103 protein-coding genes (2 of these 103 cut by a window edge) are annotated in these 115343 nt (G+C 46.9%); 59 read left to right on the top strand and 44 right to left on the bottom strand.

Going from position 1 to position 115343, the window contains the following annotated elements; all coding sequences use genetic code 11:
- The 8 genes from MJO46_RS00560 to MJO46_RS00595 all read left to right on the top strand — a co-directional run.
- Positions 1–598 carry the 3' portion of a TonB-dependent receptor gene (locus tag MJO46_RS00560; protein WP_253987649.1) on the top strand. Its footprint begins 1592 nt before the window's first position, so only the last 598 of its 2190 coding nucleotides appear in the window; the start codon falls outside the window, past its left edge; it ends in the stop codon at positions 596–598.
- Positions 599–682: 84 nt separating this feature from the next.
- Positions 683–943 carry a hypothetical protein gene (locus tag MJO46_RS00565; RefSeq protein ID WP_253987650.1) on the top strand — a complete coding sequence of 87 codons (261 nt, stop codon included), beginning with the start codon at positions 683–685 and terminating at the stop codon, positions 941–943.
- A 127-nt stretch (positions 944–1070) separates the two neighbouring features.
- Positions 1071–1718 carry a nicotinamide riboside transporter PnuC gene (gene pnuC / locus MJO46_RS00570; protein WP_253987651.1) on the top strand — a complete coding sequence of 216 codons (648 nt, stop codon included), beginning with the start codon at positions 1071–1073 and terminating at the stop codon, positions 1716–1718.
- Positions 1719–1763: 45 nt separating this feature from the next.
- Positions 1764–2891: a phosphotransferase gene (locus MJO46_RS00575; protein ID WP_253987652.1), complete on the top strand. Its 1128-nt coding sequence runs from the start codon at positions 1764–1766 to the stop codon at positions 2889–2891.
- Positions 2892–2995: 104 nt separating this feature from the next.
- Positions 2996–3853: a DUF6279 family lipoprotein gene (locus tag MJO46_RS00580; protein ID WP_253987653.1), complete on the top strand. Its 858-nt coding sequence runs from the start codon at positions 2996–2998 to the stop codon at positions 3851–3853.
- A gap of 78 nt (positions 3854–3931) precedes the next feature.
- Positions 3932–4525 (top strand): DoxX family protein, encoded by a 594-nt coding sequence (locus tag MJO46_RS00585; protein WP_253987853.1) that lies wholly within the window; start codon positions 3932–3934, stop codon positions 4523–4525.
- A gap of 106 nt (positions 4526–4631) precedes the next feature.
- A complete protein-coding gene (locus tag MJO46_RS00590; protein WP_198780246.1) occupies positions 4632–5180 on the top strand; it encodes an NAD(P)H nitroreductase in 549 nt (182 codons plus the stop codon).
- 28 nt (positions 5181–5208) lie between these two features.
- Positions 5209–5706, top strand: coding sequence for a GNAT family N-acetyltransferase (locus tag MJO46_RS00595; RefSeq protein ID WP_253987654.1), 498 nt, complete (start codon positions 5209–5211; stop codon positions 5704–5706).
- Positions 5707–5833: 127 nt separating this feature from the next.
- On the opposite strand, the gene MJO46_RS00600 is transcribed toward MJO46_RS00595, so the two are convergent.
- The 9 genes from MJO46_RS00600 to MJO46_RS00640 form a co-directional block, all read right to left on the bottom strand.
- The gene (locus MJO46_RS00600; RefSeq protein ID WP_253987655.1) at positions 5834–6490 is read right to left on the bottom strand and encodes a CoA transferase subunit B; all 657 of its coding nucleotides are present in this window, start codon (positions 6488–6490) and stop codon (positions 5834–5836) included.
- A gap of 78 nt (positions 6491–6568) precedes the next feature.
- Positions 6569–7273, bottom strand: coding sequence for a CoA transferase subunit A (locus MJO46_RS00605; protein WP_253987656.1), 705 nt, complete (start codon positions 7271–7273; stop codon positions 6569–6571).
- Positions 7274–7311: 38 nt separating this feature from the next.
- Complete coding sequence (locus MJO46_RS00610) at positions 7312–8238, bottom strand: hydroxymethylglutaryl-CoA lyase (protein WP_253987657.1); 927 nt, start codon at positions 8236–8238, stop codon at positions 7312–7314.
- Between the two features lies 1 nt (position 8239).
- Positions 8240–10300, bottom strand: coding sequence for an acetyl/propionyl/methylcrotonyl-CoA carboxylase subunit alpha (locus MJO46_RS00615; RefSeq protein ID WP_253987658.1), 2061 nt, complete (start codon positions 10298–10300; stop codon positions 8240–8242).
- Positions 10300–11157: an enoyl-CoA hydratase-related protein gene (locus tag MJO46_RS00620; protein ID WP_253987659.1), complete on the bottom strand. Its 858-nt coding sequence runs from the start codon at positions 11155–11157 to the stop codon at positions 10300–10302. The genes MJO46_RS00615 and MJO46_RS00620 overlap by 1 nt, the downstream gene beginning before the upstream one ends.
- Before the next feature lie 43 nt (positions 11158–11200).
- Positions 11201–12808 (bottom strand): carboxyl transferase domain-containing protein, encoded by a 1608-nt coding sequence (locus tag MJO46_RS00625; RefSeq protein ID WP_253987660.1) that lies wholly within the window; start codon positions 12806–12808, stop codon positions 11201–11203.
- Positions 12809–12915: 107 nt separating this feature from the next.
- Entirely contained in the window at positions 12916–14085 is a 1170-nt protein-coding gene (locus MJO46_RS00630; protein WP_253987661.1) for an isovaleryl-CoA dehydrogenase, read from the bottom strand.
- Positions 14086–14229: 144 nt separating this feature from the next.
- Positions 14230–14637 carry a MerR family DNA-binding transcriptional regulator gene (locus MJO46_RS00635; RefSeq protein WP_253987662.1) on the bottom strand — a complete coding sequence of 136 codons (408 nt, stop codon included), beginning with the start codon at positions 14635–14637 and terminating at the stop codon, positions 14230–14232.
- A 236-nt stretch (positions 14638–14873) separates the two neighbouring features.
- On the bottom strand, positions 14874–16541 hold the full coding sequence (locus MJO46_RS00640; protein WP_253987663.1) for a murein L,D-transpeptidase: 1668 nt from the start codon (positions 16539–16541) through the stop codon (positions 14874–14876).
- A 247-nt stretch (positions 16542–16788) separates the two neighbouring features.
- On the opposite strand from MJO46_RS00640, the gene MJO46_RS00645 reads away from it, so the two are divergent.
- The 5 genes from MJO46_RS00645 to MJO46_RS00665 all read left to right on the top strand — a co-directional run bounded on the left by MJO46_RS00645 (position 16789) and on the right by MJO46_RS00665 (position 24312).
- The gene (locus tag MJO46_RS00645; protein WP_253987664.1) at positions 16789–18693 is read left to right on the top strand and encodes a propionyl-CoA synthetase; all 1905 of its coding nucleotides are present in this window, start codon (positions 16789–16791) and stop codon (positions 18691–18693) included.
- A gap of 255 nt (positions 18694–18948) precedes the next feature.
- Positions 18949–19263: a quaternary ammonium compound efflux SMR transporter SugE gene (sugE, locus tag MJO46_RS00650; protein WP_253987665.1), complete on the top strand. Its 315-nt coding sequence runs from the start codon at positions 18949–18951 to the stop codon at positions 19261–19263.
- Between the two features lie 227 nt (positions 19264–19490).
- The gene (gene gndA / locus MJO46_RS00655) at positions 19491–21017 is read left to right on the top strand and encodes an NADP-dependent phosphogluconate dehydrogenase (RefSeq protein WP_253987666.1); all 1527 of its coding nucleotides are present in this window, start codon (positions 19491–19493) and stop codon (positions 21015–21017) included.
- 702 nt (positions 21018–21719) lie between these two features.
- Positions 21720–23843, top strand: a complete 2124-nt coding sequence (locus MJO46_RS00660; protein ID WP_253987667.1) for a S8 family serine peptidase — start codon at positions 21720–21722, stop codon at positions 23841–23843.
- Between the two features lie 10 nt (positions 23844–23853).
- Positions 23854–24312, top strand: coding sequence for a hypothetical protein (locus MJO46_RS00665; protein WP_253987668.1), 459 nt, complete (start codon positions 23854–23856; stop codon positions 24310–24312).
- 164 nt (positions 24313–24476) lie between these two features.
- On the opposite strand, the gene MJO46_RS00670 is transcribed toward MJO46_RS00665, so the two are convergent.
- Positions 24477–25400, bottom strand: a complete 924-nt coding sequence (locus MJO46_RS00670; RefSeq protein WP_253987669.1) for a LysR family transcriptional regulator — start codon at positions 25398–25400, stop codon at positions 24477–24479.
- Between the two features lie 203 nt (positions 25401–25603).
- Between MJO46_RS00670 and MJO46_RS00675 the strand changes: the two genes are divergently transcribed.
- Positions 25604–26080 (top strand): DoxX family protein, encoded by a 477-nt coding sequence (locus MJO46_RS00675; protein ID WP_253987670.1) that lies wholly within the window; start codon positions 25604–25606, stop codon positions 26078–26080.
- 66 nt (positions 26081–26146) lie between these two features.
- The gene (locus MJO46_RS00680; RefSeq protein ID WP_253987671.1) at positions 26147–26956 is read left to right on the top strand and encodes a class III extradiol ring-cleavage dioxygenase; all 810 of its coding nucleotides are present in this window, start codon (positions 26147–26149) and stop codon (positions 26954–26956) included.
- 89 nt (positions 26957–27045) lie between these two features.
- Here MJO46_RS00680 and MJO46_RS00685 read toward each other — a convergent pair whose 3' ends face one another.
- On the bottom strand, positions 27046–27921 hold the full coding sequence (locus MJO46_RS00685) for a 1,4-dihydroxy-2-naphthoate polyprenyltransferase (RefSeq protein WP_253987672.1): 876 nt from the start codon (positions 27919–27921) through the stop codon (positions 27046–27048).
- Between the two features lie 303 nt (positions 27922–28224).
- On the opposite strand from MJO46_RS00685, the gene MJO46_RS00690 reads away from it, so the two are divergent.
- The 3 genes from MJO46_RS00690 to MJO46_RS00700 all read left to right on the top strand — a co-directional run bounded on the left by MJO46_RS00690 (position 28225) and on the right by MJO46_RS00700 (position 30518).
- Positions 28225–29127, top strand: coding sequence for an SDR family NAD(P)-dependent oxidoreductase (locus MJO46_RS00690; protein WP_253987673.1), 903 nt, complete (start codon positions 28225–28227; stop codon positions 29125–29127).
- A 118-nt stretch (positions 29128–29245) separates the two neighbouring features.
- Positions 29246–30112: an acyl-CoA thioesterase II gene (tesB, locus tag MJO46_RS00695; protein WP_253987674.1), complete on the top strand. Its 867-nt coding sequence runs from the start codon at positions 29246–29248 to the stop codon at positions 30110–30112.
- A gap of 1 nt (position 30113) precedes the next feature.
- Positions 30114–30518 carry a YbaY family lipoprotein gene (locus MJO46_RS00700; protein ID WP_253987675.1) on the top strand — a complete coding sequence of 135 codons (405 nt, stop codon included), beginning with the start codon at positions 30114–30116 and terminating at the stop codon, positions 30516–30518.
- 87 nt (positions 30519–30605) lie between these two features.
- On the opposite strand, the gene MJO46_RS00705 is transcribed toward MJO46_RS00700, so the two are convergent.
- Positions 30606–31487: a LysR family transcriptional regulator gene (locus MJO46_RS00705; RefSeq protein ID WP_253987676.1), complete on the bottom strand. Its 882-nt coding sequence runs from the start codon at positions 31485–31487 to the stop codon at positions 30606–30608.
- 140 nt (positions 31488–31627) lie between these two features.
- On the opposite strand from MJO46_RS00705, the gene MJO46_RS00710 reads away from it, so the two are divergent.
- Together MJO46_RS00710 and MJO46_RS00715 are read left to right on the top strand one after the other, a co-directional pair.
- Entirely contained in the window at positions 31628–32878 is a 1251-nt protein-coding gene (locus tag MJO46_RS00710) for an MFS transporter (RefSeq protein ID WP_253987677.1), read from the top strand.
- 95 nt (positions 32879–32973) lie between these two features.
- Entirely contained in the window at positions 32974–34509 is a 1536-nt protein-coding gene (locus MJO46_RS00715; RefSeq protein ID WP_253987678.1) for an MATE family efflux transporter, read from the top strand.
- A 26-nt stretch (positions 34510–34535) separates the two neighbouring features.
- Here the strand turns inward: MJO46_RS00715 and MJO46_RS00720 are convergent, their stop codons facing one another.
- Positions 34536–34733: a DUF2986 domain-containing protein gene (locus tag MJO46_RS00720; protein WP_253987679.1), complete on the bottom strand. Its 198-nt coding sequence runs from the start codon at positions 34731–34733 to the stop codon at positions 34536–34538.
- 306 nt (positions 34734–35039) lie between these two features.
- On the opposite strand from MJO46_RS00720, the gene yqfB reads away from it, so the two are divergent.
- Entirely contained in the window at positions 35040–35411 is a 372-nt protein-coding gene (gene yqfB / locus MJO46_RS00725) for a N(4)-acetylcytidine aminohydrolase (RefSeq protein ID WP_253987680.1), read from the top strand.
- Positions 35412–35502: 91 nt separating this feature from the next.
- On the opposite strand, the gene MJO46_RS00730 is transcribed toward yqfB, so the two are convergent.
- From MJO46_RS00730 to MJO46_RS00745, 4 genes are all read right to left on the bottom strand, one after another.
- Entirely contained in the window at positions 35503–38550 is a 3048-nt protein-coding gene (locus MJO46_RS00730; protein ID WP_253987681.1) for an efflux RND transporter permease subunit, read from the bottom strand.
- Positions 38547–41798, bottom strand: coding sequence for an efflux RND transporter permease subunit (locus MJO46_RS00735; RefSeq protein ID WP_253987682.1), 3252 nt, complete (start codon positions 41796–41798; stop codon positions 38547–38549). The genes MJO46_RS00730 and MJO46_RS00735 overlap by 4 nt, the downstream gene beginning before the upstream one ends.
- A 12-nt stretch (positions 41799–41810) precedes the next feature.
- Positions 41811–42875: an efflux RND transporter periplasmic adaptor subunit gene (locus tag MJO46_RS00740; protein ID WP_198780217.1), complete on the bottom strand. Its 1065-nt coding sequence runs from the start codon at positions 42873–42875 to the stop codon at positions 41811–41813.
- A 299-nt stretch (positions 42876–43174) separates the two neighbouring features.
- Positions 43175–44461: a citrate synthase gene (locus tag MJO46_RS00745; RefSeq protein WP_253987683.1), complete on the bottom strand. Its 1287-nt coding sequence runs from the start codon at positions 44459–44461 to the stop codon at positions 43175–43177.
- Positions 44462–44877: 416 nt separating this feature from the next.
- Between MJO46_RS00745 and sdhC the strand changes: the two genes are divergently transcribed.
- The 10 genes from sdhC (at position 44878) to MJO46_RS00795 (ending at position 55861) form a co-directional block, all read left to right on the top strand.
- Positions 44878–45273, top strand: a complete 396-nt coding sequence (gene sdhC / locus MJO46_RS00750; RefSeq protein WP_198780215.1) for a succinate dehydrogenase, cytochrome b556 subunit — start codon at positions 44878–44880, stop codon at positions 45271–45273.
- Positions 45267–45614: a succinate dehydrogenase, hydrophobic membrane anchor protein gene (gene sdhD / locus MJO46_RS00755; RefSeq protein WP_198780214.1), complete on the top strand. Its 348-nt coding sequence runs from the start codon at positions 45267–45269 to the stop codon at positions 45612–45614. Before sdhC ends, sdhD begins: the two co-directional genes overlap by 7 nt.
- Positions 45615–47381, top strand: coding sequence for a succinate dehydrogenase flavoprotein subunit (gene sdhA, locus MJO46_RS00760; RefSeq protein ID WP_253987684.1), 1767 nt, complete (start codon positions 45615–45617; stop codon positions 47379–47381).
- An 11-nt stretch (positions 47382–47392) separates the two neighbouring features.
- Positions 47393–48100, top strand: a complete 708-nt coding sequence (locus MJO46_RS00765) for a succinate dehydrogenase iron-sulfur subunit (protein WP_198780212.1) — start codon at positions 47393–47395, stop codon at positions 48098–48100.
- A 214-nt stretch (positions 48101–48314) separates the two neighbouring features.
- The gene (gene sucA, locus MJO46_RS00770) at positions 48315–51146 is read left to right on the top strand and encodes a 2-oxoglutarate dehydrogenase E1 component (RefSeq protein ID WP_253987685.1); all 2832 of its coding nucleotides are present in this window, start codon (positions 48315–48317) and stop codon (positions 51144–51146) included.
- Between the two features lie 31 nt (positions 51147–51177).
- Positions 51178–52380, top strand: a complete 1203-nt coding sequence (gene odhB / locus MJO46_RS00775) for a 2-oxoglutarate dehydrogenase complex dihydrolipoyllysine-residue succinyltransferase (RefSeq protein ID WP_253987686.1) — start codon at positions 51178–51180, stop codon at positions 52378–52380.
- A gap of 76 nt (positions 52381–52456) precedes the next feature.
- Entirely contained in the window at positions 52457–53623 is a 1167-nt protein-coding gene (gene sucC, locus MJO46_RS00780; RefSeq protein WP_198780209.1) for an ADP-forming succinate--CoA ligase subunit beta, read from the top strand.
- Positions 53623–54495: a succinate--CoA ligase subunit alpha gene (gene sucD, locus MJO46_RS00785; RefSeq protein WP_253987687.1), complete on the top strand. Its 873-nt coding sequence runs from the start codon at positions 53623–53625 to the stop codon at positions 54493–54495. The genes sucC and sucD overlap by 1 nt, the downstream gene beginning before the upstream one ends.
- Positions 54496–54892: 397 nt before the next feature.
- On the top strand, positions 54893–55300 hold the full coding sequence (gene rnk / locus MJO46_RS00790) for a nucleoside diphosphate kinase regulator (protein WP_253987688.1): 408 nt from the start codon (positions 54893–54895) through the stop codon (positions 55298–55300).
- A 60-nt stretch (positions 55301–55360) separates the two neighbouring features.
- Positions 55361–55861, top strand: coding sequence for a GNAT family N-acetyltransferase (locus tag MJO46_RS00795; protein ID WP_253987689.1), 501 nt, complete (start codon positions 55361–55363; stop codon positions 55859–55861).
- Between the two features lie 77 nt (positions 55862–55938).
- On the opposite strand, the gene fur is transcribed toward MJO46_RS00795, so the two are convergent.
- Complete coding sequence (gene fur / locus MJO46_RS00800) at positions 55939–56370, bottom strand: ferric iron uptake transcriptional regulator (protein WP_198780205.1); 432 nt, start codon at positions 56368–56370, stop codon at positions 55939–55941.
- Between the two features lie 256 nt (positions 56371–56626).
- Here fur and cobB point away from each other — a divergent pair, with 256 nt between their 5' ends.
- The 4 genes from cobB (at position 56627) to corA (ending at position 59448) form a co-directional block, all read left to right on the top strand.
- Positions 56627–57361 carry a Sir2 family NAD+-dependent deacetylase gene (gene cobB / locus MJO46_RS00805; RefSeq protein ID WP_253987690.1) on the top strand — a complete coding sequence of 245 codons (735 nt, stop codon included), beginning with the start codon at positions 56627–56629 and terminating at the stop codon, positions 57359–57361.
- The gene (locus MJO46_RS00810) at positions 57358–57807 is read left to right on the top strand and encodes an ATP-binding protein (RefSeq protein WP_253987691.1); all 450 of its coding nucleotides are present in this window, start codon (positions 57358–57360) and stop codon (positions 57805–57807) included. The genes cobB and MJO46_RS00810 overlap by 4 nt, the downstream gene beginning before the upstream one ends.
- A gap of 205 nt (positions 57808–58012) precedes the next feature.
- Positions 58013–58375, top strand: coding sequence for a hypothetical protein (locus MJO46_RS00815; RefSeq protein WP_253987692.1), 363 nt, complete (start codon positions 58013–58015; stop codon positions 58373–58375).
- Positions 58376–58500: 125 nt separating this feature from the next.
- Positions 58501–59448, top strand: a complete 948-nt coding sequence (gene corA / locus MJO46_RS00820) for a magnesium/cobalt transporter CorA (protein ID WP_253987693.1) — start codon at positions 58501–58503, stop codon at positions 59446–59448.
- A 79-nt stretch (positions 59449–59527) separates the two neighbouring features.
- Here the strand turns inward: corA and MJO46_RS00825 are convergent, their stop codons facing one another.
- Entirely contained in the window at positions 59528–60790 is a 1263-nt protein-coding gene (locus MJO46_RS00825) for an HD-GYP domain-containing protein (protein ID WP_253987694.1), read from the bottom strand.
- Between the two features lie 115 nt (positions 60791–60905).
- Between MJO46_RS00825 and MJO46_RS00830 the strand changes: the two genes are divergently transcribed.
- Positions 60906–61601 carry a 2OG-Fe(II) oxygenase gene (locus MJO46_RS00830; RefSeq protein WP_253987695.1) on the top strand — a complete coding sequence of 232 codons (696 nt, stop codon included), beginning with the start codon at positions 60906–60908 and terminating at the stop codon, positions 61599–61601.
- A 14-nt stretch (positions 61602–61615) separates the two neighbouring features.
- Here the strand turns inward: MJO46_RS00830 and MJO46_RS00835 are convergent, their stop codons facing one another.
- The 4 genes from MJO46_RS00835 to MJO46_RS00850 form a co-directional block, all read right to left on the bottom strand.
- The gene (locus MJO46_RS00835; RefSeq protein ID WP_253987696.1) at positions 61616–62965 is read right to left on the bottom strand and encodes a sensor histidine kinase; all 1350 of its coding nucleotides are present in this window, start codon (positions 62963–62965) and stop codon (positions 61616–61618) included.
- The gene (locus MJO46_RS00840) at positions 62956–63630 is read right to left on the bottom strand and encodes a response regulator (protein ID WP_198780197.1); all 675 of its coding nucleotides are present in this window, start codon (positions 63628–63630) and stop codon (positions 62956–62958) included. The genes MJO46_RS00835 and MJO46_RS00840 overlap by 10 nt, the downstream gene beginning before the upstream one ends.
- A gap of 162 nt (positions 63631–63792) precedes the next feature.
- Positions 63793–64152 carry a hypothetical protein gene (locus MJO46_RS00845; RefSeq protein ID WP_253987697.1) on the bottom strand — a complete coding sequence of 120 codons (360 nt, stop codon included), beginning with the start codon at positions 64150–64152 and terminating at the stop codon, positions 63793–63795.
- 160 nt (positions 64153–64312) lie between these two features.
- Positions 64313–65635, bottom strand: coding sequence for a dicarboxylate/amino acid:cation symporter (locus MJO46_RS00850; protein ID WP_253987698.1), 1323 nt, complete (start codon positions 65633–65635; stop codon positions 64313–64315).
- A 221-nt stretch (positions 65636–65856) separates the two neighbouring features.
- On the opposite strand from MJO46_RS00850, the gene MJO46_RS00855 reads away from it, so the two are divergent.
- On the top strand, positions 65857–68373 hold the full coding sequence (locus MJO46_RS00855) for an invasin domain 3-containing protein (RefSeq protein ID WP_253987699.1): 2517 nt from the start codon (positions 65857–65859) through the stop codon (positions 68371–68373).
- Between the two features lie 65 nt (positions 68374–68438).
- Here MJO46_RS00855 and astB read toward each other — a convergent pair whose 3' ends face one another.
- Positions 68439–69773, bottom strand: a complete 1335-nt coding sequence (gene astB / locus MJO46_RS00860) for an N-succinylarginine dihydrolase (protein ID WP_253987700.1) — start codon at positions 69771–69773, stop codon at positions 68439–68441.
- Between the two features lie 331 nt (positions 69774–70104).
- Between astB and topA the strand changes: the two genes are divergently transcribed.
- On the top strand, positions 70105–72747 hold the full coding sequence (gene topA / locus MJO46_RS00865; RefSeq protein ID WP_253987701.1) for a type I DNA topoisomerase: 2643 nt from the start codon (positions 70105–70107) through the stop codon (positions 72745–72747).
- A gap of 153 nt (positions 72748–72900) precedes the next feature.
- Here the strand turns inward: topA and zomB are convergent, their stop codons facing one another.
- Entirely contained in the window at positions 72901–73680 is a 780-nt protein-coding gene (gene zomB / locus MJO46_RS00870) for a flagellar motor control protein ZomB (protein WP_253987702.1), read from the bottom strand.
- Positions 73681–73908: 228 nt separating this feature from the next.
- On the opposite strand from zomB, the gene cysB reads away from it, so the two are divergent.
- Complete coding sequence (gene cysB, locus MJO46_RS00875; protein WP_253987703.1) at positions 73909–74883, top strand: HTH-type transcriptional regulator CysB; 975 nt, start codon at positions 73909–73911, stop codon at positions 74881–74883.
- Between the two features lie 103 nt (positions 74884–74986).
- Here cysB and MJO46_RS00880 read toward each other — a convergent pair whose 3' ends face one another.
- The 4 genes from MJO46_RS00880 to MJO46_RS00895 form a co-directional block, all read right to left on the bottom strand.
- Positions 74987–75649 carry a response regulator transcription factor gene (locus MJO46_RS00880; RefSeq protein WP_253987704.1) on the bottom strand — a complete coding sequence of 221 codons (663 nt, stop codon included), beginning with the start codon at positions 75647–75649 and terminating at the stop codon, positions 74987–74989.
- Positions 75650–75870: 221 nt separating this feature from the next.
- Positions 75871–76302 carry an acyl-CoA thioesterase gene (locus MJO46_RS00885; RefSeq protein WP_253987705.1) on the bottom strand — a complete coding sequence of 144 codons (432 nt, stop codon included), beginning with the start codon at positions 76300–76302 and terminating at the stop codon, positions 75871–75873.
- Positions 76303–76454: 152 nt separating this feature from the next.
- Entirely contained in the window at positions 76455–77519 is a 1065-nt protein-coding gene (locus tag MJO46_RS00890; protein ID WP_253987706.1) for a 3-deoxy-7-phosphoheptulonate synthase, read from the bottom strand.
- A gap of 181 nt (positions 77520–77700) precedes the next feature.
- A complete protein-coding gene (locus MJO46_RS00895) occupies positions 77701–78513 on the bottom strand; it encodes a pyruvate, water dikinase regulatory protein (RefSeq protein WP_198780186.1) in 813 nt (270 codons plus the stop codon).
- Between the two features lie 124 nt (positions 78514–78637).
- On the opposite strand from MJO46_RS00895, the gene ppsA reads away from it, so the two are divergent.
- The 4 genes from ppsA (at position 78638) to MJO46_RS00915 (ending at position 85337) form a co-directional block, all read left to right on the top strand.
- A complete protein-coding gene (ppsA, locus tag MJO46_RS00900) occupies positions 78638–81007 on the top strand; it encodes a phosphoenolpyruvate synthase (RefSeq protein ID WP_253987707.1) in 2370 nt (789 codons plus the stop codon).
- 98 nt (positions 81008–81105) lie between these two features.
- Complete coding sequence (locus tag MJO46_RS00905) at positions 81106–84147, top strand: FAD-binding and (Fe-S)-binding domain-containing protein (protein ID WP_253987708.1); 3042 nt, start codon at positions 81106–81108, stop codon at positions 84145–84147.
- A gap of 123 nt (positions 84148–84270) precedes the next feature.
- Positions 84271–84759: a DUF1285 domain-containing protein gene (locus MJO46_RS00910; RefSeq protein ID WP_253987709.1), complete on the top strand. Its 489-nt coding sequence runs from the start codon at positions 84271–84273 to the stop codon at positions 84757–84759.
- Between the two features lie 146 nt (positions 84760–84905).
- Positions 84906–85337, top strand: coding sequence for a MarR family winged helix-turn-helix transcriptional regulator (locus tag MJO46_RS00915; RefSeq protein WP_198780182.1), 432 nt, complete (start codon positions 84906–84908; stop codon positions 85335–85337).
- A gap of 27 nt (positions 85338–85364) precedes the next feature.
- Here the strand turns inward: MJO46_RS00915 and MJO46_RS00920 are convergent, their stop codons facing one another.
- Both MJO46_RS00920 and MJO46_RS00925 read right to left on the bottom strand, forming a co-directional pair.
- Positions 85365–85712, bottom strand: coding sequence for a hypothetical protein (locus MJO46_RS00920; RefSeq protein WP_253987710.1), 348 nt, complete (start codon positions 85710–85712; stop codon positions 85365–85367).
- Positions 85713–85899: 187 nt separating this feature from the next.
- Entirely contained in the window at positions 85900–86934 is a 1035-nt protein-coding gene (locus MJO46_RS00925) for a Glu/Leu/Phe/Val dehydrogenase dimerization domain-containing protein (protein ID WP_253987711.1), read from the bottom strand.
- 281 nt (positions 86935–87215) lie between these two features.
- Between MJO46_RS00925 and MJO46_RS00930 the strand changes: the two genes are divergently transcribed.
- Complete coding sequence (locus tag MJO46_RS00930; protein ID WP_253987712.1) at positions 87216–87665, top strand: DUF4826 family protein; 450 nt, start codon at positions 87216–87218, stop codon at positions 87663–87665.
- A 151-nt stretch (positions 87666–87816) separates the two neighbouring features.
- Here the strand turns inward: MJO46_RS00930 and MJO46_RS00935 are convergent, their stop codons facing one another.
- The 6 genes from MJO46_RS00935 to rluE form a co-directional block, all read right to left on the bottom strand.
- Positions 87817–88956, bottom strand: a complete 1140-nt coding sequence (locus MJO46_RS00935; RefSeq protein ID WP_253987713.1) for a cupin domain-containing protein — start codon at positions 88954–88956, stop codon at positions 87817–87819.
- Positions 88957–89090: 134 nt separating this feature from the next.
- A complete protein-coding gene (purB, locus tag MJO46_RS00940; protein WP_253987714.1) occupies positions 89091–90461 on the bottom strand; it encodes an adenylosuccinate lyase in 1371 nt (456 codons plus the stop codon).
- Between the two features lie 29 nt (positions 90462–90490).
- A complete protein-coding gene (gene hflD, locus MJO46_RS00945) occupies positions 90491–91108 on the bottom strand; it encodes a high frequency lysogenization protein HflD (protein ID WP_253987715.1) in 618 nt (205 codons plus the stop codon).
- A gap of 3 nt (positions 91109–91111) precedes the next feature.
- Positions 91112–92230 carry a tRNA 2-thiouridine(34) synthase MnmA gene (gene mnmA, locus MJO46_RS00950; RefSeq protein ID WP_253987716.1) on the bottom strand — a complete coding sequence of 373 codons (1119 nt, stop codon included), beginning with the start codon at positions 92228–92230 and terminating at the stop codon, positions 91112–91114.
- Positions 92231–92484: 254 nt separating this feature from the next.
- The gene (locus tag MJO46_RS00955; protein ID WP_253987717.1) at positions 92485–92979 is read right to left on the bottom strand and encodes an NUDIX hydrolase; all 495 of its coding nucleotides are present in this window, start codon (positions 92977–92979) and stop codon (positions 92485–92487) included.
- Positions 92980–93060: 81 nt separating this feature from the next.
- On the bottom strand, positions 93061–93834 hold the full coding sequence (gene rluE / locus MJO46_RS00960) for a 23S rRNA pseudouridine(2457) synthase RluE (RefSeq protein WP_253987718.1): 774 nt from the start codon (positions 93832–93834) through the stop codon (positions 93061–93063).
- Between the two features lie 340 nt (positions 93835–94174).
- Here rluE and MJO46_RS00965 point away from each other — a divergent pair, with 340 nt between their 5' ends.
- Entirely contained in the window at positions 94175–96400 is a 2226-nt protein-coding gene (locus MJO46_RS00965) for an NADP-dependent isocitrate dehydrogenase (RefSeq protein ID WP_253987719.1), read from the top strand.
- 147 nt (positions 96401–96547) lie between these two features.
- On the opposite strand, the gene cspD is transcribed toward MJO46_RS00965, so the two are convergent.
- Complete coding sequence (gene cspD, locus MJO46_RS00970; RefSeq protein WP_011072576.1) at positions 96548–96754, bottom strand: cold shock domain-containing protein CspD; 207 nt, start codon at positions 96752–96754, stop codon at positions 96548–96550.
- Between the two features lie 193 nt (positions 96755–96947).
- Between cspD and clpS the strand changes: the two genes are divergently transcribed.
- Positions 96948–97256 (top strand): ATP-dependent Clp protease adapter ClpS, encoded by a 309-nt coding sequence (gene clpS / locus MJO46_RS00975; protein ID WP_253987720.1) that lies wholly within the window; start codon positions 96948–96950, stop codon positions 97254–97256.
- Positions 97257–97299: 43 nt separating this feature from the next.
- A complete protein-coding gene (clpA, locus tag MJO46_RS00980; protein ID WP_253987721.1) occupies positions 97300–99567 on the top strand; it encodes an ATP-dependent Clp protease ATP-binding subunit ClpA in 2268 nt (755 codons plus the stop codon).
- Between the two features lie 116 nt (positions 99568–99683).
- Here clpA and infA read toward each other — a convergent pair whose 3' ends face one another.
- The 3 genes from infA to aat form a co-directional block, all read right to left on the bottom strand.
- A complete protein-coding gene (gene infA, locus MJO46_RS00985; protein ID WP_006081934.1) occupies positions 99684–99902 on the bottom strand; it encodes a translation initiation factor IF-1 in 219 nt (72 codons plus the stop codon).
- An 82-nt stretch (positions 99903–99984) separates the two neighbouring features.
- The gene (locus tag MJO46_RS00990) at positions 99985–100701 is read right to left on the bottom strand and encodes an arginyltransferase (protein ID WP_253987722.1); all 717 of its coding nucleotides are present in this window, start codon (positions 100699–100701) and stop codon (positions 99985–99987) included.
- Complete coding sequence (aat, locus tag MJO46_RS00995; RefSeq protein ID WP_253987723.1) at positions 100691–101401, bottom strand: leucyl/phenylalanyl-tRNA--protein transferase; 711 nt, start codon at positions 101399–101401, stop codon at positions 100691–100693. Before aat ends, MJO46_RS00990 begins: the two co-directional genes overlap by 11 nt.
- A 54-nt stretch (positions 101402–101455) precedes the next feature.
- Here aat and MJO46_RS01000 point away from each other — a divergent pair, with 54 nt between their 5' ends.
- Together MJO46_RS01000 and MJO46_RS01005 are read left to right on the top strand one after the other, a co-directional pair.
- Positions 101456–101926: a glycine zipper 2TM domain-containing protein gene (locus MJO46_RS01000; protein ID WP_253987724.1), complete on the top strand. Its 471-nt coding sequence runs from the start codon at positions 101456–101458 to the stop codon at positions 101924–101926.
- Between the two features lie 46 nt (positions 101927–101972).
- The gene (locus tag MJO46_RS01005) at positions 101973–102725 is read left to right on the top strand and encodes a Nif3-like dinuclear metal center hexameric protein (protein ID WP_253987725.1); all 753 of its coding nucleotides are present in this window, start codon (positions 101973–101975) and stop codon (positions 102723–102725) included.
- Between the two features lie 76 nt (positions 102726–102801).
- On the opposite strand, the gene MJO46_RS01010 is transcribed toward MJO46_RS01005, so the two are convergent.
- On the bottom strand, positions 102802–103758 hold the full coding sequence (locus tag MJO46_RS01010) for an AEC family transporter (protein WP_253987726.1): 957 nt from the start codon (positions 103756–103758) through the stop codon (positions 102802–102804).
- Positions 103759–103876: 118 nt separating this feature from the next.
- Positions 103877–105907, bottom strand: a complete 2031-nt coding sequence (gene metG / locus MJO46_RS01015) for a methionine--tRNA ligase (protein WP_253987727.1) — start codon at positions 105905–105907, stop codon at positions 103877–103879.
- Between the two features lie 160 nt (positions 105908–106067).
- On the opposite strand from metG, the gene apbC reads away from it, so the two are divergent.
- The 9 genes from apbC to MJO46_RS01060 all read left to right on the top strand — a co-directional run bounded on the left by apbC (position 106068) and on the right by MJO46_RS01060 (position 113058).
- Positions 106068–107183 carry an iron-sulfur cluster carrier protein ApbC gene (apbC, locus tag MJO46_RS01020; protein ID WP_253987854.1) on the top strand — a complete coding sequence of 372 codons (1116 nt, stop codon included), beginning with the start codon at positions 106068–106070 and terminating at the stop codon, positions 107181–107183.
- 11 nt (positions 107184–107194) lie between these two features.
- Positions 107195–107833, top strand: a complete 639-nt coding sequence (gene udk / locus MJO46_RS01025; protein WP_007648613.1) for a uridine kinase — start codon at positions 107195–107197, stop codon at positions 107831–107833.
- 31 nt (positions 107834–107864) lie between these two features.
- Positions 107865–108446 carry a dCTP deaminase gene (dcd, locus tag MJO46_RS01030; RefSeq protein ID WP_007648611.1) on the top strand — a complete coding sequence of 194 codons (582 nt, stop codon included), beginning with the start codon at positions 107865–107867 and terminating at the stop codon, positions 108444–108446.
- Between the two features lie 3 nt (positions 108447–108449).
- Entirely contained in the window at positions 108450–109259 is an 810-nt protein-coding gene (gene pabC, locus MJO46_RS01035; RefSeq protein ID WP_253987728.1) for an aminodeoxychorismate lyase, read from the top strand.
- On the top strand, positions 109256–110266 hold the full coding sequence (mltG, locus tag MJO46_RS01040) for an endolytic transglycosylase MltG (protein WP_253987729.1): 1011 nt from the start codon (positions 109256–109258) through the stop codon (positions 110264–110266). The genes pabC and mltG overlap by 4 nt, the downstream gene beginning before the upstream one ends.
- A complete protein-coding gene (gene tmk, locus MJO46_RS01045; protein ID WP_253987730.1) occupies positions 110263–110892 on the top strand; it encodes a dTMP kinase in 630 nt (209 codons plus the stop codon). Before mltG ends, tmk begins: the two co-directional genes overlap by 4 nt.
- Complete coding sequence (holB, locus tag MJO46_RS01050; protein WP_253987731.1) at positions 110886–111842, top strand: DNA polymerase III subunit delta'; 957 nt, start codon at positions 110886–110888, stop codon at positions 111840–111842. The genes tmk and holB overlap by 7 nt, the downstream gene beginning before the upstream one ends.
- Before the next feature lie 6 nt (positions 111843–111848).
- Positions 111849–112175, top strand: coding sequence for a PilZ domain-containing protein (locus tag MJO46_RS01055; protein WP_198780159.1), 327 nt, complete (start codon positions 111849–111851; stop codon positions 112173–112175).
- 94 nt (positions 112176–112269) lie between these two features.
- The gene (locus tag MJO46_RS01060; protein ID WP_253987732.1) at positions 112270–113058 is read left to right on the top strand and encodes a YchF/TatD family DNA exonuclease; all 789 of its coding nucleotides are present in this window, start codon (positions 112270–112272) and stop codon (positions 113056–113058) included.
- A 230-nt stretch (positions 113059–113288) separates the two neighbouring features.
- On the opposite strand, the gene rsmF is transcribed toward MJO46_RS01060, so the two are convergent.
- Positions 113289–114752: a 16S rRNA (cytosine(1407)-C(5))-methyltransferase RsmF gene (gene rsmF / locus MJO46_RS01065; RefSeq protein ID WP_253987733.1), complete on the bottom strand. Its 1464-nt coding sequence runs from the start codon at positions 114750–114752 to the stop codon at positions 113289–113291.
- Between the two features lie 223 nt (positions 114753–114975).
- Here rsmF and MJO46_RS01070 point away from each other — a divergent pair, with 223 nt between their 5' ends.
- Positions 114976–115343, top strand: the 5' portion of a protein-coding gene (locus MJO46_RS01070; RefSeq protein WP_253987734.1) for a spore maturation protein. The gene runs 859 nt beyond the window's last position; 368 of the gene's 1227 nt are visible here — the first part of the coding sequence; the start codon lies at positions 114976–114978; the stop codon falls past the right edge of the window.

Consider the following 115343-nt stretch of genomic DNA (forward strand, 5'->3'; position numbering starts at 1 on the left):
GAATCTCGCGCTGTTTTATATGGATAGGCAAGATCAACAGGTGGCGGCCTCCCAGCAAGACCCAGATAAACCGCAGCGCTTTATCCTCTACACCGAAAATGCCGGTAGCTCGAATAATTATGGGGCGGAACTGGATGCGACTTGGTATGCCACCGACAATCTGCAGCTTTACTCCAGCCTAGGTTGGTTAGAAACCGCCTACGGTGACTATCAGTATCAGGATAAATACGGCACAGAGGTGGATCTCACCGGCCGAGACTTAGCCCATTCGCCCCATTTTACCTACAGCCTTGGCGGAACTTTCCGGGGGAACTCGGGTTGGTTTGCTAACCTTAACCTCAACGGTAAGAGTGAATTCTATTACTCTGACAGCAATGACTCCCGCTCTGAACCCTACACTATCGTGAATGCCCGCGTGGGTTATGAGGCCAATGCGTGGTCCGCTTACCTCTGGGGCCGTAACTTATTCGACGAGCAATACGGTGTGCGTGGCTTCTATTTTGGTAACGAACCCGATAATGGCTGGGCGGAAAAGCAATATATCCGCTACGGCGATCCCCGCCAACTCGGCGTGACGGTTAACGTCAAGTTTATGTAATCACTAGAATAACTTACGCTGTGGTGCTATAGGCGCCACAGCGTCAATGTTGAATAATAATGTTGAGCAATTTAAGGAATCAAAATGAAACTGACCGCAGAAATTAGCATGTACCCCTTTAATGAAAATTACCTCGATCCGATCAAATGGTTTATTGGCCGAATGGACAGTTATGCCAATATTGAGCGCGTCACCAATGCCATGGCCACCCAAGTGTGCGGCGAATATCAAGATGTGATGGCCATGCTCGCGATTGAGATGCAAGCCGCCCATGAAAAGTGGGGCAAGGCGGTGTTTGTGTGTAAGTTTATCGGTGGCGAATTGAATTTAGCCCATAGTGAATAACGGGATCTTATCTTTGCTAGAACCTAGAACCTAGAACCTAGAACCTAGAACCTAGAACCTAGAACCTAGAACCTAGAACCTAGAACCTAGAACCTAGCATAGTCAGTGCGCAATACGAGAATAACCAATGACAGATTTATGGTTTACGCTGGTCAATAGTGTTTATGCGGCCTTAAGTGAAGTCCATGTGATGACAGCGTGGGAAGCCTTGGCCGTATGCTTGGCTATGGCCTATTTGCTACTGGCGATAAAGGCCAGCGTTTGGTGCTGGGCGGCGGCGTTTGCCAGTACGGCCATTTACACTGTGTTGTTTTGGAAGGTGGCATTGCTGATGGAGTCCGTGCTCAATGTCTATTATATGGTGATGGCGCTCTATGGCTATTGGCTGTGGACACAGGGCGGTGATAAACAGCAGGGGGTTAATGTCACAACTTGGCCGTTAAAAACCCACCTAAAATTGATTGGCATAACAACCTTGATCTCATTGTGTATTGGCCATGGTATGGCGACTTATACCCAAGCGGCATTTCCCTATCTGGATGCGGCGACCACCTGCTTTGCGGTGATGACGACCTATTTAGTGGCGAAAAAAGTACTTGAGAATTGGCTCTATTGGGTGGTAATCGACCTAGTGTCAATCTATCTCTATCTCAGTAAGGGACTGATGCTGACATCACTGCTCTTTGTACTCTATGTGGGCCTTGCTGTAGTTGGATATTTCCTATGGCGCACGGCATTAGCCGATGCCCGTGGGGCCAATGCTCTAAGCTCATGATCGTAAAACAAGCCCAGCCCACGGATTGAGTATAGGACTTTGCGTATGGAGCAAACATTGAGTGAGTCATTTCAAAAACTGTTGCCTATATTAAAAGCTGCTGGACTGGATAAGATCACTCATATCAGTGAATTATCGGGCGGCTTGAGTAATCACAACTATAAAATTTCAACGCCTACAGCAGAGTATGTTTTTCGCCTCAATGCCGATGCGGCGGACAGTTTTTGCTCCAGAACGCAGGAGCGCTTCTATTGGCGCCACTTAGCGAGTGCTAAATTGGCCCCCGAGCTGCTGTGGGTGAGTGAAGATGAGCGCTATTACCTTAGCGCGTTTATCGAGAGTGATGCCATTGAAGGCGACATTCTCGAAGCAACTATTGATAACTACCATTGTGAAAATCCTGATCGTGAAAATCGTGTTCGTACAAGTTATGCCCAGCCACGCAAGCATTCCCTGTCTTGGCAAGCTTTAGAGGGATTGTGCAGTGCGGCGGATTATTTACAGGGTCAAGATTCATTGCACCACTTGCCATTAGCCTTTGAGCATGACCCTCTCGCCGACGCCCATCCTAATCAAGCCCATAGGTTGTTACTGACCTTATTGCTGCAATTACGTGACCTACCCAAGGGTCCCTATGGGATCAGCATTACCGAACAGTGGCAGGAATATCACCAGCAAATGCTGACCTTTATGGCATCATCTCTTATCGGTGGCGAGTTAAGCCAAATCGGGGGCGACTGGCACGGGCGGGCAACTCAACTGCTAGGGATCCAAGCTGATATTCAGCGCTGGACAGATACCTTGGCGGACTGTTTACTCCAGGCGCAGTTTTGTCATCGAGATCTCAATCCCCATAATTTGCTGCTTAAAGATAAGCGTTTATATTGCATCGATTTTGAGTATGCGACGGCTTCACATCCCCTGTGTGAGCTCGCGACTGTGCTGGCCACCCATGCCTTAACTCCCTTACAGCAACATTTTTTAGTGCAGCAATATCTGGCTAAGCATCCTTATTTAACGGCGGAGGCCATATTTGCCGTGCCCGCCGCCATTGAAATGTACTGGGTATTGGCCTGTTATTGGGCGCTCTTAATGGCGGCGCAGCAAACTGAGCCACACGGCCATAGCGAGTATATTGCTTGGTTCGATTTTTTTTGGCCGCAAATCTCGTAGCGATTTATTGTCACGCTTATTTACAAAAACAATGCTATAACACAAGCAACTTTTATATCAGTGCCAACGTCTTAAAGAGATATGTCTAGGATGGATTATTCAATATGAAAAAAAACTTGTTGCTACTGGTGTTATTGTTAGGGCTAACGGCGTGTTCGACTAAACTCAGTTACCATTTTATGGATTGGGCCATCGGCTGGGAGCAGGAGGACTATGTTACCTTAGACGATTCCCAGCAAGAGGCTTTCGATGCGCTGATCGAAAAGTTTGTCCTATGGCATCAATCCAAAGAATTATCCCACTATGTTGTTCAGTTAACTGAAATCGAAACGCTCATTAAAACCAATACCTTAACGCCGCTGCTGTGGGCTGAGCATGTGGATATTGCTAAACGGCATTGGTTTAGATTGTTTGAATTCGCGCTGCCAGAGTTGCTACCTATCGTCATGTCGTTGAGCGATGCTCAGGTGAAGCAAATCCTCACTAAATTGCGTCAAGATGAGCAGGAGTTAATCAAGGAATTTGCGGGTAAATCCCAGCAACAATTGCAACAAGAGGCGGATGAAAACCTTCAAGGACAGTTTAAAGACTGGCTAGGCAGTGTGAGCAGCGAACAGAAGGCACTGATCCACCAATATAATCAACAGCGTTTGTCCACCTTAGATATGTGGCTCGAGTATCGCCATGAGTGGCTGCGCCAGTTTGAAGTTGCCCTAGGGCAACGCACGGATAGGGCGCTATTAACCGAGCGTTTGACATTATTAATGACGCAACCCGATGAGCTTAAGTCTGAAAAACACAGGACATTTTTACGCAAAAATACCGAGTCATTCGGCACTTTAATGCTGACGATAAACACCAGTCTATCGGAAAAGCAGTCCAAGCATTTCTATAAAAAGCTCAATAAGCTGATTCAAGATCTCACTGAATTGAATCAAGAAGCCCTCGAAAAAGAATTCTAGGCGCTGAAAGATTTATCGATATTAAGGGGTCTAATCTGCAACAGAATAATGTAAGAGATAACGCCCTTGAAAAACACTATACCGTTCGCCGCCCTCTATCAGCAGCTACTCAATTTAAGCCGCTATTTTGAGGGGCTCGCCCCCTTAGCCCTGCGGCTTTATCTTGCCCCTGTGTTGCTGCAGGCCGGGTATAACAAGCTGTCACATTTTGAAGACACAGTCGCCTGGTTTGCCAATCCCGATTGGGGGTTAGGCCTGCCAATGCCCGCGCTCATGGCCGGCCTCGCTGCGGGGACCGAGTTTTTTGGGGCCATGTTATTATTGCTTGGACTCGCGACTAGGCTGATTGCGATTCCCTTAATGGTCGCTATGTTAGTCGCCGCTTTTACTGTGCATTGGCCAAATGGCTGGTTAGCCATAGCCGATGGCAGTTCTTGGCTCGCCAATGAAAGAGTGCTGGAGGCGGGGGATAAACTCGCTAAGGCAAAGGATATTTTGCAAGAGCATGGCAATTACGACTGGTTAACGAGTTCGGGTAATTTGGTGGTTCTTAACAATGGGATCGAGTTTGCTATCACCTATTTTATTATGCTGCTTGCCCTCTTTGCCTTAGGCGGTGGCCGTTACACTAGCCTAGATTATGTGATTGCTAAACGCTTTGGAATTAAGTAGTTTGATCAATTAGTTAAATCCCACCTAAACGGTGGGATTTTTTTATACCCCTTGCGGCACAATTTGCTATGCTTTATCCCAATTTATATCGAATTAGGATAATAACTTGGACGCTATTGAACTCTTACTCACCCGCCAGTCAACGCCACGACTCACAGCCCCAGCGCCAGATGCAAGCCAATTAAAAGTCATTTTAGATGCCGCTATCCGTGTGCCGGATCACGGAGCCTTAGCGCCGTGGGAGTTTATTATCGCCACTGGTGAGGGGCTTGAAACCTTAGCCGATATTTTTGTCGATGCCGCCAAAGCGAGTGGCGCCGATGAGGATTTTGTTCATAAAGCCAAGGGAATGCCGATGCGCGCACCTATGGTGATCACTGTGGTCGCGAAAACCCAAGCGCACCCTAAAGTGCCTGTGTTAGAGCAGCAAATTGCTGCGGGCTGTGCAACGATGGCAATGCAGCAGGCGGCCTTTGCCTTAGGACTGGGCGCGGTGTGGCGCACCGGTGATTTTGCCTTCGATGCGAACGTGAATGCAGCACTAGGCCTAAAAGCTGATGATCAAATCGTCGGATTTTTATATATAGGCACGCCAGCCGTTGCGGCACCTAAAAAACCACAGAGGGATGGCAGTCAGTACGCCCGTTACCTATAAAACCGTTAATCTTTAATGGAGAAATCCTATGCAAGTTGCTCGCACCCCAAGGTTAATCCTACGGCAGTTAGCGCCAGAGGATGCCTCTTTCATCCTAGTGTTACTCAATAGCCAAGGGTTTATCGATAATATCGGGGATAAAGGTGTCCGTACCTTGAGTGATGCTAAGGCATATATCACCAATGGCCCGATGAACAGCTATGCCGAGCAGGGTTTTGGGTTGTATGCGGTGGTACTTGCGGAGAATGGATTTCAAATAGGGATCTGCGGTTTAATCAAAAGACCCACACTCGAGCATGTGGATTTAGGTTATGCCTTTTTGCCACAATATTGGGGTAAAGGCTATGCCTTCGAGGCGGCGCAGGCGGCCCTCGCGCTGGGTAAACAATTGGGCATTGAGCCTATTGTCGCTATCGTCAGTTCGCATAATGAGGCATCTAAGGCGCTGTTGAATAAATTAGGACTCAAATTTGAGACCCAGTTACAACTGACCCCCGAAGAGGCACCGGTAGAACTCTTTTGCTGATGTTAAATGGTTGGATAGGGTGAGCATTGCCTAGAAGTAAACAGCCCAGAATCTTTCTCTGGGCTGTTATATGATTTGTTACATGTGACCTAATACACGAGCTAATTACACGGTCTGGGCTTTGCCGTTAGAAGGTCATTTCTGGCACATGCTCAGGTACGACTAACTTACCTGCGGTTTTACTGATGATTTCTTCAACGCTCACACCGGGGGCGCGCTCTAAGAGGTGGAAGGCACCGTCTTTAATCTCGATAAAGGCTAAATCTGTCACTACGCGTTTAATGCAGCCATAACCTGTCAAAGGCAATTCACACACGGGTAGCAGCTTAGAATTACCGTATTTATCGGCGTGCATCATAGTCACGATAATATTCTCGGCGCCGGCCACAAGGTCCATCGCACCGCCCATGCCTTTGATAAGCTTACCTGGGATCATCCATGAGGCGATTGAGCCGTTAACGTCGACCTCAAAGGCGCCCAGAACCGTTAAATCCACATGGCCGCCACGGATCATGGCAAAGCTTTCCGCCGAGGAGAAAAACGAAGCCCCTTTGACTGCGGTGACCGTTTGTTTGCCCGCGTTAATTAAATCGGGATCGATGTTTTCTTCGGTGGGGAACTCACCCATACCGAGTAGGCCGTTTTCCGATTGCAGCATAACTTCCATTCCCTCTGGAATGTAGTTTGCGACTAGCGTTGGAATGCCGATACCGAGGTTGACGTAGTAGCCGTCTTTTAATTCTTTGGCGACGCGCTGGGCCAGTTGTTCTCTTGATAATGCCATGATATCTATCCTTTACCTTTTCGGCTTTTACTCTTGGGGGCTCAGTGTCCCCAGCCTTAATCCTATGGTCGGTTGCGCTTATTTCGCGGCTTTTACCGTGCGCTGCTCGATACGTTTCTCGAACGAGCCTTGAATAACGCGATCAACATAGATGCCCGGTGTGTGGATATGATCGGGGTCTAGCTCGCCCGGCTCGACAATAAATTCGGCTTCGACCACTGTGATTTTGCCCGCGGTCGCCATCATAGGGTTAAAGTTGGCGGCGGTTTTACGGAACACCAGATTACCCATAGTATCGGCTTTCCAGGCGCGTACTAAGGCAAAATCGGCGGTCAGGGATTCTTCTAATACGTAATGACGTCCCTTGATCTCACGGGTTTCCTTGCCATCCGCAACGGGCGTGCCGTAGCCAGTGGCGGTGAAAAATGCCGGAATGCCTGCGCCGCCCGCGCGGATTTTTTCCGCCAGCGTGCCTTGGGGCGTTAAAATCACGTTCAGTTCACCCGAGAGCATTTGCTGCTCGAAGGTGGCATTTTCGCCCACGTACGAGGCTATCATAGTGGCAATTTGGCGATGCTTTAACAGTAAGCCTAGGCCGAAATCGTCAACGCCAGCATTGTTCGAAATCGCCGTTAATCCTTTAACGCCCATCTTAACCATTTGATTGATTAAGCCTTCTGGAATACCGCATAGGCCGAAGCCGCCGACCATAATGGTCATGTCGTTTGATAAGCCTGCTAACGCTTCTTCATAGCTGCTGACGACTTTATTGAGTCCTGCCATTGTGATGTCCTTTTATTGTTATTTGAGCCCAATAATCTTTAAATTTTAGAATCTTGTAATATTGCGTTCGCGACTTTTGAGCCATTTTTACGCTGCAACTGTGTGCTGATCTCTTGCCCTGCCAGCGCCAACTTGTGCAGATCGATACCTGTCTCTAATCCCATGCCGTGTAACATATAGACTAAGTCTTCGGTGGCGAGATTACCCGAAGCGCCTTTAGCATAGGGACAGCCGCCAAGACCCGCAACGGAGGAATCAAATACCCGTACACCTAAGTCTAAGCAGGCCAAAATATTGGCTAATGCTTGGCCATAGGTGTCGTGAAAGTGTAGCGCCAATTTATCTACGGGCACGCGCTCGCTGACAGTTTGCAGCATTCTACGGGCTTTTTGCGGCGTGCCTACGCCGATAGTGTCGCCGAGTGAGATTTCATAGCAGCCCATTTTGTAAAGGATTTCAGACACGCGGGCCACTTCGCTGACTGCGATCTCACCTTCATAGGGGCAACCGAGCACGCAGGACACATAGCCGCGCACCGGAATATTATTCGCTTTTGCTAATTCCATCAAAGGGATAAAGCGTTCAATCGACTCTTCTATCGAGCAGTTGATATTGCGTTGGCTAAAACTTTGGGAGGCGGCGCCAAATATTGCCACCTCACTCGCTTTTGCATCCAGCGCCAGCTCAAAGCCTTTAACATTGGGCGTGAGTGCGCTGTACACTACGCCGCTTTGGCGCTGTATTTGCTTGAGCACAGCGGCAGAATCGGCCATTTGTGGCACCCATTTCGGTGACACAAAGCTGCCAGCTTCGATGCGCTTAAGCCCTGCACCTGCCAGCGATTCAATCAAGGCGATTTTAGCCGCGGTTGGTACGGCCACTTCGTTTTGCAGGCCATCGCGCGGCCCCATCTCGAAGATGCTGACCGTGTCCGATACCGAGTGGGCGTCAATGCTGAATGACATATTACACTTCCTTAGCCGTTTGTGATTCAGTGTCAGATGCCAGCGGTGCGGCCTCTAACTGCTCAACATTGAGTAAGGTTGCACCATCTGTCACTAGCTCGCCCGCCTTAAAGTAGAACTCACTCACTATGCCATCGAAGGGCGCTTCTATGGTGTATTCCATCTTCATGGCTTCCATCACCAGCAAACCTTGGCCCGCTTTCACTTGGGCGCCGACATCGACTAAATGGGTGACCACAGTACCGTTCATCGGGGCCTTTAATTTGTCGGCATTACTCACTTGTTCTTCCACTACAAGGGTTTGCACCGCCTTAAAGTGATAGCTGCCTGAGGGTAAAAATATTGTAAAATCATCACCTTGTGAACTGACTGGGATTTTACTCTTATGGCCGTTGATTTCAGCGAGCAATAAGTCTTGCTTCAATTCACCGCTGAGTAACCAGGTTTGCCCGTGCAGGGGTAATTGGTACGTGTCGCCTAAATCTAACATCACTAGCTGTTGTAATTCATGGGCGTCATTGAGTAGGGCGATACTGTGTTGACTGCAGCTATTGAGTCTAAAACCGCTGACTTGGCCCCAAGGCGAGTGAGGATCGGCACTGTTGATTGCCTTGGCTTTGGCGGCTTGTTTACGGGCAAGCACTTGATACAACGCTGCAAAGGCCATGGCATTGTCGGCTTCACTCGAGGCGGTGCCAATCAAGGTATCGCCGTAACGACCGATAAAGTCGGTGCTAAAGTCGGCATTGGCAAAGGCGGGGTGCTCGGCAATGTTCGCTAAAAACTCGATATTGTGCTTAAGACCACTGATTTGATACGACTCTAAAGCATGCACTAAACGCTGCAGCGCGCGTGGGCGCGATTCATCCCACACAATCAGTTTGGCGATCATAGGATCGTAGAAGTTACTGATCACATCGTTTTCACGAATGCCAGAATCGATACGCACGTGTTTGCTTTGCTCGGGTTCGCGCAAAAAGTTGAGTTTACCGCTGGCGGGTAAAAATTCGTTCTGCGGATCTTCGGCGTAAATACGCACCTCAAAGGCGTGGCCATAAATGCGCACTTCCTCTTGTTTTAGTGGCAGCGGCTGACCGCTAGCGACCAGCAATTGCCATTTGACTAAATCCTGGCCTGTGACCATTTCGGTGACGGGATGCTCAACCTGCAGACGGGTATTCATCTCCATAAAATAGAAACGATTGTCTGTATCGAGCAGGAACTCCACAGTCCCCGCGCCGACATAATCTATGGCCTTGGCTGCAGCGACGGCGGCTTCACCCATCTGGGCGCGAAGTTCATCGCTTAGTCCAGGGGCGGGCGCCTCTTCGACCACTTTTTGGTGGCGACGTTGAATCGAGCAGTCGCGATCCGATAAGTAAATCGCATTGCCAAAGGTGTCGGCAAACACTTGCACTTCGACGTGGCGCGGCTTAAGTAAATAACGCTCCATCAATAACTTATCGTTACCAAAAGAGGAGGCGGCTTCACGGCGCGCCGAGTTAATGGCCTCCATAATTTCGCCTTCGTTCTCGACGATACGCATGCCTTTACCACCGCCGCCATAAGCCGCTTTAATCAGCATTGGGAAGCCGATTTTTAAGGCTTCGGCCTTGAGGGTGGCGTCGGTTTGATCGTCTCCATGGTAACCGGGCACTAAAGGCACTTGCGCCGCCGTCATAATGGCTTTGGCGGCACTCTTACTGCCCATGGCATCGATGGCATCGCTGCCCGGGCCAACAAACACGATTCCTGCCGCCTCACACTTGCGGGCGAAACCGGCGTTTTCAGACAAAAAACCATAACCTGGGTGAATGGCCTGGGCACCGGATTTTTTGGCGATATCAATAATCAAATCGCCCTTGAGATAGGAGTCCGCCGGCGCGCTGCCACCTAAATAGAAGGATTCATCGGCCATGGCCACATGGCGGGCGTTTTTATCGGCATCGGAATATAAGGCAACGGTGCGAACGCCCATGGCCTGAGCGGTTTTGATGATGCGACAGGCGATTTCACCCCGGTTAGCAATCAATAACTTAGTAAACATTTGCTGAGTTAACATCAAAGGGCTCCTTGGGTATCATTTGGCGTTGACTTGGTTGAGTGTGCTTGTTGCCAGTTTGGCTGACGTTTCTCAAAGAAGGCATTTAAGCCTTCCTGGCCTTCGGTCGATACCCGAATGCGGGCGATACGCTCGCTGGTGTAATCAATAGTGTCTTGATCTATCACACCATCTTCGAGGCGTGACAGCAGTGTTTTGACCCATGCCATGCCCTGGGGGCTATTGGCGAGCAGGGCTTCGATAATAGGTTTAGCGGCGGCGTCTAAGTCGTCGTTTACCTCATGGATAACATTGAGTTTAAGTGCCGTTTGTGCACTAAAACGCTCCGCGGTCAGCATATAGCGGCGCGATGCGCGGTTACCCATAGCGCGGGCAACGTAGGGGCTAATGACGGCGGGAATTAATCCGAGTTTCACTTCACTTAGGCAGAAGCTTGCACGCTCGGTGGCGATGGCGATATCGCTGGCGCAAATTAGCCCTAGGGCGCCACCAAAGGCGGCGCCTTGCACCAGTGCAATGGTGGGCTTAGGAAAGGTATCTAAATCCTGCATCAGTTTTGCTAAGGCTTTGGCATCATTTAGATTTTGCTCAAAGTCCATTTGAGCTTGCTTGCGCATCCAATTGAGATCGGCGCCGGCGCTGAAGTTTTTGCCGTTCGCTTTGAGTACCAGCACTTGGCAGTCTTGGTGCGTGGCAAAATAGCCAAGGACGTTAATCATCTCGCTAATCATTACTTCGTCGAAGGCGTTGTGCACATCGGCGCGGTCTAAAATAAGCTCGGCAACGCCGTGATTGAGTGCGTAACTCACGTGCTGCAAGTTGCCTAATTCCTGTGGCGTTATTGGTAAATTTGTCATAACTGTTTCCCTATCTTATTGATTTGTTGTGTATACGTATGGTTTACATACGGAACACACCAAAGCGGGTGTCTTCGATAGGGGCGTTTAATGCCGCCGATAGAGCAAGGCCAACGACATCACGGGTTTGCGCTGGGTCGATAATGCCGTCATCCCATAAACGGGCGCTGGCATGGTATGGATGACCTTCTTTATCGTACTGGGCAATAATCGGCGCTTTAAAGGCTTTTTCATCCTCAACTGACCATTCTTCGCCTTTACGGGCTAAACCGTCGCGGCGCACAGTGGCTAAAACACCCGCGGCCTGCTCGCCGCCCATCACGGAAATACGGGCATTAGGCCACATCCACATCATGGTCGGTTCGAAGGCGCGACCACACATGCCGTAGTTACCCGCGCCGTAGCTGCCTCCAATAATCACAGTGAATTTAGGCACATTGGCGCAGGAAACCGCAGTTACCATTTTGGCGCCGTGCTTGGCTATGCCTTCGTGTTCGTACTTTTTACCCACCATAAAGCCGGTGATGTTTTGCAGGAACAACAGCGGAATTTTGCGCTGGCAGCACAGTTCGATAAAGTGCGCGCCTTTTTGCGCCGACTCTGAGAACAGGATGCCGTTGTTGGCGACGATACCGACGGGGTAGCCGTGAATGCGGGCAAAACCGCAGACTAAGGTCGCGCCATAGTTGGCTTTAAACTCATCAAAATCAGAATCATCGACGATACGGGCGATCACTTCTTTGACATCGAAGGGCTTTTTCAAGTCGGTGCCGACAATGCCGTACAGTTCGCTAATATCGAACTTTGGCGGTTTGACAGGGCTCAGTAGACTCTTTATTTGTTTTTGATGATTCAGACGTAATACTGCGCGGCGGGCAAGCTCCAGCGCGTGTTCATCGTTTTGGGCTAAATGATCGGCAACACCGGAAATTTTAGTGTGCACTTCGGCGCCGCCAAGCTCCTCGGCGCTGACTTCTTCACCGGTCGCGGCTTTCACTAATGGTGGGCCAGCTAAGAAGATAGTGCCTTGATCTTTTACGATAATCGATTCATCCGCCATGGCGGGCACATAAGCGCCGCCTGCGGTACATAAGCCCATGACCACGGCAATTTGTGGGATGCCCTTAGAGGACATTTGCGCTTGATTGTAAAAGATGCGGCCGAAATGGTCGCGGTCGGGGAAGACTTCATCCTGGCGGGGCAGGTTAGCGCCGCCCGAGTCGACTAAATAGATGCAAGGCAAGTGGCAACGGCTGGCAATATCTTGGGCGCGAAGGTGTTTTTTTACGGTAATAGGGTAATAAGTGCCGCCTTTAACCGTGGCGTCGTTGGCAATGATCATGCATTCCACGCCGCTCACGCGGCCGATGCCGGCGATAATACCAGCGGCTGGCACTTCTTCGTCGTAGACTTCAAACGCGGCAAATTGCGATAGCTCTAAAAAGGGCGAACCGGCGTCGAGCAGTTTTTCAACCCGTTGACGGGGAAGTAATTTTCCGCGGGATAAATGACGCTCCAGCGCCACTGGGCCGCCGCCGAGTTCAATTTTGGCTAGTTTAGTTTTTAGATCGGCCACGAGGGCGGCCATATCAGCGGATTTCGATTTAAATTCATCGCTACGGGCGTTAATACGACTGCTTAATTGCGTCACTTTGGTTGTCCTTCTCAAGCGGAAATTCGGTGTGTAGAGCTATCGATTTTGAGTGTTTATCGATACTTAGGGCTAATGGCGCGCAGTGTCCATTAGCCCTATGGCGACTATTTAGTTTCGTTAAATAGCTCGCGGCCAATCAGCATGCGGCGAATTTCAGAGGTGCCAGCGCCGATTTCATAGAGCTTGGCATCACGTAGTAAACGGCCGGTAGCGTATTCGTTGACGTAACCGTTACCACCCAGGAGTTGAATCGCATCCAGCGCCATTTTGGTGGCGAGTTCTGCGCTATACAGAATGGCGCCCGCGGCATCTTTACGGGTGGTTTCACCGCGGTCGCAGGACTTGGCCACGGCATACACATAGGATTTGGCGGCATTCATGCCAGTGTACATATCGGCAAGTTTGCCTTGGACTAATTGGAATTCACCGATGGATTTACCAAACTGCTCACGCTCGTGGATATAAGGCACAACGATATCCATGCAGGCGCTCATGATCCCCAGTGGGCCGCCAGACAACACGACGCGCTCGTAATCTAGGCCGCTCATCAACACTTTTACACCGTTATTGAGGCCACCTAAAATATTTTCCTCTGGTACTTCTACATCTTCAAACACCAGTTCGCAGGTGTTAGAGCCGCGCATACCGAGTTTGTCGAGTTTTTGTGCTTGGCTAAAACCCTTAAAACCACGCTCGACGATAAAGGCGGTGATCCCGTGGGCGCCTTTGGTGAGGTCGGTTTTGGCGTAAATGACATAGGTGTTAGCATCGGGGCCGTTAGTGATCCACATCTTGTTGCCATTAAGGATATAACGATCGCCTTCCTTACGGGCGTGCAGCTTCATTGACACTACGTCTGAGCCCGCGTTTGGCTCACTCATGGCGAGTGCGCCAATATGCTCGCCGCTCACCAGTTTAGGTAGGTACTTGGCTTTTTGCGCCGCATTACCGTTACGGTTGATTTGGTTAACACATAGGTTGGAATGGGCGCCGTAGCTTAGGCCAATAGAGGCCGATGCGCGGGAAATTTCTTCCATCGCGACAACGTGGGCAAGGTAGCCCATATTCGCGCCGCCGAACTCCTCGGGTACTGTCACGCCCAGCAGTCCCATACCGCCTAGGACTGGCCAGATTTCATTGGGGAAGGCATTGTCGTGATCGACTTTGGCGGCGATAGGGGTGATTTCGTTTTTGGCAAAATCCTGTACTGCATCGCGGAGCATGTCGACGTCTTCGCCAAGGCCAAAATTGAGACTAGTGTAGAGTGAGTTCATTGCTTGTGTCCTATCTGAGGTACTAATTTATAATTGTTATGATTAGGTGCTTGAGTCGTTGTTTTGTCTTACTGGGCCAATTGTCTACCTTTGTACTTTGGCCTTGTCATGTAAATGCGGCAGCCATGCCGTATTTGCCATCCCTTAGGCTTTAACGGCTTGACTCTCTTCCAAGGCGAGGCGACATTGCTGCTCGGCGGAATTAAGCTCCATTAACACGACTTTGATATCGTCCATTTGCTGCTGCAGCGCCGATTTTTTCTCTTCCACTAGGGCCAGCATAGTGTTGAGCTGGGCTGTGCTGCTTTTGTCGGCATCGTATAATTCGAATAGGCGACGGGTTTCGGCCAGGGAGAAACCTAAGCGTTTACCACGTAAAATAAGCTTGAGGCGAACCCTGTCTTTGAGACTATAAATACGGGTTTGGCCGCGACGTTTAGGTTTAAGTAAACCTTGGTCTTCGTAGAAACGAATGCTTCGTGTAGTGATATCAAACTCTTTGGAGAGATCACTTATCGAATAAGTCGTTTGGGCTGTGGTAGTTGCGCTCATTCATGCACCTTGGTTAATCATTTTTAAGCAAGATATATGAAGTTTACGTAAAGGTAAAGATTGCAATAAAGGCAGTTCAAATTTTTTGTCAATTCTACTTGCCACTGTGAGTGGATTGAATTATTTAATTTGATGATTATATTGAATTTTATTGTATTTTTGCTGTTAGCTATCACTGCGCCGCCCGCTACCGCAGGTGGCGCAGTTAAAAGCCGAACTTGGGGTAAAGGCGCGGTCTATTCAATAATATTGAGCAAACCATCCTTGGCGAGTACGGCATCATAGGTTGGGCGATTAAGGGCCTCAATTAATATCGGATCGCGCTGATAAATATCGTTATAAAACCTGAGTTTTCCTTCCCTAGTGCTGACTGTCCAATACATGATAAGGATATTCAGTGGCTCATCGAGGAAGATATTTTCAGTTTTACCCTCGGCGAGCTTTTCACTCAATGATGCCGGTGCCCAGTTGGCATTGGCGCTGAGGAGTTTATCGGCGAGCACCAGCGGATCTTTGACCCGAATACACCCATGGCTAAAGGCTCTGTCCGTACGCTCAAATAGTTTTTTTGTTGGTGTATCATGCAGATAGATTGCGTATTGGTTTGGGAAGATAAATTTTACTTGGCCAAGAGAATTGTCATTCCCGGGTTGCTGCACAAACCAATAGGGGAAATTTTTTGCACTCGTCGTTTGCCAGTCGATATTATCGACATTAACTGGCGTGCCTGAGCCTTCGACTACATTGAAGTGTTTTTTCTTTAGGTAATCCGGATCTTTCCTGACATGGCCGATGATTTCGGGAAAAATACTGCGTGGGACTGTCCAAGTGGGGTTCACGACGAGGTATTTAAGTTTCGATTTAAACAGCGGCGTTTTAGTATCGACCTTTCCAATAATGATGTCGGTGCGCCAGCTCAGGGCGTTGTCCCTAAAGAGTAAGAGCTCGTAGCCCGCCAAGTTAACAATCAAATAGTTTTCTGTTAAGTCGGCCGATAGCCAACGGGCGCGCTCTAAGTTAATGCGAATTTGTTCCACTCGGCGTGTATAGGGCACATTCAGCGCTGCCATGGTTCCCGCACCAATGACGCCATCGGCTGTCAGGCTATGGTCGGTTTGAAAGCGCCTGATCCTATTTTCTAGCGCATTATCATAGCTTGTGATCGCCGCGTTTTCTGCGGTGGTTTCATCGGGATAACCTAGTTCGGAGAGTCTTTTGCTGATATCGGCGAGGCTGGGGTGACTCGCCCCGGGTTTAATCACCCCAGTATAAGGGATCGCCTCGAAGGGATAACGCTTGGCGAGCTCTCGATAATGGGCAAGGTAGCGTTTTAATTCATGGTAGGGCGCGATATTCGGCGCTAGCCCCGCAATGGCATCTGCAACCGTATGTGATTGAATATGTTTCTCAAGCTGTTTTAAGGTGGTATCAAAATCGAGCTGGGTTTCGTCGTAATTCCATGTTTTACCTAGCATACTGGGGTTTATTTTGCCATTCAGTAAATGGATGGCATAGGTGATGATCCCATCGGTTAGTAGGATTTCAAATACTTTGCTCTGTTGTTCATCGCGCCAGTTTGTTGCTGTGAGTTGGCTATACAACTCCATTAGCCGTGGGTAATGGTAGTCTTCCTTCGCTAAGCCTTCATCATCGGCATTTTTGAGCACATCGAGCAGGGTGCCAGCATACTCTTTGTCATTCCAGAGGGGCTCATACTGACGAACTTGATAGATCCGTGATACTAACTTGGCACTGATAATTTGGGTGTTATCAATTTTGGCCCTCTCGCCAATAGAAATGGGTTCGAGGAGTGCTTCAAGTTGTAGGGATGATGCCAGACTTGGGAACGCCAATAAGCTGCACAGCAAACATAGAGAAAGTTTGAACTGGTGGTATTTCGCCATAATACGTATTTCTTTCCGTGAAAAAATCCATTTAAGACATTAGATTAGGTGGATACTGCCGGTTCATCAATAGCCATTTTGATTATTTGTTATTCCAATGCAACTAAAATGTGGCCGATAAATAGTCACCGGTTATATCCCTTAGTCTAATGGGGGAATAATGCATTGCGGGTCATAATCATCCACGGGAAGGAAGGGGAGAATATCATCTATGCTGACATAGATGAGCGTCATGATGGGAGGCCTTATGACAGATGTCGCACAACAATTACATCAAGCATCGATAGACAATAAATCCGAATTTTGGCAACAAGCGGCCAAGGCTCTCGATTGGGTAACGCCCAGCAAACACATACTCGATGAAAACCATGCACCATTTTATCGCTGGTTTAGTGATGGTGAATTAAACACTTGTTACAACGCCATCGACAGGCACATTTTAGCGGGGTGTGGAGGGCAGGCTGCTATCCATTATGTTAGCCCTGTGACTGAAACCGAATACAGTATCACCTATAACGAGCTGCTCGCGCAGGTATCTCGGCTTGCCGGATATTTAACCCGTATCGGGGTGACTCAGGGTGACCGAGTGGTGATTTACATGCCTATGGTGCCAGAAACCGTCTATGCCATGCTGGCCTGCGCCCGCATTGGCGCGATTCATTCGGTGGTTTTTGGTGGTTTTGCCGCCAATGAACTCGCCACACGTATTAATGATGCTAAGCCTAAATTAGTCATGTCGGCCTCCTGTGGGATTGAGCCATCTGGGGTTGTGCCTTACAAGCCTTTGTTAGATAAAGCATTGAATGAGGCAGAGCATAAAGTTAGCCATTGCTTGATTTTAAATCGACCTCAATATGAGGCGCAGATGCAAGCGGGGCGGGATCAAGATTGGCAATCTACGGTCGTGGGGTGTGACAGCGTCCCTTGTATCACCGTAAAGGCAACCGATCCGCTTTATGTGCTTTATACCTCAGGTACGACGGGGCAACCTAAAGGTGTCGTTAGGGATAATGGCGGCCATGCCGTAGCCTTGGCTTGGTCTATGACTCATATTTACGACATCGGCCGGGGCGATGTGTTTTGGGCCGCATCCGATGTGGGTTGGGTTGTCGGTCACTCCTACATTGTTTACGGGCCTTTATTGGTCGGTGCGACCACTTTATTATACGAAGGCAAACCCGTTGGGACCCCAGATCCTGGCGCCTTTTGGCGTACGATTGCGAAATATAAAGTGAAGAGCTTTTTTACTGCACCCACGGCTATTCGCGCCATTAAGCGTGAAGACCCAGATGCAGACTATGTTAGAGGTGTCGATCTCAGCTGCTTAAAAAACGTATTTTTAGCCGGGGAGCGCTGTGATCCCGATACCTTACATTGGGCCGAGGCTAAGTTGAATAAACCCGTGATCGATCACTGGTGGCAAACGGAAACCGGCTGGCCTGTAGCCGCCAATTTAATGGGCACTGCACCTATTGCCGTTAAAGCGGGATCGCCAGGTAGACCCGTTCCCGGATATCAAGTTGATGTGGTCGATGAATTGGGTGAAAAAGTGGCCGCCAATGTATCGGGTAATGTGGTGATAAAATTGCCACTCCCTCCCGGTACTTTAACGACCCTCTGGCAGAATGATAAACGCTATCAAGATAGCTATTTATCTATGTATCCTGGCTATTACCTCACGGGCGATGCGGGCTATATGGATGAAGATGGCTATTTGTACATTATGAGTCGTATCGATGACATCATTAATGTGGCAGGCCATAGATTATCAACGGGACGTTTTGAAGAGGTTCTGTGTCAACATCCCGATGTGGCCGAGGCTGCAGTGATTGGGGTTGATGATAAGCTCAAAGGCCAAGTCCCCTTAGGGTTAGTGGTGCTTAAAAAGGGCGTGACGATTAGTGATGAAGAGCTGCATAAACAGTTAATTACTCTGGTACGGCAAGAGATTGGTCCCGTCGCATCCTTTAGGTTAGTCAGTGCAATTCAAAAATTACCTAAAACTCGCTCGGGGAAAATCCTCCGTGGGACTATGCGTAAAATTGCCGATAACCAGCAATTTACCGCGCCAGCGACCATTGAAGATCCCCAAACCTTAGACTTAGTACGCACGACCTTAACCCGCATGGGGTACGCCGATGCGTTAGTGTAAAGGTCTTATAGGAAGAGTTTAAAGGCCTTATAGAGAGTCGAAATATCAAGGCGATAGTAAGCTTATCAAGCTTGCTATCGCCTTTTTGTTCGTTGCATTTATTTTTCGGTAAAATCAACGATTGAAGTTTCTACCTCAAATTTGCTAGTCTTGTATGCTCGTCACGTATCGTGATCACGATAATCAAATGGCTTAGGGACGACCCTAAATACGCCTTATCTAACATGGGGACGACCCCTTTAATGGGAGTTCGCTATGAGCTGGTTTTTATTAGTGCTTGCAGGTCTTTTTGAAATTGGTTGGGCTATAGGCCTTAAATATACCGAAGGTTTTAGTCGTCTGTGGCCAAGTATCTTTACAGTATCGTCCATGGTGGTGAGTGTCTTGCTATTGGGGCTTGCCGTTAAACAATTACCTATAGGTACGGCCTACGGTGTGTGGGTGGGCATTGGTGCCATGGGCACGGCAATTGCGGGCATTATTCTCTTAGGCGAGGGAGTGAGCTTGCTGAAAATCGTCAGCTTAATCCTCATTTTGCTTGGCGTACTCGGCTTAAAACTCGCTCATTAATCAATTTACTTCCCCAAGGAATAACTTGCCCAAGATGTATACGATTGGTAAAGATGTTTGTGAAATTTGGGAATATTCTCCTGAAAAAACAATGCATCTTGATTTGCAATCGAGTTTGCCAATCGTATGCATCGTCTCTTCTCTCTGGTAATTAAGTTACAAAGGCCGATATAATTACTGCTCCAAATTGGTTATTTCTAACCTCTGTGACCCGTGGGAATTATATAATGCAAAACCACAGCAATCTTAGTGATATCGGCGTCATTGGCCTTGGCGTTATGGGGAAAAACCTCGCGCTAAACATCGCCGACAATCAATATCGCGTCAGTGCCTTCGATCTCGATCCTGTTAAAGTCAACGGGGTTTTACAACAAGAAAAACAAGAACGTGTAGGACAGGATCTGCGTATTACAGGCTGTGCTAATCTTACCGAAATGTTAGCCAGTCTCACAAAACCCCGCATTTTGGTGCTTTCTGTTCCCGCCGGCGCTCCCGTTGACGGCGTCTGTAGTGCCTTGATTGCGGCGGGTATTGAAGCCGACGATATCGTAATAGATACCGGCAACAGCCTATGGACCGACACTGTCGAGCGTGAAGCGCGCTACCAAGGTCAGTTTATATTTTTTAGCTCTGCGGTTTCGGGCGGTGAAGTGGGGGCGCGTTTTGGCCCCTCGCTGATGCCAAGCGGCAATATTGATGCATGGCATCATGTTGCACCTATTTGGAAAGCGATTGCCGCTAAAGTCGATGCTAAAACTGGGCTACCTATCGAGCGCTTCGAGCCGGGAAATCCGGTGACAGAAGGCGAACCTTGCACGACATATATTGGTCCTGCGGGTGCTGGGCATTATGTGAAAATGGTACATAACGGCATTGAATACGCTGATATGCAGTTGATTTGCGAGGCGTATCAAATATTGCATGACGGTTTAGGCATGAGCGCAGCAGCAGTGGGCGAAGTGTTTGAACGCTGGAATAAAGGTAGTTTAAACAGTTATCTCATGGGGATCAGTAGCGAGGTCTTAAAACAGGCCGATCCCTTAACGGGTAAACCACTGGTGGAAATGATCTTAGATAAAGCGGGCCAAAAGGGCACGGGTTTGTGGACCGCGGTCAGCAGTTTACAAATAGGTTGCCCAGCACCGACTATCGCCGAGGCTGTATATGCCAGAGCGGTGAGCACTCAAAAGTCCCTACGTTTGCAACTCAGTCAGAAATTGGCTGGGCCAAATCCAGCGATGATTGATGATGCGCAAAAAGCGCAATTGATTGAAGCCCTTGAAAGCGCTTTATATTGCGCGAAAGTCTGTTGTTACGCCCAAGGCTTCCAGTTAATGGCGATGACGGCCCAAGAGCAAAAATGGCAGCTAGATTTTGCGCAAATTGCAAAAATTTGGCGGGCGGGCTGTATTATTCGAGCCACTTTCTTGCAATCAATAACCCAAGCCTATCAAGCCAATACTGATCTTCACAATCTGTTGATGGCCGACAGTTTTGCAATGGCCCTATCTGAAAAGCAAGGTCAATGGCGCACGGCGGTTGCAGCAGCTGTGATGCAGGGGATTCCTGCACCCTGTATAAGCTCGGCTCTGGCCTATTACGACAGTTACCGCTGTGAAACCTTACCCGCGAACTTGCTTCAAGGTCAGCGGGACTTTTTCGGCGCCCACACCTTTGAGCGTATCGATACGCCAGCGGGTGAAAAATATCACTTAGATTGGAGTGCAAAAGAGCGCACCTTAACAAAGCTTTAATGCCCAGTAGATGTGAATATCTAAAAAGCCCTTCAATTTCTGAAGGGCTTTTTTGTGGTTGACATTTCGATGCATTCTTTAAAATTGATGTGTAGCACCCTATTTAACTTGGTTAATAAGTAAACAATTGTTATTTAGGGTTTACATCATTGGCGAGTTAATAAATGAGCATGGTTTTAAATAATTATTCTATCAATTTATACATGGTGCAATTTATAGGCTATTAAAACTTAATTTACAGTGGTTTTATATATTTTAATACGGTATTTCATTCTGTTAATAATTAACTGCACATCATGCTGTAATAACTTTTATCGAAAATTGTAATGAATTATTTTCAACTTTAAATGCATTAGGGTTAATTGAGGTTGGCATTTTTTTTGAATATGATTTATTCATTTAGCTTTTTGTTTTTATTGATTTATTTTTCATTGAATATTTTTTAGTTGGACGTTTTTTATTCTAGTTATCACAAACTGTTATTTAACGAAATTGCATTATTCAGTTTGCTGTATCGTTTATTTTCCTTTTGACAAGGATGTTACTTGTGTTAAAAGGTCTGCATCACGCTGGCGTTATATGTTAATTGTCTTGGTGTGAAAAATAATTAAAATAACAGAATTTTGTGCGGAATAATTATGCTTTAGCCATAGTTATCTAGCACTAAATTATAAGATGTAATGACAAGAAGGAATGTCTATCATGCGTATGTCCATTGTTGCATTAAGCATCACGGCGGCCTTATTGGCCGGCTGTGGCAGTGATGATAAAAAAGCCCCGGCGCCTGAGCCAAAAGTGAATACGGCACCTACAACAGCGGATATGACTGTTGATGTGTCACAGTCGATGCTTTTTTCTGGAAAACTTGAGGCAACTGATGCTGAAGGTGGCTTGACTTATTCTTTAGTGGATCCTGCCGATCTTAAGTTGGGTACCTTTACGCTAGTGAATAAAAACACGGGAGAATTTACCTACTCTTCCGATGCGAGTGAGGGCACTGAAGTCGTTCGATTTAAAGTGTCTGATGGGCAGTTACAGGCCGAAGCCAATCTGACCATCAACATTAAGCATGGCGATCCGCTGTTTACTTACCAATGGCATTTAAAAAACACCGGGCAGAATGCCTTTGCGGCGAACCGCGGTGTGGCCGGTGAAGATATGAACGTGAGTGGTGCGATTTCTGATCAAGCAATGGGACAAGGCGTGACCGTCGCTGTGGTGGATGATGGTTTAGAAATTGCTCATCCGGATCTGATGAATAACACTGTCAATGGTGGTTCATTCAATTTAATTACGGGTACTGTTGACCCTACGCCTTTCTCTGGTGAAGCCGCCCATGGTACTTCAGTGGGTGGGATTATTGCGGCCGAAGGCTGGAACGGTATCGGTGGCCGCGGTGTGGCGCCTAAGGCGAAGCTGATAGGTTTTAACTTCTTAGACCAAGACCCAACGGGTAAAGTGGCGAACGTACAAACATTTGAAAACTTTGCAAAATCCCATGGTGCGAGTGCCTATAGTGATAGCGCCCGCGTCTTTAACCAAAGTTACGGTTATAGCTTGCCGTTTCCCCATGGTTTTGATGAGGACGAAACTGAGGTTTATCAGGATATAGCGACTCAAAGCTTCGATGGCAAAGGCAGTATTTTCGTAAAATCTGCGGGTAACGGTTATCAATACTACCGTTTCCGTACCTTCTGGTTACCTGGGGATTATTTCTCGGCAACGGCAGAAAACCCTGCTAACTATGGGTTGCCATTCCATAACTCTAACATGTCGACTGACAATGCCAACGTCTATAACTTAGTGGTGAGTGCTATTAATGCTAAGGGTAAACTCTCTAGCTACTCATCCGTTGGGTCAAATATTTTCGTGACCGCGCCCGGCGGTGAGTACGGAGATGATGATCCAGCCATTGTGACGACGGATCGTATGGGTTGTGAAAATGGTTATGCGATTGCAGAAGACAGACCAAGCACGCCATTCCACGGTGGTTTAAACCCGTTAAACCCGAATTGTGATTACAACTCCACAATGAACGGCACTTCCTCCGCCGCGCCAAATACTTCAGGTGCTGTGGCTGTGATTATGAGTGCTAATCCCGATTTAACCTGGCGCGACGTTCGCCATGTGCTGGCTAAAACCTCAACTAAAGTGGATGCGGATATTGCGGCTAAAACCGTCACTATCGGTGAGGGTGAAGGCGCACCTGCCTATACGGCGATTCCAGCTTGGCAACAAAACGCGGCGGGCTTCTCGTTTCATAATCTCTACGGTTTTGGCCGCGTGAATGTGAGTGAGGCCGTCAAACTGGCTAAATCCTATGCTGAGGATTTAGGCGAATACCTAGTGACAGAGTGGCAAGCAAGCCAAGAATTGGCAAAAGCGATCCCCGATGCCGATATCAATGGTGTAACGGATACCCAAGTAGTGGCGGATAATTTAGTGATCGAAGCGGTGCAAATTCAGTTAACGGCCGATCATCTACGTCTACCTGATCTAGCGGTAGAGCTGATCTCGCCTGCTGGCACTAAGAGTGTGTTGATGACGCCCTATAACGGTCTCGTCTACCAAGGGGTGATGGATATAAATGATCCTGAGGATCTTGTCACTGGCTTTGATGCAACCCCTATGTTATCGAATGCGTTTTATGGCGAGTCTTCAAAGGGTGAATGGACCATTAAACTGATCGATGTGAATAGCGGTGATTACTCCTTTATTAAGTTTGATAAAGGTCGTACACCAATTGCAATCCCGAACGAAGCCGATGGCAAGCTAAAAGGTTGGTCAATTCGTTTACATGGCCATGCTGCCAAGTCTGCATCTTAAGGAGTATTAGATGAAAACATTAAATTTATCATTAATTGCAGTTGCACTTTCATTATCTGCACAAGCGATGGCCCATAGCAAAGTGGATTTCTCAGAGCCGCAAGCCGAGGCTAAAGGAATGAGCCGCGCCGAGTTTTTGGGCACAGATATTCAGTATTACGTTAAAACTGAGACTGGCATTAAACAGGCTAAGCAATTGGTTAAAGGCCAAAAAGTCGTGACTCAGTCAGGTACGCCTTTTGCTGAAATGACGGGTAAATTAGTGGTCAAGTTAAAGCCTGGCGTTTCTGCAACTGATTTTGCTAAGGCCCATGGATTGAAAGTTGATTGGCAAAATAACAACAACTTACTCTTGTTGGCAGCAGAAGAGGGCACAGATCTGATTGGTCTTATCCAAGCGGTTAAAGCCTCTCCAGAGGTCGAGCGTGCCAAGTTAGATCGCGCGCTCGCCAAGCAAGAAATCCAATAAGCAAAGCCGTAACCAAAGTTAAATAAAAGGGCCGAAAGGCCCTTTTATTATTTTTAATCATATCGTTATATAAAGTTATCTTATGTAGTAGGTTATTGCTCACAGGCAGATGATAGTCACTTCGCTTGTGATTGCAGGAGATCCCCTAGACGCGAGGTTGTTCATCATTCTGTACCATGCTGCATTGATTGCGGCATTTCCTTTGCGGTTAGCTGGACTAAGTTTTCCCACAGCGCCTGCGCGACAGGGCCTAAGGGTGAGTGGGGGAGTCGCATCACATAGTAATCGAGTTGGATCAGGTTTTGCCTTTCCCGCAGTTCAAGCGGTTGTAAACTTCCATCGGCAAGGGCATCTTCAACCAGATAGTGAGGTAGTTTTCCCCAGCCCATACCACCTTGGATCAGCATTTTCTTCGTATAAAAATCATTAACATACCAACGGCGCTGCCCCGCTTGAACCCCAAATTCAATATTGGCGGTTCCCGTCCCTGTATCTTGGATCACAATTTGGTACTCGTTCACTAACTCCCGTACATGGCTTAGGTTGGGATAACGGCCGAGTAAGCGGGGTGAGGCGACATCCAATAGACTTCCCGAAAATAAATAGCCAAGTTCAAAATGGCTCGAGTGCATCGGCTCAATGCCGCCAGCGGAAATCGCAATGTCGGCTTTGCCTCGAGTTAAGGCTTCGAGTGCGCCCGTTAAATACTCTTGTTTAAGAATAATTTGCGTATGGGGAAACTCATTTTGTGTCCGCTCCAGAATGGGTAAGATGCGGACAAGATTAAAGGAGGCCTCAAAGGCTAAGGTGATGCTGGCTTCGTTACCTCTGGCTAAATGTTTGGCGACTTGACGCATTTCCTGCGCTTCGTTGAGCACTCGCTGGGCGTATTGCCGTAATTTGTGTCCTTCTTGGGTCAGTGCTAACCGATAACCTTGGCGGTCGAACAAGACTATATCTAGTTGAGATTCAAGCTGTTTAATGCTTTGGCTAATTGCGGGTTGTGTCTTATGCAACTTGTCACTGGCCGCTTTTAGGGAGCCAGCATGTGCAAGGGTATTAAACATTAACAGTTGTTCTAAGGTCACGGCAAAGCCCTCAAACAAATAAAGAATTATTTTAGGAGATGTTAGATATTATTCCATATTTATTTATTTTTTAGAGGCTCATAATTCCGCCATATAGCAGTAGTGTACTTTGTATGAGTCGCGTTACAAGGTGTTTTTAGGTGCGATCTAATGAGCCGTTAAGGTCGATATTGCATCGAACTTGTCAACATCATGGGGGGAATATGGCGATAAATCAGTTATGTTTAGTGAAAGGCGACGGCAAAAATGCGGCCGATACTGATCCTCAACGGCTTTTTGTCTGTGCAAAGACCTTAAATCGCGCGGCGGTTGCGGTGACGCTAGCGATGAGCATAGTGTTTTTATGTTCGGGTATGGGCAAATTGCTCAGCGTGCCATTTTTCCATGTGCCTTTTACCTTGATGAACTTACCTACGGGCTTTGGTTACTTTATTGGCGTTATCGAAGTGGTCGGCGCCATTGGCATAGGTTGGCGTGAATATCGAGTATGGTCGGCAACGGCATTGCTGTCGGTGATGATGGGCGCGATTTATTACCACTTTAACTATGAAACCACCTTTAGCGCGCTGCCTGCACTATTTTTATCAGCCCTGTTGTTTTTAACCATCAAATTAGATGAAAGCGTCGATAGATTAGTGCGCTTTCAACGTCAATTGATGGAGATGAAAGCGATTTTCTAACCTAGGCTCCGAATAACCCCAAGGTTAATCAGTGACAACCAAGAGTTTTATCAAGAGATAGTGACTATGACGCACACGAATGACAGCCGGATGCCGGTATTATTTGTTCCCCATGGCGGTGGGCCTTTGCCGCTACTCAATGATGCTAATCATCAAGAGTTAGGTGCATTTTTATCCTCAATTGTGGCAAAAATCCCAACGCCAAAAGCCATTGTATTGATCACCGCCCATTGGGAAGAAGCACAGGTAACATTGTCGAGCCACCCCCATCCCGGCATGTTATTCGACTATTATGGGTTTCCTCCTGAGGCTTATACCCTCAGCTATCCCGCGCCCGGCGAGCCTGCACTTGCAGAAAAGATTGCCCGCTTATTAAAGGCAAATGGAATAACGGTAAAACTCGATAATCAGCGTGCCTTCGACCACGGCACTTTTGTGCCGCTTAAGCTGATGTATCCAGAAGCGAATATCCCTGTGGTGCAAATGTCATTAGTGCAACATCTTGATCCTAGTGCCCATATTGCTATTGGTGAGGCGCTCTCGCCACTGCGGGAACAGGGCGTGTTAATTGTGGGATCGGGAATGTCGTTTCACAATATGCGAGCGTTTTTCTCAAGCGATCCTCAAGTGTTACCACGCAGCCAAGCGTTTGATGGCTGGTTAACCCATGTGCTGACATCGGAAGTTAAGCATGCCAAATCGCAGTTAATTGATTGGCAATCGGCACCTGAGGCGCGTTTTAGTCATCCACGGGAAGAGCATTTATTGCCTTTGCATGTCTGTTTTGGCGCGGCGAGTTCTCATTCACCCCAAGCAAGACAGGCGTTTAGTGACATGTTATTTAACACCGCGATATCGGGTTATCTCTGGCAGTAATGGGCAGGAAACGTCCGTTATTGGCTTAAACAAATAAAAAGGTGCGTATCAAAAAATACGCACCTTTTTATGTTCGACGGATTTAACGATTAGGCAGTAAAGACTAAACCCACACTAAAGAGGGTGCTGAAAATCATCGTGAGTTTGGCGGTGCGTCCGAGCAGCGGATTGAGCGCCTCGCCTGATACCGCATAGAAATCGCTGCTAAGCTTACGGGCGATAAGTAAAGATAACCCCGCGAGTAACACAGGTAACCCAGGCAAAATACCCAATAAAAAGCCGGCGATCACTAAACCAAAGGGCAAGTAAATTAAGGCTTGATACAGCACTTTCGCCTGAGCTTCGCCTATTCTCACCGCTAGGGTATGTTTGCCCGCTTGGGTATCGGTACGAATGTCTCGAGTGTTATTGACCAACATAATCGCGGCATTAAATAGCCCAATCGCACAGCCTAATAACCAAGCATTGATAGTGGTATCGCCCGCCTGTAGATAATAGCTACCCACCACGGCAACTAAGCCGAAAAAGATAAAGGCAGCGACTTCACCTAAGCCATGGGAAGCGAGTGGATAGGGGCCACCACTGTAACCCAGAGCCCCTAAAATAGCGGCCGTTGCGAGAATCGCGATGGGCCAGCCACCGTGCCAAATCAAATAAGAGCCTACTGCCAGCGCCATTAGCAGGCAAAATACCATGGCATTACGCACTTTGTTCGGCGGGATCATGCCACTTTGGCTGACGCGCACCGGGCCGATACGTTCGGCGGTATCTATGCCATTTTTAAAATCAAAGTAGTCGTTAGCAAGATTGACGGCAATCTGCAATAAAATCGCACACAACATAGAGGTTGCGGCGATTAACCAACTGAAACGATCAAGGTGTAAGGCAAGAATATTACCGATTAATAGGGGACCAATAGCCGCAGGTAAGGTGCGGGGTCTTATGGCTAAAATCCAAGGATTCATGGTGTCCAGTCGTTATTAAGGAAAAGAAAAGGGTATTGAACAGCGTCATAGCATAACAAGATTTAATGGGAAAGTGAGCACTATCTAATAAACGCATGTAATAGAGTTTGAATTGGCGCACATATGTTTATCTTTGTGGGTTGAGATTTGTCGTCAAGTTCAAAGAAAAGCATCAATGTCTGTGTTTTTATAGCGACATATGGATGGGTTTGCTTGGAATGTCATGCAGTTGTAGCTATGGCTAAGCGCGCTAGGGTGCAGGGCTATACGAGCTTAGCATCATACCAATAAGGATACCTTCGGATGCGTTTCGATAACAAAGTGGCATTGATCACGGGGGCGGGCTCAGGTCTTGGTCGAGCCTATGCCATTATGCTGGCTGAGCGGGGCGCAAGGGTGGTGCTGATTGACCGGCCTGTATCGGATAACAGCAATGCAAATCTAACCCAAACCTCTGACAGCATTATAAAACTGGGGTGTGATTGCCTTTCATATACTTTAGATGTAAGTCAGCTGTCCGAGGTAAACGCTATGGTGGCCGATGTCGTTAGGCGTTGGCAGCGTATCGATATATTGATCAATAACGCGGGTATTTATGGTGAGTGTCAGTTCGAGCATATCACCCCAGCAATGTGGCAGCGTCAGTTTGATGTGGATGTGAATGGCAGTTTTTATTTAACCCAAGCCGTATGGCCCTTGATGAAAGTGCAGGAATATGGGCGCATTATGATGACCACGGGCGCTTCGGCGCTGTTTGGGGACCTACATCAAGTGGGGTTTAGCGCTGCAAAAATGGCGCTGGTGGGCATGGTCAATAGCCTTGCCCTTGAAGGTGAACAGTACAATATTCGCGTCAATAGCCTTTGTCCTCAAGCGGTAACGGCCATGACGACAAAGCATTTAGCCAGCGCTATTCAGCCCTTATTTTCCTTTGAAACCTTAACGGCGACAACGGCATTTTTAGTGAGCCCATCGGCGCCCAATGGCCAACATATTTTGGCGGGGGCAGGCAGTGTCAGTCATGGAATGTTTGCCGAATTTCAACCTATATATTTTAGTGAGGGTTTATGCACGCCCGATAAACTAGTGCAATATTGGCCCGAGCTTTATCAGGCGTTCCCTGTAAGTTTACATTCCAGTGGCGAGGATAAAGTGCTGGCATGGTCAAGGCAGAGCGCCCTAGAGCATCATATTAAAATCGATTAAGCCCTAAGGGGACGTAACGGTTTAGGGCGAGTTGCAGCATAATGAACTCAATACTGGTCAGCCCTAGTCGAACTGGGTTACTCTTTAGCATTATTTGCTAATTATTCAGTAGGATCCCATGAGTCAGGTATTAGACGATCTTCTATCATTACTATCCCTTGAGCAAATTGAAATTGGGCTATTTCGTGGTCAGAGCCAAGATCTGGGCTTTGGGCATGTATTTGGTGGCCAAGTCATGGGGCAAGCCTTAAGTGCGGCAAAGCAGACCGTGCCCGTGGAGCGCAAAGTGCATTCTTTGCACTCGTATTTTTTACGGGCCGGAGATGAAAAATTGCCCATAGTGTACGAAGTGGAAAATATGCGCGATGGAGGCAGTTTTAGTGCTAGGCGTGTGAGCGCGATTCAAAAGGGGCGGCCCATTTTCCATATGACCTGTTCCTTCCAAGAACCAGAGGACGGCTTTAGCCATCAGGCCACTATGCCACAAGTTCCTGGCCCCGAGGGGTTGTTAAATCAGCAGGAGTTGGCGATGACAATGCGGGATAAAGTGCCAGCCAAGATGCTTGAAAAGTTTATGGCCGATGCCCCCATTGAAATGCGCTTAGTGAACCCACTTCATCCCTTCGCGCCCAAAGAAACTGAACCCTATCGCTATGTGTGGTTTAGGGCAAATGGCCCAATGCCAAGCGATGCGCACATCCATGAATACCTGCTGGCCTATGCCTCAGATTTCAATTTTTTAGTGACAGCCGCCCAGCCCCATGGGGTTTCATTTTTAAGCCCAGGGGTGAGAATGGCGACGATCGATCATGCGATGTGGTTCCATCGTCCTATCAATATGGGAGAATGGCTGCTTTACAGCATTGATAGCCCCAATGCCAGTGGTGGCCGCGGTTATGTCAGGGGGCAATTTTTTAATCAACAGGGTGAATTAGTGGCTTCTTCTACCCAAGAAGGCCTTATTCGAATGGTAAAAGGAAATTAATATGTGGATGAAAATTAAATCGTTTATCGTATTTTCATTACTGGCTTTATTCGTGAGTGGTTGCGTGACGGTCGAGCCGGAACCGCCCGTTATCATCAATGGGGCGGCAGGTTATTTAGAAAAGATTCTCTTGCCACAGGGCTGTGAAATTACCATTGCAATCATTGATTTGAATACGCCCGGCGTGATTGTGGCGCAAAAGACATTCAATATTGCCCGTGCTCCGGTGCCATTTAAGTTTTCTTTGCCGGCCCAATCCATTGATAAAAGTATTCAGTATGGTGTTGTCGCTATGATCAAGTTCCAAGATCAAGTGATCTTCCAAACCTATGATCGTTTCCCTGTGATTAACAACGGTAAATTTACGACCGAAGTGTTAATGAAAGCGGTGATGGTGAAACCCTAGGATATCTAGTCCTGCAATAAGGGCTTAAGATTTAGCAGTGATAAAGCCCCTTTAGGTTTGAAGGGGCTTTTTTATATCTGTTTTTAGTTAGCGGTTTTTCATTAAGAATTCAACAAAGGCCCGATCGGCTTGACTCACGGGTCGCTGTTTTTTCCAGGCGATATGCAAATTAAGAAACACAGGCGGATCTAAGGGTTTTGCCAAAATATCGTCCTTAGGACTTATGGCCATTTCAAGCACGCTGGTAATGCCAAATCCTTGGGAAACAATCTGTTTGATTAAATTTATCAGATTGGTTTCAAAGGCAATATTGGGTTTCTTCCCCAGTTCCTTCGCTTGGGACAGTATCCACTCTCGGTGGAAATAGCCGGTCTTAAACATCACTAATTCATGGTCAAAAAAGTCATTGAGACTGACGGCATTATATTCGGCTAGGGGGTGTTCGGCGCCCATAGCTATCACCATTTGCTCGCGGATCAACAGCTGGCTATCAAATTCGGGTTGTAGATCTTGGGCGGTAATGATCGCAATATCCACTTCTTCCCGTTGCAGCATTCGCAAGGCATCGCGGGTGCCGCCTTCAAATAGTGAGAGTTTTAACTCCGGATACTGATGCCGAAAGGCCATCAAGCGTGAGGGCAGATAGAAGGAACCTAACATGCCCGGCACGGCGATACGCACTTCCCCCGAGGTGAGATTCGCCATGGCTCGGATCTGCGCCTCGGCCTGTTTTATCTGCTTGAGAATTAAGGTGGCATGTTGATGCAATACCAAACCCTCCGCCGTGAGGGCGAGCAATTTGTCATTTTTATTGCTGGTACGGTTAATTAACGTGACCCCGAGGGATTGCTCGAGCCGCTTGATACTCTGGCTGAGTGCGGGTTGCGCCATATTGAGCTTTTTGGCCGCGGCGGTAAAACTGCCTGCATTGGCGAGGGCGTCTAAGTGCTTGAGTTGGCGTATATCCATTGAGTTAGCCCATACTTTGGTATTGAAGGATTTACCTATAACAAAAATCAATAATTTCGATATAAATTATCTATTATTGTTATGTTATGCCCAGTGATAACCTTTGTCTATTCCATGATTGATGCGTTATTGAGGCCAGAGTGCAAGCCGTGTTAGACACTATTATTGACAGTAAGCAACGAGATACTCGTTTGATGTGGGCTCTGTGCGCCGCCTCCGTTGTGGTGTATATCAATTTGTATTTAATGCAGGGGATGCTGCCCTTAATCGCAGAGCATTTTGCCGTATCAGGCTCGCGGGCAACGCTTATCCTGTCGGTGACCAGTTTTTCGTTAGCATTTTCATTGCTGATCTATGCCGTGGTTTCTGACCGCATTGGCCGCCATCGCCCGATTGTGGTGAGTTTATGGTTGCTTGCGATATCGAATTTATTGCTGATCTGGGCGCCGGACTTTAATGGCTTGATCTGGGTGCGTTTCCTCCAAGGTGTGTTGCTTGCGGCCGTACCTGCGATTGCAATGGCCTATTTTAAAGAGCAATTATCCCCGAGCACTATGTTAAAAGCGGCGGGGATTTACATTATGGCGAACAGTATCGGCGGCATTGTAGGGCGTTTATTGGGCGGGGTGATGTCGCAGTTTTTCTCATGGCAGGAGTCCATGTGGTTACTGTTTTTAATCACTTTAGCGGGCGTCGCACTGACGAGTTATCTACTGCCTTCGGGGGCGGATGCCAATGCGGTATCGCACCTGCAGTCTGAACCTAAATCCCCCTCGAGGCGGGTACGATTAATGCAAGATATCCATGGTTTTAGCCATCATTTAACCGATCCCCAGATGCGTTTAGTCTATGCTATCGGTGGCCTCACATTTATGATGATGGTGAATCAATTTAGTTTTATTCAATTGCATTTAATGGCCGCGCCCTATGAGTGGAGTCGATTTCAGGCAACCTTGATTTTTCTGTGTTATTCCAGTGGGACAGTTGCTTCGTATTTTTCCGCTAAGTGGCTAGCAAAATTTGGCCAGCACCAGTTATATCAATGGTCTTGGTGCCTGATGTTATTGGGCAGTTTATTGACCCTGTTCGATACCACCTTTACGATTTGCATTGGCTTTTTGATGACGGCCTGTGGTTTCTTCTTAACCCATAGTTGCTGTAACTCCTTTGTGGCGATGCGGGCGAGCCGAGATCGTGCGAAGGCTACGTCACTCTACTTATGCTGTTATTATTTAGGCGCTGCTTTAGGTGGGCCTTACCTAATGCTGTTTTGGCATGGGGCAGAGTGGCAAGGAGTGGTCATGGGATCGCTAACTTTGCTCGCCTTGATTGCCTTAGGAATAACCCGTTTGCATTATCATCAGACACAAAATCATCGGGCGCTTGTTTAGCCCTTGACCTCGATACCGATTGATGACTATAAAAGCAAAGGCCAACAACTGAGTGTTGGCCTTTGCTTTTGCAATACATAGGGTAAACCAAAGCTATGACACAAGCCAAGTTCGTTGAGGGCTCGATACTTCGCCATATTCTCGTGATGAGTTCGACCTCGGCGGTGGGCATTTCTGCCCTATTTGTGGTTGATCTACTTGATATCTTTTTCTTAAGTTTATTGGGTGAACATGAGCTTGCCGCTGCAGTTGGCTATGCGGGGAGCATTTCGTTTTTTACCACTTCGATAGGTATTGGCTTATCCATCGCCCTTGGCGCACTCGTATCCCGCTCCGTTGGGGCGAAGGATCTGGTGCTCGCCAAACGTTTATTACTCAATAGTGCGGTTGTTACGACGTTGATTAGCGTGCTGGTGGCAGCAGTGGTCACCACCTTTATCCCTGAGTTGGTTGCACTTGTGGGGGCCAGCGGCCATACGGCGGAGCTGGCCGAAAGTTATTTGTATATTTTGGTCCCTTCATTACCTTTTATCTGCCTAGCCATGGCCCTTGGTGGTGCGCTGCGCGCCGTCGGGGATGCCAAGTTGTCTATGCTGTCGACCCTCGCGGGTGGGGGCGTGAATGCCGTGCTCGACCCGATTTTTATCTTCCTGTTTGCGATGGGGATTGAAGGCGCGGCGCTGGCCTCGGTATTGGCCCGGATTGCGGTATTTATTATCGCTGCCCGTGGCATAGTGGTAAAACATCGGCTCTTAGGGCAATTCGACTTGTCCCATTTTCGCGCCGATCTTAAGCCCATTTTTGCCATCGCTGGCCCCGCGATGCTGACTAACATTGCAACCCCTATCGGTAATGCGTTTGTGACTCGGGCCATTGCCGATTTTGGTGACGCTTATGTGGCGGGTTGGGCCGTGCTAGGTCGACTAATCCCCGTGGCCTTTGGAATGATCTTTGCGCTCTCGGGTGCGATTGGACCCATTGTTGGGCAAAACTTTGGGGCGGGGCAGTTTGAGCGGGTGCGGGAGAGTCTGACGAAGGCCATTCAGTTCTGTACCTTGTATGTTGTGATTATGTCTTTGATATTGTTCTTTTTAAAATCACAGCTAGTCAGTCTGTTTGATATGAAGGGCGACAGTGCAGCATTGATTGAATTTTTCTGCAGCTATATCGCTGTTTTCTTCACCTTTTCAGGCATTTTATTTGTGGCAAACGCTTCGTTTAATAATCTGGGCAAGGCGAAATATTCGACCTTTTTCAATGTGGGTAAAGCAACCCTAGGGACGGTTCCCTTTGTGTATTTTGGGGGGCTTTGGGGAGGTGTATACGGTGTACTGATAGGCCAAGTAGTAGGTTCAATTCTATTTGGTGTGTTAGGAGTATGGGTGGCCTACCGTTTAGTCGACAAAGTGGCTGCGCAGGCACAGCTCGCGTCTATGTCGATTCCTGTAGCGATGAGCCTTGCCCCTAATAGTGCAGAGCTCAATGAAGGGGAAGAAATAGCTAACTGCGTTGCACAACATCTGCCGAGCGCAACCAATCCGCTTTCCTCATCCTGCGCGCAGATGGCACAATTAACAGAAGAGCAGGAAAGTGAGTCCGTATTACCTATACCCTATGATGGCAAACCCTAACGGGATTTTGAGCCAAGAGAACGAGGTTATTCTGCGACGCTTGTTGTGCCCTGTTGGTCTTCAACCTGAGCGGTGGCCGCTTCTGATGCGGCCATTTTAGCGCGCTCGGCCTTGGAGATGTAACCCGATTTGATGGGCGCACCGATAGTGGCGGGGTCGACTTTGTTCAGTCTCGCCTTGGCACGTTTGGCAATTTTTTTAATGATCTTTTGTTTCTTGTTCATAACATCTCTAATGTCGTTTCGTACCCGCGAGGCAGGCATATGAGGCCAAAGGCTCAATTGAGGGCGGATTCTAACTCAATATGGACGAACTGACCATGTTTTGCTGTGTGCTTGAGGTTCATTATCCCCTGAGTTGAATAATTTTAGTGCGACACTGGTAAATAATTTCCCCCTGTATGCTATTAGCATGGGCGGAGAATGGGTATATTGCATCACAAATAACATATTGAACTCGAATGTTTTTCACCGATTTATGCTGATACTGGCCGCGCTCACTATAAACAAACAGGCGCAGATGATAATGGAATGAAAAACACTTGGGGCAGGAGGGGACAATTGCTAACCAAAATCACTTTTTTTGAGCGTTTCGAGCGGGATATTTTAAGTGGGGCTAAAACGATTACCCTGCGTGATGAGGCCGAGTCCTATGTTACCGTCGGGCAGGTGTTGCCTGTGTCAACCTTTGAAAGCGACCGCTGGTTTTGTGATATTCAGATCCTTGAAGTTACACCTCTGGCATTATCTGATCTTAATCAAACCCATGCCGAACAGGAAAACATGACATTAGCACAGCTTCGCCTGGTGATTGCAGAGATTTACCCTGGAGTTGAACAGCTATTTATGCTCCGTTTTAACGTGCTTAACCCTGTAGGGAAAAGTAACACGATTGCTCCTTAAGTCTCTGTGAGTCAAGGTTATAGGGATAGCTCGAGTAATCTCTAGAAGGCAAAAAAGGCTGCATAGCAGCCTTTTTGTTTTCTATTCACGATTAAACGGTCCAAGGTAATAGTTTTTGAGCTAACCTGTTGGATTCGCCTAAACGGATGGCAGCGCGGTGGCGCATTCGATAGAAGGCTTGATAGCACAGGGGCACTAAGTACAGACTCGTGACCGTTGAAAATGACAAGCCACCAATAATAGCGATTGCCATTGGGGAATAGGGCGGGCCGCCGCCACCTATTTGGGTTTCGCCCATTGCCAGCGGAATTAGCCCTAGCACTGTCGTGCCGACTGTCATTAACACTGGGCGTAAACGTGTGATACACACTTCCCTTATCGTGTCGGACAACTTGTCCAGATCCAGTGTCATTTGGTTGATTTGATCCACCAAAACGATACCGTTGTTCACCACAATGCCCATTAAGATCAAAATACCAATCATGGCCATCACAGACATCGGAGTTCCTGTGATAAACAGCCCCCAGAACACCCCTGTGATGGAAAAGAGAATTGAGGTAATAATCGCGGTCGGTAATAACAGAGACTCAAACAATGCTGCCATCACGATATAAATCATAGCGACAGCCAATAACATATTGGTCACCATAACACTCTGGTCTTCATCCTGGCGCTCGAAGCCACCACGCAATGAGTAAGCATAACCATTGGGGAAATGGACGTTCTCCATTACTTGTTCGATCTTCTTCTGTGCCTCTTCCGTGGTAAAGTTTTCTAAATTAGCACCAATTGATAGTGAGGTTTGGCGATTGTAATGCTTGATGGTATCGAAACGCGGCTGGATCTCGATACTCGCCAAATTATCTAAGGTGTACACCCGCTGATCGATACGTGCTATGGGCAATTGCTTAAGTTTTTCGAGGGATTTTTGCCACTCTTTTTCGTAGGCCATTTCGATGCGCAGCTCGCCATTAGGATCGTGGCGGAAGGAGCGCAGTGGTGCCCCCCTGAGTGCCATCGAAATACTCGAGGCCACTTCATTGAGTTTTAAATCTAATCGAGCCGCCATTTGCCTATCGATGCGGATCACCACTTCCTGCTGTGCGCCGTTCAGTTCGGAGCGCACATCCTGTAGTCCCTTGATATTTTGCAGTAATGGAATGACCTGTTCACTCAAGGTGATAAGTTCTGTGGTTGAGCGACCCGTGAGCGTTACTCGTACACCAGAGTTATCATCACCCCAACCAAATTGCGGTTTAGCGATAGAATATTTAGGGAAGCCTTTACGAATTTTCTGTTTCAGCTCTTCGACGGGGATAGGTAAGTCTTTCTTCAACAGAACCACAGAGGAAGCATCGTCGGAGGCGTAGTAGCTATAAACAGAGTCGATATGGAATTCCTCTTTATTATTATAGAGATATTCCTCCATCTGATTAATCATAGCTTCGGTGACATTCAGATTATGCCGACCTTCCACCTGATAGTTGATGTAAATACGCTCCTTACTCTGGCTGTCTTCTTGATCCTGTTTGACTAACGACAGTGGCAGGGCGGTCGAGGCGAGAATCGCCACAGCGATCACGCCCGAGCGCCAAGGTCTGAGTAATACCCAATTAAGCGTATTATTATAAAAGTGTTGTAATTTACCCGTATCTTGCTCGGGGGCGATATCGAAGTGAAACTTAGTTAACATCAAAGGGATCAATGTTTTAGCGACCAGCAGTGATGCCGCAAGCGAGATACAAATCGCAATAGCCACATGTTCGAGGAAAATGGTTAGCTCAACTTTCACGCCAAAAATATTGGGTAAAAATACAATGGCGGTGGTCATAGTACCCGCTAAGACGGCTAAGGCGACTTTATCTACCCCAGCGATCACAGACTCCTCATTGTCCTGAGATCGTTTGCCTTGTTTCTCCTGTAGTACGCTTTCTGTCACTACGACGGCGTTATCAATCAACATACCTATGGCGAGCAAGAGTCCCATCATCGACAGAATATTTAAGCTGTAACCCAGTAAATACATGGCGGCGAGCGTCATGCCGATAGAAATAGGCACAGACGACACTACCACTAAGGTCATTTTTAAATTGCGCAGGAATAGGTATAACACCACAAAGGACAGCAATGCCCCTATCAAGCCAGACAGCAGCAGATCCATCAGTGATGATTTAACGCCAGAGGCTTGATCTTCCATGATAAACAAACGAATACCTTGGAATTGCTGATCTTGTTTCGCCTGCTCTATGACCTTAAGGACGCGTTCCGACACTTCAACTAAGTTAGCACCGGACTCCTTAAATACGTCCAACCCCACGGCATAATGCTTATCTAAGTGCCGGCCTTCGATACGTTCTGGCAGCGCAAACTGTACATCCGCAATATCCCCTAAGGTCAGGCCAGGAATGAGTACCAATGCTTTGATATCTTCAAGGTTTCTAAATTCACCCTTAGGTGAAACTTGGTAAACAAGGTTGCTGGCCCTGAGCGTACCTGCGCTGATGACAAAGTTTTCTCGGCTAAGACGCGCCTGTAAATCGGTAGCAGAAAAACCACTGGCGGCGAGGCGGTCAGCATCGATTCGTACTTCTATTTGCTTTTGCTCAACGCCGTACAAGCTGACCTTAGACACACCTTCGACACGTTCAAGGGGACGCTTAAGCTGCTTATCCAGCAGATCAAATGCACCGGAAAGCTCACGTTCGCTCGATATACGAATGGTCAACACTGGCATATCGGCGGTGGAGAATTGGTGAATAAATACCCGCTCCACATCCTTGGGCAGCAAATGACGCACCGCATCGATTTTTTCCCGTGCCTCTAGGCTCTTAGTTGCAACGTTTTCACCCCATTTCATGTTGATTTCGATTTCTGAGCCTTCCTGGGAAGACTCAGATTCGAGTTCATCGATTCCCCCCATAGTGGCGAGGGATTCCTCCAGCACTCTGGTGATATCCCGCTCCACTTCCGCTGGGGTTGAGCCCTTATAGGGCACTTCCACCACGATCTGTGGAATATCGATCCCGGGGAACATCTCCAGCGGTAGTAGGCGGCTCGAAGCGAGACCAAACAGCAAGATAGCAAAGAAAAACATGCTGGTGGTCACAGGGCGCTTAATGGCTAAACGGGTGAGGTTCATGGGCGAGCCTCCTCAACGCTGACCTGTGAGTCCGTTACTGCATAGGTTTTACGGTCGAACAGGGCATATAGAACAGGCAGCACAATTAAGGTCAGTAACGTAGATAAACTCAGACCAAAGATCACCGTAATCGCCATAGGTGCACGCACTTCAGCGCCATCACCTAAACCTAATGCCATTGGGAGTAGGCCTAAGGTTGTGGTGAGCGTGGTCATCATAATAGGGCGCAGACGTGATTTGGCTGCGACGCGAATGGCTTCGAGTTTTTCTACGCCTTCTCTACGTAACTGATTGATGCGATCGACTAGTACAATGGCGTTGTTCACGACTATCCCTGCAAGCATGATAAGGCCGATAAACACCACCACACTCAAATGGGTTTGGGTGAGATACAGTCCAAGTATGCTGCCCCCTAAAGCCATAGGCACGGCAAAGAGGATAAGCAAGGGATGCAGCAGGGATTCAAATTGACTCGCCATCACTAAATACACTAGGAATACCGCTAGGATAAGGGCTATTTTAAGGGACTGGAATGAGTGCTCCATTTCCTCATTTTGACCACCAAAGCGAGCCTGCACCGATGCGGGTAATACCTGTTGCGCTAATATTTGCTGCGCTTCGGCCACCGCATCGCTTAAATCACCATAGGCAAGGTTTGCCGAGACCAATGCCACACGTTGTTGGCTGATACGGTTAATTGCCGATGGACCTAATTGCAATGACACTTCGGCCACTGCGCTTAATGCAATGGGCTGGCTGCTGTTAGGGTTGATGATTAAGGCATCGATATCGCTGATCTGATCCCGCTCGGCGAGTTCACTGCGCACCAGAATATCAATCTTACGGTCACGAACTGTGTATTGACTAGCAACCGTACCACCGACGCGTTGGGCAATACGGTTCGCTACCGTTGGCGCATCCATTCCCAGTGCCGCTAGCCTTGCATGGTCGAAACGGATACTCAGCTCAGGTTGACCATCGCGTAGGCTGGTATTGACGTCGGCAAAGCGCTCCGATGCGGATAATGCTTTGACAAGGCTATCGGCGCTGCTCTTCAGCAAATGTAAGTCATAGCCTGTCAGTTCGATTTCCAATGGTGTTTTAAAGCTAAATAGCTCAGGTTGTTCGATTTTTGCTTCAAGCTCTGGGATGCGACGTGCATTATCACGCAAAATTTGAGTGATAGTGTTATAGGCATTGGGATCATTGAGCACCACTTGTAAGCGGCCCCAGTTTTCTCCGCCGCGGGCGGTATCCGAGGTCATCAAACCACCGCTGCCGGCTTGGCTATAGGCATGTTTAACCTCGGTTCTGTCTTTAATCGACAGTGCGAGCTGTTGCAATACCTTGTCGGTTTCGCCCACAGCCGTTCCGGGGGGCAATAAGATCTCCACATAGAACTCGCCTTGATTCATCGGCGGAATAAGCTCAGTTCCAAGGCGAGGGAACAGACTAATACAGCCCCCCGTTATCGCAATGGTCAGTAGCAGTGTGGTCATCTGTCTACGTAGAGCCGAGGCCAGTAGCTTGTGATAAAGCTTTTCAAGACTGTGATAGATAAAATTAAATGCCGAGCTTAAAGGGCGCATCACTAGCCCAATAAGCCATGAGAAGAAACGACCTAAAATGAGCACTAAGGTAAGTATTGCACTGGGTAAGTAGTTAAATATCAACAGAATAGGGAAGGAGAAAACAGTCGCACTATAGTGTTTAAGCTTACCCATTTTAGTGGTGGGTTTATCCTTAGGCGTGCTGTTTATCAACGCGGGTAAGGTTTTAAAGCCTTGGCGTGATGCCAGCATTGGAATGGACGTTAACGCGACGAGTAGCGAGGCCAACAGGGCAAAGGTGACAGTGAGCGCTTGGTCGCAGAAGAGGGCGCCGGCAATGCCATCGACAAAGACCAGCGGCACAAATACTGCCAGCGTAGTGAGTGTCGAAGCAAAAATCGCGCCTGCGACTTCTTTAGTACCCGTCACCGCGGCATCTAGTTTACTCATGCCTTCGCTGCGGCAACGGTCGATGTTTTCTAATACCACGATGGCGTTATCGACTAACAGACCGATGGCGAGTGCAATACCCCCTAATGACATGATGTTTAAGCTGATATCGGCAAAGTACATCATATTAAAGGTGGCGATCACCGAAAAGGGGATCGAGATAGAGATAATCAAGGTCGGGATAATGTTACGCAGGAACAGGTAAATCACTAGCATAGATAAAACACTGCCCATCAATGCCGATGAGGTGACTTCGCTGACCGCACTTTCGATAAACTCGGACTGATCGTAAATCACTTCGAGTTTATTTTGCAGGGGATCTTGATTGATTTTGACAAGCTCATCCCGCAGTTTTTGGGCGACGGCGACAGTATTGGCATCACCTTCTTTATAAATCGCCAGTTCAATCGATTCTTGACTGCCAATGCGGGTGATATCGCTGCGCTCTTTATAGGCATCGGTAATAGTGGCGACTTCGAATAAACGCACTAAGGTTTGCGCGTCACGATAGACGATGACTTGGCCAAGTTCTTCTAAGGAGTTGAATTGATTAAGTGTCCTGACTAAATATTCGCGATCGCCTTGGATGACTTTACCCGCAGATAAGTTAATATTTTCTTCACTGATACGATTCTTGATGTCATCGGCATTGAGATTAAGCTGTGATAGCTTTTCTTGGTTGAGCTGAATATGCACTTCCTGCTCTAGACCACCGGATAAACGCACCGCAGCAACTCCAGATAGCGCCTCTAAACGACGTTTAAGTTCTTCATCCGCATAGGTGCGCATTTGCTTGAGCTCAGCCTCTGAGGCATTGGGCACCGACAGCGCGAGGCGCATGATGGGGTCAAGGTTAGGGTTAAAGCGCAGTAATAAGGGCTTTTTAACATCGAGCGGCAGGGCGATAGTGTCGAGTTTTTCACGCACATCTAAACTCGCCATATCCATTGTTGTGCCCCATTCAAACTCGAGTACCACATCCGACATGCCTGAGCGGGAAATAGAGCTGATCTTACGTAATCCTTTGACTACGCCAACCGCTTCTTCAATGGGTTTAGACACTAACTGCTCGACTTCAACGGGTGCCGCGCCATCATACATAGTGCGGATAGTGAGTGTGGGATAGCTTAGATCTGGCAGTAATTTTACCGCTAAGCGGGAAAATCCCACCATACCGAATAAAATTACCGCTAGCATAAACATCCATACCGTGACCGGCCGTTTAACGGAAGTGCTGATAATTGACATGAAAGGCTCCTATCAGTTCTTAGCTGAGGCGAGATCGAGTGGAGTGATCACTTCGACTAAGGATTGGTCTTTCAAGTTTTGTTGGCCACGGGTCACCACTTGTTCACCGGGGTTAATACCGGAAACAATCTCAACCGAATCGCCCTCACGGTAGCCAATTTGGACTTCACGTCGATTGGCATTCGTACCATCAATCACATATAAAGCTTGTCTGTTATCTTGGTTGATAAGGGCACTGTAGGGAACAGTGATCACATTTTCGTGGGTATCGTATTTGAGCTCTACACGGGTAAACATGCCAGCTTTTAGGCGTGCATCTTGATTGGGTACGGCTAATGTGACTTTAAAGGTACCACTTTGAGGGTCCACAATGGGGCTTATGCGCAGTACTTTGGCATGGATAGCATTTTTACTTTGTTGGTTGTTAAAGACCTGAGCTTCTTGGCCTAATTTTAGGCTTGTAAGTTGTTGCTCTGGTAGGTGGACTATGCCGTGGAGTTCATCTTGGTTGACTATGTAAAACAAATCGCTGAATTCTTGCGCCATATTACCCGCTTTAACATAGCGTTTGGCGATAATGCCATCGATGGGGGAGACCACTCGACTTTCTTTGACTTGCAGTTCAGCCAGATCTTTTTTCGCGATGGCGGCTTGCAGGTTATATTCAAGCTTAGCCATCGAATCTGCGCTGATAAACTCTTTATTGTTCATCTTTTTTAAACGATTCAGTTCCTGCTCAATAATTTTAACTTCGGCTTCCGAGCGATTGAGATCGTACTGTTGCCTTTTTGAATCAATAACGGCAAGCACTTGACCCTTCTGAACGCGATCACCTTCTTCAACGGCAATAGATTCAATCAACCCGGAAATGCGGCTAACGACATTGGCCTCTTGGGGCGCTTCTAAGGTGGCAGTGGTGCTATAGAAAGAAGACACATTGCCTTGCACTACCGTTGTCGTCTCTACGGGAATGGCATATTTTTCTTCTTTTTTAGCCACTTCTTCCTCACCACAGGCCGCCAGCATTGAAATCATGAGTAGTGGTAGAGCGAATTTAACCATTTTTGACTTTTCCATAAGAGTGTTACCTGTTGTCTTTATTGTGATGCCACTTGATAGCAGAAACTGTGCCAATATTAAAAGATGATTTATTTCAATATTTTAACCTAAGTTTATGCTTTTATTCAGTAGGCAAATTAACTAAATGTAGCTAAAAAGTGTAAAAAGTGATGAGAATAACTAAATATGGTTAAGGGAAATTACTCAAGTGGGCAATTGCAACAAGGTATTTTTAGTGAATGGAGAGGTACTTTTGGGGAGTGTAGTGGAATAAAAAAAGCGCCCTGGGGCGCTTTTTAATGCTTAAGACTGTCGTCTTAGCGTTTGTCTTGCTTAACAAAATCCCGTGCAGTTTCGCCAGTGTATAGCTGACGTGGACGGCTGATTTTGTGTCCTGGTTGATCCAACATTTCTTTCCAATGTGCAATCCAACCCACAGTACGCGCCAGTGCGAATAGCACAGTGAACATACTGGTTGGAATACCAATGGCTTTCATGATGATGCCAGAGTAGAAGTCAACGTTTGGATAGAGCTTCTTAGAAATGAAATATTCATCTTCAAGGGCAATACGCTCAAGTTCCATGGCCACATCCAATAGTGGATCTTTGACCTTGAGTTCCTTCAGCACTTCGTGACAGGTTTCACGCATTACTTTGGCTCGTGGGTCAAAGTTTTTGTAAACACGGTGTCCAAAGCCCATCAGACGGAATGGATCATTCTTGTCTTTCGCGCGTTCAATGAATTCAGGAATACGGTCTACAGAACCGATTTCTTCCAACATTTGTAAGCAAGCTTCGTTTGCGCCGCCGTGTGCAGGGCCCCATAAAGAAGCAATACCCGCAGCGATACAGGCGAATGGATTCGCGCCTGAAGAACCTGCTAAACGCACGGTTGAGGTTGATGCGTTTTGCTCATGATCCGCATGTAAAATGAAGATCCTGTCCATCGCACGTTCAACGGTTGGGTTAACTTTGTACTCTTCACATGGCACAGCAAACATCATGCTTAAGAAGTTGCCCGCATAGCTTAAGTCATTGCGTGGATAAACGAATGGCTGGCCTGAGGAATACTTGTAGCACATAGCGGCAATCGTTGGCATTTTGGAGACTAGGCGATAAGCGGCGATTTCGCGGTGATGCGGATCGTTGACATCGAGTGAGTCTTGATAAAATGCAGACAATGCACCCGTCACACCACATAACATCGCCATAGGATGAGCGTCACGACGGAAGCCTCTAAAGAAGAAGGCTATTTGCTCATGGACCATAGTGTGGTTTTTGACTGTATGTACAAACTCAGCATATTGCTCTGACGTCGGCAGTTCACCGTAAAGCAGCAAATAACACAGGTCTAGGTAATCGGAGTCAACGGCGAGTTGCTCAATTGGATAGCCACGGTGTAACAATATACCTTGATCGCCATCGATGTAGGTAATTGCAGATTCACAGGAGGCTGTCGCGAGAAAACCTGGATCAAAAGTAAAGTAACCTTTGCTGCCAAGTTTACTGATGTCGATTACGTCAAAACCAGCGGTTCCCTGCTTTACTGGCAATTCTATCGAGTCGTTCCCTGGTAATTCTAATTTGGCTTTTAAATCAGCCATACCCCGTTCTCCTTACTTCATTTTTATCTGTGAGTGCGGCATGTCAAACCGCCATTACTTTACAGCTATTCTAGATCACATTTCAATTTAAATAAGCGTTTAAATTTGTTAGACCATGGTATAAAACGCTTTACTTTCCTTGCTGCAACTGGCACTTACGCCAAAAAGTCGTCAAAAAAACATAATTTGCATTCTGTGATGTTTGTATTTGACATTTGCCGCGAGTATACTTGCCTCCGCCCAATAAGGGCCGCAAACAACGATTATAAAGTACCCTTAGTTTACATGTTAAATAAGAGCGTGCTCAGATAGTTAACTGTTTGTTTAAACTTTGCTTTTGTGTTTACTTTTGCCGTGATTTACCTCTCAGTTTAAAGTTTGTACAAAAGCGGTTCACATAACAAAAAAAATGCTCAATGGAGCTGAGTGAGCAGAACGTGAAAAAGCAAAGACCTGTCCATTTAGATCTGCAGACCATTCGCTTTCCTGCAACAGCGATTGTGTCAATTCTTCACCGTGTATCCGGCGTCATCATGCTGTTTGCTGTTGGCATTCTTATTTGGTTGCTAAATTCATCTTTAGCCTCCGCTGAAAGTTTTGCTGGCGTGCAATCTCTATTCGATAACTTCGTTGTGAAGTTCATTATATGGGGCATTTTAACTGCATTGACCTTCCATTTATTCGGTGGCCTACGCCATTTAGTCATGGATACCGGTCGTTGGGAAGAGTTGGCTTCGGGTACCGCATCAGCGAAAGCTGTTTTTGTATTAACGGTAGCCTTTTCAATTTTAGCGGGGATGTGGGTATGGTAACCAATGCAGCAAGTTTTGGACGCAGTGGTGTTCATGACTTTATTCTACTACGCGCTAGTGCAGTGATCCTCGCCTGTTACACCATTTTCTTGGTTGGCTTTATTGCATGTAGTTCCCCTCTCACCTACGACGTTTGGCATGGCCTATTTAGTGCTCTGCCTATGAAAGTGTTTACACTGCTTGCGCTGGTGGCATTGCTTATCCACGCCTGGATTGGTGTATGGCAAGTGCTGACAGATTACGTCAAGTGCACGTCGTTACGTGGTGTTTTACAGTTCACCTTTGTCGTTACCGTATTTTGTTATTTAGCGGCCGGCATTGTTATTGTGTGGGGTGTCTAAGTGAGTATTCCAGTACGCGAATTTGATGCTGTGGTGATCGGTGCCGGTGGTGCGGGTATGCGCGCAGCACTGCAGATCTCCAAAGAAGGTAAGAGCTGTGCGCTTTTATCAAAAGTATTCCCAACCCGTTCTCATACTGTGTCTGCGCAGGGTGGTATCACCGTTGCGTTAGGTAACGCCCATGAGGACCATTGGGAACAACATATGTACGATACCGTAAAAGGTTCCGATTTTATCGGTGACCAAGACGCTATCGAATTTATGTGTCAAACCGGTCCAGAAGCCATTATCGAACTTGAGCACATGGGTTTACCCTTTTCTCGTTTCGAAAATGGCAAGATTTATCAACGTCCTTTCGGTGGCCAATCTAAAAACTTTGGCGGTGAGCAAGCGGCTCGTACTGCGGCTGCTGCCGACCGTACCGGTCATGCTTTATTGCACTGTTTATACCAACAAAACGTGAAGCACAAGACACAAGTCTTCTCTGAGTGGTATGCGTTAGATTTGGTTAAAAATGCCGATGGCGCCATCGTAGGTTGTACTGCGATTGAAATTGAAACCGGTGAAATCGTTTATTTCAAAGCCAAGGCGACTGTTCTTGCGACAGGCGGTGCAGGGCGTATTTACGCGTCTACGACAAACGCACATATCAATACCGGTGACGGTGTTGGTATGGCAATGCGTGCTGGCGTGCAAATGCAGGATATGGAAATGTGGCAATTCCACCCAACGGGCATCGCCGGTGCGGGTGTACTTGTGACTGAAGGTTGTCGTGGTGAAGGCGGTTATCTGCTGAACAAAGACGGCGAGCGTTTTATGGAGCGTTATGCCCCTAACGCGAAGGATTTAGCATCACGCGACGTAGTAGCACGTTCTATGATGACTGAAATCCGCGAAGGTCGTGGTTTAGACGGTCCATTAGGCCCACACTGTTTATTGAAACTCGACCATTTAGGTAAAGAGACCTTAGAAGCGCGTTTACCAGGCGTGTGTGAATTGTCTCGTACCTTTGCCCATATCGATCCGGCCGATGGCCCAATCCCTGTATTACCAACCTGTCATTATATGATGGGCGGTCTACCCACTAAGGTCAGCGGTCAAGTGATTCGCAAGAACGAAGATGGTAGTGAGCAGGATGTTATCGGTTTATTCGCGGTAGGTGAAATTGCCTGTGTATCTGTACACGGTGCTAACCGTTTAGGCGGTAACTCATTGCTTGACTTAGTGGTATTTGGTCGTGCAGCGGGTCAACATTTAGGTAAGGCGCTCGATGAGACTGCCGATCCTAAAGATGCGACCGATGCGGATATTCAAGCGTCACTTGCACGTCTGAACCGTTGGGAAAACAACAAAGACGGTGAAGACCCAACGCAAATCCGTAAGGATTTACAACTTTGCATGCAATTAAACTTCTCTGTATTCCGTCGTGGCGATGCTATGGCCGAAGGTTTAGAGCAGTTGAAAGCTATCCGTAAGCGTTTAGAAAATGCTAAGTTGTCTGATAACTCTCGTGAATTCAATACTCAACGTATTGAATGTTTAGAGTTAGATAACTTAATGGCAACGGCGATTGCGACCGCTTATGCCGCTAACTTCCGTACTGAGAGCCGCGGCGCTCACTCACGTGAAGATTATTTAGAGCGTGATGATGAAAACTGGTTATGCCACAGCTTATTTGACCCTGTGACTGAGACCATGGACCGTCGTGCTGTAAATATGGCGCCTAAGTTACGTGAAGCATTCCCGCCGAAGAAACGTACCTACTAGGAGTGGCAAAGATGAAATTGGAATTTGCAGTTTATCGCTACAATCCTGATGTAGATACTAAGCCATACATGCAGGATTACAGCTTAGAAGTGGCTGAAGGCTCAGACATGATGGTGCTCGATGCACTGATCAAGTTAAAAGAGCAAGATCCAACCTTAGCGTTTCGTCGTTCATGCCGTGAAGGCGTGTGTGGTAGCGACGGCGTGAATATGAATGGTAAAAACGGTTTAGCTTGTATTACGCCAATCTCAACCTTTAAAGGTAAGAAATTGGAAATCCGTCCGCTGCCAGGTATGCCAGTGGTACGTGATTTAGTGGTTGATTTAACTCAATTCTACAAGCAATACGAGAAGATCAAGCCTTATCTCATCAATGATGAGAAGATGCCAGCCCGTGAACACTTACAGTCACCTGAAGAGCGTGCGCACTTAGATGGTCTGTACGAATGTATCATGTGTGCTTGTTGTTCTACGGCTTGCCCATCATTCTGGTGGAATCCTGATAAATTTATCGGTCCTAGCGGTTTGCTCCACGCCTACCGTTTCTTGATCGACAGTCGTGATACAGCAACAGAAGAACGTTTATCTGAGCTGGACGACGCCTACAGTGTGTTCCGTTGCCATGGCATCATGAACTGCGTTGACGTCTGTCCAAAAGGACTTAATCCGACTAAAGCAATTGGTCATATTAAGTCTATGCTGCTTAAGCGAGCTGTGTAATGCGAGAACCCGAGCTGAAACCAATAATAATATAGCTCTTGAAGAGTCACTTTCTGGTAGCAGAAGGTGACTCTTTTGCGTATGTAATGGAAGACAACGCGCCGTATATCTGGACATCTAGGGGCGGCAGAAATTATGCGTCGATGCTCATCGCACCTGATCGCATATTCAATACTATGGCTAAGCACGTGTATAAAGTTTGAAAGGAATAGAAATGCACCAAGGCATCATGAAAGCCTGGCTCGAATCATCTCACTTAAGTGGTGCAAATTCGACCTACGTAGAAGAGATGTATGAAGCCTATCAAGAAGACCCACAGTCAGTCTCTGACGATTGGCGTGCGGTATTTGATAATCTCCCTCCGGTGAACGGTGCCTCTAAAGATGCGCCTGAAGCTGCTCACTCAAAAGTACGTGATTATTTCCGCAGTTTAGCCCTTGAAGGACGTCATAAGAGCTCGGCTCGTGTGACCGATCCTGAAATGGATGCTAAGCAAGTTAAAGTCCTGCAGCTGATCAATGCCCATCGTTTTCGTGGTCACCAAGGTGCTAACCTTGATCCCCTCGAACTGTGGAAACGTGAACCTGTCGCCGATTTAGACCCTGCCTTCCATGGTTTGACTAAAGAAGACATGGAGCGCGAGTTCAATACAGGTTCTTTCGCCCATGGCGGCGAAACCATGAAGCTGGCGGATCTAGTCAAGGCATTGAAAGCCACTTACTGTGGTTCTATCGGTGCCGAATACATGCACATTACCGATACCGATGAGAAGCGTTGGATCCAACAACGTCTCGAACCGTCCTTAGGTAAAGCTAATTACGATAAAAATGTTAAGACCCGTATTCTTGAAGGCTTAAACGCCGCCGAAGGCATCGAGAAATACCTAGGCGCTAAATTCCCAGGAGCAAAACGCTTCTCCTTAGAAGGCGGTGATGCGCTAGTGCCTATGATGCGCGAAATTATTTACCGTGCAGGCGAAGTCGGAACCAAAGAAATCGTCGTCGGTATGGCGCACCGTGGTCGCTTAAACGTCTTGATTAACGTCTTAGGTAAGCGTCCCGCTGAGTTGTTCGATGAATTCGCGGGTAAGCACGCCGATACCCATGGTTCGGGTGACGTTAAGTACCACCAAGGTTTCTCCTCTGATTTTGAAACGCCGGGCGGCAATGTGCATTTAGCACTGGCCTTTAACCCGTCGCACCTTGAAATCGTGAACCCTGTGGTGATGGGTTCTGTACGTGCGCGCCAAGACCGTCGTGGTTGTAAAGATGGCCTACAGGTGATGCCAATCACTATCCATGGTGATTCTGCGATTACCGGTCAAGGGATAGTGCAAGAGACATTTAACATGTCTCAAACCCGTGGCTTTAAAGTGGGCGGCAGCATTCGCATCGTAGTGAATAACCAAGTGGGCTTTACCACTTCTAATCACCAGGATGTGCGTTCGACTGAATACTGTACCGATATCGCTAAGATGGTTCAGGCGCCGATTTTCCACGTTAACTCCGACGATCCTGAAGCTGTGGCCTTTGTGTCACAACTGGCCGTTGATTATCGCAACGAATTTAAACGTGATGTGGTCATCGACTTAGTCTGCTACCGTCGCCATGGTCACAACGAGGCCGACGAGCCAAGTGCAACTCAGCCTTTGATGTATGCCAAGATCAAAAAACACCCAACGCCGCGTAAAATCTATGCTGATAAGCTGATCGCAGAGAACACTATCGCTGCCGATGAAGTGACAGGTATGATCAACAACTACCGCGATGCCTTAGATCAAGGTGATTGCGTAGTGAAAGAATGGCGTCCAATGACACTCCATTCCGTTGACTGGACACCTCATATTGGTCGTGAATGGGATGAAGCCTATCAAGCGTCAATGCCTATCGAGCGTTTACAGAAGCTAGCCGATAAACTCAGCTATGTGCCTGAAAGCCATTCATTACAATCCCGTGTTGCCAAAATTTACAGTGACCGTGTTGCTATGGCCAAAGGCGAGAAGTTACTCGACTGGGGCTTTGCAGAAACCTTGGCCTATGCCTCGATTCTGGAAGACAACAAGCGTATTCGCATCACAGGGCAAGATTCTGGCCGTGGTACATTCTTCCATCGCCATGCTGTACTGCATAATCAAAACGATGCGACCACCTATTTACCACTGCGCAACATTGCCGATGAGCAAGGCCCAATTGATATTACTGACTCAGTATTATCAGAAGCTTCAGTGCTGGCATTTGAATACGGTTATGCGACGGCAGAACCCGGTGGTTTAACGATTTGGGAAGCGCAGTTTGGCGACTTTGCCAACTGTGCCCAAGTGGTTATTGACCAATTCCTGTCATCGGGTGAGCAGAAGTGGGGCCGTTTATGTGGTCTGACTATGCTGTTACCCCATGGTTATGAAGGTCAGGGTCCTGAGCATTCAAGCGCCCGTTTAGAGCGTTTCTTGCAGATGTGTGCTAACCATAATATGCAAGTGTGTGTGCCTTCAACACCGGCACAGGTTTACCATATGCTGCGTCGCCAAGTGGTGCGCCCAATGCGCCGTCCTTTGGTGGTAATGTCACCTAAGTCATTGCTACGTCATCCATTAGCGGTTTCAAGCATGGAAGAATTAGCCAATGGTAGTTTCCAAAACGTGATCGGTGAAATCGACACCTTGGAAGCGAGCAAGGTTGATAGAGTCGTCTTCTGTAGTGGCAAAGTTTACTTTGAGCTATTGGAAAAACGTCGTAAAGAAAATATCACTAATGTAGCGCTTATTCGTGTCGAACAGTTATATCCGTTCCCACACGATGAAATGGTCGTTGCTTTGGCGGATTTCCAACATGTGAAAGATTTCGTTTGGTGTCAGGAAGAGCCGCAAAACCAAGGTGCTTGGTATTCTAGCCAACATCACTTCTGGGCGGCGATTCCTGTTGGTGCACAGTTAACCTACGCGGGTCGTGAAGCCTCGGCTGCACCTGCATGTGGTTATCCAGAACTGCACGCACATCAGCAAGAATCTTTAGTAAACAGTGCCTTAAAACTCACAACCACACTGTAGTAATAGACATTTTATAAAAGGATAGTTTTTCATGAGTATCGAAATCAAGGTACCCGTACTACCAGAATCTGTTGCCGATGCCACGATTGCCACTTGGCATGTGAAAGTAGGCGAGCAGGTTTCTCGTGATCAAAATCTGGTTGATATTGAAACCGATAAAGTGGTTCTTGAAGTGGTTGCGCCGGAAGATGGCCACATCGGTGAGTTTCTGTTCCAAGAGGGCGACACCGTTCTGGGTGAACAAGTGATTGCAAGATTCATCGCGGGTGCGGTTTCTGGTCAAGAAGTGACTAAAGCCCAAGCCGAAGCGGCAGCGCCCGTTGCCACAAGCGAAGAAAGCAACGATGCTTTAAGCCCTTCAGTTCGTCGTTTACTGGCAGAGCACAATGTGGATGCCAGCAAAGTGAAAGGCACGGGTGTGGGTGGTCGTATCACTAAAGAAGATGTTGAAGCCTATGTTAGCTCTGCATCAAAAGGGGCGCCAAAGGCGGCTGCGGTAGCTACTGCGCCTGTAGTTGCACCTCTTGCTGCGGGCCGTAGCGAGAAGCGTGTGCCTATGACTCGCCTGCGTAAGACAATCGCGAATCGTCTATTAGAAGCGAAAAACTCTACCGCTATGCTCACAACGTTTAACGAAGTGAACATGAAGCCCATCATGGATATCCGTAAGCAGTACCAAGATATCTTTGAAAAGCGCCACGGTATCCGTTTAGGTTTCATGTCTTTCTATGTGAAAGCCGTGACCGAAGCGCTGAAACGCTTCCCAGAAGTGAACGCATCAATCGACGGTGATGATATCGTTTATCACAACTATTTCGATGTGAGCATTGCGGTTTCTACACCACGTGGTCTGGTAACACCTGTGCTACGTGATACTGATACCATGAGCCTCGCTGAAATCGAAAAAGCCGTGCGCGATCTGGCCATCAAAGGCCGTGATGGCAAACTGACGGTTGCCGATATGACCGGCGGTAACTTCACCGTGACTAACGGTGGCGTTTTCGGTTCACTGATGTCTACCCCGATTCTTAACCTGCCACAAAGCGCGATTTTAGGCATGCATGCCATTAAAGATCGCCCAATGGCAGTCAATGGTCAGGTTGAAATTCTGCCCATGATGTACCTAGCACTCTCATATGACCATCGTATTGTCGATGGCCGTGAGTCTGTTGGTTTCTTGGTTGCGATTAAAGACTTCCTAGAAGACCCAACACGTCTGCTGCTCGATCTATAAGAAAAAGCCAGACATACCCTCGTGACTGGCCCTAAGGGCCAGTTGGATTTGATTAGAAGTATACGGATAGATCATCATGAATTTGCATGAGTATCAGGCAAAATCCCTATTTGCCGAATATGGTTTACCAGTGTCAGAAGGTTTTGCATGTGATACAGCCCAAGAAGCTGTAGAAGCGGCAGGCCGTATTGGCGGAAATTTATGGGTTGTTAAGTGCCAAGTGCACGCTGGCGGCCGCGGTAAAGCGGGTGGCGTTAAAGTCACTGGCGATAAAGAAGAAATCAGAGCCTTTGCCGAACACTGGTTAGGCAAAAATCTGGTGACTTATCAAACGGATGAGAAAGGCCAGCCAGTTGCTAAGATTTTAGTAGAAAGCTGCACCGACATCGCTAACGAGCTGTACTTAGGCGCAGTCGTTGACCGTAGCACACGCCGCGTCGTGTTTATGGCGTCAACTGAAGGCGGTGTTGAGATTGAGAAAGTGGCAGAAGAAACGCCAGAACTCATTCACAAAGCGATTATCGATCCGTTGACTGGCCCACAGCCATATCAAGCCCGTGATCTTGGCTTCAAACTGGGTTTGAATCCAACGCAAATGAAACAGTTCACTAAGATTTTCATGGGTCTGGCGACTATGTTCGTTGATCATGATTTCGCCTTACTCGAAATCAACCCACTGGTTATCACCACTGAAGGTAACCTGCACTGCCTAGACGGTAAAATTGGTATCGATGGTAACGCACTGTTCCGTCAGCCAAAAGTTAAAGCAATGCACGATCCATCACAGGATGACGCCCGTGAAGCCCACGCTGCAATGTTCGAACTGAACTACGTGGCATTAGATGGTAACGTTGGCTGTATGGTGAACGGTGCTGGTCTTGCTATGGGTACTATGGATATCGTCAACTTGCACGGTGGCAAGCCAGCGAACTTCCTAGACGTAGGTGGCGGCGCGACCAAAGAACGTGTTGCTGAAGCGTTCAAAATCATTCTGTCTGACAGCAATGTGAAAGCGGTTCTGGTTAACATCTTCGGCGGTATCGTACGTTGTGACATGATCGCAGAAGGTATCATTGGTGCCGTTAAAGAAGTGGGCGTTAAGGTTCCAGTTGTGGTGCGTTTAGAAGGTACTAACGCTGAATTAGGCCGTGAAGTTCTGGCAAAATCTGGTCTTGATATCATTGCAGCTACCAGTCTGACTGATGCGGCTGAGCAAGTAGTTAAAGCTGCGGAGGGCAAATAATGTCTGTCTTAATCAATAAAGATACCAAGGTAATTTGCCAAGGTTTTACCGGTGGTCAAGGTACATTCCACTCACAGCAAGCTATCGATTACGGTACGCAAATGGTCGGTGGTGTATCTCCTGGTAAAGGCGGCACTGAGCACTTAGGTCTGCCAGTGTTTAACACTGTGAAAGACGCAGTTGCAGCAACTGGCGCAACAGCTTCTGTTATCTATGTTCCTGCACCTTTCTGTAAAGATGCCATCCTCGAAGCTATCGATGGTGGCATTGAGCTTATCGTGTGTATCACTGAAGGTATTCCAACACTGGATATGCTAGAAGTGAAAGTGAAGCTGGAAGAAACTGGCGTTCGCATGATCGGTCCTAACTGCCCAGGTGTTATCACCCCAGGTGAATGTAAGATTGGTATCATGCCAGGCCACATCCACTTAAAAGGTAAAGTGGGTATCGTTTCTCGTTCAGGTACGCTGACCTATGAAGCGGTTAAGCAAACCACTGATGAAGGTTTCGGCCAATCTACTTGCGTAGGTATTGGTGGTGACCCAATTCCTGGTACTAACTTCATCGACGTATTGGAAATGTTCCAAAACGATCCACAGACAGAAGCCATCGTAATGATCGGTGAAATCGGTGGTACTGCTGAAGAAGAAGCTGCGGCTTATATCAAAGCTCATGTGACTAAACCTGTTGTTTCTTACATTGCTGGTGTTACTGCTCCTGCTGGTAAGCGTATGGGCCATGCTGGCGCGATTATCGCAGGCGGTAAAGGTACAGCTGCTGACAAGTTTGCTGCTTTAGAAGCGGCGGGTGTGACTACTGTCCGCTCGTTAGCGGATATCGGCAAAGCGCTACGTGCTAAAACGGGTTGGTAATTTAACCGTTAACACACAAAAAGGCGCCTAGGGCGCCTTTTTTATTGGGCGTCATTTAAGCCCTGAAAACCATTAAGTTATAGGAATGGGACTGAGCTAACACCATGAAGGCTAGATATTTTTTCTTCTACGGGTTAGATTGATGGTTCTCTACTAAACGCTCGTCTGTGCCATTGGCGAGGATAATTTGAGTAGAGCCATTAACCATGGGCTAAGTGCTTATGGTCTCAGTGCTGCTTCTGCAAAATATCTTGAATTCAAATTTATATCACGGTTACAGCCTAGGGCTGTGAGCGTATTTGTATTATGGGGCTTATCGCATTGGGGGAGGGTAAGCAACGAGGCCGATGTTTGCTGGTGTCGTGGGGTAAACATTTATTTTTATGAGGGAAAAACTGTGAAAACACCTAAAATCATTATTTCGGAAATCGATTTAGAAAGACTAGAGCGATTACTAGAGTCACTGCCAGCCAATGCATTCCCAGGGAAAGCGGCATTAGAGGCTGAATTAGACAGAGCCGATATCGTCCCCGCAGCGCAGATGCCTGCCAATGTAGTGACTATGAACTCACAAGTGAAATTCAGCGTTTCATCCAGTAGCGATACCTTCTGTCTACGGTTAGTGTATCCCAAGGATGCCAATGGCGAGGGGACTATTTCAATCCTCGCTCCAGTGGGAAGTGCTTTGCTGGGTTTATCCCAAGGTGATGAAATTGAATGGCCGGGCCCCGGTGGAACTATGGTCAAGGTTCGTATCGAAGATATCGTTTATCAGCCAGAGCGTAGCGGCGATTTTCACCGCTAACCGACTCAGTGTACGGCCCGTTCCCAGTGAAGTATTTAGCTAAATCTTAATGGAGCAAAGATGATCACCCAAACCGAGCGTTTAATTATTCGGCCATTTACAGCGCAAGATATTGACGCCTTGTATTTGATGAACAGTAATGCTGCGATGTTGAAATACATTCCGACAGATCCTTTTACGGACCGAGAGCAGGCAGAAGTATTATTTCACAATGTGATCCTTGAGGATTATCTGCAACGGGGATTTGGCCGTTGGGCGGTAGAGCACAAAGCCGATAAGAAAGTGATTGGCTTCTGTGGCCCCAAGTTTATCCCTGAGTTTAATGAAGTCGAGTTGGGATACCGATATTTCCCTGAATATTGGGGAATGGGAATTGGCAGCGAAGCGGCTCAGGCGGCTCTAGGGAAGTTTCCGCAATTCGGGATTGATAAAGCGATTGCATTGATCTTAGAGGGAAACTTGGGCTCTGAAGGTGTGGCGAAACGCGTTGGAATGCACTGGCGTGAGCAAAATGAGTTTATGGGGCACAGGATTAATATTTACGCTAAGGTTCTAGCGTAGGTGACAGCATCGTAAACTAAAAAACCAGCCTCGGCTGGTTTTTTGTTATCGGCACTGCTTGCTTTAACGAACGCTCGTTATTCGTCGTTATGATCGCAGCTATCATTAGTGCAATGGCCATACAAATATAAGCTGTGGTTAGTAAGCTTAATATTGTGCTTCATGGCGATTTCGTCTTGGCGACGTTCGATAACTTCATCCGAAAACTCAATCACTTTACCGCAAGATAGGCAGACTAAGTGGTCGTGGTGATGCTGAGTCGAGAGTTCAAAAACGGCTTTACCACTTTCAAAATGGTGGCGACTGACAATACCTGCATCATCAAATTGGTTTAATACACGGTAAACTGTCGCTAGGCCAATTTCTTCCCCCAAATCGAGCAGTTTCTTATATAAGTCTTCTGCACTGATATGTTGGTTTTCAGGTCCTTGCATCAGTTCTAGGATCTTGACTCGTGGCAGGGTGATTTTCAAACCGGCTTTTTTTAGCGCTTGATTTCCATCTGTCATTGCTAATCTCTTGATTGCAGAACCAATAGGTTCATCCGTGGATAGTGTTAGCCATTATAGGGGCTCAAATTGAAAACTTAAACCTTTGTTCTAGCTTTCTGCGCCTATATGCGGATAAATTGTGTCACTTAACGCGAAATTGCAATAATTTGCGGCAATTCAAGCATAGTTTTTGTATGGTTATACCAAGGAATAATGTTCACGGCCGCAAAAGTCCGTGACAATAGACATCATAATTAAAACTAAAGGAATCGGTATGTACCAGCATATTGTGGTGTTAACTGGCGCAGGGATCTCCGCCGAGTCGGGATTACGTACCTTTCGCGATCAAGATGGTCTGTGGGAAGAGCATCATATTGAAGATGTCGCCACACCTGAAGGTTATGAGCGGGATGTAGACTTAGTTGAGCGGTTTTATAATAGCCGGTGGGAGCAATTGCACTGCGGCAGTGTGATGCCTAATGCCGCCCACTTGGCGTTAGCTAGGCTGGAAGCCGAGTTTCCTGGACAACTATTGATCGTCACTCAAAATATTGACAATTTGCACGAGCGAGCGGGATCTCGGCGGCTATTGCATATGCATGGGGAGTTATCTAAGGGGCGCTGCCCCCGTTCTCGGCAAACGTTTATCCTGCGTGAACCTTTTGGTCCTGATAACTGTTGCACTTGCTGCATTCCTGCCCAAAGATTACGCCCCCATGTTGTATGGTTCGGGGAAATGCCCTTAGGTATGGATAGAATTCACGAGGCGCTCGATAACTGTGATTTATTTATCGCGATTGGCACTTCTGGCACGGTTTATCCCGCGGCGGGCTTTGTCGATTCGGCTAATCACCACGGTGCGCAAACGGTCGAAGTGAACTTACTCGTCCCCGATAGGCACAGCCAATTCCAATATCATTTAACGGGTAGGGCGGGAGAGTTAGTACCTAAATTGGTCGATACCATCTTAGCCGGGCATGTTATTGGCAGTGATTTGGCGGCGTTATGAGCCAAAAACTCGCCATTATCATGCGGGGGTTACCTGGCAGCGGGAAATCCCATTGGGTCGAAGAGTATGTAGGTGCTTTGCCTGTGGATGTGGGGTTTCGCCTTCGCAGGCAGGGGATTTTTTCCACGGATTATTTCTTTTACCAAGGAGATGAATACCGATTCGATGCGAAAAAACTGTCCGAATATCATCAACGAAACCTGACCGCATTTATCCAAGCGCTAGCCTTAGAAGAACCCATAGTGATTTGCGACAATACTAACCTCTGTCATTGGGAGTATATGGCCTATGAGGCGGCGGCCAAAGCGCTTGGTTACCAAGTACGTATTGTGTTGGTGGGCGATCCATTAAACCTAAATCATCAAAAACTGTGTGCGGAGCGTAATCGGCATCAAGTGCCTTTGAGTCAGATACAACGTATGGCAACGCTGTTTGAGGCTTTTTAATTTCCTTTGTTTGTCATCTTGTGGCGTTATCTTCTGTTTTCAACGATCAAGGCCTAAGTCAAATGCGCTAAGTATAAGCGAAATGTGTTAAGCATAAGTCTAAGGCAAATGCGTAAAGCAAGAGTTGCATAAGCTTGATCTTAATGACAGTTTCCCATTGATTTGTCGATTATAATACGGCGAGTCGGTTCCTCTGGAGTGTATCTTGTTAACGAAACTGTTGCTCACGCTTGGCGTGATCATTATGGTGATTTTACTGCTCGCTAAACGTAAGCCCAGCGCGGTCCAAGTGTCAGTGCCAAATACATCTATGTCACCGGGCTTATGGCGCCGCTATGGTATGAGTGGGGCATTTTTGCTGCTGGGGCTTTGTCTTTTAGGCTACAGTGTGTGGTACTGGCGCGATCAGCATAAAGTGGTGACTGTGACGATAGTGTCGCCATCCGGCGGGAATTTTGGCGTTTATCATGCACGTAAAGGCGATATCTCAGAAACTAAGATGGTCACGGTTGAGGGAGTGCATATTCGCTTTTCCAATGCGGAGCGGCTGGAGATCCTCGAAGACTAAGGCAGATTTATTTGATGAATTTATCTCTCCTGCCTTTTCATTACCAACTTATGCGGTAAACTAGCGACAATTTTTTAGCCTGCACTTAAGTGGACTTTTTGCTTAAGTTTTTTTCAGGAGGACAAATGATTACTGCTTATGTCTACGAAAACCGTCGCCTCACTGTGACCGAAATCAACATTCAAGACAGTATTCCGACGTCGACCATTTGGTTAGATCTTTATAAACCTGATGATGCAGAGCGAGAATGGTTAAGTCACTTTTCCGTTGAAGAAGTCCCAGACGAAGAAGATATCAACGAGATTGAGGCCTCGGCGCGTTTCTATCAAAACAGCGACGGCCTACATATCAATTCCTTGTTCCCCCAGCGCGTCGGTCAAGATGTGCGTGGCGTTAACGTCTCCTTTAACCTGCGGGCTAATTTTTTACTGACCATACGCGAAGAAGATGTCGGGCTTATCCGTCTGCTGCGTAACTATTTGCGCTTAGGTCGACTCGAAGTGTCGACGCCGCAGGAATTGTTTCTCGAACTGTTTAACCTTAAAGTGGATTATCTCTCCGACTTAATTGAAGATGTTTATACCGTGCTTGAAAATGTCGGTGAACAGGTTTTCGACAGCGAAGAGCTTGATGATGTGTTTAAGCTGATCACGCTGCAAGAAGACTCTAACGGTAAAATTCGTTTGAGTTTGCTCGATACCCAGCGTTCACTGCGTTATATGCAGCGTTATTACCGTGGGCAATTATCCGATGAGCACCTTAAAGATCTACGGGAAATGTTGTCGGATATCGAATCCTTAATGCCACACAGCCAGTTTATCTTCGATAAGTTAAACTTCTTGCTGGACGCTGCTATGGGTTTCAGTGGGCTACAGCAGAATAAGATCATTAAAATCTTCTCGGTCGCGGCCGTGGTGTTTCTGCCGCCAACGCTTATCGCCAGCAGTTACGGGATGAACTTCCATGGAATGCCTGAATTAGATTGGCAATATGGCTACCCCATGGCGATCTTGATGATGTTAGCTAGTGCGGCGGGGACTTACTTTTTCTTTAAGCGTAAGCATTGGCTGTAATCGGCCAATTTGATTTAATCGCAAAGTATTAGCAAAAAGCCGGAGTCTCTCCGGCTTTTTCATTGGCTTCATTGGCGATTTATTTGCGACTATCGCCGCCAAAATAATAGCTGACACGCTCTCGGGGATTGAGGTATTCGTGTACTTTCTCCGGGAGGGCCGCCGGCGGAAGACAGCGCACAATACTGATGCCTTCTATTTCGAGATCGACTATCGGAGCCTGATCCTTAGGCACCAGCGCATCATATACAAGGATTTTAGGGCTGAGCAATTTCTGTAAGTTAACCGACATCACCATGGCATATTGTCCGCTCGACAGTTCTACCACACTGCCGGGGGGATAGATGCCCAGCATCTTGATCATCTTACCTATATATTCCTGATTCAACTTGGTTTTATACTGTTTGTACAAATATCCTAAGGCAGTATAAGGCATACGAGCCTTGCCCTGTTGGCTGGGATAACAGAGGGAGTCATATTCGTTTACAACGGCCAAAAGCTGCGACAATTTATCCAACGCATCTTCCTTTAATCCCTTAGGATAACCACTGCCATCGAGGAACTCATGGTGGTTAGCGATTGCGGGTAAGGCCGCCTGGGGGAAGTTATCCGCCAGTTTGAGTAGCTCAATGCCGAGCAGTGGATGTTGCTTGATAAAATTCAGCTCTGGCGCCGACCAAGGAGTAGATTTTTTCAGGATTTGTGGGGGAACTTTTAACTTACCCACATCATGGAACAAGGCGCTTAAGCCTATTGCTTCAATCTCACTGCGTTCCCATTCCATTTCCTTGGCAATGAGCATGGAAAGAATGGCGACGTTTAACGAGTGGTAATAAATGCTTTCATCCTGCTTGGCATCACTCATTAAGTGCAGCACTAGGTTATCTGAGGTCAACAGCTGCTCAACCATGCTGTGGACTAAGACCTTAGCATCGTCCACCGCATTCAAGGGACGATTGTGCAGCTTTGAGATAAGGCTGCGCATCATAGCCACAGAGCGGGTAAAGTTCTGCTCGGTTTTGTGGATATCGCGGCGCAACTTTTTTTGCACTTCAATCTGCTCGGCCTTGTAGAGATCCATGTCGTTTTTAAGCACATTGATTTCAGGGTTTGGCGGCTGTGTGATGGGATTAATGGCATCGGCATTCAGCGGGGCCGCTTCACTGCGCTCAAGATCGACAATCACATGTTCTATACCTAAGCTTTTGATTAACTCGATTTGTGCAGCTTGTTTTATATGAAAACTACTGAATAAAAAGGGATGATCCTTCCAAGCCACGGGCAAACGTACAAAGTTGCCGACCTGCAATTGGTGAACTGAAACTTTACAGCTTTTTTTCATATATTTGTTATCGTGGAGGCAATCGCGTTATTTTATATCAATGCCGCAGCTTTACAATTACTTAACTAACATGTCAGCATAGTAAGAGTAGCAATAGCCACACCATTGAGTATGTATGGACTTTATTGAAGTATACCCTAATGCGTTGCCAGATGACCTGTGTAACCGTCTCATTTTAGCATTTGATCAACATGCCGGTGTTGTCGATGGACAAACGGGAAATGGTGTCGATCCTGAAAAAAAAGTCAGCCGAGATTTAACCTTAGATAACTTTGCCGATCTACAGCCCCTAAAGAATGAGCTGTTAAGCTACACCCTAAAAGGGACGGTAGATTATTTTACTCAATATGCGATGGCGTTAATGGGCGCGGTATCTGTCTCTGTGAGTGATGAACAAGGACAAGCCGTCACCTTAACCCCCAGTAATTTTGAACGTCTTGGTCAGCCCAGGGCCGAAGCCTTAGTAAAGTATTTATACCGCAGTGGCAGTATCAATATTCAAAAATATCAGCGTAATAAAGGTGGTTACCCCCACTGGCATTCGGAGCAATTTCCGCAAAACGGCCATAATGAAGCGCTGCACCGTGTGGTGCTTTATATGTTTTATTTGAACGATGTGGAAGAGGGCGGCGAAACTGAGTTTTACTATCAGCAGCGTAAAATCTCACCGAAGAAAGGCACTATGGTGATTGCCCCGGCCGGTTTTACCCATTCCCACCGTGGCAATATGCCCAAAAGTAATGATAAATACATAGCGACTTCTTGGGTGATGTTTAACCGCGCAGAGCAGTTATACGCGGTATATGGTTAACTAAGTGACGCGGCTTAGACGGGGATTTTTATTCTAAAACGCGCCCCTTCTAAGTGGCTTTCTTCAATGCTGAGACTGCCGCCGTAGCTGTTGACGATTTCATCACATACCGCTAAGCCAATGCCCTGGCCTGGGGATTGAGTGTCGGCGCGGACCCCTCGCTGAATGATTTTTTGTCGTAGGCTCTCTTCGACACCGGGACCATCATCCTCAACGATTAATTCAAATTCCCCCTGTTCATTAAATTGAGCAGTCACTTGTACTTGGCTGATACAGAGGCGAAAGGCATTTTCCATTAAGTTGCCGCACAGTTCCATCAGATCGCCTTTATTACCAGGGAACAACAAGCTAGCGGGTATTTTTGCGCTAAATTGCACTTTTTTGTCGCGGTAAATTTTAAATAACATTTGAGCTAATTGATCCACTAGGGGCGCAATAGCGGTATGTTCCTGCTTTAACCCTTGGCGACCTAACATAGCGCGTTTGAGTTGATACTTAACTAATTGATCCATTTGGCTTATCTGCTCCATAATTTTCTCATTGGCAGATTGCTTATTTAAACTGGTATCGTCGGTTATCGCATGGACTGCCGCAAGGCGTGTCTTAAGGCTATGGGCAAGGTCATTCATGGCATTTTGATAGCGTTGCTGCTGGGCACAGGATTGTTGCAACATTTGGTTGAGTGCCTGTGTTACGCCTTCGAGTTCCACGGGATAACCGTCAGAGAGTGACTTACTCTTGCCCTGGTTAATCGATTGCAGCTCATTTTGCATCCTAACCAGTGGGCGCATTCCCCAATAAGCCGCACTGACCAGCAGTATCAACGCGAGCGCCAGTACCATGGCTAAGCGAATATAGGTGCGCTTACTGAATTTACTGTATTCCTGTTCGAGTTTGGCGGCATCTTTCATCACTAGCAGGTTGTAATGTACTCCCGCGATTTCTACCGCGAGTAAGTAGACAAAGTAGCCCCTGTCATCGGCTAAGGTTAAGTAATAGGGGGGCGAATCATAGCGTATTTCATTAAAGCGCTCGCAGGTATCAAATAAACCGCGATCAACGGCGAGGGAGGATGTCCATACCTGTTTGAATTTTTCATCGCAACTCGCAATCACATAACGTTCTTGTTTGTTATTCTCCTCAAGCCATGCGCTAGTATCGGGGATCAGATCGTGTTCCCGTAATTCAGCGGCGACTTGGGGGATTTCTGCTATCAGCTGGGCGGTTTCTTCATTGTAACTATTTTGCGCATGCAGAATGTTGACCATCCACGCGAGACCGAACCCCACTAAGGTGATAATCGATAGTGAGGTGAGAAACATCCGCGTGAGCAGGCGTTTCTTAAATTTTAATTTTAGTTGCATGGCAGATTGAACTTATATCCTTGGCCACGAATGGTGACTATGGGGGTATCTATCCCATCGCGGGTGAGTTTTTTGCGAAGACGACTGACCATGACTTCTATGGTATTAGGATCGCCTTCTTTATCACCATAAATCACATCGAGCAGTCGTTGTTTGGCGACAACTTCGTGACAATGGCGCATTAAGTACTCGAGAATTAGGTACTCGAAGGCGGTGACTTCCATTATTTCTTCACCCAGAGTCACTTGTTTAGCGGCGAGATCGAGCTTGAGCTCACCGCTGGTAATCACAGGTTTAACAAAGCCCGCGCTTCGTCTGACCAAGGCATCGAGTCTGGCGACAAGCTCTTCTTTTTGAAAAGGTTTTACTAAGTAGTCGTCGGCGCCTGCATTCAGGCCTTCCACTTTATCTTGCCAATTGACACGGGCAGTTAAGATGAGGATCGGCGCTTTAAGCCCCTCGTCGCGAAGCTGCTGGATAAGACTAATGCCGTCTTGATCGGGCAAACCTAGATCCACAATGGCGACATCGATAGGATAATTTGTCGCTTGGTAAAAACCTTCTTTGGCCGTAAGGGCGACTTGTACTTGATTGCCTAAATCGCTTAATTGTACTTTCAGATGGTGGGATAAAATAAGATCATCTTCAACTACCAAAATTCTCATAGTGCTCATGCCTCTAAGTCGATTAGGTCCAGTTTACGCAAATTATCCGAGAGGACCAAATATTGTCTTATCATATTCTAGATGAACTTAACCTTTGCTGACCAAGCTTATCCAGTGATTAAAATAAAAACTAATTTCTTGTCTTAAAAGGCATTTATCATCTTAGCGAATAGGCGATGAACGCCAACGGGCGTTTTGCATTCTTAAGCGTAATATCCCATTTCCACACAATAAGGAGCCTAAAGTAAAGAGCATCACGCCCCCCATAATGGCAGCCAATCTTATCCAAGGTACTTCTTGGGCAATACGCATTTGAATGGTTTCTACTGTGGTTACGCCCCAAACGGCGAATATACAGACAAATAGCACAACTTGAAGTAATCGCATAACGAGGCTGTGTTTGAGCAAGATACAAAAGGGCGCTAATGCGAATATGCCGGTCAAATACACTTGGTCATAACGTAAAAAGTGGGCGCTCAATAGCCAATATGCTGCGATTATCCATATTGTTCTCCACCACATAGTCTCTCCTCATCTTTGGAACAATATCTAGTGTGCTAATGTAGCGAAAAATAAAGTTACATTCTATTGGCATGTTCACAGATTTAAACATCACTATTAAGTTCGTCACTAAGATAAACGCCCAGCAAAGGCTGGGCGTTTTTAGGCTTAACTCATTGTATTAGGCTTTATTATCCATTTGATGGATTTGCTCATCAAAGCTGCGGGCTACTTTCCCGGCCTGGGTATTGTTGTACACGGCTTCGTTAAATTCACCCTCGGATTTAGCGATCACAACGGTCGCCACACAATCTCCAGTGACATTCACTGCGGTGCGTACCATATCGAGTAAACGGTCAACACCTATGATTAAGGCAATGCCCTCAACGGGTAAACCCACTTGATTTAGCACCATAGCGAGCATAATTAAACCAACACCGGGGACACCAGCCGTACCAATGGATGCCAGTGTTGCGGTAACAATAATCGCAGCATAGTCGGTAATGGTGAGCTCTATGCCAAAGACCTGTGCGATAAATACCGTGGCGACCCCCTGCATAATGGCGGTGCCATCCATGTTGATGGTTGCACCTAAGGGAAGGGTGAAGGAAGCAATTTTATTATCGACCCCCAGTCTATGCTCCGAAGCCTCGATAGTAATGGGCAGAGTGGCATTTGAACTGGCAGTCGAAAAGGCAAATAGCTGCACATCACGCATTTTGCGGATAAAAATCAGCGGATTTAAGCCTGAAAATAGTTTGAGTAAGATCGGATAAACAATAAATGCATGAATAAGCAATACAACCAGCACGACAAAAAAGTATTGAACCACACTGCCGAAGGTTTCTAAGCCTAACGTTAATGCCAATTTTCCCATCAAGGCAAACACACCATAGGGTGCTAGCTGCATGATAAGGGTCACCACGCGCATAATGACTTCATTCAAATCTTCAAACAATACGGCAATACGTTTTCCGCGTTCACCAATATGGGCAATGGCAAAACCAAAAATCACTGCAAAGATAATGATTTGCAGCATGTTGCCTTCGCTCATGGCCTGCATTGGGTTGGTTGGCACTATGCTAATTAACACATCTGCCAGACCCGGTGCATCCTTAGCCACGTAATGCATTTTCTCTGAGGCCAAAGAGGCATTACCTGGATGCACTATGACTGCGGCAATAATCGCAAGTACTAACGCAATCGCCGTGGTAAATAAATAAAAAGCCAATGTTTTGCCACCTAGGCGGCCCAACTTTGATGGTTCACTGAGGGAGCATGTCCCGCATACCAACGAAATAAAGACCAAAGGTACGACCAACATTTTTAAGCTTGAGATAAAAATGGTGCCAATAACATGTAAAAAGCCATTGGTAATATAGTCTTCAACAAAAGTGCTTTCGGGGAAAAAATTACGGAGCAAAAGTCCAAATATAATGCCTGCTGCCATACCAAGCAGGATTTTACTGGTGAGACCGAGTTTATTATTTAACGAGGTTGCCATGGGGGTTCCTGTGTGTTTTTTATACATTCTAATTTTTGGCGCCAATAAGCCTAGCAAGAAAATGCGCAAGTTGAAATGAGAACCGATACTAAACTAAGTGGATATTATGCGAAATAAAATAAGAGAGTTATGGAAAAGTTACGTGAAAATTGTGTAATGTTAGCCTATAAGTTATAAGCGTCAATCTTAGTATTATCATCTGAGTAACAGGGAGCCTGACAATGAAGTCAGCGTATAAGGTTTTTCTTGCAGGATTATGTTCACTTTTCTTAGTCGCGTGTGGTGGTGGAGGCAGTATAGGAGAGGACGATTCAGGAACGACACCCATTACTGTCACTATGGGTATTTCTAATACCAATATTTCAGCGGAAACGCCTGCAACAGTGACGGCGAAAGTGATTGATTCAAAAGTTGGTGCCTTGGAGGGTGAGTTAGTTACTTTTAGCTTGAATAATTCTGAAATGGGTTCTTTTTTCCCTGCCGTGGCAACCGCATTAACTGATAGTAAAGGGGTTGCTACTATTATATTGAATACCGCAACCATTGCTGGGGCTGGTACTGTTACCGGAACGATTGATAGTGGTGAATCCGGTAAAATAGGCTTTGTGATGGCTGGCGATGGTGGGGAAGCGGGTGGTGGTGCTCAAGTCACATTGAAGTTAACCGACTCAGCTGGAAATGCCATCGAGAGTATCACCTCAACCACACCTGGGATTTTAACAGCAACTATTACGGGTTTATCAAAAGCCGCTATCGTGACTTTTGATACCACAATTGGTGATTTACCAGTTAAAACGGCAATTACCGACGCGAATGGAAAAGCGAGTGTTAATTTATATGCAGGTAGTACACCGGGTGCTGGTACTGCAAAAGCATCCCTCAACACGGGGGAGTTTGGTGAACAAGTCTTCGTTGTTGGTGCGACCAATGTGTTGATGGGAAGTGGTACGCCGTTTGTGTCGGGGAAAGCCGATGTGAGTGCTACAACTTTGTCAGCGGGAGGAACAGCAACCGTTTCTATATTACTTCAAGATAGTGAAGGTAATCCCTTTACTGAACCTGTAGATGTTAAGTTTGCTTCGACCTGTTCCAATAAGGCGACTCCAGAAGCCGTGTTAAGCAGCCCGATAACCGCTGTGGGTGGCCAAGCTACCAGCACTTACCTTGCTAAGGGATGTGTGGGGGATGACAATATTACTGTTACTGCTGATGTGGGCGGCAAAAACCTTTCTGCGACTGGAACAATTAAAGTCTTGTCTGCAAGTGTTGGCAGTATTGTTTTCGTTGAAGCTACACCTGAAAATATTGGCATTAAAGGTACTGGAAGTGATGAATCTTCGACTCTGCGCTTTAGGGTGTTAGATACCAATGGTAACCCTGTTGCTAATCGAGCCGTGAGTTTTAAGTTAAATAATGAATCAGCAGGATTAGGGCTAACTCCACAGACGGCTACCTCTAATAGCCAAGGCTATGTTCAGACCGTTGTTAATTCAGGCACAGTTGCAACGACTGTTAGGGTTACCGCGAGTATCGATGGCACCGAACCACTTATTTCAAGTCAATCTAATGTACTGGTCGTTTCGACAGGTAAACCAGATCAAGACAGTTTTTCACTTTCTGCTTCAGTCCTTAACGTCGAAGGCTGGAATTATGATGGTGCTAAAGTCACTATTACCGCTCGTTTAGCCGATGCCTTTAACAACCCTGTACCCGATGGTACTGCCGTTATATTTACAGCTGAAGGTGGTTCGATCGAGAGCTCATGTCAAACACAAAATGGAGTCTGTTCCGTTGTATGGACAAGCCAGCAGCCCCGTCCTGCAGGTGTTGATGGAAATGGTCCCTTCTTTGATAGCAGTGGTAATTATATTCAAGATCCGGTAGCGATTTTAAAGCAGGAAGTCAATTTTGCTGGTGGGAGCTATTATGGCAATTATTTTGGGCAACCCTACGGTGGTCGAGTAACTATAACTGCAACAGCTATCGGTGAAGAGTCATTCCCTGATTTAAATAGTAATAATATTCTCGACACTGCAAGTGAATTTAATTTATTTGTCGGTACTACCACTAACTGTGGACGCGATAATAGTGGTGATTGTTATGATTTGAGCGAAGCCTATGTTGATCATAACGAAGATGGCATTTACACCCCTAAATATATAGGTGGAGCGTCCAATGATACCTCCGGTGCCCGTGAAACATTTACTGATTTTATCGATCCCGTCAACCCAACCGGACAAGGTGAATTTAACTTAGCCGATGGAGAATACAGCGGTGTTTTATGTGATGCGTCGGTTTCTAGTGTGAAATGTAGCCCGCAGGCATCGATTTCTGTTCGCCGCTCACTTGTATTAGTGATGTCAAGTAGTGAAGCTTTTGCTACACGGATAGAAAATGTCGCAATTGTTGATAATGTGGCGGGCAATCAGCAAATTGATATTGGCCTAAAAGGAACGGCCTCAGTGATGTTTACTATTGCTGATATCAATAATCAGCAGATGCCTGCAGGAACGGTTGTGAACTTCAAAGCCTCGGGGGCGACTGTCACAAGTTCTGCAAGTTATACTTGGCCGAGTACTAATTACAATGGCGGTAGACAGTTTGTGGTCAGTTTAAAAGGTGGTGAACAAGCTGATTCAGGTAATTTAATCGTGACTGTAACTACACCTGGTTTAAGTGATGTAGGGCTTGAAGGGACGACCTCTGAAGTCTTAAATATACCTATTGTTGTGAAATAGCCTAAGTATTTATATCTAAAAAATAAGGTGCTAGTAGCACCTTATTTTTTCATGCAAAACTGAATTTATCGCTGGAACTGATAAACACTACCTAATTTCATGATTTGCGTTAGCTCATCTAAGGCGGTGCGCGATTCAATAAGCAACTGTGGATCCGCCAAGTCTTGAGTGGTTAATCTGTCACGGTAGTGTTTTTCAACCCAAGTATTTAAGCGGCTAAATAAGGCATCATCCATTAAGGTGTGTTGATTCACCGCTGCAACTTCTCTTTCATTCATGGCGACACGTAAACGCAAACAGGCAGGGCCGCCACCGTTTTGCATACTTTGTTTTACATCGAAATAGCGCACTTGTTTAATGGGCGTGTTTAGCGTGAGTAATTCATTTAAATAGGCAAATACCGCTGGGTTTTCTTGACAATCTGTGGGGGCAATAATCGCCATATCCCCCGAGGGTAGGGTGATAATTTGAGTGTTAAATAAATAGCTCTTTACGGCGTCGTTAATCGCCACTTTTGCCGTTGGGACCTCGATAAAAAACAGTTCAGTGTCGAGCTTACGTTTAATTTCATCAATTTTTGGCTGGGTATTTAAGAATGCTTGCTCATGGTAGAACAGGACATTTTGGTTACCTACGGCGATAACGTCATTGTGAAATACGCCTTGGTCAATCACATCGGGGTTTTGTTGGATAAAAACACAATTATCCTCTTCAAGCTGATGTAGACGCGCTACCGCCATCGATGCTTCTAAGGTTTGTCTAGCTGGATACTTTTGCGGTTTAGGCGCATTGGGATTGGTGGCTTCCTGCCCATAAACGAACAGTTCTACACCGGCATGGCCGTATTCGTTACAGAGGCGGGTGTGGTTTGCCGCGCCTTCGTCACCGAAGCTATTATGTTCAGGTAAATGATTATGGTGATGAAAATAGTGGGGATCGTTGAAAGTTGCTGTTAAGATGCGCCCCGTTGTGATGGGCTCGAGACTACGGTGCAATTTATCGACCAGATTGGCTGGGGTAAAATGCAGTTTGCCGTCACGAGTATCCGCACTTGGCGATACGGTCGCAGCATTGGCTGTCCACATGCTGGATGCACTGCAACAGGCATTAAGCAGCGCTGGAGCCTCTCTCGCGGCTTGTTGTAACACTTGAGCATCGTTGCCTGAAAAACCAATTCGGCGCAGTGTATAGATATCTGGGCGTTCTTGGGGCGCTAACATGCCTTGAACTATCCCTAAATCGGCCAGAGCTTTAGCTTTTTGTAGACCTTGTTTTGCAGCAGCCTTAGGGTTAGATACCAGTGCGGCGTTGCTGAGTGAGGCCACATTGCCAAAAGACAATCCCGCATAATTGTGGGTTGGGCCAACGAGTCCGTCAAAATTCGCTTCAAAGTGCTTCATTGCTTATCCTTGTGATAGGGAAGGTTATTATTTGTTCATATGCTCCCTGAGGGGACCCAGTATACTGAAGCTATTCGTGTGCACAAGCGGACGGTTTTGTGCTCAAAGCGACTTTTTCGCAATAAATGCATAACTATTTCTTGCTTGCTGGCAAATAATGAAATATTAGTTTTTAATTACGCAATATTATTTTTTTACATTTTTTCAACTTTGGTTAAAAAGTGACTCGCTGGTACATATAAAAGAGGGATTAGCTTGAAACAATCAGTGCAACCCTCTATATATGGAGCCAATTTCCACCTTCTTGAGATTTTTTGGCGCAAATCAAACTATGGGTAAATCGCTAGTTATTGTCGAATCGCCGGCCAAAGCTAAGACTATTAATAAATATCTTGGCAAAGAGTTCATCGTTAAATCGAGTGTGGGTCATATCCGTGATCTACCTACATCCTCCACCTCCGAAGGCAATGAAAAGGTTAAATCCGCTGCCGAAGTGAAGAAGATGACGCCTGAAGAAAAGGCGCGATATAAAAAGGTGAAAGATCAGCAAGCGCTGGTGTCTCGCATGGGCGTTAACCCTGAAAAGGGCTGGGCGGCTAAATATCAAATCCTGCCGGGTAAAGAAAAGGTCGTAAAGGAGCTTCAGGCGTTAGCCGATTCCGCTGACCAAATTTATCTCGCAACCGACTTAGACCGTGAGGGAGAAGCCATCGCCTGGCATTTGCAGGAGGTGATTGGTGGTGATCCTTCACGGTATCAACGTGTGGTGTTTAATGAGATCACTAAGTCAGCGATTCAGGATGCCTTTAGCAAGCCGTCGACGCTCGACACTAACATGGTCAATGCCCAGCAGGCGCGTCGCTTCTTAGACCGAGTGGTGGGGTTTATGGTGTCGCCACTGCTGTGGAAAAAAGTGGCCCGTGGTTTATCCGCAGGACGAGTGCAATCGGTTGCCGTGCGTTTAGTGGTTGAACGTGAAAGCGAAATCAAAGCCTTTGTGCCAGAAGAGTTTTGGGATGTGCACGCCTTACTGAATACTCCTTCGAGCGATGCGCTGCGGATGGAAGTGGTTAAACACCTCGATTCTGCTTTTGAACCGACGAACGAACAGCAAGCCTTAGCGGCTGTGCAGGCCCTATCTTCCGCGAGTTTTAAAGTGATTGCCCGCGAAGATAAAGCCACCCAAAGTAAACCTTCTGCCCCCTTTATCACCTCGACGTTGCAGCAGGCTGCAAGTACACGTTTAGGTTTTGGGGTGAAGAAAACCATGATGATGGCCCAGCGTTTATATGAAGCGGGTCATATCACTTATATGCGTACTGACTCGACGAACTTAAGCCAAGAAGCGTTAGACAGTGTGCGTGAGATGATCGGCAAGGAATACGGTGCCAAGTATTTACCTTCTGAGCCTATCCGTTACGGTTCTAAAGAAGGTGCACAGGAAGCGCACGAAGCGATTAGACCCTCTAACGTAAAAGTCGAAGCCGCAGCATTAACCGATATGGAACGTGACGCCCAGCGGCTCTACGAGCTGATTTGGCGTCAGTTTGTTTCTTGCCAGATGACACCTGCCCAATATGATGCCACTCGATTAACCGTTAAAGCGGGTGACTATGAGTTAAAAGCCTCGGGCCGAACCCTGCGCTTTGACGGTTGGACACGTGTGCAAACTGCGCTTAAGAAGAAAAATGAAGAGGACAATACTCTGCCGTTTGTGAACGAAGGAGATGTGCTTTCATTAACTGAATTACAACCTAAACAACACTTTACAAAACCGCCAGCGCGTTACAGTGAAGCATCATTAGTCAAAGAATTAGAAAAGCGTGGCATTGGTCGTCCGTCTACCTATGCGACTATTATTTCGACGATTCAAGACCGTGGCTATGTCAAAGTGGAAAACCGTCGCTTTTACGCTGAGAAAATGGGCGAAATCGTTAGTGAACGTTTAGTCAGTAGTTTTGCCGATTTAATGAATTATGATTTTACCGCCAGCATGGAGCAAACCTTAGATGATGTTGCCCGTGGCGAGTTAGATTGGAAAAAAGTGCTCGATGGGTTCTACGCTGACTTTACGAAGCAATTAGAAAAAGCGGAGCTTGATCCCGAAGAAGGCGGTATGCGTCTAAACCAAATGGTGATGACCAATATCAAGTGCCCAACCTGTGGCCGCCCTATGGGGATCCGCACCGGGACGACAGGTGTGTTCCTCGGCTGCTCTGGCTATGAGTTACCGCCAAAAGAGCGCTGCAAGACCACAATGAACTTAACGCCTGGCGTTGAGGCCATTAGTGAAAACAGTGAAGATGCGGAAACCGATGCACTGCGAGCCAAACATCGCTGCGGTATCTGTGGCACCGCCATGGATAGCTATCTGATTGATGAAAAACGTAAGTTGCACGTCTGCGGTAATAACCCCCAGTGTGAAGGTTACGAAGTCGAAGAAGGCCAATTCAAGATTAAAGGCTATGAAGGTCCACTGATTGAGTGTGATCGCTGTGGTCACGATATGGAACTGAAAAACGGCCGCTTCGGTAAGTACTTCGGCTGTACTAACGAAGAATGTAAAAACACACGTAAGTTGTTGAAAAATGGTGAGGCAGCGCCACCAAAAGAAGATCCAATCTATTTACCTGAGCTCAAATGCAGTAAGTCAGATGCGCATTTTGTGCTGCGTGATGGCGCCGCGGGTATCTTCCTTGCTGCGAGTACTTTCCCTAAATCTCGGGAAACGAGAGCGCCTTTGGTGGAAGAGTTAGTCAAGTACCGTGACTTACTCTGGCCTAAGTATCAATACTTAGCCGATGCGCCAGTGACAGACGATGAAGGCAATAAGGCCGCGGTCAAGTTTAGCCGTAAGACTAAAGAGCAATACGTTGCCACTGAAGTTGATGGTAAAGCCACTGGTTGGTCTGCCCATTATATCAATGGTAAGTGGGTCACTGAGTCCTCCACTAAAAAAGCGAAGAAAGCCTAGTATAGAATGTGTGATTGACATGCACTAATAAAAAAGCCAAGTCATTAATTGACTTGGCTTTTTTATTATCTAACTTTTTATAAGTATCCAATTTTATTATCTAACTTTTTATAAGTATCCAATCCGGTTTTGCTTAACGTATATCGAGAGCCATCACCATTTCTTTTTAGGCTGGAACAACATATCGATATCATCTTCCTCATTTTTAGATCTAGGTGCACTTGGCTCAGATTGTTTTTGAGCGCCCATAATCTCATCGAGTAGCATTTTTGCTTCATCAACCTTGCGGCCAATAAAGGGGTCATTGGGTGTCTGTGCTTTAATCGCATGCAAAGTGGCCAAAGCTTTAGTCACCATTTGTTTGGAAGAACCATACTGTTTCATAAAACTCGCCGCACGGGCGCGGGAAAGCATAGAATCAACATTTATCCTGAGCTGCAAACTATCTATACGGTTTTCTTCCTGCGCAAAAACATTTGGATCAACACGGCCCTTATTGTGTTCTGCCCGTAATATTGCCTTGAGTTTTTTGAGGGTTTGCACTAAAGCTAAAATCTGTTTGTCGTTGTCTGGTAGCCTAAAACCCTCAATAGGAGGGGCTTGTGGAGGACTTGATTGTAACGAGTCTATCTGATTTTTAATATCGGCGAGACGACGTTGAAAATCCGCCTTTTGTTGGATGGCGCTGAGTGTCGTTGCTATTTCTAACGCATCTTGAACGCGGCGATACAGCACCAACATAATATGGGTACTGCAAGGTATCATGCCGGTATTGGATAATACCGTTTCCGTTTCATCGATGATGGCCCTTTGACGAGCAAACTCGATGCGACGCTCAGCCTCAGCACGTTCTTTTTGTTGTTGTATAACGTTAATTCCGATAACAAGCAGTAAAAGTGCACCGATGAGGATCAGAACCAAGGTGAATGACATAGATGTTCCATTATTTATCCAATTGAGCTAATGCTACAATAAATCAATAAACTAGCATAGTTATCTTAGCCTAGGTTATCATTTCTGTCGTATGAATCTTTAGACTTGTGCTCTATATTCCTATTTGCTTTAATTTTTACGTTATACTATAACGATTGATTATAGATGAGTGTGATGTTACCACTCAATGAACAATACCTTTATGCGTATTTGAGACAAGGATAGAAGATGAAACTGCAACAGCTCAGGTATATTGCCGAGGTGGTAAAACATAACCTCAATGTATCGGCAACCGCTGAAAATTTGTATACCTCTCAACCAGGGATCAGTAAACAAGTTCGCATGTTGGAAGATGAGTTGGGGATCCAAATTTTTGGCCGAAGCGGTAAACATTTGACCCATGTAACGCCTGCTGGACTGCAGGTCATTAATATTGCCAATGATATTTTAGGTAAAGTTGAAAGCATTAAAAAAGTGTCGGAAGAGTACACTAAGCCGGATCAAGGTGAGTTAAATATTGCCACCACAGATACCCAAGCGCGTTATGCTTTGCCGCATATTATTCGCCAGTTTATCGACCGTTACCCTAAAGTTAACTTACATATGCACCAAGGCACTCCTTCACAGATCAGTGAGCAAGCTGCCCGCGGCGATGCGGATTTTGCGATTGCCACCGAAGCCATGCATTTATACTCAGATTTAATCATGTTGCCTTGCTACCACTGGAATCGCTCGGTGGTGGTGCCTAAAGATCATCCTCTTGCCTCACGTAGCCATATCAGCATCGAAGATTTAGCTCGTTTTCCGTTGGTGACCTATGTATTTGGATTTGACCGTGCCTCTGAAATCGAGAAAGCCTTTAATCGCGCTAACTTAGAGCCTAGGGTGGTATTCAGTGCGACCAGTGCCGATGTATTAAAAACCTATGTTCGTTTAGGTTTAGGCGTAGGGGTGATTGCTTCTATGGCAATCGATCTCAATGTGGATAAAGATTTAGTCGCCATAGATGCAGGGCATTTATTTACCCACAGTACGACGAAAATTGGTTTTAGGAAGGGCAGTTTTTTACGCAGTTATATGTATGATTTTATTCAACACTTTGCGCCACATTTGACGCGGGATGTGGTTGAAAAGGCCGTTGCTTTGCGGGATCAACAGTTAATTGATGAGATGTTTGCCGATAAAAACCTCCCCATGCGTTAACTCTGCTAGTCCGATAAAAAATGCCGCGAATATTCGCGGCATTTTTTATCGGACAATTAAATTTTACCCTTCTGATAGAGGATGGCGTCCTCAGGATCACGTCTTAAGATAAATCACCCTTATCCATCTCGAGCTGAGCGAGGGCGATAACGGCTTGAGTGCGGTTACGCACACCGAGTTTTCGAAAAATCGCCGTCGCATGGGCTTTGATGGTGGCCTCTGATACGCCAAGATCGTAGGCAATTTGCTTATTCAGTAAACCTTCGGCAAACATTTGCAGCACTTTATATTGCTGAGGGGTGAGATCCGACAGCTTACTCGCCATTTTATCGGTATCGTCATCTTCAATTGGGATAATTTCTGCCCCCGCAGGTAGCCAAATATCACCAAATAAGACTGCACTTAATGCTTCTTTTAGGGTTTCCATCGATGCCGATTTAGGAATAAAGCCACTGCTACCGTAGTGGATTGCACGGCTTATCGTATTGATATCTTCATGGGCAGAAATTACCACCACGGGAAGGTCTGGATAGTGGGAACGTAAGTGGATCAAGGTGGAATAACCGTGGGAGCCAGGCATTTGTAAGTCCAGCAGCACTAAATCGTAGCTGGTATTTTGTGCGTCTAAAACCGATTGTAATGCATCGGCACTGTCTGCTTCATACCATTGGGCATGCTCAAAGGCACTGGTGAGTGCCTGACGTAGTGCATTTCTGAACAATGGATGATCGTCTGCGATAATGATATTTAAGTTTTCTAGCTTCATGGCTTTTATGATTATGTTCGTGGCGCGTGAAGATTGAACTCAATGTAACAGAAAAGTAATAGGGGAGCCTATTGCTTTATGCAGGAATTTTGACAAAATTTTTATATGTTTCTTGTTGTTATACTTTTGTCTAGTGGTTGTTAGCTATGAATGGAGGTGAACATTGCCCCAAAAACAGTTGCATTTAAGGGGCCAAGTATATTGCCTTGAGTGCTTAAATTCTATTCAGCCGTCCAGACTTGCGTGGGATTTCGTTGTTCGTCTACAGCAACAAAGGTAAACACGCCACGTATCGCATGCTCACGGTGATCTTGGTACATATTCTCCACGAAGATATTTACTTCGACTTTTAAGGAGGTATTGCCGACATGGATCACCCGGGCGATCAGTTCCGCTAGTGTGCCAGCGGGGATCGGTTTTTTAAAATCGATACGGTCAGAACTCACAGTGACTAAGGTTTTACGGCAAAAACGGGTCGCGGCGATAAACGCTGTTTCATCCATCCACGCTAAGGCTTCGCCACCAAATAAGGTGTTGTGATGATTAGTAATAGAGGGGAAAACGGCTTTGATTACACGGGCTTCGGATTGATTGATCCTTTGCTCAATAGCGTCTGAAAACGTCGGATGTGAAGTATCGAGGGAATTTGGCATACGGCAACCTGAGGTTATGCATTTTTAACGAGGCGCAATTATAGTGAGTTTTAATTTTGAATGATAGAAAACGCCTATTCCAATCTGTTTTAAAGCCAAACTAAAAGTAAAAAGGCTTCCATTGGAAGCCTTGAGTTATTGCTTTACTATGTTTATTGGCCTAATAAGGCTCGTCTATCGCGGGAAGCTTTGGCCAGATCCCGCAGTAACTTTTCTGAATCATCCCAGTGTAGGCAGGAATCGGTGATACTTTTGCCGTAACAGAGTGGTTGTCCTTTGACGACCTTTTGATTGCCTTCCTGTAAGAAACTTTCGGCCATTATCCCGGCAATTGCCGTGCTACCCGCACGCATTTGCGCCATGATGTCGTCGGCAACGGCTAATTGCTTAAGGTGATTTTTTTCACTGTTACCGTGGCTGAAGTCCACGACCACTCGAGGCGTGACATCAACGGACTCAAGCTTTAAACGCGCTTCTTCAATATCCTGCGCGAAGTAATTAGGCTTTTTGCCGCCGCGCAATATGATATGGCCAAAAGGATTACCGTGGGTGCGATAGACCGCCATGGCGCCATCTTTATCCGGTGAATAGAAGATATGCGGCACTTTTGCGGCGCGCACCGCATCGACGGCGATATTGATATTGCCATCGGTACCGTTTTTAAAACCCACGGGGCAGGAGAGGGCTGAGGCCATTTCTCGGTGCACTTGGCTTTCGGTGGTGCGTGCGCCAATGGCGCCCCAAGTGATTAAATCAGCTATATATTGACCGTTCACCATATCTAAAAATTCGGTGGCTATGGGTAACTTTAATTCGGTGATCTGTTGCAGCAATTCACGGGCAATACGCAGACCTTTATTGGGTTCGAAACTGCCATCGAGATCGGGGTCGGATATCAAGCCTTTCCAGCCAACGATAGTGCGTGGTTTTTCGAAATAAACGCGCATTAAAATGCACAAGTCCTCTTTCAATTCTTGATGCAAGGCCGCTAAACGTTGGGCATATTCGAGGGCAGCCTTAGTATCATGAATTGAGCAGGGGCCAATGATCACCAGCAGGCGCTGATCTTCGCCCATAATAATGGCTTCAACTTCACGACGTTGTTGGATCAGATAGTCGGCGGCTTCTTGGGTTAATGGGTACTCAGATGCCAGTTGTGCAGGTGAGATGACTTTAGCTAATAAAGAAGTACGTAATTCGTCTGTTTTAATGGTCATTCAAAATACCGAGCTTGCATGCGGCGCTTTTCGCCAGATTGCCACGGATTATAACGAATCGAGCCGAGTTGCACAGTGCCAATTGTGCTAATTGTCGGCATCTGTGCAATGAATTTAATTTAACTTAGATCTATTTAACCTAAATTTGCCCTTGTGGATTAGCAGGTTAAGGTCTGTTGATTTAGAACATATGACGCTCAAGACCCGTCACATCTAAAATCTTAGTCGCAATCTCTTCAACCGAATGATTGGTGGTGTCTATATAGGGAATACGTTCACGTTTAAACATCATTTCCACTTCTTTGACCTCTAAGCGACACTGTTTGAGCGATGAATAGCGACTATTCTCCATTCGGCTTTGGCGGATTTCATGTAAGCGCACGGGATCAATGGTTAAACCAAACAGTTTTTTCTTATTGCGTTTCAGCGCTTCAGGTAACTTAAGGTTATCCATATCATCTTCGGTGAAAGGGTAGTTTGCCGCTTTTATGCCGAACTGCATGGATAAATACAGGCTCGATGGGGTTTTGCCACAGCGAGAGACTCCAAGTAAAACCAGATCGGCTTCATCCATGTGTTTCATGGTCTGGCCGTCATCGTTATCCATCGCAAAATTAATGGCATCGATACGGGCTTCATAGCCATGATTAGCTTTGCCGTGGGTACGGTGAACTACGGGTGAGGCGCTTACGCCTAAATGTTGCTCAAGTGGTGCCACAAAAGTATTTAAAAAATCATAATCTACCCCTTCACTCGAGTAGATGATGTCGCGAATTTCGGCTTTTACGATCGAATGGAACACTAATGGCCGTTCACCTGTTGTAATAAAACAATCATTAATTTGTCGCTTAACTTGCTCGGCTTTCGTTAAGGTTTCAACAAATGGAATCGTAAGTGACTCAAATTCTAGTGGAAATTGCGAGAGAACTGCATGTCCAAAAACCTCAGCTGTGATCGCTGTCCCGTCGGAGATGTAGAATACCTTTGGTGCCATACTGACCTCTTGTAGTAATAAAATTACAAATAAAATTATAGATTTACGCTTCTTCGGCAGGAGTGTAAAATGCCGCTGCCCTCGTGTGAAGGGGCCACTGAAATAAACTTGCGGAGATAGAACTGTGCAGCAATACGTACTCTGGTATCAGGAATTAGGCATGGGTGACGTCAACTTAGTTGGCGGTAAAAATGCTTCTCTAGGCGAGATGATCAGCAATCTGGCCAATGCCGGTGTTCAAGTACCTGGCGGATTTGCGACGACTTCTTATGCGTTCAATGAGTTCCTTGAACAAAGTGGAGTAAACCAGAAGATTTATGACATTCTAGCCACACTGGATGTAGATGATGTCAATGCACTGGCAAAAGTAGGTGCACAGATCAGACAATGGGTGATTGACACCCCATTCCAACCAGCTTTAGAGCAAGCCATTCGTGAAGCTTACGATAAACTTGCCGCTGAAACTAGCGATGCGTCATTCGCGGTTCGTTCTTCTGCCACCGCAGAAGATATGCCAGATGCCTCTTTTGCTGGTCAGCAAGAAACCTTCTTAAACGTGAAAGGATTTGACTCAGTTCTCGTGGCTATCAAGCACGTGTTCGCGTCACTCTTTAACGACCGTGCTATTTCATACCGTGTTCACCAAGGTTATGAACACCACGGTGTTGCCCTGTCTGCCGGCGTCCAACGCATGGTTCGTTCAGACAAAGCGGCATCAGGTGTGATGTTCACTATGGACACTGAATCAGGCAACAATGATGTCGTGTTTATCACTTCCTCTTTCGGTCTGGGTGAAATGGTCGTTCAAGGCGCGGTAAACCCTGACGAATTCTATGTTCACAAACCTATCCTTTCTCAAGGCCATAAAGCCGTTGTTCGCCGTAATATCGGTAGCAAGCTCATCCAGATGGTGTATTCCGATGATGCTGCTCACGGCAAACAAGTGAAAATTGAAGATGTTGCCGCTGACAAGCGTCGTCAATTCTCTATCAATGACGCAGAAGTGATGGAATTGGCTAAACAAGCCATGGTTATCGAAAAACACTACGGTCGTCCAATGGACATCGAGTGGGCGAAAGACGGTAATGATGGCAAACTCTACATCGTTCAAGCGCGTCCAGAAACGGTTCGTAGCCGTGAAGATGTGCAATTGATTGAGCGTTACCACTTAAAGAGCCGTGGCGCTGTGATCTCTGAAGGTCGTGCTATCGGTCATAAAGTGGGTTCAGGTGTGGCTAAGGTATTAACCTCAATCGCCGACATGGATCAAATCCAACCTGGCGATGTGTTAGTGACTGACATGACAGATCCAGATTGGGAACCTATCATGAAGCGCGCCAGCGCCATCGTCACGAACCGTGGCGGTCGTACCTGTCACGCGGCGATTATTGCCCGTGAATTAGGTGTACCCGCTGTGGTAGGTTGTGGTGATGTGACTGACCGTATCAAGAATGGTCAATTAGTGACTGTGTCTTGCGCCGAAGGCGACACAGGCTTCATTTATGAAGGTAAACAAGAGTTTGAAGTGATTTCAAACCGTGTTGATTCACTGCCTGCATTACCGATGAAAATTATGATGAACGTGGGTAACCCTGATCGCGCATTCGACTTTGCCCGTTTGCCAAACGAAGGTGTCGGTTTAGCGCGTTTAGAATTCATTATCAACCGCATGATCGGTATTCACCCGAAAGCGCTGCTTGAATTCAATCAACAAGACGCCGCTCTGCAAACTGAAATTAACGAGATGATCGCAGGTTATGAGTCACCCGTTGAGTTCTATATTGCGCGCTTAGTGGAAGGTATCGCATCAATCGGTTCGGCTTTCTATCCGAAGAAAGTGATCGTACGTATGTCAGACTTTAAGTCTAACGAATACGCAAACTTAGTTGGTGGTGATCGTTACGAGCCAGAAGAAGAGAACCCAATGCTGGGCTTCCGCGGTGCAAGCCGTTATATCTCTGAATCCTTCCGTGACTGTTTCGCCCTAGAGTGTGAAGCGATCAAGCGCGTTCGTAACGACATGGGTCTGAAAAACGTTGAAGTGATGATCCCGTTTGTACGTACCGTGAAAGAAGCCGAACAAGTCGTTGGCCTATTGAAAGAGCAAGGTTTAGAGCGTGGTAAAGATGGCCTACGCGTCATTATGATGTGTGAAGTGCCTTCAAACGCGCTGTTAGCGGATCAATTCCTTGAGCACTTCGATGGTTTCTCTATCGGCTCAAACGACTTAACCCAGCTAACACTTGGCTTAGACCGTGACTCAGGCATTATTAGTCATCTGTTTGATGAGCGTAATGAAGCCGTTAAGATCCTATTGTCTATGGCGATTAAAGCAGCTAAGGCTAAGGGTGCTTATATCGGTATCTGTGGTCAAGGTCCTTCAGATCACGCCGATTTCGCGGCTTGGTTAGTTGAACAAGGTATCGATACCGTGTCTCTGAACCCTGATACTGTTATTGATACATGGTTATATTTGGCCGAAGCCCACGGGTGATCTAGGCTGTAATTTGATAAAGATGTTAAAAAAGCCGCTTTGAGCGGCTTTTTTTTTGTTTATAATGGCCCCATAACGATAATTGACAGAAGCCATCCATGTTACCCCTGCTATCACATCAACAAACATTAGAGCCAGTGTATTTGGCATACCTTGATGCACTCGAGCAAAGCGAGTATTCCGGTGATATAGACAAGCGATACAGTGCTCGGCTAGTGCAAGCGACCGATAACTCTGTCTATCAATTTTTACCCCAAGCTGTACTTTATCCTAAAAATCAAAAGGATATACAAATAGCCTTGGCGCTCGCGGCGAAAGACATCTTCCGTGAGGTCACTTTTAGTGCCCGGGGCGGCGGTACGGGCACCAATGGCCAGTCCTTGACCCATGGTCTGATCCTCGATGTATCGCGCTATATGAACCGTGTGCTTGAAGTGAATGCTGAGCAGGGTTGGGTTCGGGTTGAAGCTGGGGTGATTAAAGATGCACTTAATGATGTATTGCGCCCACACGGTTATTTTTTCAGTCCCGATTTATCCACCTCTAACCGCGCGACCATTGGCGGTATGATCAACACCGATGCCTCGGGTGCGGGCTCCTTGGTTTACGGTAAAACCTCGGACCATGTATTGGCGCTGCGCAGTGTGTTGATCGATGGCAGTGTGCTAGACACTCAGCCATTGGATGCGGGACTTTTGTGTAATCCCGATAATGTGAGTGACAATCCACTCGGGCAAAAGCTGATTTCGGCCATTGCAAAGGTTTGCCGCGAGAAGCGATCGCTGATTGAAAAGCAATTCCCTAAACTTAACCGCTTTTTAACGGGTTATGATTTAAAAAATGTGTGGAACCATGGCCTGACGCAATTCGATTTATCGCGGATTTTAACGGGCTCAGAGGGTACGCTGGCGGTCATTACCGAGGCTAAGCTGAATATTACGCCGCTGCCGACCGAGCGGGCGATGGTAAATATTAAGTATGATTCGTTCCAATCGGCGCTGCGCCACGCACCATCCTTAGTCGCTGCCCGGGCGACTGTGGTTGAAACCGTAGATTCAAAGGTCCTTAATTTAGCCCGTGAAGATATTGTCTGGCATTCGGTTGCTGAGCTTATCCAGGAAGTACCGGGTAAGATTATCGACGGTCTCAATATGGTCGAATTTGCCGGTGACACTGAGGAAGTTGAGCAAAAGCTTGCTAGTCTTGAAGCGGTTTTGACCGAGCAAATCAGTAAAGGTGAGTGCGGCGTACTGGGTTACCAAGTGACGCAAGATAAGCCGAGCATAGAGAAAATCTATGGCATGCGTAAAAAAGCCGTTGGTTTACTCGGCGCCACTAAAGGGCGTCGTAAACCTATCGCCTTTGCAGAAGATACTGCGGTGCCACCCGAAAAATTAGCCGATTATATTATGGAGTTTCGCGCAGTACTGGATGGGCATAATCTGCAATATGGCATGTTTGGTCATGTGGATGCCGGTGTGCTGCATGTGCGGCCCGCGCTCGATATGTGCGATGTGGAAGATGAAAAGTTACTGCGGGTTATTTCCAATCAAGTTGCGGCACTGACGCTCAAATACGGCGGCCTGATGTGGGGCGAGCATGGTAAGGGCGTGCGTGGCGAATACGGCCCATCGGTATTTGGCGATGAACTTTATGGCGTTCTTCAAGATATCAAAGGCCTGTTTGACCCCGATAATAGACTTAACCCAGGCAAGCTGGTGGCGCCTAAAGATACAGGCGCCCTCTATTATGATGTTGACAGTGCTAAGCGTGGTAAGTTTGACAGACAAATTCCCGTTACTGTGCGCGATGCATTCCCAGATGTGATGAACTGTAATGGCAATGGTCTGTGTTTTAACTACAGCAGCTATTCGCCTATGTGCCCCTCATTTAAGGTGACGGGGGATAGAGTGCAGTCACCTAAAGGTCGTGCAGGATTGATGCGTGAATGGCTAAGGCTGCTTGAAACCGAAGGCGTGGATGTGAACGCGCTGGCGAAAGCCAAACCTTTGGGTATTTTGCAGCGGATGCAAAATACGATAAATGCAAAGCGGGATTACGATTATTCCCATGAGGTGATGGAATCCCTTAAGGGTTGCTTAGCCTGTAAAGCCTGCTCTGGCCAATGCCCGGTTAAAGTGGATGTGCCTAAATTTAGGGCGCAATTCTTTAATATTTACTATCAACGTTATCTGCGTCCGTCCAAGGATTACCTGGTTGCGGGCATCGAAGACAGTTTACCTCTGATGGCTGCTGCGCCAAGACTGACCAATTTCGCCTCGCAAAACCCACTCAGCCAATGGGTCATCAAAAAGGCTATTGGCTATGTGGATGCGCCAGCGCTGTCGGTGCCAACCTTAAAACAACGACTCGATGGCCATGCGAGTCGCGGCTATGATCTGGCTGCATTGCAGGCCATCCCCGCCGATGAGAGGGCAAAATTTGTATTAGTTGTACAAGATCCCTTTAACAGTTTCTATGATGCTGGATTGGTGTATCGCTTTATCCAATTGATTGAAACCTTAGGATTAAAGCCTGTTCTATTACCCTTTAAACCCAATGGTAAACCGACCCATATCAAGGGCTTCTTGGATAAATTTGCTAAAACGGCGCAGTCGAGTGCGGACTTCTTAAACCAAGTGCATAAGTTAGGTATGCCGATGGTTGGGATTGATCCCGCCTTAGTGCTCTGTTATCGCGATGAATATAAAGAAATTTTAGGGGCTAATCGCGGCGCGTTTGAGGTTAAACTGGCTAACGAATGGTTACTCGGCATACTGCAGGATATTCCCGCTAAGGCCATGCAAGATAAACAATTTACTTGGTTTAGCCATTGCACCGAGTCCACGGCCAAACCCAATACCGCCAATGAGTGGAGCAAAATCTTTAGTCACTTTGGTGCTAAATTGACTGCGGTGAATTTGGGCTGCTGCGGTATGGCGGGCACCTATGGCCACGAGGCGGAAAATATTGAGCGTTCTCAAGCTTTGTTCGATATGTCATGGAAACAAACCTTAGCTAAACTTGATAAACAACAGGTACTTGTATCGGGTTATTCCTGTCGTAGCCAAGTCAAACGCTTTGCGGGCTATAAGCCTAAACATCCATTGGAGGCATTGCTTGAGCTCGCAAAATGTTAGATAGGGCTTTGCCTATGAGTACAAAAACCGAGTTAGGTTGAAACGGTTAATTGGATCCTCTGGGTAATAGATGTCACACTAAAACCAGCCAGAAGGCTGGTTTTTTGTTAAAGGAAATGGATCATGGACAAGTTGACCAAGAGCGAGCAGTACACATTAGAACAGCTTGCGCTGAATATTGCCTCTCCCACCAGTGCAGTGTTGAGAGAGGCCCCATTATGCAGTGAGGTCGCTTTATTTAATATTCAAGTGACTGGAGACTGGCAGTACCAGGGAACTGCGCTGCCGGTTAAATTTGCAAAGCTTTTTGCGGGTATTTTACACTGCATCGAGGATGAGCATTTTTTAATTACCCCAGTGGAAAAAGTTCGCGTCACAGTGGCCGATGTTCCTTTAGTGATTGTCGATTTTGAGCGTGGCCCAGATCCCGCTTATCTGCAGGTGAAGACCAGTATCGATACCGAGCATCAGATCTTGGATATTAGCCCTATGAAGCTGACCGACTTTGGTATTTATTTGCCCTTGGAGCGTGGTTTGTGGGGAAAACTGAGTCGAGCTTGTTATTATAATTTTGTGAATGAATTCAATTTATCTGACTTAGAATTGTCCTAAAAGCTGGGGTATTGATTGCAATTAGTTCGGGGTATTGACTAGTTTATTATAGGTTAAGTGATAGTATTAAAAATGACACTTAGCATTGGATCTTAGGCGAGTGTCAGGTTAGATGGGTCTAAAACCGCTGTTTTCGGAGGTGCTGTTTGAACCGTTATGAAAGCTTAGGCTATCTTGTTTCCCACTTAAATCTTGAGCTGCAAAATGAGCTCGATCTGCAACTTAAACGCTATCAACTCGATATTAAGTTGTGGCCGGTGTTGTTCGCCCTTTGGCAGGAAGAGGGCATCACTCAAACCGAATTATCAAAACGTTGTGATGTCGCAAACTACACTATGACGCGCTTGCTTGACCAGTTACAGGTACAAGGATTTATCACCCGTCACCAAGAGTCAGACAATCGCCGTGCTTTTCAAATATTTTTGACCGATGAGGCCAAAGCCTTAGAGCAGGATTTGATCCGAGAGGCTGAGCGGGTTAACGAAAAGTTTCTTTCTAACCTGAATGAGGATGAACGCTCACAATTTATAAAACTGCTCAACAAAATCAACCGTTTGTCAGTAGATGAATATGACTAACTGTACTAAGTCGAGTGTTTTGTGGGCCTAAAAGGGCAGCAATATAAGCAATAACACCAAACTCGAGCCAAACAGTAATCCCTGCTGTAGTATGCGTTGACGTTGAATTAGGCCTTCCTTCCCCTGTTTTAGGCTAGTGATCAATTGATTGTGCTTGTAAATTCGGCAGGTTAATTCATCGGTCTCGGGGTCGATAAACAGCTTAAAACGACATTGATTGCCATCGTTCAGTTTGATGCAGTGCTCACTATTTTGACCAAAATTAAGCTTACGAGACACCATTTGTCCGTTGATAAAAACCCTCTCTAAGCCAAACCAATCACTGGCCTGCAACTCAACCGAGTCTTGATTCAGCTCATATTTGAAACTGACCATGTGCCATTCCTCCACTCACCGACGAGTGATTAATTCAAGCAGAGCAGGTTACCGTTTTCCACTACAGAATAGTGAATTTTACGTGTCGTTTAGGTATCTGATTGGTATTAAGGAGGATTTATTTTTGACGAGGAGGGAAGAGGGAAAAGGCGAACAACCAGTGTTGGTTGCCCGCCTAAAAGCTTAATTAGGCTTTTGCACCTTGGTAAATGGCACGGGCCATTTCATCGGCAACAGCGCCAGTAGTGCGATTCTGTTCATCGGCCTTTGCAAAAATCTTCAGTAGCGTGTGATAGATTTCTCTAACCTTAGCTTCGGATTTTGCGGCATCATAATCTTTTTCGAATGATACGTTGATAATACCGCCGGCGTTAATGACATAGTCAGGAGCATATAAAATGCCCATGTCTTTCAGTTGTTCGCCATGGCGTACTTCGGCTAATTGATTGTTGGCACAGCCAGCGACAATTTTTGCCTTGAGTTGCGGTAAGGTCGCATCATTTAAGGTTGCACCAAGGGCACAGGGAGCATACACATCCACATCTTGGGAGTAGATGTCCTGCGGCGCGACGATAATGGCACCGAAATCTGTGGCAACTTTATCTAATGAGGCTTGATGAATGTCAGTCACAATCAGCTCTGCGCCTTCTTCATGCAAGTGTTTGCACAGATAATAACCTACGTGACCGACACCTTGAACGGCGATTTTAAGCCCTTTTAGGCTATCTAAACCGAGTTTATGTTTAACCGCAGCTTTGATACCTAAATAAGTGCCAAGGGCTGTGAAGGGGGATGGATCGCCACTCTTGCCTTCAAGACCCGCCATATAAGGGGTTTCTTCATGGGCGATCATAATATCAGCAGTGGTGGTGCCGACGTCTTCAGCGGAGTAATAACGGCCGCCGAGGCTATTGATAAAACGACCAAAGGCACGGAAGAGGGCTTCACGGTCAGGGCGCTTAGGATCGGCAATAATCACTGATTTACCACCACCCATGGTGAGGCCTGCCAGTGCGTTTTTGTAGGTCATGCCACGAGAGAGGCGCAATACGTCTGTCAGCGCTTCGTCGTCCGATTGATAGTTCCACATACGACATCCACCCACAGCAGGGCCTAAATTCGTATTATGGATGGCGACAATGGCTCTTAAGCCACTTTCTTTATCATGACAGAATACGACCTGTTCATGTTCGTCAAAGGATACATGATTAAATACAGCCACGTGAAGTTCTCCGCTATACACAATGAAAAAGCCGATGGAGTAAACTCCCATCGACTGCTTGTTATATTTATTGCAGAACCATAGCATTTAGCGATACTCTCAACCATGCATAATGACCGAATAAATAGATTATTTGTGGCAATCTAGCTTTCCACTTTACGTAAACGTAAGCTTTACGGTGAAAAAGGGATGGAATTGGATACAAAATCTGTGAATAGTACGGACCGCACACTCATCCAAAGAATGAGAGCCGCGTTATAACAATAAGATAGGACGGAAGTATGACTGAACAAGCTGTCGACCAAGCTCAACCAACGTTATCTGCAGAAGAGTTGGAAAAACTGCGCCAAGATTGGGTCAGAACTCAATTTCAAAAAGCGAATCGTTTCCTTGCCGAGAAAGGTGTTATCCCAAGCAAAGTGTTGGCCGATGAGAGCCGCTACCTTGCCCCTTATATGGCCATTTGGAAAATGGAGTCTAAGCGCCCAACGAATAAGACATATTGGGTGATGTCAGGGGATTTACCCTCGGATTTTGTCGATGTGAAAGTGGCGGCAACGGCCCGTGATGCGGTGCGTCATTTCTCTATGATGTGGCAAATGCAGGCGGAAAACTTAGTACGCTCAGGCGCCACCCGTGATGCCACTCAGGCCAAGTTTGCACAATTACTGGTATCGCGCGCCGAGAGTTTATATCGTATGCACAATGACGATAAACTGTGGAATGCTTAAACTCACATGAGTTGATACAACAGTCTCTTGCGTTGATTGATACCGGTAACTGAAATAACAATAAGGCACTCAACTGAGTGCCTTATTTATACTGACGTATATGCAGATTTCCTCTGTTGAGAACAAGGTCATCGAGCAACGTCGATAAGGCTTATTCTTCGCTGTCGCTTAAGTAGTAGAAACCTTGATTGATGAGTTTCAACAGTAAGGCTTGGACTTCTTCGTGCTGACATATTTCAGTCGCGTCATCGGCGTTTAAGCTCATTTTATTGCTTAATTGTGCGATAACGTCTGCCGGTGTATTGAGCAGTTCGTGCACATCACCATTGATGAATAATCGCGGCGTGGAGTCATTTTCAAGGCGCAATACTTTCAAACCACCGATACGGCTGATGCCCGCACCTTGGTCGAAGGCATCTTGCAGATCCGCTTCTGTGTAGGCTTCTTCACCTTCGCAAATATCTAATTCAAAACGATTTTGACTAAGTAATTTACCTAAAACGATTTGGTAGCTATTGGGATCTTGGCTTAGCTGACTCAAGAGTGACATTATGCCCACTTGATGATCTTGGCTGACGATACCCGCTGAACTCGGTTCAGTTTGTGAGGTGAAACGCTGCTGACCTAAGTTATTGTCGAGCAAATAATCGGCAACTTCGCTAACCAATTCTTGCTGGCTTGGGGCGCGGAAACCAATAGAGTAACTCATTGCCACAGTTAGGGTTTCACCGCAGTGTGGGAAACCTGGTGGAATATAAAGCATGTCGCCTTTTTCTAACACCACATCGATAATGGGGGTGAAGTCTTCAACCAGCGGCGAGTTGGGATTGCCACCACGGCGTTGTTGCGGGGTATTGTCGCCCACAGTCCAGCGACGCTCACCTTCGCCTTGAATGATAAACACATCATAGTTATCGACGTGCGGGCCTACGCCACCACTTGGGGTCGCAAATGAGGCCATCAAGTCATCGAAGCGCCAGTCCGGTAAAAAGCGAAAAGCGTCAACAAGTGGCTGTGAATCTGGATACCAATGGTTGACCGCTTGTACTAGCAATTGCCAATGGGTTTCGCCATAGCTGTCGTAATCTTCAAACGGCCCTTGAACCACTTCCCAGTTATCATCCTTAGTGACGACGATACGTGAAGAGATTTCTTCCTCACAGGCAAGGCCTGCTAGTTCATCGGCGCTGATCGGATCTTCAAACTGCGGAAAGGCATTTTTGATCAGCAGGGGTTTCTTTTGCCAGTATTCACTAAGAAACTGGGCGATATCGAGATTGAGTGTATACATAGTGTTAAAAAAGGCGACCACATCGCGGTGATGTGGGTCGCCTTAATCCTTATTTCTGTTTAAGAAAGAGTTTTATCTGTCGCCAACTTCAGCTAATAACTAAGCTTATTTAAAAACTAAATTTAGTGAAAAACTTACTTCAGTTCATCGACAAACGCTTCGGCGCGACCAATGTAATTGGCTGGCGTCATTTTCTTCAGTTCAGCTTTCACTGAGTCTGGTAATTCAAGTCCATCAATAAACACTGACAGTTGCTGCGCATCGATACGCTTACCGCGCGTCAGTTCTTTTAATTTTTCGTATGGCTTTTCAATGCCATAACGACGCATCACCGTTTGTACTGGTTCTGCTAACACTTCCCAGTTGTGATCGAGTTCATCACGCAGATGCGCTTCGTTAACTTCTAACTTGCTGATGCCTTTTAAGGTCGCTTGATACGCGATCAACGCATGGGCAATACCCACGCCTAAGTTACGCAGTACAGTTGAGTCAGTTAAGTCACGTTGCCATCTTGATAACGGTAACTTAGACGCTAGATGTTGCATCAGGGCGTTAGCGATACCTAAGTTACCCTCAGAGTTTTCAAAATCGATGGGGTTAACTTTGTGCGGCATAGTCGATGAACCGATTTCACCGGCGATAGTGCGTTGTTTGAAGTGACCTAGGGCGATGTAACCCCAAATGTCACGGTCAAAGTCAATCAGCACAGTATTGAAACGGGCAACCGCATCAAACAGTTCGGCAATGTAATCGTGTGGTTCGATTTGTGTCGTGTAGGCATTCCAATTAAGGCCTAGGCTAGTCACAAAACGCTCCGACAATTCATGCCAGTTCACTTCAGGGTAGGCTGACAGGTGAGCGTTGTAGTTACCAACGGCACCGTTCAGTTTGCCCATGATTTCAACATTGGCGATTTGTTTGATTTGACGTTCAAGGCGCATCGCCACGTTCGCCATTTCTTTACCTAGTGTTGATGGTGAAGCAGGTTGGCCATGGGTGCGTGACATTAATGGCACTGAGCGATATTCAATCGCCAGCTTTTTAATCGCAGTCAGCAACTCGTTGCAGTAGGGCAGTAAGACTTGCTCACGGGCTTCAGTCAACATTAAACCGTGGCTTAAGTTATTGATATCTTCGGAAGTACATGCAAAGTGAACAAACTCACCCACAGCCGCTAATTCGCTATTGCCGGCGATTTTTTCTTTGATAAAGTATTCAACCGCTTTCACATCGTGGTTAGTGGTGCTTTCGATAGCCTTAACACGCAGCGCATCTTGTTCATTGAAATTGTCTTTAATGCCATCGAGCACGGCGATAGCTGACTCGCTTAACGGCGGCACTTCGATGATTTCCGGGCAATCGGCTAACAGTTTTAGCCAATTGATTTCAACTTGAACACGGTACTTGGTAAGACCGAACTCGCTGAAAATCCCTCTCAATGACGCAGTTTTACTACCGTAACGGCCGTCTACCGGAGAGATAGCAGTTAGTGCGGAAAGATCCATGTGAAGCTCCTTGATGAACGCTAATTTTATTATAGGGTAAGACTTTTCTTGGCTGTATCGACTATGGCTTTACGGGCGAAGACTAAGTGTCGACGCTTACCGCCTAATTGGCGCCACAGTACAGCGCTGCGCATGGCTGCAAGCAGCAGAGCGCGAATTTTTTGTTGTACGATAGGGCGTTGCAAACATACTGGGTTGCCTGATATTTGGATTTTTGGCCCTAAATTACTGATGATGTCGCTATAAATGCTGGCAAGATTGGCAATCACTTGCTCGTCGGTGATCGCAAAATGATGTAGTTGGCGATGTACTTGATTAATGCGCTCAGCCAACATGCCTAGGCCGCTGTTTGAGCGTACCAGCTTGCGTTCGAGGGCTAAGATACCGACAAGATAACGAGTGATTTCAACATCTTTTTGGCTACTGTCGCCAAGCTGATTGAGGATCAGTTTGTAACCCTTATTCAACGAGGCTTTATCTTGATAGACATCGGCGGTATTGTCAGGATTGGTGACCAGTATGGTATTTAAACTCGCCGCGAGCTCGGCATTATCGCTCTCACCCTGACGCGCCAAATGTTGCACTTGGGCTATGGCTTGCAGTATGCCTGCAAATGCCATAGTACGGTTAACTAGCTGATCGCTCACGCTTTATCCTCGTATTAATTGATCGATGATGCCGCCACCTAGGCAGACTTCACCCTCGTAAAATACCGCAGATTGCCCAGGCGTCACCGCCGCAACGGGTTCATCAAAGATCACCTTTAGGGTGTTTTCATCGCTATAAGTTAGCGTGCAGGGCACATCTTGTTGGCGATAGCGGGTTTTCACTGTGATATGACAGCCATCGACAGGGCCAATTCTATCTACCCAATGCAGTTGGTTAACTGTCATGCCCGTCGACATCAAACGCGGATGGTGTCCGCCTTGACCGACGATCAACACGTTGCGCTCGAGATCTTTATCGACCACATACCAAGGATCGTCACTGCTGTTCTTCATGCCACCAATACCTAAGCCCTTACGTTGACCTAAGGTGTGGTACATCAGCCCTTGGTGTGTGCCTATAACTTCACCTTCTGGGGTTTCGATATTGCCAGGCTGGGCGGGTAAATAATTACCCAAGAATTCAGTAAACTTACGCTCACCGATAAAACAGATGCCGGTGCTGTCCTTTTTATCATGGGTGATTAAGCCCATTTCTTTTGCGATTTCACGTACTTGATGTTTTTCCAATTCACCGACGGGGAACAGGCTTCGGGCCACTTGCTCGTGGCTTAAGGTGTAGAGGAAATAACTTTGATCTTTATTACCATCGACGCCACGGAGCATTTGTGTGCTGCCGTCGCTATTATCGCGGCGGCGCACATAGTGACCCATGGCGATATAATCTGCGTCGAGGATTTCGTCGGCAAATTCTAAAAAGGCCTTAAATTTGATTTCTTTGTTGCACATGATATCGGGGTTAGGGGTACGACCCGCCTTGTACTCGGCGAGGAAGTACTCGAACACATTGTCCCAATATTCGGCAGCAAAGTTAACTGTGTGTAGCTTGATCCCGAGCTTGTCGCACACGGCTTGGGCATCTTTTAAATCTTCCGCGGCGGCGCAGTACTCGTTGTTATCATCTTCTTCCCAGTTCTTCATGAAAAGGCCTTCAACCTGATAGCCTTGCTGCATAAGCAAATAAGCTGAAACAGATGAATCTACACCGCCGGACATGCCGACAATGACTTTTTTTCCTGTATGAGTGGGTTCGATTGATGTCATAGATCCTAAAAACCATTGAGTATATGTTGGCTAGGCACTTTTTGTGGGGGACTTGTGTGTCACCCAAGTAATCGCATGGCCTAGCTTAAAATCAGTGTATTGCGTAAACGATTTATCCCCGTTAGGCGAGCCTGTAAAAGGCGCGAATAACAACACAATCTCTTAGCATCAGGTTAATGCAGGTTTAGCTTAACTCAGCATAACTCACCTTAAATAAGCTAATGTATTGCGGATTTACGCGGCGGCGTATTCTATCACGCCTTGCTCTTTGGGGCTATCGTGAGACGATCACTATTGAGTAAGTCTAGGGGATAAGCCGATCCCTGTTGCAGATGATGGCGATAGTCTCTGAGGCAGTCGAGGACTAAGGGGCTACGCAGCAAAGATTGTTTAGCTTCGATTTGCTCAAAGTCCAACCAATGAGCTGCATGGATGGCATCGTCCTGCGGCGCGGGTGAGGGCATATCATCTAGTTGCACGAAGAAGGTAAAGCGCACAAAGGCTAGGTCTTCGCTGGCACTGAATTGATAGATGCCGACGAGCCCTTGGGCTTTGAGTGATAACCCCGTTTCCTCAAACACTTCGCGCTCACAGGCTTGGGTTAAGCTTTCATTTGCTTCTAAGTGACCCGCAGGCTGATTAAAGCGCTGCTCGCCGTCAATCCACTCTTCCACCAGCAGATACTTATCCTGTGAAGTTGCATGAATAATACAAGCGACCGTCACATTGGGTTTATATCGTTGACTCATGAAACCTCCTTGGGTGGACATGGTGTCACTTTTTTTAGTGGCGTTGAATAGTGGCGTTGAACGCAGAAACTTGGCTGAAATTTAGACTTCATCACCTAGGCGAATGCATTTATGCTCACCCGATGGCAAATTATCTAGACTCCATTGACCTATTTTATAACGGATTAATCTTAAGGTTGGAAAACCGATATGCGCAGTCATGCGTCTCACTTGGCGATTTCGGCCCTCATAGATCTGGATTTCTAGCCAAGTCGTTGGGATATTTTTGCGCTCTCTCACGGGTGGATTGCGTGGCCAAATATCGGGTGAATCCATGATTTTAACTTTTGCAGGCAGCGTCATACCATCATTTAATTCAACACCTTGGCGCAGTTTCGCCAGTGCATCTTCTGTCGGAATGCCTTCTACTTGTACCCAATAGGTTTTAAAGGTTTTCTTTTTAGGTTCTGTAAGCCTAGCCTGTAATTGACCGTCATTGGTTAGCAGTAATAATCCTTCACTGTCTCTGTCTAAGCGGCCTGCGGCATACACATCAGCAATGGGGATATAGTCTTTTAGGGTCTTGCGACCTTGTTCATCGGTAAACTGGCAAAGTACATCAAAAGGTTTATTAAACAGCACAATAATGGGTGCGAGTGTCTGACTCTGCACCGGTTTTGCCGCCGCAATTGCGCGTCGATTGGGATTTTTAAAGGGTTCTTTCTTTAAACTGCCATTGGCATTACGGACTAATGGAACCTTACCTTCGATGGCAGATTTGTTAGCAGGGCCTTTGTTTGCGGGTCTACGCGCGCTTTGGCTTGGAAAACTGGTGCTGGAATTGGCGCGTTTAGGGGAAAACTTACTTTTGTTCATGCTTTTGCTAACTGGAGGCTGAGACACGCTGACCTGACTTGATTGTATCGTTAATGTTTACACAGTGTACTTGGCATTCGCCCTTAGTGGAATTTGAATATTACTGCGAATGCTCTATGATGTCGGCCTAAAATGTGATCTGCGCCTATTTGTTTATTAGGTTTTAATGAGTCGTTTAACCGCGTTGGTGGACGAAAATGACCGACGGACAATGGAATAAATGCGGTATTGATGGGTGAGTGACTACCTTGATTGATTATTTCAGCGTGCCAGGATTTGTTCGCCATGCAATAAAATTATTATAAAAAATATTAAATTTTACAATAATGTAGGATGTAACATGAAAGATAACTCATCAACAATTATTTACACTGAAACCGACGAAGCGCCAGCACTGGCCACCCTGTCACTTTTACCTATTATCAGAACCTTTACCGACGCCGCGGGCGTTGCGGTTGAAACCCGTGATATTTCATTATCGGGCCGTATTATTGCCAGTTTCCCTGAGCAATTGACCGAGGCACAAAAGATTGGCGACCATCTGGCTGAACTTGGCGAGTTAGCTAATCAGCCAGAAGCGAACATCATCAAGTTACCGAATATCAGTGCTTCGATCCCACAATTAAAAGCCTGTATTTTAGAGCTTCAACAGAAAGGTTATGACATCCCTAATTATCCGGATGAGCCAAAAACCGACGCTGAAAAGTCAATTAAAGCCCGTTACGATAAGATCAAAGGCAGTGCGGTAAACCCAGTACTGCGTGAAGGTAACTCGGATCGCCGCGCGCCTTTATCGGTGAAAAACTTCGCCAAGAAAAACCCGCATTCCATGGGTAAATGGGCTAAAGATTCTAAGTCACATGTTGCCCATATGACGGAAGGTGATTTCTACGGTAGCGAGCAGTCTGTCACTTTATCCGATGCCGGCAGCGTGAATATCGTGCTGACGCAAAAAGATGGTCAAGAAGTGGTGCTCAAATCGGGTCTTAAGTTGCTGGCCGGAGAAATTATCGATGCTGCGGTATTGAGTAAAAAAGCCTTAGTAAGCTTCTATGAGCGTGAAATCGAAAACGCCAAAGCAGAAGATGTGCTGTTATCCCTGCATCTGAAAGCCACTATGATGAAAGTGTCTGATCCTATTATGTTTGGTCACGCTGTGAAGGTATTCTTCAAGCCAGTATTTGACAAACATGCGGCGCTTTTCGCTGAATTAGGTGTCGATGTTAACAACGGCTTTGGTGATGTTTATGCCAAAATAGCGACTTTGCCAGCAGATACTCGCGCCGAAGTCGAAGCCGATATTGCCGCCGTTTATGCTGCACGTCCCGCATTGGCTATGGTTGATTCTGACAAAGGTATCACCAACTTACATGTGCCAAGCGACATCATTATCGATGCATCTATGCCTGCTGCGATTCGTTCATCTGGCCAAATGTGGGGGCCAGACGGTCAACTGCATGACACTAAAGCCATGATCCCAGATCGTTGCTATGCCGGTATCTACCAAGAAACGATTGCTTTTTGTAAAGAACATGGCGCTTTTGATCCTAAAACCATGGGCAGCGTGCCAAACGTGGGCTTGATGGCGCAAAAAGCCGAAGAGTACGGCAGCCACGATAAAACCTTTGAAATCCCCGCCGATGGTGTAGTGAATGTGATTGATGCCAGCGGTAAGGTATTGATGAGCCACAATGTGGAAGCAGGCGATATCTGGAGAATGTGCCAAGTTAAAGACGCTCCTATCCGTGATTGGGTCAAACTGGCTGTGCGCCGTGCCCGTTTAAGCAATACTCCAGCGGTATTCTGGTTAGATAGCAAACGTGCCCACGATGCGCAAATCATTGCAAAAGTGCAGCAGTATCTGCCAGAGCATGACACTAATGGATTAGATATCAGCATTATGTCTCCAGAGGAAGCAACGCGTTTCTCTTTAGCTCGTATCAAAGAAGGTAAAGATACCATTTCAGTTACAGGTAACGTACTACGTGACTACCTGACTGACTTGTTCCCAATTCTTGAGCTAGGCACCAGTGCTAAGATGCTGTCAATCGTGCCATTAATGAATGGTGGCGGCCTGTTCGAAACCGGTGCGGGCGGTAGTGCGCCTAAGCACGTGCAACAGGTTGAGAAAGAAGGTCACCTGCGTTGGGATTCACTGGGTGAATTCTTGGCTCTGGCGGCTTCTTTAGAGCATTTAAGCCAAACCGTAGGTAATCCTAAAGCACAAGTACTGGCGGATACTTTAGATCAGGCCATCGGTCAATTCTTAGATAGCAATAAATCGCCATCAAGACGTGTTGGTGAGCTGGATAACCGTGGTAGCCATTTCTATCTAGCTATGTACTGGGCACAGGCGTTAGCGGCGCAAACCAAAGATGAGCAGTTACAAGCTCACTTCATTCCACTCGCTCACGCACTCGCAGCCAATGAGCAAGTGATTGTCGCTGAGTTAAACAATGCGCAAGGTGCACCAGTGGATTTAGGCGGTTACTATCGTTTAGACGCTGCAAAAGCAGAAAAAGCCATGCGTCCAAGTGAAACCTTGAACAAACTCTTGATTGCTTAATTCGTTAAGTGAACGGTGAGATAGCGAAAGGGTCTGCAATGCAGATCCTTTTTTATATCTGTTAAAACATCGGATAAAGCATTTTTTTGATAATAAAAAAAGGCAGGGACAAGTCCCTACCTTTTTGATCATTGGCCTCACCAAACGTTATTTTGTTGGTGAAATGGCTGAAGCGTGCATCCCTTTTGGACCCTGCTCTACTTCAAATTGAACGGGTTGGCCTGCTTTTAGAGTTCTATAGCCTTCCATTTCAATGGTAGAATAGTGTGCAAAAACGTCCTCACCACCTTGATCAGGGCAAATAAACCCGAATCCTTTGGCGTTGTTGAACCATTTAACAGTTCCGCTTGCCATACTTCCACTTCCTTCTGTTGTCTACTTACCAGTAAGATAGTAAAACCTGTATAGACGGGTTTCTTTCACCGTCTGAACTACAGAATGTAAGGAGTAAAAGCGGAAGTCAAGCTAAAATTAACAAAGGGGTAACAACTGATTAATTTGAACATATCAATTGGAAGAGGCCAACACGAGAGGCTAGTATTAAAAAATGGGTAAGACAGGAAATATTGAACACGTTGAAGAGCGTGTGAAATCTGAGTTAATGCCACCTTCTATGTACAAGGTGATCCTCAATAATGACGATTACACGCCAATGGATTTTGTGATTGAAGTATTGCAAGTTTTCTTTCGCAAGAATGAGCAAGAAGCGACCGATATCATGTTGACTATCCATCACAAGGGAAAGGGTGTTTGCGGCATTTTTCCTTTTGGCATTGCAGAAACTAAGGTGATACAAGTAAATCAATTTGCAAGACAAAACCAACATCCGTTACTGTGTTCGTTAGAGAAAGCATGAATCAGCTTTACTCTGTAGTCCGTTGTTCATTTTGGGGGTGCTTATGCTGAACAAAGATCTGGAAGTCACCTTAAATCTGGCGTTTCAGCAAGCCAGAGATGCGCGTCACGAGTATATGACAGTGGAACATCTGTTATTAGCTCTTATCGACAATCCTGCGGCTCAAGAAGCGCTAATCGCCTGCGGGGCGAACTTAGACAAACTCAGAGATGAAGTGGCAAGCTTTATCCAACAAACAACCCCAATTATTGCCGATATCGATGATGATAAAGAAACCCAGCCAACGCTTGGCTTCCAGCGAGTACTGCAGCGCGCGGTATTCCATGTGCAATCATCGGGCCGTAATGAAGTGACAGGCGCTAATGTGTTAGTGGCGATTTTCAGTGAACAGGAATCCCAAGCCGTCTATCTACTGCGTCGCTGCGATATTAGTCGCTTAGACGTCGTGAATTTCATTTCCCATGGTTTTTCGAGAAACGAAGATAGCGATCCACATCAGGATCAGGAACGCATTGAAGATCACAGTGAAGCTAGCGAAGAGCGCAGCATGTTGTCGCAATTTGCGTCTAACTTAAATCAGCTGGCTAAACAGGGTGTCATCGATCCTTTGATTGGCCGAGATCAAGAAATTGAGCGCGCAATTCAAACCCTGTGTCGCCGCCGTAAAAATAACCCATTATTAGTGGGTGAGGCGGGCGTAGGTAAAACGGCGATTGCCGAAGGGCTGGCGTATCGCATCGTCAATAACCAAGTGCCCGATGTGATGGCTGAAGCGACGGTTTACTCCCTCGACTTAGGCGCATTGCTTGCGGGGACAAAATACCGCGGTGATTTTGAGAAGCGTTTTAAAAGCCTGTTAAAAGAATTATCCGCAGATAAACACGCCATTTTATTTATTGATGAGATCCATACCATTATCGGTGCGGGCGCTGCGTCTGGCGGCGTGATGGATGCCTCTAATCTGCTGAAACCTTTGTTATCCAGTGGCAATTTACGTTGTATGGGATCAACGACTTTCCAAGAATACCAAAGTATTTTTGAGAAAGACCGCGCCCTAGCTCGCCGCTTCCAAAAGGTGGATATCAATGAGCCTTCGGTGGAAGAAACCACTAAGATTTTGATGGGGCTTAAGTCTAAATACGAAGAATATCATGGGGTTCGTTATACTCAGGCGGCGATTAACAGCGCGGCGGTGTTGTCGGCGAAACACATCAATGACAGACATTTACCTGACAAAGCCATCGATGTGATCGACGAGGCGGGTGCGCGTATGGTGATGCTGCCATTGAGCAAACGCAAAAAAACCATAGGCCAGGCAGAAATCGAAGCTATCGTGGCAAAAATGGCACGTATTCCCGAGAAATCCGTGTCTGCCACCGACAAGGACTTGCTGCGTAATCTAGAGCGTAATCTTAAGATGGTAGTCTTTGGTCAAGATAAAGCCATTGAGAGTCTCAGTTCAGCTATTCGCTTATCCCGTAGCGGTTTAGGCACAGATAAAAAGCCTGTGGGTAGCTTCTTATTCGCCGGTCCCACCGGTGTGGGTAAGACCGAAGTTACTAATCAATTGGCAAGCTGTTTAGGAATGAAACTGGTGCGCTTTGATATGTCAGAGTACATGGAGAGCCACACAGTATCCCGTTTGATTGGTGCGCCTCCAGGTTATGTGGGTTATGACCAAGGTGGATTGCTTACCGATGCTGTGATTAAAAACCCCCATTGCGTGGTGCTGCTCGATGAAATCGAGAAGGCTCACCCCGATGTCTACAACTTGCTGTTGCAGGTGATGGATCACGGTACCTTGACCGATAACAATGGTCGTAAGGCAGACTTCAGAAACGTAACCTTAGTGATGACAACGAACGCGGGTGTACAGGAGACTATTCGTAAGTCGATTGGCTTTACCCAGCAAGATCACACCCAGGACGCATTATCTGAAATTAATCGGGTATTTTCGCCAGAATTTCGTAATCGTCTCGACTCCATCGTATGGTTCAACCATTTGGATATGACCATCATTGCGAAAGTGGTCGATAAATTCTTAGTGGAATTGCAGGCGCAGCTTGATACTAAACATGTCATCTTGGAAGTCAGCGATGAAGCGAGGACCTTGTTGGCCGAGAAAGGTTACGATAAGAACATGGGCGCACGTCCTATGGCTCGGGTGGTGACTGAATTGATCAAGCGCCCATTGGCGGACGAGATCTTATTTGGCGCCTTAGAGGCGGGTGGTGTTGCCTATGTTGATGTGAAAGAAGGCGAGATAGTGATCCGCGCCGAACGTCATGAGAAAACCACGACCAAAGCCTAGTACATGATTACCTTGGTTTTTTAGATATGAAAATGGCTGCAATTGCAGCCATTTTTCTTATCTTTCGCCAACAAAAAAACCCGGCCTTGCCGGGTTTTTAACTATATGAGGCTATATCAGCGTGCGCGGAAGACAATACGACCTTTGGTCAGATCATAGGGAGTCAGCTGGACAGTTACTTTGTCACCAGTGAGGATCCGGATGTAGTTTTTGCGCATTTTGCCTGAAATGTGGGCTATCACCACATGACCATTTTCAAGCTCTACACGAAACATTGTGTTTGGCAAGGTTTCAAGGATAGTGCCTTGCATTTCAATGTTGTCTTCTTTCGCCATTAATTAATTATCCCATTAGCCTTCGAATATAAAAAACGGGCGTATCATGCCCCAAATTCCCCCTGCTGTAAAGGGGAAGTGCTTAGCAAACTTGGCAATACTCCCAACCCTGGGGAGTTAAAATTTGATAAGGGCGATATAAACGCTTGTAGGCCATTTTACGGTTTGCATCTATTTGATATCCGAGATAAAGGAATTCTTTGCCCTGCAATTTGGCTAAGCGGCACTGGATCAAAATCAACAGCGCGCCGAGGGAGCGATGTTCTTCATCGGGATCAAAATAGCTGTAAATGGCCGATAGGCTATTGGGTAGTGTGTCTGTTACTGCAACGGCTAAAAGTTTGTCGCCATCGTAGACTTCAATAAAAGTGGGGGGTAACCAGTGGCAAAATAAAAACTGCTCATATTGCTCTTGGCTTGGCGGATACATAGGGCCGTCAAAGTGCCGCTGCTGAATATAACGCTCGTAGAGGGCGTATTGTGCATCCGTATGGCTGGAGGTGATACGCCAAGTGAGATCGCGATTCTGAGATAAGGTGCGCTTTTGTCTCTTAGATACTGTAAATTCCCTGACGGGCAAACGAATGGGTTGACAGGCGTTACATCGAGGACAACGGGGTTTATAAATGGCACTGCCGCTGCGGCGAAAACCTATGGCTAATAAACGCTCGAATAAAATCGGATCGAGGGTCTCCTCTTGGATCACCAATAATTGTTCCTGTTGACCATCGAGGTAACTGCAGGGAAAAATCTGACTGATCCCAATCGCAATGGGGGTTTTACTTGCGTTAGAGTTCAAGATTGACCTCTCTGGGGACCCAAGCCTCTGGATTGACGTCTTTATCTCTCCATTGTGCTAGTAATGCCATAAAATCGGCACGTTTAATCGCTTGCGCCCCTAAACTGGCTAAATGCGGATTCATAACCTGTGCATCAATTAACTTAAAGCCCATCTGCAATAAATGTTGTTGCAATGCGGCCATGGCAGCCTTAGAAGCATTGGTTTCACGGTGAAACATAGACTCGCCACAAAATACTTGGCCTATGGCTAATCCATAAAGACCGCCGATTAAACGTTCACCCTGCCAAACTTCGATAGAATGGGCGTGGCCATTATGGTGAAGCTCGCGGTACGCCATTTGGATTTCATGGGTTATCCAAGTGCCAGCTTGTTTCTGTCTTGGTTGGGCACAGCCAGCCATCACGTCGGTAAAGGCATGGTTTACCGTAATGCGCCAGGGCTGTTTCTTGAGAAACTTACGTAAACTCGTGCTGAGATGGACTTGGCTGGGAATAAAAATGGCGCGGGGATCGGGTGACCACCACAGAATGGGATCTTCGGCGTTAAACCATGGAAAAATCCCGTTATAGTATGCCGTCAGTAAACGTTCTGGGCGTAAGTCTCCCCCAATCGCCAGCAATCCATTAGGATCAGTAAGGGCGAGTTCGGGTGAAGGAAAAGCTTCAAATTCGTGATTCAGAAAAGACAGTGACTTCACAATTGCGTATGATTCAGTAATAAACCCTTATATTAAGTTAGCGGAAATTCAGATATGTGGAAACCTACTCTAGCAAGCTTTATGTTTATTTGTGCTTTTTTCATCGCACCACTGCATGCGGGTTATGATCGCAATCAAGCCGTGCCGGTGGAGAAAGTGCTCTACGGCGATATCAGTTCGGTACGTAATATCACCGAAACCCAACTTATCGAAGACAGAAACCAAGGCTGGAAAACCTTCGGTGGAGCCTTAGTGGGCGGTGTGATTGGCCATCAATTTGGTGGTGGCTCGGGCCAAGACGTTGCCACAGTGCTCGGCGCCTTACTTGGTGCCGGTGTAGGAAATCGTTATGGCAGTGGGACGACAACACAATCCTTAAAGCTAGTAGAATTGCTGATCAATCAAGAAGATGGCACTCAAGTCATGGTGATCCAAGATTATGATCCCGGAATGGTATTTAATGCCGGTGATAGGGTGCGGGTTGTGTACCTTCAAGGTGGCGTGCGTATTGACTTAGCCATGTAAGTCAGCAAGATGGACTCATTTATATAAAAAATTAAACGGTGATGGAATGACACGGACAGAACTAGCCCAATATTTAGCCGATTTTTTACATGTGTCGGCCTTTAAAGATTATGCACCCAATGGCTTACAGGTCGAAGGCAAGGATGATATTCGCACTATTGTTACAGGGGTGACGGCTTGCCAAGCTTTAATTGATGAGGCTGTCCGCTTAAATGCCGATGCGATTTTGGTCCACCATGGTTTTTTTTGGAAGAATGAACCCGAGGTCATCACTGGGATGAAACAGCGTCGTATTAAGGCGCTGCTGAGCCATGATATTAGCTTATTTGGTTATCACTTGCCCTTAGATGCCCACCCTATGCTCGGCAATAACGCGACCTTGGCAAGACAACTTGGGATAGTCGATGCAGAACCCATCGAAGAGCTGGCTCAGGGTCTGCTGTGGCGTGGCAAACTCGATCTTCCTGTCAGTGCCAGCGATTTTGCCAGCACCCTTGAGAAGGCGTTAGGCAGAGCACCACTGCATATAGGTGAAAGTGAGGCTCAGATCCAGCATTTAGCTTGGTGCACAGGCGGGGCGCAGGATTATATCGATATGGCGGCAAGTTTGGGCGTAGATGCCTTTATCAGTGGTGAAGTATCCGAGCGGACCTTCCACAGCGCGGTGGAGCAGGGCATACATTATTATGCCGCGGGTCACCATGCGACTGAGCGTTTCGGCATTGAAGCCCTAGGCCGTCACCTCGCCCGTGAATTTCATTTAGTGCACCATTTTGTGGATATTGCTAACCCTGTCTAATGGCTTGCCTTATTGACATCCCGTAAATGAAAGGCGAGCCATGCTCGCCTTTGTCTTATGTAAATCAGCCCTAAGTTTAAATAAGCCCTAGGGTCGACAGGATAAAAATGCCTAAGGTGCAGGTGAGCAGTGAGCAGACTGTGGTTAGGGCGATAATATTAGCGGCTAGGGTCGCATTTCCCCCCATGGCTCTGGCCATTACATAACTTGCGGCCGCCGTGGGCGCGGCGCTCATCAAAAACACTAAGGCAAGTTCAACTCCGCGATAGCCAAGTATCAAGGCGCCTAGGGTGATGAACAGCGGGGCAAAGATTAGTTTTAAGGCGGTCGAGAACCAAGTGGAATACTTTTCATGTTTGAGTGAACCAATATCCAGCGAACCGCCAGTGCACAGTAGCGCCAATGGCAGGGTCATATTGGCAAAGTATTGGCCCGCGTCGAGCACCATTTTCGGTAATGGAATGGAGAGAAAATAGAACAGCATGCCAAGGATAATGGCAATGATCAGCGGATTTTTAGTGATGGTTTTCACCATTACGCTAACTGCGCTGTGACTCGACTCTTCCCCCCGCGGGCTTAAGCAAATCACGGCTTGAATATTGTAGAGCAGCGTCATGGAAGCTACATAAACAGCCGCTAAAGCCACGCCCGATTCGCCATAGGCATTAGACACATAGGCTAAGCCGATAATGGCGGTATTGGCTCTAAATCCCCCTTGAATGATGACGCCTTGATCTTTCGGCTCGGGGAAAAATCGTTTCGTCGCGTAGGTCGAGAGGATAAAAAACAGCAGGTTGGCGAGTAAGCCATAACCGATTAACGGCGCACTGGCGGCAAGATCGTGATTTGAGCTGATGATGCTGAGAAACAGTAGCGCGGGCAGTGTTACGTTAAAAACGAGTTTTGAGGCGACATCAATAAAGTTTTCGTTGATGACTTGGGCGCGTTTTAGGATCACTCCTAGGGCTAACATCAAACAGATAGGGCCCGTTATTGAGGCAGAAAACAACAACTGCTCAATGATATTTCCCATAACTTCTCCCCAATGGATGCACTTTAAAGCGTGCCAGTTTTAGACTTAGCACCATAAATTAAGGCCGCATTCAATGCGGCCCTAATGACTTGTCGAACAGAGTCCAACGGATTGCAGATTACTTAACCCGCATACCAGGCTGTGCGCCTTCATGGGGTTCTAGAATCCACAAATCGCTACCACCAGGGCCTGCGGCCAGTACCATGCCTTCTGACATGCCAAAACGCATTTTGCGTGGTGCAAGGTTGGCGACCATTACGGTCAACTTGCCTTCGAGATCCTCTGGCGAGTAGGCCGATTTGATCCCCGCAAATACCTGACGGGTTTCGCCGCCGATATCCAATTGCAGTTTTAACAGTTTGTCGGCTTCGGCCACATGTTCGGCTTTGACGATACGGGCGATACGCAGGTCGATTTTAGCGAAATCATCGAAGTTGATGGTTTCACTGATAGGATCGGTCGCTAATGGGCCCTTAGGCGTTTCTGACGCGGCCGTGGCCTGCAGATTTTCCTTAGAGTCGGCCACCATAGCTTCAACTTTGTCTAACTCAACACGTTGCATCATGGCTTTAAACGGCGCAATTTCGTGGCCCGCCATATCTTGGCCTAAGCCATCCCAAGTTAAGGTTTGTTGGAAGAAGGCTTCAACGTCCTGTGCCAAACGTGGCAACACGGGTTTTAAGTAAGTGACCAAAATGCGGAACAGGTTCAGAGCGTTTGAACAGACTTGATGGGCCGCTTCCTGTTGATCATCTTGCTTCACTAACTGCCAAGGCGCCGCATCTGCCACAAAGCCGTTGGCGATGTCCGCTAGTGCCATGATTTCACGCATCGCTTTACCGTATTCACGGGTCTCATAAAACTCGGCGATTTGCTCTTGCTTGGCTAAAAATGCTTCAGTCAGCGTAGTATCTGCAATTTTTGCGAGCTTGCCATCGAAACGCTTAGTGATAAACCCAGCGGTGCGCGAGGCTAAGTTCACTAGCTTACCGACTAAGTCTGAGTTCACGCGCTGGGCGAAATCTTCCAGATTTAAATCTAAATCGTCGATACGGCTACTGAGTTTGGCGGCGTAGTAGTAACGTAAATATTCAGGATCTAAATGATCTAAATAAGTGCGAGCCTTAATAAAGGTGCCCTTAGATTTTGACATTTTCGCGCCATTGACCGTCACATAGCCGTGGGCATAGACGCTGTTTGGCTGACGATAACCTGAGCCGTGCAGCATGGCTGGCCAGAACAGACTGTGGAAATAAACGATATCTTTACCGATAAAGTGGTAAACCTCGGCCTTAGAGTCCTTGGCCCAAAATTCGTCAAAGCTTAGCTCGGGGCGTTTATCGCAGAGGTTTTTAAAGGAACCCATATAGCCGATAGGCGCATCTAACCAAACGTAGAAGTATTTGCCCGGTGCATCGGGGATTTCGAAACCAAAGTAAGGTGCATCACGGGTGATATCCCATTGCTGCAGACCTTGCTCGAACCATTCGTCGAGTTTATTGGCCATTTCGACTTGCAGTGCGCCAGAGCGAGTCCACTCTTTTAGCATGCCTTCGAAGGCAGGCAGGTCGAAGAAGAAGTGTTCAGTGTCTTTCATCACTGGGGTTGCGCCAGAGACCGCCGATTTGGGGTTAATCAGTTCGGTTGGGCTGTAAGTCGCGCCGCAGGCATCACAGTTATCGCCGTATTGATCGGGCGATTTACACTTAGGGCAAGTGCCTTTAACGAAGCGGTCCGGCAGGAACATGGATTTTTCAGGATCGAATAACTGAGAAATGCTCTTGCTCTTGATATAGCCGTTAGCACGCAGTTTTAAGTAAATATCACTCGCCAGCACGCGGTTTTCATCACTGTGGGTGCTGTGATAGTTATCGAAGGCGATATTAAAATCGGCGAAATCCTGCTGATGCTCTTTGTTCACTTGAGCGATCATCTCTTCAGGCGCCATACCTAATTGCTGCGCTTTGAGCATGATCGGCGTACCGTGGGCGTCATCGGCACAAATATAGTGGCACTCATGTCCACGCAGTTTTTGATAACGCGACCAGATATCCGTCTGTATGTATTCCAGCATGTGACCTAAATGGATCGGTCCGTTCGCGTAGGGAAGTGCGCTGGTCACGAGAATTTTACGTTGTGAAGTTGCCATCTTGTCTCAAATATCGTGGTGGGCCAAAAATATTGGTAGAGATACTAACCGATTACAGGATGATTTTCATCAAAACCTGAGTCAATTGAGCTAAATCTGCGCTAATGTTTTTGTCATTATCTGGTACACTTGGGCAAATTTATTGGTGGGGGTAATGCTTTTGTCTTCAACTCAAACTGATTATCGTTTAAATGACGATCTTCTCGGGCCTGTTCTGGCTATTCTCGATGCTTATATCGACCCGTATTTAAGTCAAGGATTAGTGAGCGCAGGATGCGTGAATAAATTAGCGATAGAAGGTAAGCGGTTACAGCTTGGCTTAGTCTATCCATATCCTTGTATGACCCAGTATCGCGATACTGTCATGGCGCTGACCAACAAGTTAGCGGTACTCGATGCTATCGATGAAGTCGAATGTGAAATCGATTTTCAACCTAAGGTGTATTCCGCCATTGCCTCCATCGCGCCGATTGCCAATGTGAAGCAAGTGATTGCCGTCGCGTCCGGTAAGGGCGGTGTGGGTAAATCAACCACGGCGGTCAACCTTGCCTTGGCACTGGCAGCAGAAGGCGCCCAGGTCGGCATTTTAGATGCCGATATTTATGGCCCGTCTGTTCCCTTAATGTTGGGTATCCCCAATTTCAGACCCGTTTCTCCCGATGGTAAGCATATGACCGCGGCCTCAGCCCATGGTATTGCCGCCCAGTCGATAGGCTTTATGTTAAGTGGCGATGAAGCGGCTGTGTGGCGTGGCCCAATGGCCGCGGGAGCGTTAGCCCAGTTACTCAATGAAACCCAATGGCCTGAGCTGGATTATTTAGTCGTCGATATGCCACCCGGGACTGGGGATATTCAATTAACCCTGTCGCAAAAAGTGCCGGTGAGTGGTGCTGTAATTGTGACTACGCCGCAGGATATCGCGCTGGCCGATGCCAAGAAAGGTATCACTATGTTCCAGAAAGTGAACATTCCTGTGCTGGGCATCGTCGAGAACATGAGCTTCCATTTATGCCCAGAGTGTGGCCATAAAGAACACCCTTTTGGTACGCACGGTGGCAGTAAAATGGCCGAGCGTTATCAAGTACCACTATTAGGCGCCTTGCCGCTGCATATCAATATCCGTGAAGCCATGGATGTCGGTGCACCGACAGTGGTAGCCGACCCCGACAGTGAAGTCGCGGCGCTTTACCGGGAAATTGCCCGTAAAGTGGGCGCCGAATTGGCACTTAAGCAGAGCCAAAAATCAGTTTCTATTAGCATATCAGATGATGAGTAAGGTTTAAGGGTATGAATTCTCAGCAGTGTGTCATTATTGCAATTGCTGGCGCGTCAGCATCGGGCAAGAGTTTAATTGCCAAAACGATTTTTGACGAATTACGCCGCGATTTAGGCACAGATCAAATAGGGGTAATTAATGAAGACGCGTACTACCGCGATCAGAGTCATTTATCCATGGATGAGAGGGTATTAACCAATTACGATCATCCAAAAGCGTTAGACCATCAACTGCTATGCACCCATTTACAGTTGCTTAAGTCTGGCGAAGCTGTTGATATCCCTTGTTATAGCTATACCGAACATACACGTACGGCTGAAACAGTGACAATGACACCGAAAAAAGTGATTATTTTAGAGGGCATTCTGTTGCTGACCGATCCTAAATTGCGCGCCTTGATGGATGCCAGTGTGTTTATGGATACGCCGCTGGATATTTGTTTCCTACGCCGTTTAACCCGTGATGTGGCCGAGCGCGGCCGTACGATGGAATCGGTGATCTCACAGTACAAGAAAACCGTGCGTCCTATGTTCCTGCAATTTATTGAACCTTCAAAACAATACGCTGATATTATCGTACCGCGCGGCGGCAAAAACCGTATCGCGACCGATATTTTAAAGACTCGTATTCAACATCTACTGGCAAAATAACGACATAAAAACTCAGGGAGTAATAGGTAAGATGCGCTTAACCGATATCGAAATTGAACAGGCCCTTGATAACGGCACTATCGTTATAGAACCTCGCCCAAGCACAGATGCGATTTCTGGCGTCAGTGTGGATGTGCGCTTAGGTGGGCAATTTCGCGTCTTTAAGGATCATACCGCGCCTTTTATTGACTTGAGTGGTCCGAGTGTTGAAGTGCAGGCGGCGCTCGATCGGGTGATGAGTGAAATTATCGAAATCCCCGACGGCGAAGCCTTCTTCCTGCATCCCGGTGAATTGGCGCTCGCCGTGACCTATGAGAGTGTCACTCTGCCTGCTGATATTGTCGGTTGGCTCGATGGTCGCTCATCACTGGCCCGTTTAGGTTTAATGGTGCACGTGACGGCGCACCGTATCGATCCGGGTTGGCAGGGTAAAATTGTGCTCGAGTTTTATAACAGCGGCAAATTACCTTTGGCGCTGCGTCCACGTATGACCATAGGTGCGCTTAACTTTGAACGTTTGAATCATGCGGTTGCACGCCCCTATAACACCCGTAAGAGCGCCAAGTACAAAGATCAGCAAGAAGCGGTGGCTAGCCGTATCAGTCAGGACTAATCCTTGATTTGGGTTAATGGGGTATCACAGGCAAGCATTGCGCCTATGGACAGGGGACTTGCCTATGGTGATGGCCTATTTGCAACCATGCGAACGGGGGTGGATGGTATTCTGTTTTTTGAGGCCCATCAAGTGAGATTAACCGCGGGTGCCGCTAGGCTAGGGTTTGACTGGCAAATGAGTCCAGCCCTTGCCGAGCAGCTCATTACTTTAGCCGAGCAGTATCCACACCACTGCATCAAATTGTTAATCACTCGGGGTGTGGGTGGCAGAGGCTATGCGCCGCCCGAGCAGGTTCAGGCGACCGAAGTTGTTTCAGTTCATCCCATTCCAGCCCATTATACCGCGTGGCAAGAGCGCGGCATTCATCTTAAAACCTCCCCAGTGCGTTTAGGTCACCAGCCCTTGCTGGCGGGGATAAAACACCTTAATCGCCTCGAGCAAGTGCTGATCCGAACCCAGCAGTTGCCTGATGGATATGAGGATTGGTTGGTGCTGGACTGCATGGATAGGGTGATTGAGTCATCAATGGCTAACATCTTCTTTATTAAGGGTAACCAGGTAGTCACGCCGTCACTTGAACTCTGCGGTGTCGCGGGTGTGATGCGTGAGCAAGTTATGCTAGCCTTACTGGCACAGCAGATGAATATCGATTGTTTGCCCTTTGACGCCGAGCAGTTAGTGGAGTTTGACTCGGCGTTTATTACTAACAGCGTCTTAGGAGTCGTGGATGTGCTAGCGATCGATACGCACACATTTACCCGTGCTCCCATTACCGCGCACCTTAGACAAACACTTTCACTCATACTATGAAAAAACTCATTCTAATCGCCAGTTCAACCCTGTTGACCTTGCTTACCTTAGCTTGCTTGGCTGGCTATTGGGGCTATCAAACTATTATCGATTACAGCCAAACCCCACTGGGCCTAACTGAACCTAAAGAGCTCACCATCGCCCGTGGTACGAGCGTAAATCAGTTGGCCTCACAATTGGAGGCCGAGGGGGTGATCCAGTCAACATGGAAACTCAAGTGGTTACTCAAGTTTCGCCCCGAGCTGGCAAAAATCCGCACTGGCCTGTATGAGATGGCACCATCACAGACTATTGTCGATTTACTCAATGATTTAGTGGCGGGTAAGGTTAAAACCTTTAGTCTGACTCTGGTCGAAGGTAAAACCATTGCAGAGTGGGAACAACAACTCGCTAGCGCCCCACACCTACAATTAACCCCAGAGGTTTTCAGTGCTGTATTGATGGAGCAGGGTGATGACTCGGCACTGCCAGAGGGTAAGTTTTTCCCCGATACCTACCATTACACCGCTGATAGTGATGCTAAGGTGATGCTAACTCAAAGTTATAAAATGATGGAGCAGGAACTCGCGAAAGCCTGGGCGGAACGTGTACCCGGTTTACCGTTAAAATCGTCCTATGAAATGCTGATCTTGGCCTCGATTGTCGAAAAGGAAACAGGCCAAGCCTTTGAGCGCGATCAAATAGCCGGTGTTTTTATCAATCGCCTGAATTTGGGTATGAAGCTGCAGACGGACCCCACTGTCATTTACGGCATGGGAGACAGATTTAAAGGCAATATTACCCGCAAGGATTTAGTCGAAGATACGCCGTTTAACACCTATCGTATTTTCGGTTTGCCACCAACGCCGATCGCCGCACCGAGCAAGGCTTCATTACAGGCAGTATCTAAACCTGCTAAGGTGAGTTATTTGTATTTTGTATCGCGCAACGATGGCACTCACGTATTTTCGAGCACCTTGGAAGAGCATAATCGCGCCGTCGATATTTATCAGAGAAAGAAAAAATGACCCAAGCATCCGCTAAATTCATCGTTGTTGAAGGACTTGAAGGCGCAGGTAAATCGAGTGCAATCGCCCTTATTCGTGATTTTATCGAGAAGCACACCGGCCTTGCCCCTGTGTGTACCCGTGAGCCGGGTGGCACGCCGCTGGCCGAGCGCATTCGTGATTTAGTGAAAATTGCCGACCCAAACGATCCCCTGTGTGATGAGTCTGAATGTTTATTGATCTATGCCGCCAGAGCGCAACTGATCGCCAATGTGATCAAACCAGCCCTTGCGCAAGGCAAGTGGGTACTGGGGGATAGGCACAATCTGTCATCCTTAGCCTATCAAGGTGGAGGACGCGGTTTGATGCCCTTAGTCGAAGCAGTCAGTCACGCGACCCTAAAAGGCTTTAAGCCCGACTTAACTCTCTATCTCGACCTTGATCCAAAGCTTGGGCTTATGCGCGCGGCAAAGCGGGGCGAACTTGACAGAATCGAGCAGCAAGCGATTGATTTTTTTGAACGGGCTCGGGCAACCTACCTTAGACTTGCCAGTGAAGATGATAGCATAGTGGTTGTCGATGCGAGTCAAACTATGGCCGAAGTGCATAAGGATATCTTGGCCGTGTTACAGGCAATGGCATGGTAGCCAATAACGGCTTTGATGTGTTAACCCTGCCTTGGCTCGATATGCCAAGGCAAGCATTTTTAACACAGTTGCAATCTCACCAAATACCACATGCTCAGTTAGTGGGGATAGATTCTGCCTATGGTGGGGAATTACTGAGTGTGTTTATGGCCCGCGCCTCCATGTGCCTACAACCTAAGACTGTGGGAGCCTGTGGTCTATGCAAGTCGTGTCAATTATTCGATGCGGGCAATCACCCAGATTTCTATCAAATCGAAGCCGATGGCAATCAAATTAAAGTCGATCAAATTCGCGAGCTTTGTACGCGGCTCACTGCGACGGCGCAGCAAAGTGGTCGGCGTGTGGCGCTTATTCATCATAGTGAACGGCTAAATTCCGCCGCCGCGAATGCGCTACTTAAAACCCTCGAAGAGCCGGGTAAAGACACTTTACTGCTGTTACATTCAGATACGCCCGCACGTTTAATGGCGACGATTAGTAGTCGTTGTCAACGACTTCCCTTTGTGGCGCCGTCTAAGGCTTTGATCAAAAACTGGTTAATGCAGCAATGTCAGATCCAAGAGGATGTGACTTGGTGTTTAAGTGTGGTGGGCGGCCCGTTAACATTAGCTAAGAGTTTAGTTGCTGAGGGCACACAACCGAGCCGTTATCAGGTTTTGCTGCAATTTCGCAAAGATTGGGCGCAAAGTTTGTCGTCCGGTCATCTGTGTGCTAGTTTGTTAACCATTAGTGAACTACAAATAATTGATGCACTTAAGGTTTTATACCTGCTTTTACGACAAATTTTATTGAAGAACAGCCACCAAGATGCGTTTATCCAAGCGCAAATAGGGAATTTGGCGGCAAAGATCATGGGAATGTGTCATAACTTAAGTACAATGCCGACCGTCAATTATTTGGGCTTGTGTCAAAGTTATGTCTTAGAATATAAAGAAATAACAAATAAGTAGCACGCCATGGTAGATCTCGTCGTTAATTTTGATACGTTACATCAGCTATACCGCGCCTATATGCCTTTTATTAAGCCCGCGGGTTTGTTTGTCACAACTAGCGAGAGCCACTATCTAGGTCAACCCCTGACCATTGCCTATCGTTTGCCTGGAGCGACTAGCACCAATGAATTTCGTGGCGTAGTAGTTTGGATCAATCCCTTAGGTGCTTCGGGTGGCCGCCCCGTTGGGATAGGCATTAAAATCCTCTCTGAGCCCGATAGTCATAAACATCACATCGAAAAACTACTTTCCCGCGAGCTTGCTTCTGGCGATTTAACCTGCACTATGTAATCGCGGGATTGCTTTAGGGCGAGTTAGGCATTTGACCTCGATCCCTTGGCTGGGTATCCTTGTCGTCCTTTTGTTTCTCTGCTTGGAAATTGCTGTGCTTATTGATTCACACTGCCATCTCGATCGCTTGAAAGCGGCGCCCGATCAACAAACCCTAGAACAGATCCTTGCCAATGCTAAGGCCCGTGGCGTGGACTATATGTTGTGCGTCAATGTGCGCCAGCAAGGGTTTGAATCGATGCGAGATAAAGTTGCTGCCTTTGAGCAGGTCTTTTTATCATCGGGTGTGCACCCATTAGACGTTAAAGAAGGTCTGGATATTGACCAAATTCGCCGTTTTGCAACCGATGCAAGAGTGGTCGCTATTGGGGAAACGGGCCTAGATTATTTTTATGCCGATGAAACCAAAGCCCTGCAACAACAATGTTTTGAGCAACAAATTGCCTTAGCGGTTGAAGTAAATAAACCTTTGATTGTGCATACCCGTGATGCACGTGAAGACACCATCAATATGCTCAAGCAGGGCAACGCGGATAAGGTGGGCGGTGTACTGCATTGCTTTACTGAAAACTGGGAGATGGCGAAAGCAGCCATTGACCTTGGTTTTTACATTTCAGTATCAGGCATAGTCACCTTTAAAAATGCCGGCGAGCTGCGTACCGTGATCCGTAAGGTACCTAAGGATCGATTATTGGTTGAAACGGATTCGCCTTATTTAGCGCCTATTCCTCACCGTGGGCAAGAAAATCAACCCGCCTATGTGCGCGATGTGGCCGAGTTTGTGGCCGAACTGAGAGGTGAGCGTTACGAAGCGCTTGCCGAATATACCAGCAACAACTTCTTTAATTTATTCAAAGATGCCGCACGTTTAGTCGGGCGTTAACTTATACCAATCATATTAATAATATAAAGCGGATTTCCCAGCGATAAAAAAAGGCCCAAAACGATTCAGCTGTTTGGGCCTAGGGGAATGGCTCGTTGAAGAGCCGTGCGCTACAGGTGAAAGCACCATGCAGTGTGCTTTACAATAGACTCAGTGTAGTTGAGCTTTAGCCCTAGAGGCGCTTTCTCCTTTCCCTTTTTTAGGTTATTTATCGCTAAAAAACAGCGCAACTATAACGATTTTGTCTGTTCTGGCAACAGTAATACCTTATCTTTCACTAAGTCTCTGGGCAGATTGTTTTTTAACTTATTGCCTAAATGTTTCGCCATGCCTAAAGGTGCGCCGCCATAACAGACGATAACTTCGCCTTGGGCTTTCACTGGCGGATTTAGCGGAATATCTCGCCCCATCAGATACTCTTTTGCTTCAACATCACTCACATCGACTGTTTTTGCGTTTGGGCTAAGCTGTTTTCCCGCTAAGGCAATAATCGCCTCATGGCGAACTTTAAAGCCATGCTTGCTATGGTCTGCAAGTTTTATACCTATGCGTTGAAAGCGCATGCGGCCGATAAAAGCATTGAATTCTTTCGGAAACAACCAAAATTCATCGTCGCGCACCATAATAAGATCATCGGGCAAACTTATGCCTAAATCCTGCTGAAAATAGTCTTTGATCCCTTGGGCTTGTTTCGCTGACGCGGGGACAAAGGGGAAGTTTTTCTGCAGTGTAGGCTCAGGTTGTAACCGCGGCACTGAGGCGGTTTTGGTTAATTTTGCGACAAAAAAACCTTCACTGTCGTAAATTTGCGGCCAAACGTGCAAAAAGCCTTCTGGCGTAGTAGCTTTTTCGGCGCCATCAAACAATTGGCTTAAGGATTCAAATTGCACCGCATCGGGATATTGTTGTTTGAGATACTCGCACACACCTTGGTTTTCGCGGCGATTTAAGGTGCAGGTTGAGTAGACCAAACTGCCGCCGGGTTTGAGGGCGATAAACGCCGATTCGATTAAGGCTTTTTGGGTTTCACTAATGGCCAACACATCGTCTAGGCTCCAATGTTTGAGCGCATCAACGTCTTTACGTACAGTGCCTTCGCCGCCGCAGGGGGCATCGATAAGCACGGCATCGAAACTTTCATACAGGTATTCGCCAAATACTCGGCCATCGAAATGGGTGAGGGCGCAGTGGCTCGCACCCATGCGCAGCACATTGGCGTGCAGTACTTTCACGCGGCTTGCCGAATACTCATTAGCCACCAATAAGCCTTGGTTTTGCATCAATGCAGCCATTTGCGTGGTTTTAGAACCTGGGGCAGAGGCGAGATCGAGTACGTATTGCCACTTTGCACTAGGCGTAAAGAGTGCATTCGGCGTAAAAAGTGCGGTCGGTGGCAACATAGAGCTGGCTTCTTGAATGTAGAATAGGCCCTGAATGTGCTCTAAGGCATTGCCGAGTTGTTCTTCTTCGTCGTAACTGATCCAAAATCCGTCTTGACACCAAGGAATAGGATCGAACGTCCAGCCCTTAGGTTGCATCAAGGTCTTAAAGTCATCGCTGCTGATTTTTAAGGTGTTGACCCGAATTGAACGTCTAAGCGGCCTGTCGCAGGCGGCAATAAACTCGTCCATGGATAAATGGGTGGGGAGTTCTTGGGTGATAGTATCGATAAAATTTTGATTTAATTGGACCATTGATTTCATTGAACCATAGGAAAATAGACTGTGTATCAACTGGCGCGAGTATATCATAATCCCTTATTGGGTCTGAGATTTTATCCCAAGTGCCTAAGCCATAACGGTGATTTAAGGTTTATGCACTGGCGATTTCTGCAATATTAGAATGCGTCGCCATAACGCTAGCACTCAGTAGCTATAAGCTTATAGAATAAAAACAAATAAAAAGAAGGGGATTTGTGTGCTAAATCGCGTGTGGTTAGCTTTCTTTATCACGGCATTGCTCGCAATAGCGGTGCAACTGTTCCATGGAAACGTTGAAGTATTGTCTATCTCTGTGGAGGCGTTGTTTAGCAGTGCTAAGCTTGCCGCTGAAATCTCCCTTGGACTGATTGGCGTGCTTTCTCTGTGGATGGGATTGATGCAGGTAGGAGAAAAGGCGGGCGTTGTTGGCGCTATCGCCTTTGTGTTTGAGCCATTACTGCGCCGTTTGATGCCTGAAGTGCCTAAGGGGCATCCCGCCTTTGGCAGTATGACCATGAATTTAACCGCGAATATTTTTGGCTTAGATAATGCCGCCACACCGCTGGGTTTAAAAGCGATGCAGGA

The organism is Shewanella sp. KJ2020, from assembly GCF_024197625.1.
In the GTDB taxonomy this organism is placed as follows: Bacteria; Pseudomonadota; Gammaproteobacteria; order Enterobacterales; family Shewanellaceae; genus Shewanella.

Coding starts and splice junctions, on each gene's coding strand:
- astB (WP_253987700.1), bottom strand. CDS start 69,773: ATGAAGCACTTTGAAGCGAATTTTGACGGACTCGTTGGCCCAACCCAC.
- MJO46_RS00700 (WP_253987675.1), top strand. CDS start 30,114: ATGTGGATGAAAATTAAATCGTTTATCGTATTTTCATTACTGGCTTTA.
- MJO46_RS00810 (WP_253987691.1), top strand. CDS start 57,358: ATGAGCCAAAAACTCGCCATTATCATGCGGGGGTTACCTGGCAGCGGG.
- sugE (WP_253987665.1), top strand. CDS start 18,949: ATGAGCTGGTTTTTATTAGTGCTTGCAGGTCTTTTTGAAATTGGTTGG.
- MJO46_RS00600 (WP_253987655.1), bottom strand. CDS start 6,490: ATGGCATTATCAAGAGAACAACTGGCCCAGCGCGTCGCCAAAGAATTA.
- MJO46_RS00690 (WP_253987673.1), top strand. CDS start 28,225: ATGCGTTTCGATAACAAAGTGGCATTGATCACGGGGGCGGGCTCAGGT.
- MJO46_RS00645 (WP_253987664.1), top strand. CDS start 16,789: ATGACAGATGTCGCACAACAATTACATCAAGCATCGATAGACAATAAA.
- MJO46_RS00745 (WP_253987683.1), bottom strand. CDS start 44,461: ATGGCTGATTTAAAAGCCAAATTAGAATTACCAGGGAACGACTCGATA.
- MJO46_RS00930 (WP_253987712.1), top strand. CDS start 87,216: ATGACTGAACAAGCTGTCGACCAAGCTCAACCAACGTTATCTGCAGAA.
- MJO46_RS00955 (WP_253987717.1), bottom strand. CDS start 92,979: ATGAGTCAACGATATAAACCCAATGTGACGGTCGCTTGTATTATTCAT.
- MJO46_RS00610 (WP_253987657.1), bottom strand. CDS start 8,238: ATGTCATTCAGCATTGACGCCCACTCGGTATCGGACACGGTCAGCATC.
- yqfB (WP_253987680.1), top strand. CDS start 35,040: ATGAAAAACACTTGGGGCAGGAGGGGACAATTGCTAACCAAAATCACT.
- MJO46_RS00675 (WP_253987670.1), top strand. CDS start 25,604: ATGGCGATAAATCAGTTATGTTTAGTGAAAGGCGACGGCAAAAATGCG.
- sucC (WP_198780209.1), top strand. CDS start 52,457: ATGAATTTGCATGAGTATCAGGCAAAATCCCTATTTGCCGAATATGGT.
- cysB (WP_253987703.1), top strand. CDS start 73,909: ATGAAACTGCAACAGCTCAGGTATATTGCCGAGGTGGTAAAACATAAC.
- topA (WP_253987701.1), top strand. CDS start 70,105: ATGGGTAAATCGCTAGTTATTGTCGAATCGCCGGCCAAAGCTAAGACT.
- MJO46_RS00825 (WP_253987694.1), bottom strand. CDS start 60,790: ATGAAAAAAAGCTGTAAAGTTTCAGTTCACCAATTGCAGGTCGGCAAC.
- MJO46_RS00910 (WP_253987709.1), top strand. CDS start 84,271: ATGGACAAGTTGACCAAGAGCGAGCAGTACACATTAGAACAGCTTGCG.
- zomB (WP_253987702.1), bottom strand. CDS start 73,680: ATGTCATTCACCTTGGTTCTGATCCTCATCGGTGCACTTTTACTGCTT.
- clpA (WP_253987721.1), top strand. CDS start 97,300: ATGCTGAACAAAGATCTGGAAGTCACCTTAAATCTGGCGTTTCAGCAA.
- MJO46_RS00895 (WP_198780186.1), bottom strand. CDS start 78,513: ATGGCACCAAAGGTATTCTACATCTCCGACGGGACAGCGATCACAGCT.
- MJO46_RS00830 (WP_253987695.1), top strand. CDS start 60,906: ATGGACTTTATTGAAGTATACCCTAATGCGTTGCCAGATGACCTGTGT.
- MJO46_RS00835 (WP_253987696.1), bottom strand. CDS start 62,965: ATGCAACTAAAATTAAAATTTAAGAAACGCCTGCTCACGCGGATGTTT.
- infA (WP_006081934.1), bottom strand. CDS start 99,902: ATGGCGAAAGAAGACAACATTGAAATGCAAGGCACTATCCTTGAAACC.
- MJO46_RS00565 (WP_253987650.1), top strand. CDS start 683: ATGAAACTGACCGCAGAAATTAGCATGTACCCCTTTAATGAAAATTAC.
- metG (WP_253987727.1), bottom strand. CDS start 105,907: ATGGCAACTTCACAACGTAAAATTCTCGTGACCAGCGCACTTCCCTAC.
- MJO46_RS00685 (WP_253987672.1), bottom strand. CDS start 27,921: ATGAATCCTTGGATTTTAGCCATAAGACCCCGCACCTTACCTGCGGCT.
- MJO46_RS01000 (WP_253987724.1), top strand. CDS start 101,456: ATGTGGAAACCTACTCTAGCAAGCTTTATGTTTATTTGTGCTTTTTTC.
- MJO46_RS00840 (WP_198780197.1), bottom strand. CDS start 63,630: ATGAGAATTTTGGTAGTTGAAGATGATCTTATTTTATCCCACCATCTG.
- rluE (WP_253987718.1), bottom strand. CDS start 93,834: ATGAACAAAAGTAAGTTTTCCCCTAAACGCGCCAATTCCAGCACCAGT.
- MJO46_RS00620 (WP_253987659.1), bottom strand. CDS start 11,157: ATGACAAATTTACCAATAACGCCACAGGAATTAGGCAACTTGCAGCAC.
- MJO46_RS00705 (WP_253987676.1), bottom strand. CDS start 31,487: ATGGATATACGCCAACTCAAGCACTTAGACGCCCTCGCCAATGCAGGC.
- MJO46_RS00885 (WP_253987705.1), bottom strand. CDS start 76,302: ATGCCAAATTCCCTCGATACTTCACATCCGACGTTTTCAGACGCTATT.
- rsmF (WP_253987733.1), bottom strand. CDS start 114,752: ATGGTCCAATTAAATCAAAATTTTATCGATACTATCACCCAAGAACTC.
- MJO46_RS01010 (WP_253987726.1), bottom strand. CDS start 103,758: ATGGGAAATATCATTGAGCAGTTGTTGTTTTCTGCCTCAATAACGGGC.
- MJO46_RS00605 (WP_253987656.1), bottom strand. CDS start 7,273: ATGGCAGGACTCAATAAAGTCGTCAGCAGCTATGAAGAAGCGTTAGCA.
- fur (WP_198780205.1), bottom strand. CDS start 56,370: ATGACAGATGGAAATCAAGCGCTAAAAAAAGCCGGTTTGAAAATCACC.
- cobB (WP_253987690.1), top strand. CDS start 56,627: ATGTACCAGCATATTGTGGTGTTAACTGGCGCAGGGATCTCCGCCGAG.
- MJO46_RS00630 (WP_253987661.1), bottom strand. CDS start 14,085: ATGAACTCACTCTACACTAGTCTCAATTTTGGCCTTGGCGAAGACGTC.
- MJO46_RS00920 (WP_253987710.1), bottom strand. CDS start 85,712: ATGGTCAGTTTCAAATATGAGCTGAATCAAGACTCGGTTGAGTTGCAG.
- tesB (WP_253987674.1), top strand. CDS start 29,246: ATGAGTCAGGTATTAGACGATCTTCTATCATTACTATCCCTTGAGCAA.
- gndA (WP_253987666.1), top strand. CDS start 19,491: ATGCAAAACCACAGCAATCTTAGTGATATCGGCGTCATTGGCCTTGGC.
- MJO46_RS00735 (WP_253987682.1), bottom strand. CDS start 41,798: ATGTCAATTATCAGCACTTCCGTTAAACGGCCGGTCACGGTATGGATG.
- holB (WP_253987731.1), top strand. CDS start 110,886: ATGGTAGCCAATAACGGCTTTGATGTGTTAACCCTGCCTTGGCTCGAT.
- sucA (WP_253987685.1), top strand. CDS start 48,315: ATGCACCAAGGCATCATGAAAGCCTGGCTCGAATCATCTCACTTAAGT.
- MJO46_RS00715 (WP_253987678.1), top strand. CDS start 32,974: ATGACACAAGCCAAGTTCGTTGAGGGCTCGATACTTCGCCATATTCTC.
- MJO46_RS01005 (WP_253987725.1), top strand. CDS start 101,973: ATGACACGGACAGAACTAGCCCAATATTTAGCCGATTTTTTACATGTG.
- pnuC (WP_253987651.1), top strand. CDS start 1,071: ATGACAGATTTATGGTTTACGCTGGTCAATAGTGTTTATGCGGCCTTA.
- MJO46_RS00880 (WP_253987704.1), bottom strand. CDS start 75,649: ATGAAGCTAGAAAACTTAAATATCATTATCGCAGACGATCATCCATTG.
- MJO46_RS00635 (WP_253987662.1), bottom strand. CDS start 14,637: ATGAGCGCAACTACCACAGCCCAAACGACTTATTCGATAAGTGATCTC.
- mltG (WP_253987729.1), top strand. CDS start 109,256: ATGAAAAAACTCATTCTAATCGCCAGTTCAACCCTGTTGACCTTGCTT.
- corA (WP_253987693.1), top strand. CDS start 58,501: ATGATTACTGCTTATGTCTACGAAAACCGTCGCCTCACTGTGACCGAA.
- MJO46_RS00855 (WP_253987699.1), top strand. CDS start 65,857: ATGAAGTCAGCGTATAAGGTTTTTCTTGCAGGATTATGTTCACTTTTC.
- MJO46_RS00765 (WP_198780212.1), top strand. CDS start 47,393: ATGAAATTGGAATTTGCAGTTTATCGCTACAATCCTGATGTAGATACT.
- MJO46_RS00935 (WP_253987713.1), bottom strand. CDS start 88,956: ATGTATACACTCAATCTCGATATCGCCCAGTTTCTTAGTGAATACTGG.
- MJO46_RS00595 (WP_253987654.1), top strand. CDS start 5,209: ATGCAAGTTGCTCGCACCCCAAGGTTAATCCTACGGCAGTTAGCGCCA.
- MJO46_RS00665 (WP_253987668.1), top strand. CDS start 23,854: ATGAAAACATTAAATTTATCATTAATTGCAGTTGCACTTTCATTATCT.
- MJO46_RS00890 (WP_253987706.1), bottom strand. CDS start 77,519: ATGACCATTAAAACAGACGAATTACGTACTTCTTTATTAGCTAAAGTC.
- MJO46_RS00680 (WP_253987671.1), top strand. CDS start 26,147: ATGACGCACACGAATGACAGCCGGATGCCGGTATTATTTGTTCCCCAT.
- mnmA (WP_253987716.1), bottom strand. CDS start 92,230: ATGACATCAATCGAACCCACTCATACAGGAAAAAAAGTCATTGTCGGC.
- MJO46_RS00795 (WP_253987689.1), top strand. CDS start 55,361: ATGATCACCCAAACCGAGCGTTTAATTATTCGGCCATTTACAGCGCAA.
- udk (WP_007648613.1), top strand. CDS start 107,195: ATGAATTCTCAGCAGTGTGTCATTATTGCAATTGCTGGCGCGTCAGCA.
- MJO46_RS01055 (WP_198780159.1), top strand. CDS start 111,849: ATGGTAGATCTCGTCGTTAATTTTGATACGTTACATCAGCTATACCGC.
- MJO46_RS00580 (WP_253987653.1), top strand. CDS start 2,996: ATGAAAAAAAACTTGTTGCTACTGGTGTTATTGTTAGGGCTAACGGCG.
- cspD (WP_011072576.1), bottom strand. CDS start 96,754: ATGGCAAGCGGAACTGTTAAATGGTTCAACAACGCCAAAGGATTCGGG.
- MJO46_RS00845 (WP_253987697.1), bottom strand. CDS start 64,152: ATGTGGTGGAGAACAATATGGATAATCGCAGCATATTGGCTATTGAGC.
- sdhD (WP_198780214.1), top strand. CDS start 45,267: ATGGTAACCAATGCAGCAAGTTTTGGACGCAGTGGTGTTCATGACTTT.
- MJO46_RS00730 (WP_253987681.1), bottom strand. CDS start 38,550: ATGAACCTCACCCGTTTAGCCATTAAGCGCCCTGTGACCACCAGCATG.
- MJO46_RS00720 (WP_253987679.1), bottom strand. CDS start 34,733: ATGAACAAGAAACAAAAGATCATTAAAAAAATTGCCAAACGTGCCAAG.
- odhB (WP_253987686.1), top strand. CDS start 51,178: ATGAGTATCGAAATCAAGGTACCCGTACTACCAGAATCTGTTGCCGAT.
- MJO46_RS00965 (WP_253987719.1), top strand. CDS start 94,175: ATGAAAGATAACTCATCAACAATTATTTACACTGAAACCGACGAAGCG.
- MJO46_RS00905 (WP_253987708.1), top strand. CDS start 81,106: ATGTTACCCCTGCTATCACATCAACAAACATTAGAGCCAGTGTATTTG.
- MJO46_RS00640 (WP_253987663.1), bottom strand. CDS start 16,541: ATGGCGAAATACCACCAGTTCAAACTTTCTCTATGTTTGCTGTGCAGC.
- MJO46_RS00615 (WP_253987658.1), bottom strand. CDS start 10,300: ATGTTAACTCAGCAAATGTTTACTAAGTTATTGATTGCTAACCGGGGT.
- MJO46_RS00660 (WP_253987667.1), top strand. CDS start 21,720: ATGCGTATGTCCATTGTTGCATTAAGCATCACGGCGGCCTTATTGGCC.
- purB (WP_253987714.1), bottom strand. CDS start 90,461: ATGGATCTTTCCGCACTAACTGCTATCTCTCCGGTAGACGGCCGTTAC.
- dcd (WP_007648611.1), top strand. CDS start 107,865: ATGCGCTTAACCGATATCGAAATTGAACAGGCCCTTGATAACGGCACT.
- sucD (WP_253987687.1), top strand. CDS start 53,623: ATGTCTGTCTTAATCAATAAAGATACCAAGGTAATTTGCCAAGGTTTT.
- MJO46_RS00575 (WP_253987652.1), top strand. CDS start 1,764: ATGGAGCAAACATTGAGTGAGTCATTTCAAAAACTGTTGCCTATATTA.
- MJO46_RS00850 (WP_253987698.1), bottom strand. CDS start 65,635: ATGGCAACCTCGTTAAATAATAAACTCGGTCTCACCAGTAAAATCCTG.
- sdhC (WP_198780215.1), top strand. CDS start 44,878: ATGGAGCTGAGTGAGCAGAACGTGAAAAAGCAAAGACCTGTCCATTTA.
- MJO46_RS00740 (WP_198780217.1), bottom strand. CDS start 42,875: ATGGAAAAGTCAAAAATGGTTAAATTCGCTCTACCACTACTCATGATT.
- clpS (WP_253987720.1), top strand. CDS start 96,948: ATGGGTAAGACAGGAAATATTGAACACGTTGAAGAGCGTGTGAAATCT.
- tmk (WP_253987730.1), top strand. CDS start 110,263: ATGACCCAAGCATCCGCTAAATTCATCGTTGTTGAAGGACTTGAAGGC.